Raw genomic sequence first — 115,343 nt, 5'->3', positions numbered from 1 at the left:
CATTGAAGTGCGTCCACTGTCTCCACCGGTGCCGTTCCGCACAGTTGCGATCGCCTGGCGTGCGAGCTTCCCCCGTCCCAAAGCCATCGAAATTCTTGCCGATTCCATTCGTCTGTGCTCGGTTGCCAAACCTAAAGCACAAGCGAGTTAAGCAGGCAGTATGACGGAGCTGTCACACGTCTCGGTGACGGCGCTCAAGGGCGTCGGCGAGGCCATGGCTGAAAAGCTGGCAAAGGTCGGCCTGGAAAACATTCAGGACGTGCTTTTTCATCTGCCGCTGCGCTATCAGGACCGAACCCGCGTCGTGCCCATTGGCCAACTGCGCCCTGGGCAGGATGCGGTGATCGAGGGCGTGGTCAGCGGCGCCGATGTGGTGATGGGAAAGCGCCGCAGCCTGTTGGTGCGGCTTGGCGATGGCACCGGCGTACTGAGTCTGCGTTTCTACCATTTCAGCAACGCGCAGAAGGACAGCCTGAAACGTGGCACCCACGTTCGCTGCTATGGCGAGGCACGTCCCGGTGCGTCAGGGCTTGAAATCTATCACCCTGAGTACCGCGCGCTGACGGGCGATGAACCGCCCCCGGTGGACGTGACGCTCACGCCAATCTACCCGACGACCGAAGGCCTGACTCAGCAGCGCCTGCGCCAGCTGTGCCAGCAGAGCCTGTCGATGCTCGGCCCCAAAAGCCTTCCCGATTGGCTGCCCGAAGAGCTGGCCCGCGATTACCAACTGGCACCGCTCGACGAAGCCATTCGTTATTTGCACCATCCCCCCGCCGATGCCGATGTTGAGGAGCTGGCGCTGGGTCATCACTGGGCGCAGCACCGGCTGGCGTTCGAGGAACTGCTGACTCATCAATTGTCCCAGCAGCGCCTGCGTGAAAGCCTGCGCTCGCAACGGGCGCCTGCATTGCCCCCTGCCAAAAAGCTGCCCAAGCAGTTTCTCGCCAATCTCGGATTCCCGCCGACGGGTGCACAACAGCGGGTGGGTAACGAAATTGCATACGACCTCAGTCAACACGAACCCATGCTGCGCCTGATTCAGGGCGATGTGGGCGCCGGTAAAACTGTGGTCGCCGCGCTGGCTGCGCTGCAGGCCCTTGAGGCAGGCTATCAAGTGGCGCTGATGGCGCCGACCGAGATTCTGGCCGAGCAGCATTACATCAACTTCAAACGCTGGCTGGAGCCGCTGGGCATCGAGACCGCCTGGCTCGCGGGCAAGCTCAAGGGCAAGGCGCGCGCCACCTCGCTGGAGCAGATCGCCACCGGCACACAGATGGTCGTGGGCACCCACGCGCTGTTTCAGGATGAAGTGCAGTTCAAGAATCTCGCGTTGGTGATCATCGACGAACAGCATCGCTTCGGCGTGCAGCAACGTCTGGCGCTGCGCAAAAAAGGCGTCGGCGGACGAATGTGCCCTCATCAGTTGATCATGACCGCAACGCCGATTCCGCGAACGCTGGCCATGAGCGCGTACGCAGACCTGGACACCTCGATCCTTGATGAACTGCCGCCCGGCCGGACACCGGTCAACACCGTGCTGGTGGTCGACAGCCGCCGCATCGAAGTGGTCGAACGGGTGCGTAACGCGTGTGCGGAAGGCCGTCAGGCGTACTGGGTATGCACCCTGATCGAGGAGTCCGAAGAGCTGACCTGCCAAGCCGCCGAAACCAGTTTTGAAGAGTTGACCAGCGCCCTCGGCGAGCTGCGTGTGGGCTTGATTCATGGCCGTATGAAACCCGCTGAAAAAGCTGCGGTAATGGCCGAGTTCAAACAGGGCGCGCTGCAACTGCTGGTGGCAACCACGGTTATTGAAGTGGGGGTTGACGTGCCCAATGCCAGCCTGATGATCATTGAGAACCCCGAGCGGCTGGGCCTCGCGCAGTTGCACCAGTTGCGCGGGCGTGTCGGGCGAGGCAGCGCGGCGAGCCATTGCGTGCTGCTCTACCACCCGCCGCTGTCGCAAATTGGCCGCCAGCGGCTGGGCATCATGCGTGAAACCAACGACGGCTTCGTGATCGCGGAAAAAGATCTGGAGCTTCGCGGCCCTGGGGAAATGCTCGGCACACGGCAAACCGGCCTGCTTCAATTCAAGGTCGCAGACCTGATGCGAGATGCAGATTTGTTACCTGCTGTCAGGGACGCCGCCCAGGCGCTGCTCGAACGATGGCCGAAGCACGTCAGCCCATTGCTGGAACGGTGGCTGCGACATGGCCAGCAGTACGGTCAAGTGTGAAGCAGTCAGCGCAATCCATGACTGCCACACCCTCATCGTAACTAAGCTGGTTATACTCCAACGATTGTAGGAACTTGGATCCAGACCATGACAGAAGTTGCCCACGTCGACCCCACCACTCGCGCCTCGTCTGTCGTACGGCAGCTGCTTGGCAAATTGGCCATCAATTGCCGCGAAGTCATGGCCGATAAACACATCCCTATGGCACAGAAGGTTCAAGCGGTTCTGGTGGACGACTCTGTCGGGGCGCTGCTGATTCTGTTCCCGCAAAGTCACTTGCTGGACCTGAGCCGGATCACTGAATTAACCGGGCGCAAACTGACAGCGGTGTCTCAGGAGCGCATTGAGCAGATGCTGGAAAAACACAACCTGCGCGTCCTGCCGGCGCTCCCCGCTTTGACCAGTTGTCCCTGCCTGTACGAAGAACGCATGCTGCAAGAGCCCCTGCTGCTTATCGACTCGGGCGAACCAGGCGTGCTGCTGGAGATTTCCAGCGACGACTTCAGGAGCATGCTGAGCAAAGCCAGTGCGGCACGCTTTGGCGAGCCTGTGACTGCGATTCAGCCGAACCTGCACCGTCCGGACGATGACCGTCAGGAGATCAGCAAGGCAATGCAGGACTTCACCGCCCGGCGCATCCAACAGCGTCTTGAAGCAACAGTCGAGATCCCGCCGCTGGCTGACACTGCGCAAAAAATCATCAAACTGCGTGTTGATCCCGACGCAACCATCGACGACATTACTGGCGTGGTCGAGACCGATCCGTCACTGGCCGCTCAAGTGGTCAGTTGGGCGTCATCGCCCTATTACGGCTCTGCCGGGAAGATTCGTTCTGTAGAAGATGCGATCGTGCGGGTACTGGGGTTCGATCTGGTCATCAACCTCGCACTTGGCCTGGCGCTTGGTAAAACCCTGAGTCTGCCGAAGGATCATCCGCAACAGTCGACGCCATACTGGCAGCAGTCCATCTACACGGCCGCTGTGATCGAGGGGCTGACGCGGGCAATGCCGCGGGCAAAGCGTCCTGAGAGTGGCCTGACCTACCTGGCCGGTCTGCTGCATAACTTCGGCTATCTGCTGCTGGCTCACGTGTTTCCGCCGCATTTCTCGTTGATCTGCCGGCAGATCGAGGTCAATCCGCACCTGCATCACAGCTTTGTCGAGCAGCATTTGCTGGGCATCACACGTGAGCAGATCGGCTCGTGGCTGATGCGTAACTGGGACATGCCGGAAGAACTGTCCACCGCACTGCGCTTCCAGCACGACCCGCATTACGACCGTGAACACGCGGCCTACGCGAATCTGGTTTTTCTGGCGGTGGGCCTGCTGAAGAATCAAGGCATTGGCTCTGGCCCGGCTGAAGACATTCCGGACGAGCTGTTCGAGCGCCTGGAATTGCCACGCGAAAAAGCCGATGACGTGGTGCACAAAGTGCTCGAAGCAGAAACTCTACTGCGGGAACTGGCTGCGCAGTTTCACTGACAGCCAGTAGGCCGCAGGATCCCTCCCGGGCAGGGAGTTTATCCTGCGGTCATCTATTTCTTCTTTCTCGGCTTCAGGTACTTCATCAGGCCCTGAAACCACATCACCAGGCCGGTGTTGCCTTTGACCTGAATGTTTTTGTCCTGAACGCCCTGCATGAAGGCCAGTTGCTTGTTTTTCGCCTGCAACGTGGCGAAGCCGTACGCGGCGTCCTTGAAGGCTATGGAGAACGCCGGCTCCGGTACAACGCCGCCGTGGCTGCTGATTCGCTGGTTTCTGACGATGAAATGCCGAGCAACTTTGCCGTCAAATGTCTGCAGTTGAAAGGTCAGGTCTTTGCCCGATAGCTGCTGTTGAAACGCAGGATTGTTGCGACTGGCGCGGGCCATCAGCAACCCGAGCGCCCACAATAAAAAACGAAATTTCATGCCCAAAGCTCTCAGCTGATCAGTCTGGATGTCGCGACCGAATCGCAGTGTAGCGGGCTTGTATCAGGCAGTCGCACGTAGAACCAGTCGGTCGCAAATGGCGACATAGATCCTTGCGCAGGCTCAAACCACAGACGAAAAAAAGGGCATTCAACACGCGTTGATATGCCCATTTTTTTGCTCTGCGCCTCCCGCTAAGGCGTCGAACTTATTTAGCGGCCTTGGCAGCTTTGGCGGCTTTCGGTGCTGTTTCTTTTTCTTTTACCGGATTGACGCTGTCTTTCAAAAACTTACCCGGTTTGAACGCCACCGTGTTGCTTGCCTTGATCTTCACCGGCTCACCCGTTTGCGGGTTTTTGCCTGTCCGTGCACCGCGATGACGCTGCAGGAAAGTACCAAAACCTACGAGGGTTACAGTGTCTTTGCGGTGCAAGGCACCCGTGATTTCTTCCAGGACCGCGTTGAGTACGCGATTGGCTTGTTCTTTGGTGAGGTCTGCTTTTTCAGCGATGGCGGCTGCGAGATCTGGTTTACGCATATGAAGCCTCTTTTACGGTTTTTTGTTGTTATGTGCCGTGCTACTCGTCCTGAGCAGCGAGCAGGCGCCGCAACGGCTCTACGGTGCGGCTGACGCGAATGAGGATGGCACGCTGCCGAGAGCTGCGCCAGTACGTGCCAGACGTTTCTGAGAACAAAATCGCGGCTTATCCGACAGAACGACCGGTATTTAAGCCAGCAAAGCCGGCAATGTCTTGTTCAGTGCCAGCTTTTCCATGACAGCTGCACCGGTGAGCGCATAGCCGAGCAGGTTTCCGGCATCGTCGTGGCACAGCGCCTTGATGTCCGCGCCTTGCCCTTCAATACTCCAAACGCCTTCAGTGCCTTTGGGCGGCGGCGAAACCACCAATGGGCACGCCGGCGTTTTGACAGTGATAGGCATGGGCCCGTACTTCACCGCAGCAGGCGTGCCCGCCAGGGTTTGCGCCAATGCCCGGGCGCATGTCATCAGAGGCATCACGTACAACATGTTCAGGCCATCCACTTCGGCACAATCGCCCAGCGCAAAGATGTTGGCATGAGAGGTCTTCAGATGACGATCAACGACGATGCCACGGCCGGTTTCCAGGCCTGCCGCTGCCGCAAGATCCATTCGTGGGCGCAGGCCGATGGCCGACAACACCACATCGCAAGCCAGCACCTGGCCGTCAGACAAATGGGCTTCAAGCCCTTGTTCAACGCGTGACAGGCGTGTCACCAAAGGGCCGAGGTGAAACCGGGCACCGATGCTTTCGAGTCCGGCCTGCACTGCCGTCGCCACCGCAGTGGGCAGCAACGTAGGCATGACTTGCTCGCACGGGGCCACCAGATCAACCTCGTAACCGCCCAGTATCAGGTCGTTGGCAAACTCGCATCCAATCAGGCCCGCGCCCAGTATCAGCACCCGACGCTTGCCAGCCGCTGCCAGGCGAAAGCGCGCGTAATCTTCCAGGTCATTGATCGGGAAGATGGCATCACTGGCGTCGCCTTCTATCGGCACACGCACCGTTTCTGCGCCCCACGCCAGAATCAAATCACGATAAGGCACAGATTCTTCGCCAATCCAGAGCCTTTTGTGGCCCGGGTCAATGCCGCTGATACGCGTGTGCGTGCGCACCTGGGCCTTGAGTTGCTCGGCCATCGTGCCTGGCTCAGCCATGCTCAGGCCATCGGCATCCTTGTTCTTGCCAAACCCGGTGGACAGCATCGGCTTGGAGTACGAACGCCCATCGTCAGCGGTAATCAGCAGCAGCGGCGTCTCGCCATCGAGCTTGCGAAATTCCCGAGCGAGGTTGTAACCCGCAAGGCCGGTGCCGATGATCACGACAGGTGCGTTCATTCGTTTCTCCTGAATAATGAAAAGGTGTGACGCATCAGCCGATTTCGATCATCTCGAAATCCATTTTGCCGACGCCACAATCCGGGCATAGCCAATCTTCAGGTACGTCCTGCCACAAGGTGCCGGGCGCAATGCCGTCATCCGGCCAACCATCGGCTTCGTTGTAAATCAGGCCACAGACAATACATTGCCACTTCTTCATCGGTCGGTTCTCTCAGGCTTTATGAACTCAGGCGGCGATACGCGCCCAGTCTGTTTGCGGCGCCGCCTGATTATTAACTGGGTCAGGGCGTTTTACTGATCGCAGGGCTTTGACGCAAGCCTCATCGACGCAAAGGCTCTGGCGCATTGGTCAGTGAAAACGGCCAATCGTGCTAAGCTCGGCGCCTCGATTGCTGCCAATAAATGCTCACCGTGATCCAGCAAAATCCTGCATTTGCGTCCCAAAACTGGCGTCTGCGCGATCAGATGACCGACACGCCCGAGCCTGTGATTCTCGATTGGCTCTTCAACGAAGACTCGCTGACCCGTCGCCTTAGCCGCTTATCCAATAACGGCTTCAGCGTCATGCCGCTGCACGAAGGCTGGCAAACATTGCGCCCGGATGAATGCACGGCGCTTGAACTGCCCGAAGGCAGTGAAGGCTGGGTCAGGGAAGTGTATCTGCGCGGCAATGGGGAAACCTGGGTCTTCGCGCGCAGCGTTGCCGCTCGCAGCGCACTGGAGCTGGACGGCTTGCACATGGACAAACTGGGCACCCGCTCGCTTGGCGAACTGCTGTTCAGCGACAAGGCTTTTATCCGCGGACCGCTACAAGTCTCTCGCTATCCGGCAGCCTCGTTGCCCGCCGATAGTGCACAAGACGGCTTGTGGGCTCGTCGCTCATGCTTCACCCGCTCAGGCTTGAGCATTCTGGTCGCCGAAGTCTTCCTGCCTACGCTGTGGCACGCCATCGAACTCGCTGCCCCCTTCGTTGCGGAGCCCCGCTGATGTACGTTTCGCTACTCAAATCCCTGAACCGGCTGAACCCTCGCGCATGGGACTTCGTGCAATTGACCCGCGTCGACAAGCCCATCGGTATTTATCTGCTGCTGTGGCCAACCTTGTGGGCGCTGTGGATTGCCGGCAAAGGTTCACCGTCACTGGCCAATGTATCGATCTTCGTGGTCGGCGTGATCCTGATGCGCGCTGCGGGCTGCGTGATCAACGACTTCGCCGACCGCAAAGTGGACGGCCACGTCAAACGCACCGAACAACGCCCATTGGTGAGCGGCAAAGTCAGCAGTAAAGAGGCGCTGGTGCTGTTCGCCATTCTGGTGGGTTTAAGCTTTTTGCTGGTGCTGCTGACCAACGCAACCACCATCTGGCTGTCGTTCGGAGGGCTGGCGCTGGCGGCCTGCTATCCCTTCATGAAGCGTTATACGTATTACCCGCAGGTGGTGCTGGGGGCAGCGTTTTCGTGGGGTATGCCGATGGCTTTCACGGCGCAGACCGGCGACTTGCCTGCCGCCGCCTGGCTGTTGTACATCGCCAATCTGTTGTGGACGGTGGGTTACGACACGTATTACGCGATGACAGACCGCGAAGACGATTTGAAGATCGGCGTCAAGTCCACTGCCGTGCTGTTCGGCGATGCGGATCGAGTCATCATCATTACCTTGCAATGCCTGGCGCTCGGCTGCCTGATGCTGGCCGGGGCACGCTTTGAGTTGGGTCTGTACTTCTTGATGGGACTGCTGGTGGCGGCGGCATGTTTCGCCTGGCAATTCTGGTCAACCCGCAACCGCGAGCCTCAAGTCTGCTTCAAGGCGTTTTTGCATAACCATTGGGCGGGGCTGGCGATTTTTGTCGGGATCGTCCTGGACTACGCAATGCGCTGACCACCGGCCAGCGCACACGTATCAGTGGTTGAGGAGCTTAGGGTTTAGCGATGTGCCAGACGTCACCTTTGCCATCGCCACTTTTGTCGCCAGCCGCCTTGTCGTTTTTGAAGGTGTACAGCGCTTTGCCTTTGTAAACCCACTGTGATGCGCCGTCGTCACGCTTGATGACGGTCCAGTCCCCGACAGACTTGTCGGAACTGGATGCCGTAAGCGGCGGCCAGTTGGTTGCACATTGATCGTTGCAAACCGACTTACCGGCTGAGGTATCTTTGTCGAAGGTGTAAAGCGTCATGCCTTTATGGTCGACCAGCATGCCGTCCTTGGTCATGGCAGGTTCTGCGGCGAACGCCATGCCAGACGATGCAAGCGCTGCGGCAGCAAGCAGACCAAGAAGGGAAGATGAAAACTTAGCCATCAGATGAATCCTCTTTTTGTAGTCGTTGTGGGACAACTTTGTTGTAGGACAAGACCTCAAGCTTAGCGCTACATCAGGCTTTCCCGCCAGCGACTCAGAAACCTGTCACACGACTGCAATAATTCCGTTATCTAATGCGCCCCAAGACAGTTAAATGACAAGAGGTTCTAGGCATGGCTGGCAGGAGCATTCTGATCGTTGACGACGAAGCACCGATTCGCGAAATGATCGCCGTTGCATTGGAAATGGCCGGCTACGACTGCATGGAGGCTGAGAATTCGCAACAAGCTCACGCCATCATCGTTGATCGCAAACCGGATCTGATCCTGCTTGACTGGATGCTGCCTGGCACTTCTGGCATCGAGTTGGCCCGCAGACTCAAACGTGACGAGCTGACGGGGGACATCCCGATCATCATGCTCACGGCCAAAGGCGAAGAGGACAACAAGATTCAGGGCCTTGAAGTCGGCGCCGATGACTACATCACCAAACCCTTCTCCCCGCGTGAACTGGTCGCCCGCCTCAAGGCTGTGCTGCGCCGTGCAGGCCCGACCGATGGTGAATCGCCAATCGAAGTAGGCGGCCTGCTGCTCGACCCCATTAGCCACCGCGTAACCATCGATGGCAAACCCGCTGAAATGGGCCCTACCGAATACCGCCTGCTGCAATTTTTCATGACCCACCAGGAACGCGCTTACACTCGCGGGCAATTGCTCGATCAGGTCTGGGGTGGCAACGTCTATGTCGAGGAGCGCACCGTTGATGTTCACATCCGCCGCCTGCGCAAAGCCCTCGGCGATGCCTACGAGAATCTGGTACAAACCGTGCGCGGCACCGGCTATCGCTTTTCTACCAAAAGCTGAACAAGCATTTGGGGCGGCTGCCGACAGTTTGCTCAGGACAAGGACGCGTTTTAATTGAATCACAACTGGCACGGCACGCTGATTCGCCATCTGCTGTTCTTGGTCACGGGCTCACTGCTGGCGGGCTTGATCAGCGGGCACTACGGCTGGTGTCTGGCCATCGGGCTGGCGTTGTATCTGGCCTGGACGTTGAAGCAGTTGCTGCGCCTGCACGACTGGCTGCGCCATCACAAAGCCGACGAACCACCGCCTGACGGCTATGGGTTGTGGGGCGAGGTATTCGACAGTATTTATCACCTGCAGCGACGCGACATGCGCGTGCGCGGGCGCTTGCAGGCGGTTATCGACAGGGTTCAGGAGTCCACCGCAGCGCTCCGTGATGCGGTGATCATGCTCGACAGCGAGGGCAACCTTGAATGGTGGAACCGCGCCGCTGAAACCTTGCTGGGCCTCAAGACACCTCAGGACAGCGGCCAGCCGGTCACGAACCTGGTGCGCCATCCGCGTTTCAAAGAATACTTCGAGCAAAACAACTACACCGAGCCACTGGAAATCCCCTCGCCTGCCAGTGATCGCCTGCGCATCCAGCTGTTGATCACCCGCTACGGCAACAACGAGCATTTGATGCTCGTGCGCGACGTTACGCGCATTCACCAGCTGGAACAGATGCGCAAAGACTTCGTCGCCAACGTTTCCCATGAGCTACGCACGCCGTTGACGGTAATTTGTGGCTATCTGGAAACGCTGCTCGATAACGTTGAAGAGGTCAATCCACGCTGGGGCCGGGCGCTGCAACAGATGCACCAGCAAGGCGGGCGCATGCAGACGCTGCTCAACGATCTGTTGCTGCTGGCAAAGCTTGAGGCGACGGATTACCCGTCCGACAACCAGCCCGTGGAAGTCTCCGCGCTATTGCGCAGCATCACCAACGACGCTCAGGAGTTGTCCGGCAACAAGAACCAACAGATCACGCTGGAAATCGACAGCGAGACCAGCCTCAAAGGCAGCGAGCCTGAGCTGCGTAGCGCGTTTTCCAACCTCATCTTCAACGCCGTCAAATACACGCCAGCAGACGGCAATATCCGCATTCGCTGGTGGACCGACTCTCGCGGCGCGCATTTGAGCGTTCAGGACAACGGGCTCGGTATCGACAGCAAGCACCTGCCACGTCTGACCGAACGCTTCTACCGCGTCGATTCCAGTCGTGCGTCCAACACCGGCGGCACCGGGCTGGGCCTGGCAATCGTCAAACACGTGCTGTTGCGTCACCGGGCCGCGCTTGAGATCAACAGCGTGATGGGCAAGGGCAGCGTGTTTATCTGCAACTTCCCACCGATCCAGATGACCAAGCCCTAGCAAAGCTGGCGGATAGCCGCTAAATTGCGCCTCTTGCGCCCCTGTTACCGGGCGGCTGCGCCCTCTTTTGATCACACGGAACCCGCAAAACTCCATCATGGACCCTTCCCCTGCTTTAAGCGCCTCCTCCCTGTTTGCCGACTTCGGCATGATTCTTTTCGCAATGATTCTGGTACTGCTCAACGGCTTTTTCGTTGCTGCCGAGTTCGCGATGGTCAAACTGCGCTCGACGCGGGTTGAATCCATCGCAGAGAAAAATGGCTGGAGAGGCCGGATTCTGCGCACCGTACACAGCCAGCTTGACGCTTACCTGTCTGCCTGCCAGCTGGGTATTACTTTGGCGTCGCTCGGCCTGGGCTGGGTCGGCGAGCCCGCATTTGCGCACTTGCTCGCACCTTTGCTTGAAGCCGTCGGAGTGGAGTCGCCTGAAGTGGTGAAGGGGATTTCGTTCTTCTCTGCGTTCTTCATGATCTCGTACCTGCACATCGTGGTCGGTGAACTGGCACCCAAGTCATGGGCGATCCGCAAACCGGAATTGCTGTCGCTGTGGACCGCAGTGCCGCTGTACCTCTTCTATTGGGCGATGTACCCGGCCATTTACCTGCTCAATGCCAGCGCCAACGGCATTCTGCGGGTTGCAGGCCAGGGCGAGCCCGGCCCGCATCACGAGCATCATTACAGCCGTGAAGAGCTCAAGTTGATTCTGCACTCCAGCCGTGGTCAGGACCCAAGTGATCAGGGCATGCGCGTACTGGCGTCTGCCGTGGAGATGGGCGAGCTGGAAGTGGTCGACTGGGCCAACTCCCGGGAAGACCTGGTGACGCTGGATTGCAACGCGCCGCTCAAGGAAATCATGGCGCTGTTTCGTCGGCATAAATTCAGCCGATATCCGGTATACGACGCGGAGCGGGAGGAGTTTGTCGGTCTGTTGCACATCAAGGACTTGCTGCTTGAGCTGGCCGCGCTGGATCACATGCCTGAGTCGTTCAACCTCGCCGAGCTGACCCGGCCGCTGGAGCGCGTGTCCAAGCACATGCCGCTGTCCCGCTTGCTGGAGCAGTTCCGCCAGGGCGGCGCGCACTTTGCGCTGGTCGAAGAAGCCGACGGCAAGGTCATCGGTTACCTGACCATGGAAGACGTACTTGAAGTGTTGGTCGGCGACATTCAGGACGAACACCGTAAGGCCGAGCGCGGCATCCTCGCGTATCAGCCAGGCAAACTGCTGGTGCGGGGCGACACGCCGTTGTTCAAGATCGAACGCCTGCTGGGCATCGATCTGGATCATGTAGAGGCCGAAACGCTGGCGGGGCTTATCTATGACAGCCTCAAGCGGGTGCCTGAAGAAGAGGAAGTGATGGAAGTCGAAGGCCTGCGCATCATCATCAAAAAGATGAAAGGCCCGAAAATCGTTCTGGCCAAGGTGTTGAAGCTGGATTGATGCCACGCCCCCGAGCAATCCGGTCGCCGTTGATTCTGGACGGAGGCCGTGGGAGCCATGCTTGCAGGCGATCTGCCGCGCAGCGGAAGTAAAATCTGTGAGTGCGGTGTGTCAGGCAAACCGCGTTGCAAGGTTTTGGGGCCGCCGCGCAGCCCATCGCTGGCAAGCCGAGCTCCCACGCCCTCCGCGCAGAAGCGTCACTCAGTCTTTCAATTCCCGCCCACTGCAAAGTTCGGCAGGCTCTGCACCGGTTGGGCAAACTCGTAGGGAATCGACTCCAGCGCCAGCCCGACGTTGCGCTGCACCACAAAATGCAGGTGCGGGCCGGTGCTGTTACCGGTGTTGCCCGAACGCCCCAACGCACTGCCCACCACCACGTGCTGCCCTTCCTTGACCACCACCGAGCCCTGCATCAGGTGCAGGTAGACGCCCATGGTGCCGTCGTCATGCAACACCCTCACGAAATTGCCTGAAGGGTTGGCGCCTCTGCCGCTCTGGCTGTTTTCAGTCTTGATCACGGTACCGCCCCGCGCCGCAATGATCTGCGTGCCCTCGGGCATGGCGATGTCCATGGCGTAGCGGCTCTTGGCGCCAAAATGGCTGTATGCACCGTTAGGGCCCTGACTCAAACGAAACGGGCCGCCCACCCATGGCAACGGATAACGATAAGCCAGCGAGCCCGAGCTGCGTTGTGGGTCGCCGACGATGGAGCGCAGGCTTGGCTTGTAGCTCATGGCCATTCCAGCCTGTTTGGGGCTCAAGGCGATCAGGCGCTCGGTGCTGCGTGCAGGAACAGTGCGGCGGATGACCTGATCGGCAACGCCGAGCACATTTTTGACCCCGGCCAGTTTCAGCTCGACTTCCACTGGCGCGTAAAGGTCATTGCGCACGTAGAGGTTGTCGACGCCCTTGTCTTTCTTGACGTTCAGACGCACTTGCCGATCGATCCGTTCGACCATGCGCTCACGCAACTTGAGCACCGCCGCGCCCGGTACTGCATGATCGGTAAACGACACAACGCCGTTGGCATCGGTGTATTTATAGATCGTGAACGCACATGCCGATTGGGCGGTCAGCAGCAAAGCACATAAGATCAGCAAGCGCTCGAGCATCGGAATACGTCTGTTCAGGGAGATGGGCGAATGACGGCCAGACTAACAGCGATGCCGATTGATGAGGACTCATCCGTATCAATCGGCAACACACCAAGCGTCAAGGAAATCGCGTCAGCGGCAGATGCGCTGGGATTTGCAATTTCTATGCACCCCTTACAGCGTTTCGTCGGAGCCGCACTGACGCCACGCGAATGAATTCGCGCCTACAGACCAGCAGCACTCCAACCCCTCTGTAGGAGCCAACTTGTTGGCGAAGCGGCGTCATGGGCTGAATCAGCCCCGGCGCCTCGCGAATAAATTCACTCCTGCAGAAAAGCGATGGCCGGCGGGCCTTCAAGCGCCGGGAATAAAGTGCTTCTGCGCGGTGCCGCGTGCGATCAGACGGGACAGGTAGTCCATCTTCTGAGCGTCCTGATCGACGAAGCGAAAGGTCACTTGCAGCCAGTCGCTGTCGGGCTTCTGCTCGAACGCGGCGATGGCATGCAGGTAGCCATTCAGGCGTGCGACCTCGGCGTTTTCACCTTGTTCCAGATCGAGCACCGCCGTTTCCAGGATCTGCGGCAAGATATCGCCGCGACGTACCAGCAGCAGCGCTTCCTTGAGCGTCAGCGCCTTGATGACACACGGCTGTGTGCCGCTCGGCAAGCGCAGTTGCCCTTGCCCGCGCCCCTTCGGCTCAGGCGACGGCGCAACGGGTGCGGCAGGCCTGATCGACGGCTGAGCAGGTGCAGGCGAAGCCGAGGTGGTCACCACTTCCGGACGATTACCCGTCAGCGCGCCCAACGAGTCATTGCCAAACGCAGACGTCATGCGCGCCGGCGCACCGGTCATCAGCGCCTCCAGCTTGCCTACCTTGTGCAGCGCCTTTTTGACCTTGGTCAATAACTGCTCATTGGTAAACGGCTTGCCGATGAAATCGGAAACGCCGGCCTGGATCGCCTGAATCACGTTTTCCTTGTCACCTCGGCTGGTGACCATGATGAAGGGCATGGTCTTCAGGTTGTCCTGCTGACGGCACCACGTCAGCAGTTCAAGGCCTGACATCTCTGGCATTTCCCAGTCGCACAGCACCAGGTCGAACACCTCGCGGGTCAACAGCAACTGGGCTTTACGGCCATTGACTGCGTCTTCCAGCTGAACGCCCGGGAAGGCATTACGCAGCCCTTTTTTTACGAGATCACGAATGAATGGCGCGTCATCCACCACCAAAACACTGACTTTACTCATCGACGCTCCTGATGGCGTGTTCACCCCAAATGGCGAGCATATCGCTGGCCGCTAAGCCAACTGCCAAACTGTTTGACGACACCGGGACATATTGTTCGCGGGCGACTTGACGATTGAAAACCGGAAAACGAAAACGCCCGGCGTGTGCCGGGCGTTTTCTCGCAGGCAGTCTTATTTATCGTCAGGTGCGTCCGGAACATTAGGAGTTTCGGCAATGCGGCCCTTAACTTCTTCCTGCATGCGCTTGAGGCCCAGGTGACGCACGTCAGTGCCGCGCACCAGATAGATGACCAATTCAGAGATATTACGCGCATGGTCGCCAATACGCTCGAGAGAACGCAGTACCCAGATCACGTTCAATACACGGGAGATCGAACGCGGATCTTCCATCATGTAGGTGACCAGCTCGCGCAGAGCAGTTTTGTATTCGCGGTCAATGGTTTTGTCGTATTGAGCGACAGACAGCGCCAGATCAGCGTCGAATCGCGCAAACGAATCCAACGCGTCACGCACCATGCTGCGCACCTGATCACCGATGTGTCGCACTTCCACGTAGCCGCGCGGGGACTCACCCTCTTCGCACAACTGAATCGCGCGACGGGCGATTTTGGTCGATTCGTCGCCGATGCGTTCCAGATCGATGACTGACTTGGAGATGCTGATGATCAAACGCAGGTCGGATGCGGCAGGCTGACGGCGAGCCAGAATGCGCAGGCACTCCTCGTCGATGTTGCGCTCCATCTGATTGATGCGGTCGTCGACTTCACGCACGCGCTGCGCCAGACCTGAGTCGGCGTCGATCAGTGCGGTAACTGCGTCGTTGACCTGCTTTTCTACCAGGCCGCCCATTTCCAGCAAGTGGCTGCGAACTTCTTCAAGCTCGGCATTGAACTGCTGGGAGATGTGATGTGTGTGGCTGTCTTTGATCATGCTCAATGTCCGTCCGATGAGTTGCGAGACCGCTGCGGTGGTTCAGGGCTGACTGACGAACTAAGTGCTAGCCGTAACGACCGGTTATGTAGTCTTCAGTCTGTTTCTTGGTCGGATTGGTGAACAACGTATCGGTGTCACCGAACTCGACCAGCTTGCCCATGTACATGAAGGCGGTGTAATCCGATACACGCGCCGCCTGCTGCATGTTGTGGGTAACGATCACAATGGTGTATTTGGATTTCAGTTCGTAGATCAGTTCTTCGACTTTGAGGGTCGAAATCGGGTCAAGTGCCGAACACGGCTCATCTAGCAGCAGTACTTCAGGCTCGACGGCGATAGTGCGGGCAATCACCAGACGTTGCTGCTGACCACCCGAAAGGCCCAGCGCGGACTCATGAAGACGGTCTTTGACCTCGTCCCATAACGCCGCGCCGCGCAAGGCCCACTCGACAGCCTCGTCGAGCATGCGCTTTTTATTGATCCCCTGAATCCGCAGGCCGTAGACCACGTTCTCGTAGATGGTCTTGGGAAACGGGTTGGGTTTTTGAAAAACCATACCGACGCGACGACGCAGCTCGGCGACGTCCTCGCCCTTGGTGTAGATGTCGTGGCCGTCCAGATTGATCGCGCCCTGTACACGACAGCCATCGACCAGATCGTTCATGCGATTGAAGGTGCGCAGCAACGTCGACTTGCCACAGCCCGACGGCCCGATGAACGCCGTCACCCGTTGCTTGGGGATGTTCATGCTGATGTCGAACAACGCCTGCTTGTCGTTGTAGAACAGGCTCAAACCCGGAACTTCGAGGGCCACGGGCTCACTCGCCAGGTCCAGGCTTTGTCGCTTGCGGCCCAGCGCCGACATGTTGATGCCGTGGGCGGGAGGATTTTGTGGCATGAGCTCACTCCGTTCGTAGCTGCAAGCTTTAAGCTGCAAGCCGCAAGTAAAAAAACTGCGGCTGGCTTTGGCCTTCCGCTTGTAGCTTGTAGCTTGTAGCTTGTAGCTTGTAGCTTGTAGCTTTTAGCTTGAAGCTTGAAGCTTGAAGCTCATCAAATGTCCAACGCCTTGTATTTCTCGCGCAGATGGTTACGCAGCGTTACTGCCGCCAGGTTCAGCAAAGCGATCACCAGCACCAGCAGCAGCGCCGTTGCGTACACCAGCGGTCGCGCCGCTTCGACGTTCGGGCTCTGGAACCCGACGTCGTAAATATGAAAACCCAAGTGCATGATTTTCTGGTCCAGGTGCAGATACGGGAAGTTGCCATTCACCGGCAACGATGGCGCCATCTTCACCACGCCCACCAGCATCAGTGGCGCCACTTCACCCGCCGCACGCGCAACAGCCAGGATCAGGCCGGTCATCATCGCCGGGCTGGCCATGGGCAAGACAATCTTCCACAGCGTCTCAGCCTTGGTTGCGCCCAGCGCCAACGAGCCTTCGCGCAGAGTAAGCGGAATGCGTGCCAGCCCTTCCTCGGTGGCCACGATCACCACCGGCACGGCGAGCAGCGCCAGAGTCAACGAAGCCCAGAGCAGGCCAGGCGTACCAAAGGTCGGCGCCGGCAAAGCTTGCGAGAAGAACAGCTGATCCAGCGAGCCACCGAGCACGTAAACAAAAAAGCCCAGACCGAACACGCCGTAAACGATAGCCGGGACGCCTGCGAGGTTATTCACGGCGATACGGATCAGGCGGGTCATCGGTCCCTGACGCGCGTACTCACGCAAATAAACCGCTGCCAGCACACCGAACGGGGTGACGATCACGGCCATGATCAGGGTCATCATCACCGTACCGAAGATGGCCGGGAAGATTCCCCCTTCAGTGTTGGCTTCACGCGGGTCTTCGCTGAGGAATTCCCACAGCTTCTGGAAATAGAACCCAAGCTTGGTGAACGTACTCATCGCATTGGGCTGGTAGGCGTGAACGACCTTGCCAATGCTGATCTCGACTTCTTTGCCATTGGCATCGCGCGCAGTCAGGCTGTCGCGGTTAAAGGCCTCGTGAAGTTTGCCCAGCCGGGACTCGATCTCTTTGTAGCGTGCGTCGTACTCGGCCCGCTCGCTGGCGATGTCGGCCTGTGCTGCCGCGTCGTAATTACCTTCGAGCTCCAGCTTGCGCGCCTGCAAGCGCAGACGCTCGATGCCATGGTTGATCGCGCCGATGTCGCCCTTCTCCAGGCTGTCCAGTTCATCGGCAAGCTTTTCAACCCGCGCGATACGCGCCTGCAGCGTCGGCCACGCGGCCTCGCCTTCGGCCACAACCTTGCCGTTTTCTTTCACGTTAACCAGATAGCCGTAAAAGTTTCCCCATTCGCGGCGCTCAAGGGTCATCAGTTCGGCGGGCTTGCGCTTGTCTGTCAGCCATTCCTCGACCACCCACGTGAAATCGCTGGCGCCTATATCGCGATTACCGACCTTGAACAGGTCGCGGGTCATGAACTCCGGTCCGTTATCAGGCACCGGCAATCCGGCGCCCTTGAGTCTTGCGCGAGGCACACGCTCGGACTGCACCAACTCGCCCACCAGCACGTTGCTTTGCTGATTCGGCACGTCGTACTGCGCAGCAATCAGATCGGCTGGCCAGAAATGCCCGAGCCCTCGCACCGCAATCACCAGCAGCAGGCCCAGCGTCATGATCACGGCAACCGACACCGCACCCGCGCTCAGCCAGACGCCAGGGGCGCCGCTTTTGAACCAGCTCTTGAGGGAGTTCTGCTTCACGAACTTACCTTCCTTAGAGAGACGAGTATTTCTTGCGCAGGCGCTGACGGATCAGCTCTGCCAAGGTGTTCATGGCGAAGGTGAACATCAGTAGCACCAACGCGGCGAGGAACAACACTCGATAGTGACTGCCTCCCACTTCGGACTCCGGCATCTCGACTGCGACGTTGGCCGCCAGGGTGCGCATGCCTTCAAACAGATTCATGTTCATGATCGGAGTATTACCGGTGGCCATCAGCACGATCATGGTTTCGCCCACCGCACGGCCCATGCCGATCATCAGTGCCGAGAAGATGCCCGGGCTGGCGGTCAGGATCACCGCACGGGTGAGGGTTTGCCAAGGCGTCGCGCCCAGCGCCAGCGAGCCGAGTGTCAGCCCGCGCGGCACGCTGAACACGGCATCTTCAGCAATGGAATAGATATTGGGGATGACTGCAAAACCCATCGCCAGGCCGACCACAAGCGCGTTGCGCTGGTCGTAGGTAATACCCAGATCGTTGGTAATCCAGGAGCGCATGTCACCACCGAAAAACCAGTTTTCCATGTGCGAACTCATACCCAGCGACGCCCAGCCGATCAAAAGAACGACCGGAATCAGGATCGCACTTTCCCAACCGTCCGGCACGCGCAGGCGGATCGAGTCAGGCAGTCGGGTCCACAGGTAGCCGGCCAGCAGGATGCCGAACGGGGTGAATATCAACAGGCTGAAAATGCCTGGCAAATGCGCCTCCAGATAGGGCGCGAGGAACAGCCCGGCGATGAACCCGAGGATCACCGTAGGCATCGCCTCCATCAGTTCAATCACAGGCTTGACCTTGCGCCGCATACCGGGGGCCATGAAGTAGGCGGTGTAGATCGCAGCCGCGATGGCCAACGGCGCGGCCAGCAACATGGCATAGAACGCCGCTTTGAGCGTGCCATACGTGAGCGGCGCCAGACTCAGTTTGGGCTCGAACTCACTGTTGGACGCCGTTGATTGCCACACGTACTGCGGCGAGTCGTAGTTCTCGTACCAGACCTTGCTCCACAGGGCGCTCCACGACACTTCGGGGTGCGGGTTCTTCAACGTCAGCGGCAGCAATTTACCGCCCTGCTCGACCACCACTCGATCAGCACGTGGCGACAGGCCGATCACACCCGGCCCCTCGGTGACCTGGTCAACCAGAAGCGTGCGGTGCGCGGTGCTGTGGAAGACCCCGAGCTTGCCCGAAGCGTCCATCGCGATGAAGCCCTTGCGACGCTGCTCGGCGGTGATCTGAGTAATCGGCGCACCGCCCATTTTGAAGTCGCGAATGTGCTGCAAACGCTGCTCGCCGTCGGTGTCACGGGCCATGAACCACTGAGCGATGACGCCCCGGGAGTTGCCGATCACCAGCGAGATCCCGCCGACCAGCTGTGTGCTGGCGGTGATTTGGGCGTTGCCATCTTCAAGGAGTTTGTAGCGCCCGTTGAGGGTGCGGTCGCGCAAGTCGAACACGTCTGCCTGGGCACGGCCATTTATCACGTACAGCCATTGTTGGCGCGGATCGACATAGATCGCTTTAACGTCCGCAGACAATTGCGGCAGCTCGATGCGGCTCTGTTCCTGAGTGGTTTCGCCGGTCATCAGGTTTTCTGTATGGCTTAGCGAAAGAACATGCAACTGCGTACCGGTCGAGCCCGCGAGAATCAAAGTCGAATCGGTCGCATTGAGGTTGACGTGCTCAATGGCGCGCCCTTGTTCATCCAGCGCCAGCGGGGTCTCGCCATAGGGATAGGTGATGGCCGGGGTGATGGTTTTCTTGTTGCCGGGATAGGTGACGGCATACGCATGCCTGAACACCAGCACGCCGCCATTGGAAAGCCCCACCGCCAGTAATGGTTTGCCAGGCTGGTCCTGACCGACCGACGTCACGCGCACGCCCGACGGCACGGGCAACACCACGCGCTTGAGTTCGGTGCCGTCATCGAGACTGAAGAACAGCGCCTCGCCTTTGTCCGATACCCGCAGGCCGACCTGATTCTGCTCCTCGATGGTGAGGATCATCGGGTTGCCCGCGTCTTGCATCCAGGCAGGGGTTTGAACGGCCTTGGTGGTGAGGTCCGCACCCTGAAACAGCGGCGCAACGACGTAAGCCAGATAGAAAAAAATGAGGGTGATCGCGGCCAATACTGCAAGACCGCCAACCAGTACATACCAGCGGGTCAGTCGGTCTTTGAACGCACGCATACGGCGCTTGCGTTGCAGCTCCGGCGTATTGAAATCAATGCGCTCGGGCGGAGATTTTTCGGTCATCGATGAATTGGCCAGATCATTCATGCGCACACCCTAGCGGTCCTGTATGACAAAAACATTACAGAGCGGTGACGCAAAAAAGCCCGCCGCCCTTGGACCGTGGCAGCGGACTGATGCTTGTGTGGCGAGCCTCGATCCATAAGGCCTGCTTGTTATTCATGAGTGGGGCGATTACTCGCGCCACATCGGGGTTATTTAGCTGCGACGCCCGCAGCACCTTCTTGTAGTCCCAGATCACCAAGGGCCTTGGAAACCACCTTGGCTGGTAGGGGAATGTAACCGTCTTTCATGACAACTTCCTGACCTTGTTTTGACAGAATCAGACGGATGAACTCAGCTTCCAGTGGCGCCAGCGGCTTGTTGGGCGCCTTGTTGACGTACACATAAAGGAACCGCGCCAGAGGGTATGTGCCATTGAGAGCATTCACCTCATTGTCTTCCACGAACGCCGCGCCTTCTTTTTTGGCAAGCGGAACAGTGCGAACGCTGGACGTTTTGTAACCAATGCCCGAGTAACCAATGCCGTTCAATGAACTGCTGATTGAGCTGACCACAGACGCGGACCCAGGCTGCTCGTTGACGTTGGCCTTGAAATCACCTTTGCACAGCGCTTCTTCTTTGAAATAACCGTACGTACCCGACACCGAATTACGCCCAAACATCTGGATCGACTTGCCCGCCAGATCCCCCGTGACGCCGACATCGCCCCAGGTCTTGGCGTCCGCTTTGGCACCGCACAAACGTGTCGCCGAAAAAATCGCGTCCACTTGCTGCAGGGTCAGGCCTTTGATCGGGTTGTCTTTGTGCACGAACACGGCCAGCGCATCGACTGCCACCGGGATCGCTGTAGGCTTGTAGCCGTGCTTCTGCTCGAACGCAGAAAGCTCACCGTCTTTCATCTTGCGACTCATGGGTCCGATGGTCGCCGTGCCCTCGGTCAATGCAGGCGGCGCCGTGGAAGAGCCCGCAGCCTGAATCTGGATGTTCACGGTTGGGTATTCTTTTTTGTAGGCCTCAGCCCACATGGTCATCAAGTTGGCCAAGGTGTCGGAGCCCACGCTGGACAGATTGCCCGACACGCCACTGGTTTTGACGTAAGGCTTGATAGCCGGATCAACCGCCGCGACCACATTGGCAGTGGCAACGCTGGCCGCAACCAGCGTCATCGCAGTCATCAAACGGGAGAGTGTCATACAGGGCTCCGGGCAAGGCTTGGAAAAGCGACCTGAGAACAGCGGCCGCATGACTACTCTATGAACGGAATATGACAAAAAGATGAAAGGCCGTTGCCCGATCGGGTAACGGCCTGCGTGGCGTCTTGGATACTGATAGGCGGCGCTACTCCGGACCGTAAAAAGGATACCGGTCAGGTAGGCTTTCTCATCAGCAAATAAACTCCAATGCCCATCCCCAACGCGCACAAGACTGCCACGTACCACGACGGCCCCATGGGGTTGGCCTTGAGCATGAAAGTCACGACCATCGGGGTGAGCCCGCCAAAGATCGCGTACGCCAGGTTGTATGAGAACGACAGCCCGGAAAACCGCACCACCGGCGGGAAGGCTTTGACCATCACGAACGGCACCGCGCCGATGGTGCCGACAAACAGGCCGGTAACGGCGTACAGCGGATACAGCCAGTCAGGGTATGCGCCGACCGTGTGATAGAACGTCCAGGAACTGACCAGCAGGCACATCGAGCCGATCAGAAAAACCAGGCCTGCGCCGAAACGATCAGCCGCCGCGCCGGCGATGATGCAACCGAGCGTCAGCATCACGATGGCGAGGCTGTTAGCCTTGAGGGCCACGGCAGGACTGAACCCGTAGACCGTTTGCAAAATGGTCGGGGTCATAAGAATGACCACCACGACACCTGCCGACAGCAACCACGTCAACGCCATAGACAGCACAACAGCGCCGCGATGATCACGCAGCACGGCCTTGAGCGGGACTTCGTCAGCCAGTGCCTTACGCAACTGCAACTCAGCAAATACAGGAGTTTCGTGCAGCCAGCGGCGCAGGTAAACCGACATCAGTCCAAACACGCCACCGAGCAGGAAGGGAATGCGCCAGGCGTAGTCCGACACTTCAATCGGGCTATAGACGCTATTGATGGCAGTAGCGACCAGCGAACCGAGCAAAATGCCCGCGGTCAGACCGGCCGTGAGTGTGCCGCAAGCGTAACCGACGTTACGTGCGGGAACGTGTTCGGAAACGAATACCCAGGCGCCCGGTACTTCGCCACCGATTGCGGCGCCTTGAATCACGCGCATCAGCAAAAGCAAAAGCGGTGCCCAGATGCCTATCTGAGCGTACGTGGGCAGCAGACCCATGATCAGCGTCGGCACCGCCATCAGGAAAATGCTCAGCGTGAACATTTTCTTGCGGCCCAGCAGATCGCCAAAATGCGCCATCACGATGCCGCCAACCGGCCGCGCCAGATAACCGGCAGCGAAGATGCCAAACGTCTGCATCAAACGCAGCCATTCGGGCATGTCCACGGGGAAAAACAGCTTGCCGACCACGGCCGCGAAGAACACGAAAATGATGAAGTCGTAAAACTCCAGCGCACCGCCCAAGGCAGACAGCGACAGGGTTTTGTAATCGTTACGGGTCAGTGGGCGCGAAGGGTGCGCAGCACTTGAGGGCACAGAGGACATGAAAAGGCTTCTCTCTTGAGGCTCGGTTGAGGCGAATGATCAATAGCGACGAAGGCCGGGGATAACGGCACCGCACGCGTTTTATCGACTCGACTGTGCAATCGGGCATCAAAATTGCGTGCCAGAAGTGGCGTGGTGGGCCAGATCGGTCCGGCACGATAGCAAATTGTTTCTAAATACACATAGATAGAAACATCAGCCGGTCAAAATGAGAACCGGAAGGTCGTAGCTGAAGGCGTCGCCCGATATACTCCCCGGCCGCAGTTGCGCCCCGGTCAGCGCAGGGAAGTTGTGCGAAAGCATTTACCCAAGTCGATTTCGCAGAGTTTCCCTTTTTCAATGTATCCAAGGCTTTGAGAGTCGTGGGTTAGAGGCACAGGCATGATCGAGCTCGAACAAGAAGATCCAATTCCGCAGGGCGATCTCGCCTTGCAAATCACCGCCCTCCCCCGCGAAACCAATGGTTTCGGCGATATCTTTGGTGGCTGGCTGGTGGCACAGATGGACCTCGCCGGCACCGCGATGGCAAGCAAGGTCGCAGCCGGACGCGTGGCAACTGTGTCCATCGACCGGATGGCGTTTCTGGTACCCGTGGCGGTGGGGGCTCAACTGTCGTTCTACACGCAGACGCTGGAAATCGGCCGCAGCTCAATCCAGATGATGGTCGAAGTCTGGAGTGACGACCCGCTGTCCAGCGAGTGGCGCAAGGTCACCGAGGCTGTGTTCGTGTTCGTGGCTATCGATGGCAGCGGCCGCACCCGTTCGGTACCGGCTCGCCGCTGACACGTCGCGATAGGTGGCTTCTTGGCGCTTGGCATTGCGCGGCAAACTGATCAAGCTTGGCGGAGTCTGATTCAGTCACTGCCTTGAGTGAGAACCTTATGCCTACGCCGCAAACGCCTGCGACACATGTCGAATCCATCGTGCTCGATGAGCTCAACTGCTGGCGCATCCGCCACGGCCATGCCGAGCTGGTGATCGCCCAGCAAGGGGCACACATCATCAGCTACCAGATTGATGGTCAGCAGCCGCTCATCTGGTCCAACCCCGGCGCCATGTTCAAGAAGGGCAAGCCAATCCGTGGCGGCATGCCCGTGTGCTGGCCGTGGTTCGGTAATTTCCAGCGCAACCCGCAAAGCGTTCAGGCCATGCGCCAAAGCACCGAGCCTGCCAACGCGCACGGCGAGGTCCGTGCCATCGACTGGGAGTTGATGGGCATGGGCGAAGACGGGAACGCGCTGATCATCGAATTCATCCAGCCACTGGCTGAGGGACAGTTGCCCGGCTGGCCACACAAAGTGGGCTTGAAGCTGCACATTCGCCTGGATGACGCGTTAAACGTCAGTCTCGTGAGTTTCAATGCGGGCAATGAGCCGGTGACGCTGAGCCAGGCGCTGCACAGCTATTTTGCGGTGAGCGATGTGCATCAGATCAGCGTTGAAGGCCTGGACGGTGTGAAATACCTGAACACGCTGGTGAGCTGGAACGACGAACAGGTGCAATCCGGGGACCTCACGTTCAGCGCCGAGACTGACCGCATCTATCAGGACACCCCTGAGTTGCTATCCATTGTCGACCCTGCGTGGAATCGCAAAATCCATATTCAGACGTTAGGCTCAAATTCTGCGGTGCTCTGGAACCCGTGGATCGACAAGACCAAAACCTTTTCCGATATGCAGCCGGATGGCTGGCAGGGGATGGTTTGCGTCGAAACGGCCAATGTCTTGCGCGACATCGTGACGATTGCGCCGAATGAGATGCATGTGATGAGCGTGAGTGTCTGGGCAGAGCCCATCGCTATAGCGTGACGAGCCTCCCTGTAGGAGCGAATTCATTCGCGAGACGTCGTAGAGCCGCCACATTTCTAGCGTCTGCACACAAGCTTCGCGAATAAATTCGCGCCTACAGATATATTTCAAAGATCCGCTTCAGTCACTACGCGCACTTTGGACGCGTCCAGCGCGTAAGCCGCATCCGCAAGGTCGTTGTTGACCGTTTCGATCTTCAACGGCCCGATCACCCAAAGCGGCGTGTAGATGTCGTCGATTTTCAAACCTTTCGGGTAGCGCACCAGCACCAGCTGATTGGGCGGCGGTGGCGGAACGTGGATGCAGGCGCCAGGGTAAGGCACCAGAAAGAACAGCGTGCTTCTGCCCTTGGCGTCGGTTTCAAGCGGCACCGGATAGCCGCCCAAACGGATGTTCTTGCCGTTCATGGCGGGCACGGTTTTGGTTGAGTACATCACGGCGGGCAAACCCTTGCTTTGCTTCAAACCGCCCTTGCTGTCGAACGTCCCCTGCGCTTCCGGGGAGTTGTGATCGATATCAGGCATGGCTTCGAGGGCTTTCTGATCCGACTTGGGCATGAGGTCAAGCCAATCGGTTTCAGGGATTTCAGCGGAGTGTGCAAGGCCGGAGACCAGCAACAGGGAGATGAAGAGGAGACGACGCATTGGAGGCTCGGCGAAGGGGAATTGATTGCCGGGCATTCTAGCCCTCCGCGCTGCAATAGCGCAGAGGGCCAGTCAGAGATTTACTTCTTTTTGATCATGCCGTAGATGACCAGCAAGATGATCGCGCCGACCAATGCGCCAAGGAAACCAGCGCCCTCGCCAGCACGGTAGATGCCCAGCGCCTGGCCGCCGTAGGTCGCAGCCAGCGAGCCGGCGATACCGAGCAGAATCGTCATGATCCAGCCCATGCTGTCGTCACCCGGCTTCAGGAAACGAGCCAACAGGCCAACGATCAAGCCGATGAAGATGGTTCCGATGATTCCCATGCCATTTCCCTCTTTAGAATGAATACGCCAAAGCCTACACCGGTATTGGCATCACGCTATGAGAGATGTGCGGTGGCGCATTGGTTCAATCGAAAGCGCCGCCCGCATTGGCCGATCAAGGCTTGATCAATGCCTCGACGCGCTTTACCTGACGTTCAAGCGTGGCGCGGTCGTGACTGCGTACCGTGGCGTGCCCGACTTTGCGGCCGACCTTGAAGGCCTTGCCATAGTGATGCAGATGGCAATCGTCGATGGCGATAACCTTATCCACAGCAGGCACTTCGCCAATAAAGTTGAGCATCGCGCTCTCACCGACCTTGGCAGTTGAACCCAGTGGCAATCCGGCAACGGCACGCAGATGGTTTTCGAACTGACTGCACTCAGCGCCTTCTGTGGTCCAGTGCCCGGAGTTGTGCACGCGCGGAGCGATTTCGTTGGCCTTCAGCCCGCCATCGACTTCAAAGAACTCGAAGGCCATCACGCCCACGTAATCCAGCTGCTTGAGCACGCGGCCAGAGTAATCCTCAGCCAGCGCTTGCAGCGGGTGGTCGGTGCTGGCGATGGACAGGCGCAGGATCCCGCTGTCATGGGTGTTGTGCACTAGCGGGTAGAAACGTGTTTCGCCGTCACGGCCACGCACGGCGATCAGCGACACTTCACCGCTGAACGGTACGAAGCCTTCCAGCAGGCACGGGACGCTGCCCAGCTCAGCGAATGTACCGACGACATCCTGTGCAGTGCGCAGAACCTTCTGACCTTTACCGTCGTAACCCAACGTGCGGGTTTTCAGCACCGCTGGCAGGCCGATGCTGGCCAAGGCTGCATCGAGATCCCCTTGGGATTGAATGTCGGCGAACTCGGGTGTCGGGATACCCAGGTCCTTGAACATGCTTTTCTCGAACCAGCGATCACGTGCGATGCGAAGGGCTTCGGCGCTTGGATAGACCGGCACGAACTGCGACAGGAACGCCACAGTTTCGGCAGGTACGCTTTCAAATTCGAAAGTCACCAGGTCCACTTCATCAGCCAGCTGACGCAAGTGATCCTGATCGCCGTAATCGGCACGCAAATGCTCGCCCAGGGCGGCCGCGCAGGCGTCCGGCGCAGGGTCGAGAAAGGCGAAGTTCATACCCAGCGGCGTACCCGCAAGAGCCAACATGCGACCCAACTGGCCGCCACCGATTACACCGATCTTCATGAAAACCTCAGGCCTGGCGCGGGTCTGGATTGTCCAGAACGCTGTCTGTCTGTTCAGCGCGGAATTTCTTCAGCGCCGTGTGGAATTGCGGGTGCTTGGCACCAAGGATGCTGGCCGACAGCAGCGCCGCATTGATCGCGCCTGCTTTGCCGATGGCCAACGTCGCGACAGGAATGCCAGCTGGCATCTGCACGATCGACAGCAAGGAGTCGACGCCCGACAGCATCGATGACTGCACCGGAACGCCAAGAACAGGGAGGTGGGTCTTGGCAGCGCACATTCCTGGCAAGTGCGCTGCACCACCGGCACCGGCGATGATCACTTCGATCCCACGGCCTTCGGCCTCTTCGGCGTACTGGAACAGCAAGTCAGGGGTGCGGTGAGCCGATACCACTTTGAGTTCGTACGGAATGCCGAGCTTTTCAAGCATATCGGCGGTGTGGCTAAGGGTAGACCAATCGGACTTGGAGCCCATGATCACGCCAACCAGTGCGCTCATCGTCGTGCCTCTTCATCGGGCGCCCGCAGGCGCGTCTAAAAACAACAAGCCACGCGGGGAATACCGGCGTGGCTTGTCGTACGAATTATGACCGGTGCAACCGGCCAAAGGCCGCGCAGTATAGCGCAATGCGCCGGGAAAGCAGCCCTTTTGGCGACCACCCGTTAGTCGGGATTCGTCCCGTGTTGTGATTGCCCCGCAAGGCTTGCGTCATCTACAAACGAGGGACCGAATCAGGCCTCGGTGCCTAGAAAATCAACGATCCGCTGGCGATTCTTTACGCTGTAGGAATAGCAATTCCCGCGGCTGGTATCTCGATTGGGATACACGAACGTTTCACACACGCCGCCGAAGGCATTGTGTTGCAACTCTGCGTCCTCATGCTCGGCGCCAAAACTGTGCCCGAGTTCATGACCAATCGCCTGATAAGTAAACAGCGAGGCAATCAGGCTATTTTTGCCTTGGTACGCAACACCCACGATGTTTTCGTTCAATTTATCCTGGGTGACCAGCATGTACCTGTCTGTTTTTTCCAGCGAAAGATTCTGCTGACTGGCGTAGAGGCGCACTTTCTTATCCCAGTCGGCAATTATCTGTCTTTCGTAGCCTTTGTAATTCATGTCCGTCATGCCGGGAACAGAACGTAGGTACTGGATGATGAACTCACGACCGGTGACTTTCGTCAGCTCTTGAATACAGTCTTTGAGGTAGTTTCTGGGAACGACCCGCTGCGTCGCTGCATCGACGTCATCGTGATAGAAAACATACAAGCTAATGGGCTGTCTGGCAGTTGGCATTCTAAATCCTTATAGAAGTAAGGGCCTGTCTTCATGACGGGCGTGATGTGAGGAATACGATCCTCAGCACCAAACTTATAGACGGACTTATTTGAATTCATCCCCCACCAGACAGCGCAACGCGTAGGCGCTGGCGATTACATGCGGTAGGAAAACAAGTTAAAGCCTATTGGGCCGCTGGATTTTCCAGCTTTCTCCACAGCAATCGCACGTTGGCTTTGCGCACCAGCGCGCAGCGGTACAGACGAATCTCCAGCGGCACCTGCCAGTTTGCCCCGCCACAGATCACCAGTTCACCACGCTCAAGCTCGGCGACCACGCTCAGCCGTGGGACCCACGCGATACCCAGGCCTTGCAGCGCCATGCCCTTGAGGCTGTCGGCCATCGCCGTTTCGTACACCGTGGTGAAGCGCAAACTACGCTGGCGCAGGAGCAGATTCACCGAGCGACCGAGGAACGCACCGGCGCTGTAGGCCAGCAATGGCACGCTGTGTTCGCCTTCCAGATCGAACAACGGCTTGCCGTCTGCATCGGTCGAGCACACCGGTAGCATTTCCGTCATGCCCAGATGCAGCGACGGGAATATCTCGGCGTCCATTTGCAGCGCGGCATCGGGGTCATAGAACGCCAGCATCAGGTCGCATCCGCCTTCGCGCAACGCGTGCACAGCATCACCGACGTTGGTGGCGACAAGACGTGTGGCGATGTTCAGACCTTCGTTACGCAATTGGGCGATCCAGCGAGGGAAGAAGCTCAACGCCAGCGAATGCGCCGCCGCTATCTGCATCACTTCACCCTGCCCGCCTTCCAGGTGGTGCAGATGTCGCAGGACTTCACCGAGCTGCTCGACCACCGTACGGGCCGTCACCAGAAACAATTGGCCCGCGGCGGTCAGCTCTATAGGGGTTCGCGAGCGATTGACCAGCGTCAGGCCCAATGCCGCCTCAAGGCTGCGAATGCGTCGACTGAACGCCGGCTGCGTCACGAATCGGCGCTCAGCCGCTTGAGAAAAGCTGCGCGTAGCGGCCAAAGCGCTGAAGTCCTCCAGCCATTTGCTTTCAAGATTCATGGTGTCTTCTCACAGGTCGCTTTCAGATCCTTGATCCATTCATACGCTCGTCACAAACCGAACGTCACATCCGCATTATGCCGTTTGTGCATAGGCCAGCGCTTAACAGCATTGGTCCACAATAGCCTACAGGCCTAGTATTCAAGGCGTTCCGGCTTAGCCCGTGCCCTCTTTGAGACTTTCTCTATCATGTCCTGCGCTGCATCATTTCGCACCGAAAAAGACTTGCTTGGCATTCTCGACGTTCCCGCTGACGCGTATTACGGCATCCAGACCCTGCGTGCGGTGAACAACTTTCACCTCTCCGGCGTCCCGATTTCGCACTACCCCAAGCTGGTCGTCGGACTGGCGATGGTCAAGCAGGCCGCCGCTGATGCCAACCACGAACTCGGTCACCTGAACGCAGCCAAGCATGCCGCCATCAGCGAAGCCTGCGCGCGTCTGGTTCGCGGAGATTTCCACGACCAGTTCGTGGTGGACATGATTCAGGGCGGCGCAGGCACTTCGACCAACATGAACGCCAACGAAGTCATCGCCAACATTGCACTTGAAGCAATGGGCCATGAAAAGGGCGAATACCAATACCTGCACCCCAACAATGACGTGAACATGGCGCAGTCGACCAACGACGCTTACCCCACGGCTATTCGTCTGGGGTTGCTGCTGGGTCATGACGCGCTGCTGGCCAGCCTCAACAGCCTGATTCAGGCCTTTGCAGCCAAAGGCCAGGAATTCAGCCACGTATTGAAAATGGGCCGTACCCAGCTACAAGACGCGGTGCCAATGACGTTGGGCCAGGAATTCCGTGCGTTCGCCACCACGTTGACCGAGGACCTCAACCGCCTGCGCATCATGGCGCCTGAGCTGCTGACTGAAGTGAACCTGGGCGGTACGGCCATCGGCACCGGCATCAATGCTGATCCGGGCTACCAGCATCTGGCCGTTCAGCGTCTGGCAACCATCAGTGGTCAGCCTCTGGTGCCCGCCGCCGATCTGATCGAAGCCACTTCCGACATGGGCGCGTTCGTGCTGTTTTCCGGCATGCTCAAGCGCACCGCCGTGAAACTGTCGAAGATCTGCAACGACCTGCGTTTGCTGTCGAGCGGTCCGCGCACCGGCATCAACGAGATCAACCTGCCGGCCCGCCAGCCGGGGAGCTCGATCATGCCGGGCAAGGTCAATCCAGTGATCCCCGAGGCCGTGAACATGTGCGCCTTCGAGATCATGGGCAACGATCTGGCGCTGACCATCGCGGCAGAAGGCGGTCAGCTCCAGCTGAACGTGATGGAACCGCTGATCGCCTACAAGATTTTCGACTCGATCCGCCTGCTGCAACGCGCCATGGACATGCTGCGCGAGCACTGCATCGTCGGCATCACGGCCAACGAAGCACGTTGCCGTGAACTGGTTGAGCACTCGATTGGGCTCGTCACCGCCCTGAACCCGTACATCGGTTACGAAAACGCCACCCGGATTGCCCGTATCGCACTGGAAACAGGGCGCGGCGTACTGGAACTGGTGCGCGAGGAAGGCTTGCTCGACGACGTAATGCTGGCTGATATCCTGCGCCCTGAAAACATGATTGCTCCGCGACTCGTGCCCCTGAAGGCTTGATCGCACACCGCTGCAAACGATCACCAGGCTGAGGGTCTAGACACCCCTCGACCTTTTGAGGGCCGGAAGCCAAGTGCTTCAGGCCCTTTTTTTTGCCTGGAGTTCTTGGAAATTCCGCTGCCCGCACGATCCCTGCGGGGGCCAACTTGTTGGCGAAGCGGCGTCATGGGTTGAATCAGTAACAGCGCCGCGCGAATAAATTCGCGCCTGCAGATCAACGCGTCTGAGAAGGTCAGGCAATCCGATTACAGACGCCAACCATCCGCACCGGTATAGTGCGGCCCCTCAAAATAAGCGAGGAACATTCAATGCTTGAAGTCATCAACGACTTCCTCTCGGGAAAAGTACTGATCGTGCTCATCGTCGGGCTCGGTGGATATTTCACGATTCGCTCGCGTTTCGTTCAGTTGCGCCACTTCTTCCACATGTTCGCGGTGTTCCGTGACAGCCTGCGCAGCAGCTCGGGCCAGTTGAGCTCTTTTCAGGCGCTGATGTTGAGCCTCGCTGGCCGCGTTGGTGCCGGCAACATCGCAGGCGTCGGCATTGCCGTCACGCTGGGCGGGCCGGGCGCTGTGTTCTGGATGTGGGTAACGGCCATGGTCGGCATGGCCAGCAGTTTTTTCGAATGCTCACTCGGCCAGTTGTACAAACGGTGCGATTCCGAAGGCCAATACCGGGGAGGCCCCTCTTATTACATTCAGCACGGCCTCGGTAAACGCTGGTTGGGCATGGTCATGGCGGTGTTGCTGCTGGTGACGTTCGGCTTTGCCTTCAACGGCCTGCAATCTCATGCAGTGACCCACTCATTGAACGACGCATTCGGCGTCTCGCCCACCTATGCAGGCATCGGGCTCGCCGTATTGCTGGGCCTGGTGTTCATCGGTGGCATCAAACGCATCGCAGCCGTGGCCGATCTCTTGGTCCCGGTCAAAACGCTGATCTACATCGCCGTCACGATCTACGTCATCGCCGTCCAGTTCGAACACGTTCCCGAAATGCTGCTGACCATCGTGCGCAGCGCCTTCGGCATGGACCCTGTGTTCGGTGGCTTGATCGGCAGCGCTATCGTGATGGGCGTCAAGCGCGGCGTATTCGCCAACGAAGCGGGCCTGGGCAGCGCGCCCAACGTCGCTGCTGTGGCGCAGGTGGAACACCCGGTTGCGCAGGGCGTGGTTCAGGCGTTTAGCGTATTCCTCGACACGTTCGTCATCTGTACCTGCACTGCGCTGCTGATTTTGCTGTCGGGTTTCTACACACCGGGCTTTGAAGGGGACGGCATCGCACTCACCCAGAACTCCCTGGCGGCGGTAGTCGGCGACTGGGGCAAGCTGTTCATCAGCGTGGCGTTGTCGTTGTTCGTCTTCACCTCGATCCTCTACAACTACTACCTTGGCGAAAACAGCCTGCGCTTCCTGATCGGTGAAAGCCGCAAGGTGCTGATCGGCTATCGTGCTCTGGTGTTGGCGTTGATCCTGTGGGGCGCTGTCGAAGACCTCGGCACTGTGTTCGCCTTCGCGGACATCACCATGACGCTCCTGGCGTTCGTCAACCTGATTGCGCTGGCGATGTTGTTCAAGATCGGCCTGCGTATCCTGCGCGACTACGACGATCAGCGTAAGGCAGGGATCAAAACGCCGGTGTTCGATTCGAGCAAGTTCCCGGATCTGGACCTGGACTTGCAGGCCTGGCCCAAGCCCGGCACTCAGCAGGTTTTTGCGACCGAAGCTGGCGCCACAGGCAAACCCGTCGCCGACGCACGTTAATCATCAGGGGCAGACATGAATCGCGAACAGTTCGCTGCGGCAAAGCACGTAAGAGTGCTGTACACGGGCGGCACCATCGGCATGCAAGCCAGTGAAAACGGGCTTGCACCGGCTTCAGGTTTTGAGGCGCGGATGGCTGAGCAATTGGCCGCGCTGCCCAGCCTCAGCGTGCCGCAGTGGTCGTTTCGTGAAATGTCACCTCTGATCGACAGCGCCAATATGAGCCCGGCCTACTGGTTGCGATTGCGTGAATCGGTGGTCGAGGCAGTTGACCTAGACGGCTGCGATGCCGTGCTGATCCTGCACGGCACAGATACCTTGGCCTACAGCGCGGCGGCATTGAGCTTTCAACTGATCGGCCTGGACGCACCCGTGGTGTTCACCGGTTCGATGCTCCCAGCGGGCGTACCCGACAGCGATGCCTGGGAAAACGTCAACGGCGCCCTGCAATCGCTCGGCGAAGGTCTGTCGCCAGCCGCTCACCTGTACTTCCATGGTGAGCTGCTGGAGCCGACACGTTGCGCGAAGATTCGCAGCTTTGGGCGTCACCCGTTCGCAGCGTTGAACCGCAGCAAAGGCGGTCAGGCTGCGCGCGATCTGCCCGATGCGCTGGGCTACAGCGCGCCTAGGCAACTGGCCAATGTTGGCGTGCTGCCGCTGTTTCCTGGCATCGGCGCGCCACAACTGGATGCGCTGATCGACAGCGGTATTCAGGGGCTGGTGCTGGAATGCTTCGGCAGCGGCACAGGCCCAAGCGATAATCCGGCCTTTCTCGCAAGCCTCGACCGCGCCCATAAACAGGGCATCTGTGTGGTCGCCATCACCCAGTGTCATGAAGGCGGAGTTGAGCTGGACGTGTACGAAGCCGGCAGTCGCTTGCGCGAAGCGGGTGTGCTGTCCGGTGGCGGCATGACCCGCGAAGCCGCCTTCGGCAAGCTTCACGCACTGATCGGCGCAGGCCTTTCGCAAGATGACGTGCGCCGGTTGGTGGAGCTGGATCTGTGCGGCGAGCTGCGCTGATCGTGGCTTTACCTGCAGACCGATCAAATAATCGCCTGCAATCCCTTGTCGGCGATCATGTTCAGCAATTTAAGAGCAGGCCCGGCAGGCCGAGTATCACCCTGCTCCCACTTTCGGACAGTTGAAGCTATAGCGTTTAGATACAGCGCAAAGATCGGCTGACTGAAATTCAATGACACTCGCAAATCGCGGATAGCTGAAGCGCTAAGCTCCCTGACGGGCGGCGGGCAGATGGCGTCAAACTCGCGCATGGTGACTTTGCTCACTGCGCCGATCTCGTGCAATTGCTCAAGATCTGAACGCAGCGCCTCAATGATTTTGCTGCTCACAATGAACCTCCTCCAGAATGCCGCTCTTTAGCGCTGTGCAAAGCTCATCTGCCGACAGCGCCAATAAAACTTTCCCTGTGTACCGCAACGCTTTTTTCTCGGACTGACTGATACTGGCCATCGAGCTCTTGGAGAACCCGAAAAGAAACACATAGCTTGCCCCCAGCCTGGCGGACAGCAGCGTTCGGTATCCTCCGCTTTTTCCACTGCAACCGTCACCAAGCAGTTCACGCTCATGCCTCATGCCTGTGCAGCCAGGCGGACTAACCTCGGCACAACACTTGCTCCGCTCCGATCAGCCATCTGACCGGAATCACGCCATGCTGCACTCCCACCTCACCACCCTCAACGCGGTATCGCTCGTTATCAGCACGTTTGCGGATGAGGGTTTGAGCAGCGAGCCGCTGCTGGCGGGGAGCGGGATCACCCAGGCGGACCTGTGCCGGCCGGATATCCGCATCACTACCTATCAGGAGATGCAGGTCTGCGCCAATGCGGTTGCGCTGCGCAAAGAGGTCGGGTTGCAACTGGGGCGCCGCATGCACGTGTCGTCCTACGGGATTCTCGGTTACGCATTGCTCACCGCTGCCACTTTCGGTGACGCATTGCGTCTGGCGCTGGAGTATCCCGCACTGCTGGGCACGCTGTTTGAACTGAAGCTGATCGAGGACGGCCAGCGTGTCTGGTTCAGCGCCAGCGACTACCGGGACGATGAAGGCCTGCGGGTGTTCAACGCCGAGTTGTGCCTGGGCTCGCTCAAGGTCATTTGCGACGACTTGCTCGGCAAGCCGCTGCCGCTGCTGGCTGCACGCTTCGCCCATGCGGCGCCGGATTACCAACCCCGTTACCACGACAGCTTCTCTTGCGCGCTTGCGTTTGGCCTCGCCGACGACAACGCGTTTGCGTTCGAGCGAAGCTGGCTCGACCAACCGCTGCCACTGGCCGATCCCATTACCCATCGCGACATGCGAGAGCGCTGCAGGCGGCAGAACATCGAGTTCAGCGGGCGACAAGCCTGGCTGGGACGCATCCGCGAGTTACTTGCCGTGCAACTGGATCACGCGCCAAGCCTGGCCGTGATTGCGCAAAAAATGAACTGCTCCGAGCGCACCCTCCGCCGTCATCTTCTTGCCACCGGCAGTAGCTACCAGCAACTGCTCGACGATCTGCGCTTTGAGCGCGCCAAGCAGTTGTTGCAGGAAGATAGCTTGCCCATCCACCGAATTGCTGAAGCGCTGGGGTTCAGTGAAACCGCCAGCTTTCGTCACGCCTTCATTCGCTGGAGCGGCGTGGCGCCCAGTCAGTTTCGCGGCTGAGCCAGGCATGACACCTGCGCCTCAAAACGGGGCGTAACGCCTCATTAGCGGGCGATTTTCGGCCATTATTTTTGGCCGGATATATCCCCTTTTGGCCGCTTGCGTCGTTCACGAACGGGCCGCGCCCGCCAAGAATGAGCAATAGCCAAGCCACACGGAGCACGAGAACATGCTGACCATCTATTCGGACGACCACCACCTGCACCATGGCCGCTGCGAACTGATCGACGGACAACTGATGCCGTGTTTCGAGATGCCTGCGCGAGCCGACCATGTGTTGCAAAGGGTGAAGGACCGCCAGCTCGGTGAAATCCAGGCGCCCAGAGATTTCGGTCTGACGCCTATTCAGAACGTCCACACGCCAGCCTATCTGGCGTTTTTCAAAGGGGCGTGGGACCGCTGGGCAGCGACCGGCACGGAGGGCGATCTGCTGCCCTTCACCTGGCCCGCCCGCACACTGCGCCCTGTGATGCCGAAAAGTCTGCACGGCGAGCTGGGCTATTACAGCTTCGACGGCGGCGCGCCGATTACCGCAGGCACCTGGCAAGCGGCGTATAGCGCAGCGCAGGTGGCGTTGTCTGCACAGGATGCCATCCAGAATGGCGCACGCAGCGCTTTCGCCCTTTGCCGTCCGCCAGGCCATCACGCTGCCAGCGATTTGATGGGGGGTTATTGCTACCTGAACAACGCCGCCATCGCCGCACAGGCGTTCATCGATCGGGGGCACAAGAAGGTCGCGATCCTCGACGTGGACTATCACCACGGCAACGGCACTCAATCGATCTTTTACGCGCGCAGTGACGTGCTGTTTGCGTCCATCCACGGGGATCCTGCGGCCGAGTTTCCATTTTTTCTGGGCTACGCCGACGAAACGGGTGAAGGCGCTGGAGAAGGATTCAACTTCAACTATCCACTGGCGGCCGGCACGGGCTGGGATCAATGGAGCGCCGCGCTGGAGCAGGCATGCGCCGAGATTGAGCGCTACGACGCAGACGTGTTGGTGGTGTCGCTGGGTGTTGACACGTTCAAGGACGACCCCATTTCACAGTTCAAGCTCGACAGCCCGGATTACCTGCGTATGGGCCAGCGCATAGCACGCTTGGGCAAACCAACGTTATTTGTGATGGAAGGCGGCTATGCCGTCGAGGAAATCGGCATCAATGCCGTGAACGTGCTGGAAGGTTTCGAAAGCGCCTGACCCCTCCGATCCAGAAGAGAGAGAACACGATGAACAGACTCAAGCGTCTCATTGCTCCATCGCTCTGCGCCGCCTTGTTGGCCGGTGCGGCTCAGGCCGACGAAGCCAAAACCCTGCGCGTCTACAACTGGTTCGACTACATAACGCCTAAAACCCTGGAGGACTTCAAGAAGGACACCAAGGTCAATCTGATCTACGACATCTTCGACACCAATGAAGCGCTTGAAGCCAAGCTGCTCACGGGCAACTCGGGTTACGACGTGGTGGTACCGTCCAACGTGTTTCTGGCCAAGCAAATCGAAGCCGGTGTGTTCCAGCCGCTGGACAAGAGCAAGCTGCCGAACTATTCGCACCTTGATCCCAAGCTGATGAAGTTGCTGGAAGCCAACGACCCCGGCAACAAATACGCGGTGCCCTACATGTACGGCACGATTCTGATTGGTTACAACCCGGCCAAGGTCAAGGCGGCACTGGGCGATAACGCGCCCGTGGACAGTTGGGACCTGATCTTCAAGGAAGAGAACATCAGCAAGCTCAAGGGCTGCGGCGTGACATTGCTGGATTCGCCCTCCGAGATATTGCCACTGGCCCTGCAGCATCTGGGGCTGGATCCGAACAGTAAAAATCCTGCGGACTACACCAAGGCCGAAGCGCTGCTGATGAAGATTCGTCCGTACATCACCTATTTCCACTCATCGAAGTACATGGCCGATATTGCCAACGGCGATATCTGTGTCGCGGTGGGTTACTCGGGCAGCTTCTCGCAAGCCGCCAATCGGGCCAAGGAAGCCAAAAATGGCGTGGTGGTGGATATGCGTTTGCCCAAAGAAGGCGCGCCGATCTGGTTCGACATGCTGGCCATTCCGAAGGGGGCGAAGGATTCCGAGGACGCACACACGTTCATCAATTACCTGCTGCAGCCCAAGGTCATCGCGCCGATCAGTGATTTTGTCGGCTATCCAAACCCGAACAAGGACGCGACCGAACTGGTCGATCCGGCGATCCGCAACAACCCCAATCTGTACCCGACCGAAGAGGCCATGAAGACGCTCTACACCCTGACGCCATTGCCCCGCGATGCAGAACGGGCGCGCACCCGCGTATGGACCAAGATCAAGTCGGGGACGTAGCTAAAATCCGTAGGAGCGCGCTTGCCCGCGATATCGGCGTGCCATGCAACCTGGACGTGTCAGTTGTAACTCAGTCGCGAGCAAGCGCCCTCCCACAATGACCTCAATACCACCAAGGTTTTGAGCCCCATACAGAACCTGTGGGGGGCGCTTGCTCGCGATTGTGTCGTATGGCCTGACCAGACAGCGCGCCGCAGCGGGTCAGACTGTCAGCGGCATCTCCCTCTCGTCCCGCTCCTCTGTGGCGTCACGCAACATCGAGTTCAGGTTGCCTGCGATGTTTGCGCACAGCGCTTTCATCTGGATTTCGTGCTCGGAGGCCTTGAATGGGCTTTGCAGATCGGTGCCGATTTTCTCTATCGCCAGCAACATGAAACCGACCACGGTCGAGGCCAGTGGCGTAAACCAGCCCAGTGTTTCCACCAGACCGATGGGCACGATGATGCAAAACAGGGTGATAAACAGTCGTGGGAAGGTCACGTAGGGATACGGCAGCGGCGTATTGGCGATTCGCTCCATGCCGCCCTGGCAGTTGGAAATCTCCACCAGCGTGGCCTCAAGCCGCTCAAGACGAATGCTGTCCAGGCGCCCGGCTTTGTATTCCTTGGCGATGATCGCAGCCGACGTGTTGAGGATGTCGTTTGGAAAGTTGTTGGTGCGTGTGCGGCGTTCGTATTCCGCGCGCGGGATCATCGCCGTCACGTCCTCGTCGCAATGTCCGCCCTTGAGGTGCGCCGACAGACACTCGACGTACGCCACATGCCGACGCAACAGCACAGCCTTGACCGGGTTCAGCTCATCTTCGTCATCAATCAGCGTCAGCACCTGCCGGGCGTAACTGCGCGAGTTGTTGACCAGCGCGCCCCACAGGGTCCGTGCTTCCCACCAGCGGTTGTAGGCGCTGGAATTACGAAAACTGGTCAGCACCACCAGCGCAGAACCCAGCAAGGTCAGCGGCATGGACGGCAATGTGATCTTGCGCTCCAGATAAAGCATGAAGTCGACGGTCACCACCACGTCCCAGATCAGCAGCCAGAACAGCGACCAACCGATGTAGGTAAAGGTCCTGATCACGGCGCGGTACTTCTTGATGAGCATTTGCTGCAAAGGCCACCCCATTTCTTCAATCGTTCACCAGATACGGACAGATGCCCGACACGCCAGACTTTGAATGCAAACGGCGAATATGGTTCGCCACGCCAGGCGCTCTCCGACCAGTAGCTGAATCGGTTCCGTTATTTGCCTCCCATCCTGATCACGCGCGCACTGCCTGGGGCAGGTCCTGGCGCGTTAAAGCAGCTCCAGGCAAACGCAACCCGGACCGTCGGCCATTATTCACGGAACAAAGCCTTGCCCACTGTGCTCCACTCTTGTCTGGATGTATCAGCAACACGTCACGAGGAGAAATTTAATGGGCTCGTCTTCAACGTCTCGCTCCATCGAACCACATACCGACCGCGACCAACTGACCATCAACACCCTCCGCACATTGGCCATGGACGCCGTGCAGAAGGCCAACTCCGGCCATCCGGGCACGCCAATGGCACTCGCGCCGGTCGGCTATACGCTGTGGAAAGACTTCCTGCGTTATCACCCCGAACACCCTGACTGGCCCAACCGCGACCGCTTTGTGCTGTCGGTAGGCCATGCTTCGATGCTTCTTTACTCGCTGCTGCACTTGGCGGGCGTCGTCGAAATCGACGAACACGGCACACCCTCTGGCAAACCTGCCATCAGTCTTGAGGACATCAAGCAGTTCCGCCAGTTGGACTCAAAAACCCCTGGCCACCCTGAATACCGCATGACCACAGGGGTTGAAACCACAACCGGGCCGCTTGGCCAGGGTTGCGCCAATAGCGTGGGCATGGCGATGGCCGAGCGCTGGCTGGGCGAGTACTTCAACCGCCCCGACGCGACTTTGTTCGATTACAACGTTTACGTGTTGTGCGGCGACGGCGACATGATGGAAGGCGTGACCGCCGAAGCCGCTTCGCTTGCGGGCCATCTCAAGCTGTCGAACCTGTGCTGGATCTACGACAACAACACCATCAGCATCGAAGGTCATACGGAACTTGCCTACAGCGACGACGTGCAGACGCGCTTCGAAGGCTATGGCTGGAATACGTTGCACGTGGCCGACGCCAACGACGCCGAAGCACTGGCCAAGGCGCTGAATGTATTCAAACAGACCGACAGCGCGCCGACGTTGATCGTGGTCGATAGCGTGATTGGTTTTGGCTCCCCCAATAAGCACAACACCTCGGCCGCGCACGGCGAACCACTGGGCGATGACGAAATCAAGCTGACCAAAAAAGCCTACGGCTGGGACGAGAATTCAAGCTTCCTGGTACCGGAAGAGGCCAGGCACTGCCTGCGCGACGCCCTACTCGCCCACAACGCGAGCGAGTACGACGAATGGCAGCAAACGCTTGCCAGTGTCGAGAAGAACGAGCCCGAGCTGGCCGATCAATTGAAACGCATGCGTGCAGGCGAAATGCCGGACGGCTGGCAGGACAAGCTGGAACAGTTTGAAGCTGATGCAAAAGGCATCGCCTCGCGTGCGTCGGGCGGGAAAGTGCTGAACGCCTTCGCCGCGAAAATACCGTGGGTGATCGGTGGCTCTGCCGACCTTTCGCCGTCGACCAAAACCAACCTGACGTTCGACGGTGCCGGGAGTTTCGAAGCCGGAAGCTACGGCGGCCGCAACCTGCACTTCGGGGTGCGCGAGCACGCCATGGGCTCGATTGCCAACGGTCTGGCGCTGTCCTATATCCGCCCGTACACCTCGACATTCCTGGTGTTCAGCGACTACATGAAGCCGCCGATTCGTCTGGCGTCCATCATGGAGCTGCCGGTCGTTTTCGTGTTCACGCATGACTCCATCGGCGTCGGTGAAGACGGACCCACGCACCAACCCATTGAGCAACTGACGCAGCTGCGTGCCACACCGGGCCTGATCACGTTGCGCCCTGGTGACGCCAACGAGACGACTCAGGCCTGGAAAATCGCACTGGCGCAGACTCACCGTCCATCCTGCATCGTGCTGTCGCGTCAGCCGCTGCCGACACTGGACCGCTCGATATATGCCAGTGCTGAAGGCGTCGCCAAGGGCGCTTACGTGCTGGCCGACTCAGGTGAAGGCGACCCGCATGTGATTCTGATCGCAACCGGCAGTGAAGTCGGTATGACGGTCGCCGCGTTCGAGCAGCTCAAGGCAGCGGGCGTGAGCGCCCGTGTCGTATCAATGCCGAGCTGGGAACTGTTCGAGGATCAGGACCAGAGCTACCGCGACAGCGTTTTCCCGCCGAGCGTCAAAGGTCGTGTCGTGGTCGAGCAGGCCGGGCCGATGGGCTGGGACCGCTATGTCGGGCAGACCGGCGCGAAGGTGGTGATGAATACTTTCGGAGCTTCGGCGCCGATAGAGAAGCTGCAAGCCAAGTTCGGTTTTACGGTGGAGAACATCGTGAAACTGGCTAAAGAACAGATCGCCTGAGGCAAGCACACCTGCAGTAGCGCGTTTGCCCGCGATAACGTTGTGTCGGATTGGAAGACTTTCTGACACGCTGCCATTCGCGGGCTAGCGCGCGCCTACAGGAGAATACGGTCCCGGTAGGCCTTGCTTGCTCGCGATTACGATATCAAGGGCAGCGTGATCACCAGCCGGTCAGCACGACTGGCTGCCGTTCGCCGGCGAAGAAAAACGGACGAATCCGCACGCCCGCCACGTTGCCGATGTAAGCGGCAACCAGCCACAACCAGCCATGCAGGCTGCCAGACGCAATGCCGCTGAAGTACGCGCCGATGTTGCAGCCGTAGGCCAGGCGCGAGCCGTAGCCCAGCAGCAAACCGCCTATCACGGCAGCAACCATTGAGCGAACCGGAATCTTCAGGCTCGGAGCAAAACGCCCTGCCAGTCCCGCCGCCAACAACGCCCCAATCATGATGCCGATGTCCATCACGGTGGTGATGTCTTCCCACACCGGTGCCGCCAGCGCCTTGGCATTTGCGGGAACCTGCCAGAACACCCAACTGCCAACATCCACGCCTAGACCGCTCGCTACTTTGGCGCCCCACAACGCGAAGGCAGAGGTGATGCCCCACGGCCGACCGGCCAACGCCAATGTGGCGTAATTAAGCAGTGCCAGCCCGATTGCGCCCCACACCAACGGCCACGGGCCTCGCAAGAATCGACGCAGGCCGACGTGTTCACTGATGACAGGAGTTTGAAGTGCGCCATGCCGGCGCTTTTCGAGCTTCACCGTGATGAAGGCGATCAACGCAAACAGCGCCAGACTGAAAACCAGCGCGGGCACGACACCAAAGGTTTTCACAATGGAAGTGGCCGGGAAGGACGGCAGCGAAAACCACCAGTCCACGTGGTGCGTGGCAATCAGAGAACCGATGATGAAGAACAGCAAAGTGATCAGCATCCGCGCATTGCCGCCACCGACAGTGAACAGCGTGCCCGACGCGCAACCTCCGCCCAGCTGCATGCCGATGCCGAAGATGAACGCACCGAAGATCACCGATACGCCTGCTGGCGCAACCAGCCCGGTCACGGGCGAGCCGAATAAGGTGCCTGCGCCCAATGCAGGGAAGAACAACACAACGGCCACCGCCAGCATCACCATCTGCGCTCGCAGGCCAGCGCCGCGACGCTCCTTGATGAATACGCGCCAGGCCGACGTGAAACCAAACGCTGCGTGATAAAGCGTCAGGCCCAGAGCGGCCCCGACGATTAGCAGCGCTACCTGTTTCCCGCCTACGGTGGCTTGGAGAAACACGGCGGCTATCAGTAAAAGAACGAAGGCGATCAATGCCGTGAAAGACTTGCGATCAGGCGCCGCAGAAAAAGGAAAGCTCATGTAATAACTCGGCTGTGAATATTGATCGCGGGGAGTGTACGCCTGAGCGTAGCGCCCCCCGCGCGAACTAGACCAAGTAAATGCGAGACTTCACCGACTGGTCCATCCAGGGATCAATCACACCGTTCTAGCCCTTGGTCATTCGGCGCACTTTTACGAAGGAAAATTGCCCACCCGTGACGGAGTATCCATCGTTGTCAAAATTGAACGAGCCTGACAGGTAACCTTTGTCTAGCTCGGACGCCAGAACGCAAATGCCGGTTTTGGCCACTATCCTGGCACCGCCAGCAGGATGGTAACTGATTGTAATACGGGCGTCAGGCAGTGTGTAGGTGCCCGCCAGCAATGACTGGTCCAGCGTTATCGATACGAAACTTGAGTCCTCCGCATAGCCGAACAAAGTCGATCCGAAAACATCCAGCACTTCAAAGGTAGTTGCCTGGAATGGCTGGCCATTGATCGTTGCTGTTACGTAGGTGGGATGCGCAGGGCCAACAATCTCAATAGACGCTTGTTGAATCGTCAACGCAGGCTCGATGTTGTCGTTTCTGCAATCAAATGTAGCGTTGAGTGCAAGGTTCGGTCCCCAACCAATTCGGGATATCTCAAGTTGCCCAGACGTTGCGTGGGCCTGCCCCGCCGAATAAACCAAATGCGCACCCTGCTTGTCCGGCGCAACAATAGGAGTGGACCCTACAGATGAGTTTAGAGGAATGCTGAGCGTGAGCGTTTCAGTGCTAAAAAATACTGATATGTCCCAATAATATTCGTTTTGCATCGATAACATATTTTTTGACTGCTCGGCCTGTCCATTTATCACTCCACTGAAGCTGCCTGTTAACAGATAAGGAGTTCCTCTGCGCGCATTGCGCAGAAGGTTAGACTCATACCCCGCAGAATAATGACCATCCCAAATCTTGATTTCGTTCGTTTCAAAAGTGAACGCCGCCCTTGTAGACTTTTTTACCAGATCATGTTCAATATACTCAAAGCTGCCGCTGGTGGCATCCTTCAAACCACCTGATCCGACAATGCATTGCATTTTAATATCAGCAAACTCAGGCGACCCTACTGTATAGGTTCCAACGGCAAGTTTTTCCGGAAATGAAATCAAAATATAATTACCCAAGCCTCCAGAAATAGATTCGGTGCCTCCTCCCACGACGATTCGGCCCTCGGAGATAAGACTCCCTACTTTGGCAACAAATGGCCCAAGGCTCGTCGTCGCAGTCATCCCATCAGATTCGGGCAACGCAGGAAGGTTTGAAGTGTCCAGTGTGAGGGTGCCGTCCTGCGCGGTAAAACCCGGTATACCGCTGCGGGCACAGCTAAAACTCACACTGAGATTATTAGCGATTCGATCCCACAACACTTCAGCTTTTCCAGAGTCGGCTCTCATTATCACAACGTCTGACCCGCTCGGAGCGTATAAATAAGTCATTTGAATAGGCCCTGCCGAATCAGACAGGTCGTACGTTTTATTTTCTATATCAAATGCGAGAGAGCAAAAAAATGAACTGCCCCCATTGACTCCGAATACCTTCAAGGTGGAATCGACCTCGACACCAGGTAACTGAGCCTCAAATATTTCCTTGTCAGTCATTACGGAGAATGAGCCTGAAACATTCGGCGTAATTAAATTTTTTTTAATTGTCATTTTCTTTCCCTGATTATGTCAAGTCAAAATACTGCTCATACGCTGACCGAAGAAAACGATGAGCCGTTAAAAACACTACACGCATGGTCGTACATCATCGAGCTAAAATCTGCGTACTTCCAGTTAACCATAGTCTAGGATAAAAAACATACAATCATTAAACTAGATTGATTAGTGATTATCTGCCTTTCATTTTGCTATATATATTTCCGATATATCTTAGTGGTTTTGATACCACACTGAATGCTACTGACGCATGCTCCAAACCGCGCGCAGCTTCTCCAGCGCCAGCTCGATATCTGCCTCAGGCACCGCCGCGAACCCCAGCACCAACCCTGCCCGCTCATCAATGGGCGTTGAAGAATCCGGCAGCCAGTATTCACTCAATGCATTGACCTCAACGCCTACGCTGTCAGCCAGCGCGACCAGCGCCTGCTCGCGTGCCAGGCTGTCGACCTTTAATGCTACGTGCAGACCCGCCATGGGTTTGGGCATCGGCCCGCACCCCGCAATACTGTCAGGCCAGCCCGACAGCAAAGCATTACGCCGACTCGGCGCGGCGCGGCGCATGCGACGGATATGCCGCTGGAAATGCCCGGCGGCGATGAACTCGGCCATCACCGCTTGGGTGCCTATCTCAGAGTGACGCATGTCCACAGCACGCCGCTGGCAGAAGGGCTCGACCAGGCTCAGCGGCAACACCAGATAACCCAACCGCAGCGCAGGAAACGCCACTTTGCCGAAGGTGCCGACATAAAGCACCAGACCCTGCCGATCCAGCGCCGCCAGCGGAGCCAATGGCGCACCGCCGTAGCGATACTCCCCGTCGTAGTCGTCCTCCACGATCCAGCCGCCGGTTCGTTCGGCCCACGCCAACAATTGAAGACGCCGCGCCAGACTCATCGTGACCCCGGTCGGGTACTGATGAGACGGCGTGACATACACAAGCTTGCTGTCGTGCCTGGCCAACTCGTCACAGCTTATGCCCTCGCTGTCCACCGAAATACCGTGCAAGGTCGCACCAGCAATCGCAAAAGCATGACCGGCAGCGCGATAGCCGGGGTTTTCCACAGCAACGCCGTCGCCAACCTCTAACAGCAGCTGTGCACAAAGGCTAATTGCTTGTTGCGCACCACTGGTGATCACAATTTGTTCAGCAGAGCAGTGCAAATCTCGAGAGGTGCGCAGGTAGACAGCGATCAGCTCTCGCAGACGCCACTCCCCTGCGGCGTCGCCGTAACCGAGTTGCTGCATGTCGGGCTTTCGCCAGAAATCCGAGTGCAACTTGCCCCACACTGCAAAAGGGAACAGGTCAAACGCTGGCAGGCCCACTCGAAAAGCGCGTGGTAAGCCGGTTTTACGCTCGCTCAAATGGTGCCGATCAAGCAGCATCAGCGCAGTGCTGTGGATAACTTTACTGGATAAAAAATCAGTGGGCTTGGTCGGTTTTGTGGATAAACCTGTGGGTAAGCCTGTTGTTAACCCTGTGGACAGTTTTGTGGATAGTTTTTTCGTAGCGGTGGTTTTGTCGGGCAGATGAGCGACGTAAGTCCCATCGCCAACACGCCCCTCAGTGAAGCCTTCGGCGTAAAGCTGGTCGTATGCGCGCATCACGCTATTACGCGAGATCGACAACAACGCCGCCAGATCCCGGCTGGCGGGTAAGCGCGTGCCACCGCCCAGACGACCGTCGAGAATCCGCTGGCGCAGGCCTTGGTAAAGCTGACGGCTAAGGCCCTGACGCGGGTCCAGTTCGATACCGGCGAAGTCGAAGGTCAGCGAGGGCTTTGACGGTGTCATGTGATTGGTCCTATGAAATTGACCATTAATGGTTCTTACAACCGACCAATAGGCTGCCTAGGATTGGGCCCGTCGCCAAGGAAAATCCCATGTACACACCTAGCTATTTCAAAGAAGCCGATGTCGCCAGCCTGCATACGCAGATTGAGGGCGCCCGGCTGGCTATTCTAGTCACGTGCGATGCTTCGGGACTGCAAGCGAGCCATCTGCCGCTTCTGTTCCGGCCTGAGGAAGGTGAGCACGCCACGCTTTACGGGCATTTCGCCAAGGCCAATCCGCAGTGGAAAGCGCTAAAAAATGGCGCCGAAGTGATGGTGATCTTTCCGGGCGCCGACGCCTACATCAGCCCCTCGTTCTACCCTGCCAAAGCTGAACACGGGAAGGTGGTGCCGACCTGGAACTACCTGGCCATTCACGCCTACGGGCGCGCCGAAGTGTTCACCGACCATCAGCGCCTGCTCGCGCTGGTCAGTGCATTGACCGACAAACATGAGTCCAGACGCCCCACCCCTTGGGCCGTGGCTGATGCGCCAGCCGACTACATCGAAAAGATGCTGAGTGCCATCGTCGGCTTTGCGCTGTCCATTACGCGACTTGAGGGCAAGCGCAAATTAAACCAGAACCGCAGCGCCGAGGACGCCGCCGGGGTGCGAGATGGCCTGACCGCCAGCGGTGATGCAAACGATCGGCACGTTGCCCACTTGATGAGCCAAGGAGACTCGGATGCCTGACGTCCAGATAAAACCGGTCACCCCTGACGACCACGCGCAATGGTTGCCCCTGTGGCAAGCCTACTTGCGGTTCTACAAAACCGAACTGCCAGAGAGCGTCAGCCAGAGCACATGGGAGCGCTTACTCGATGGCAGCGAGCCGACTCATGCTGCGCTGGCCTGGAAGGATGGAAACGCGGTGGGCATGGTGCATTTCATCTACCACCGCTCCAATTGGAGCATCCACAATGCGTGCTACCTGCAGGACTTGATTGTCGCGCCCGAACAGCGCGGCACCGGGGTCGGACGCTTGCTGATCCAACACGTTTACGTCACGGCGAAGCAGGACGGCTGCGACAAGGTTCACTGGCTGACCCACGAAACCAATGCAACGGCGATCCAGCTTTACGAACGTATTGCGCAGCGGCCTGGCTATATCCAGTTCCGCAAAATGCTTTAAGCCCTGAATCACACCGAACGGATGACCGCACATGTCGAACACAGAACACTGGCAACCCGCCGGACTGCCTGAAACCCGCACGCTGGAAGGCCGATTCGTGCGGCTGGAAAAGCTTGACCTCGCGCGCCATGGAGACGGCTTATGGGGCGCACTGCAAGGTCCTGGCTGCGATGAAAAGCTGTGGGATTATTTGCCATACGGCCCTTTCTCCGAGCGAGCGGCGTTCGATGAGTTTCTGTCGTCGCTTCAAGGCGGAACCGACCCGTGGTTCTACACCGTGATCGATCAGCAAACCGGCGCTACTGACGGCTACCTGAGCCTGATGTCGATTATTCCAGCCCATGGCCGCATCGAAATTGGTCACGTCACCTTTGCCGCCTCCATGCAGCGCACTCCAAAAGGCACCGAAGCGGTTTATTTGTTGGCCAGAGAGTCCTTCGCACTGGGCAATCGGCGTCTGGAATGGAAATGTAATGGCGACAATGCCCGCTCCAGGCGCGCAGCCGAGCGCTTCGGTTTCACCTATGAAGGGACGTTCCGCCAACACATGGTGGTGAAAGGCCGGAACCGCAACACAGCCTGGTACTCGATCATTGACAGCGAATGGCCCGTGCTGCAAAACGCGTTCGAGACGTGGCTGGATACGGATAACTTTGAAAATGATTTACAGCTCAAAACGTTGGAAAGCTGCCGTGGTACTCACCCTCAGTGATAGAGGCGCACGCGAATGGCCCATGCATCGCCGAGGTTATGCATCGCGCCTTTTCACCGACTGCATACGCTTGTTTACAACCGGCAATACACTGCGCCACTTATCGTCTGGCGGTTTTCGCGGGCAACGCTTACGTTAGGCGCGGCAACCATAACGCTCCATATCGGAGCCCCCCCCATAACTAACAAGGATGTTAGAGATGATAAATACCAGTGCAGTAACCCCTCCCGTCGCGCCGATTAATCCATGGCGCGTGCCCAAGCCAACGCTGTCGGCAGGCAAGTATGGAAGTGTCATTGTTGATCGAGGTCAGCTGAAAAAATCGGTCGTCAGCAGCAACAACTATCACCTGTTCTCGGAGACGGGCACCGGTGCGCAGTCGCTGGTGATCGTGGGAACAGCGCTGCAAATATTCGATTTCCTGTTGAGCCATCAACATCAAGGTATTGAAAACCGAATCACGTCCCTGCCCGATATCTACATGGGTATTTCACCGTACACACCCAAAGCGCGATTCACAGGTGTATTCGGAATCGGCGACACGATGGTCCAGGTCGTCAGTTATTTTGCCGGCGCGATTCCGGTGCCGGCGTGGGTGAGTATCGCAACCGCTCCCACCACACTGGACGCCATGAAGAAGTCCCTGGCGGGCCTGAAAGAAACCGAAAAACAGAAAGGTGATTTGCTCTACGTCAAGTTCAGTTATCTGCCAGAAGACAAAATGCAAAAGATCGCCAGTCGCAAGGTGAGCTTTAAAGACGTGCTGCAAATCTTTCAGAAAAACTACAAATAACGCGCAGGTTGTATAGGTCATCCGTTGTTGCGGGGACCCCTACGTGAAACAGCGATATCGCCAGCCAAATCGCAGGCAAAAAAAGAGGAGCCACGAGAGCTCCCCCAGAGGAAATCAAAAATTCTTTACGTGACCTGAGGCGCTCGATGGGCGCCTCGGTGTCAGTATTGCGGTGCCATCAGCCCTCGATCTCGACCAGCATCTCGCCTGGGTTCACGCGATCACCCTTGGCCACATGAATCGCCACGACTTTGCCAGTGACCGCTGCCTGAACCTCGGTCTCCATCTTCATTGCTTCAGTGATCAACACCGCCTGACCCACCCTGACAGTGTCACCTTCCTTGACCAGCACATCGACGATATTGCCCGGCATCGTAGTGCTCACATGGCCCGGCTTATTGGCTTGTGGCCGTTTACCGATGCCACCGCTGACAAACTCATTGAGTGGTTCGAACACCACTTCTTCCGGCATGCCGTCAATGGACAGGTAGAAGTGACGCTTACCCTCGGCCTTCACACCCACACCGGTGATGTCGACGCGGTAGCTCTCTCCGTGAACATCGATGACGAACTCAGTCGGCACGCCTTCGCCTCCCGCCCTGGACACCGTACCCGTCTCGGGAATGGGTAACAGCGCTTCAGGTGCCAGGGTGCCCGCCGCTCGCTCCTCAAGGAACTTGCGCCCGATGTCCGGGAACATCGCGTAAGTCAGTACGTCCTCTTCAGATTTGGCCAGTGCCCCAATTTCGCTGCGCAACTTGGTCATTTCAGGCTTGAGCAGATCGGCCGGACGGACGTCGATGATGTCTTCATTGCCAATGGCCTGACGACGCAGCTTTTCATCGACTGTGCCCGGCGCCTTGCCATAGCCTCCGGTGAGGTAGAGCTTCACCTCGTTGGTGATGGTTTTGTAGCGTTCGCCTGCCAGCACGTTGAAGAACGCCTGTGTGCCGACGATCTGGGAGGTGGGTGTTACCAGTGGCGGGTACCCGAGGTCTTTACGTACGCGCGGAATCTCAGCCAGCACTTCGCCCATACGGTTCAACGCGCCCTGCTCTTTTAGCTGGTTGGCGAGGTTGGAGATCATCCCGCCCGGGACCTGATTGACCTGCACACGGGTATCGACAGCGGTGAATTCGCTTTCGAACTGGTGATACTTCTTGCGCACGGCGTAGAAGTACAAACCGATTTCCTGCAACAGTTCCAGGTTCAGGCCCGTGTCGAACTCGCTGCCCTTGAGCGCTGCAACCATCGACTCGGTGCCCGGATGGCTGGTGCCCCAGGCAAAACTGGAGATCGCGGTATCAATGTGGTCTGCGCCGTTTTCGATTGCCTTGAGCTGACACATTGCAGCCAGGCCGGCCGTGTCATGCGAATGAATGAACACGGGCAGCGACTGCTCGGCTTTCAGGGCCTTGACCAGCTCGCCCGTGGCGTAAGGCGTCAGCAGACCCGCCATGTCCTTGATCGCCACCGAGTCGCAGCCCATGGCTTCCATCTGCCTGGCCTGTGCAACGAAGGCTTCGATGGTGTGGACCGGGCTGGTGGTGTAAGCGATGGTGCCTTGCGCATGTTTGCCCGACGCTTTGACGGCCTCGATGGCAACGCGCAGGTTACGCACGTCGTTCATAGCGTCAAAGATGCGGAACACGTCGATGCCATTGACCGCCGCCTTGGCAACAAACGCCCTGACCACGTCATCGCTGTAATGGCGATAGCCCAGCAGATTCTGGCCGCGCAGCAGCATTTGCAGGCGCGTATTGGGCAGTGCCGCACGCAACTGGCGCAGACGCTCCCAAGGATCTTCCTTTAAAAACCGCACGCAGGCATCGAATGTTGCGCCGCCCCACACTTCAAGCGACCAATAGCCGACCTTGTCGAGCTTTTCGCAGATCGGCAGCATGTCTTCCGTGCGCATGCGGGTTGCCAACAGCGATTGGTGAGCGTCGCGCAGGATGGTGTCGGTGACATGGATCTTCTTGGTCATTTTTATCTCCTCAGAGCTGCAAGCGCCAAGCTGCAAGCCTCAAGCAAAAGCCGATCGCGCTCTTTCTTGCAGCTTGCCGCTTGTAGCTTGCAGCTGGCTTATTCATAGGCCTGCATGGGCGGCGATGGCGGCGGCGATGGCCAGTGCCAGCTCTTCGGGTTTGCGCTTGATCGAGTAGTTGGTCAGTTCGGGGTGGCTCTCAACAAAGCTGGTATTGAACTGGCCGCTGCGGAATTCCGGGTTGCGCAGGATTTCCTGGTAATAGGCGGCGGTGGTCTTGACGCCTTGCAAGCGCATGTCGTCCAGCGCACGCAGGCCGCGGTCCATCGCCTCTTCCCAGCTCAGCGCCCACACGATCAGCTTCAGGCACATCGAGTCGTAATAAGGCGGAATCGTGTAGCCGGTATAGATCGCCGTATCGGTCCTTACGCCAGGCCCACCGGGGGCGTAATAACGTGTGATCTTGCCGAAGCTCGGCAGGAAGTTATTTTTCGGGTCTTCGGCGTTGATCCGAAACTGCAACGCGAAACCGCGATGGATGATGTCTTCCTGCTTCACCGACAGCGGTAATCCCGACGCAATGCGGATCTGTTCGCGAACAATGTCGATGCCGGTGATCTCTTCCGTGATGGTGTGCTCCACCTGCACGCGGGTATTCATCTCCATGAAGTACACCTCGCCCTCGGCGAGCAGGAACTCAACGGTTCCGGCGTTCTCGTAGCCGACCGCTTTCGCCGCACGCACCGACAGGTCGCCGATATAGGCGCGCTGTTCCGGGGTCAGTTGCGGGCTTGGGGCGATTTCAATGAGCTTCTGATTGCGGCGCTGAATCGAGCAGTCGCGCTCGAACAGATGCACGACGTTGCCGAAGCTATCGCCCAGAATCTGCGCTTCGATGTGCTTGGGATTGACGATGCATTTTTCGAGGAACACCTCGGCCTTGCCGAATGCCTTGGTCGCCTCCGAGATAACCCGCGGAAACGCCTGCTCCAGTTCTTCACGGCTGTTGCAGCGACGAATGCCGCGACCGCCGCCGCCGGATGTCGCCTTGAGCATGACCGGGTAACCGATCCGCTCCCCCTCGACCAACGCTTCGGCAATGTCAGCCACATTGCCTTCGGTGCCGGGCGTTACGGGCACACCCGCCTTGATCATGCTGCGGCGGGCTTCAGTCTTGTCACCCATGCGGCGAATGACTTCAGCAGAGGGCCCGATGAACTTGATACCGCGCTCGGCACAGATGTCGGCCAAATCGGCATTTTCGGACAAAAAGCCATAACCCGGGTGCAAGGCGTCGCAACCGGTTTCGACGGCCAGATTCACGAGTTTGCGTGGATTGAGATAGCCCTCAAGCGGCTCGGAGCCAATGCCGTAGGCCTCGTCCGCGCGCTTCACATGCAGCGCATGGCGGTCGGCGTCGGAATAGATCGCCACCGAGCGAATGCTCATTTCGGCGCAAGCGCGCACGATACGAACGGCAATCTCACCACGGTTTGCGATCAGGATTTTTTTTATCACTGGCGTTTCCTCGACCGTTTAACAGACGAACCGGCTGACCGGTCGGCGCGTAACTGCATGTTGCATCGCAGCCGTATCGCCACCCTATGACGGATCAACAATTAACAAAAATGAGTAAATATTGGGTTAGATATAAGTAAAACCTTATAGTCGTCGGAATAAGGGCATTTCGGAGAGGGATAAAAATGCGTAAGTCATTGATGCGGATGACATTGCGTCAACTGCGGATCTTCAACGAGGTCTGTGATTTGCGCTCCTACAGCCGAGCTGCTGAAGAAATGTCGCTCACGCAACCTGCCATCAGCCTGCAAATACGCCAACTGGAAGAGCTGATCGGGCAACCGCTTTTCGAGTATGTCGGCAAAAAGCTTTATCTCACCGAAGCCGCCGAAGCGCTGCAGTCGGCAAGCCGGGACGTGTTCGGGCGGCTAGAAAATCTGGATATGCAGCTGTCGGACATGCAAGGGTCGCTGCAAGGGCAGTTGAAGCTGGCGATCGAGTCCAGCGCAAAGTATTTCGTTCCGCATCTTTTCGCCGCATTCAAGCGACAGTATCCGGACGTCATGCTGAATCTGACGGTCGTGAATCGCGCTCAGGTCATCAGAAGGCTGTCCGATAACCGCGATGATCTGGTGGTGATGTCGATGGTGCCGCAAGACATGGGGTTGGAGTTTCTACCGTTCTTGAACAATCCCATCGTGGCGGTCGTGCGGCCGGACCATCCACTCTGTCAGCTGGAAAAACCAGCACTCAAGGATCTGGAGCCGTACACGCTCGTGGTTCGCGAATCAGGCTCCGGCACGCGCAAGGCCTGCGAGGAATACTACAAAGAGAAGCGTATTCACTTTGAGCACACGCTTGAAGTGTCGTCGGCCGAGGCCCAGCGCGAGTGCGTGGTTGCAGGCCTGGGCATTGCGCTGTTAACCCGTCACGCACTGAGCCGTGAGCTGGCTGTCGGCGCGCTGGTGGAATTGCCAGTGGCTGAGTTACCGCTCTACCGCAGCTGGTGCGTGGTACAGGGACGCGACAAACGTCTGTCGCCCGTGGCGCATGCGTTTCTCGCGTTCATCCGCACCCAACGCGTGCAGATCAGTGAGATTGTGGCGCGCTTTGACGGCCGTTCCCTGAACCCTTAGCGGCCTGCCAGACATGAGCGGAGGCTGCGCCCAGGTAATCGCAGAGCTCCTGATTCAGACGGCGCTCTTCGGAGTAGGTCTCGATCGCACGCCGGAACGCCATGCGGCGCTGGTCTTCATGCTGACGGCGGGTTTTGACGCTGGAATTGCTGTGCTGCTGCGAGTCATCGTAGTGCCTAGGCATATCCTGTCTCCCATTGCGTTTTCGGGAGTACAGAATGGTTGCCGGGGATGACGATCACGCGGCGAATGCATGACAACTTGGTGAAGGTTGTCGCAGAACATGTTGGAGCGAGGCTTGCCCGCCAAGCAGGCAACTCAGGGGGTCAGGCAAACCGAGTCGCCCGCTTTACGGCGAGCCTCGCTCCAACGGAACCGTGTCGATCAATCCTCGTGAGACTTGATCGACTTGGGCGATAACCGAAGGCTGCGCAGACTTCTTTTGACGCTTTTGAGGTGGTTGACCAGGCTCGGACCCCGGGCCATGGCAACGCCCATAGCCAGCACGTCGATCACGACAAGGTGAGCGATGCGCGAGGTCAGCGGCGTGTAGATTTCAGTGTCCTCATGCACGTCGATGGCCAGGTTCACGGTCGACAATTCAGCCAACGGCGTCTGACTCGGGCACAAGGTAATCAGATTGGCACCGCTTTCACGCACCAGATTGGCGGTGATCAGGAGGTCTTTGGAGCGTCCGGACTGAGAGATACACACCGCCACATCCGTGGGCTTGAGTGTGACAGCGGACATGGCCTGCATGTGCGGATCGGAATAAGACGCTGCTGTCAGCAGCAGTCGAAAGAACTTGTGCTGCGCATCGGCTGCCACTGCGCCTGAGGCACCAAACCCGTAGAACTCCACCCGATGCGCCGCTGCCATCAGCGTCACCGCCGCCTGCAACGCATGGGGATCGAGCTTTTCGCGGACCTCCATCAGCGTGTGCAACGTGGTGTCGAATATCTTCAGGCTGTAATCGGCGACCGAGTCGTCTTCATGGATGGCAAATTGGCCGAAGCTCGCGCCTGCGGCGAGGCTTTGCGCCAGCTTCAGTTTCAGATCCTGAAAACCTGTGCAACCGATGGCGCGACAGAAACGCACGATAGTCGGTTCACTGATCCCCACGCTGTGCGCGAGGTCGGCCATGGAACTGTGCATCACGGCCGCAGGGTCGAGCAGCACATGGTCGGCAACCTTAAGCTCCGACTTGCGTAAGAGATGGCGTGACTGGGCGATGTGCTGCAACAGATTCAAAGGGCAGGACTCATTGAGAAGGGGCCGGAATGTAGCTTTCTTGTAGTTATACTACATGACCTGCAAACCGCACAGCTAAACGATCTGGCCCTGTTTAACCGTTAAGGCACGCAGGATCTTTCGCGTTTAAGTGTAGGCGCTATTGCACTTTGTCCCAGGCATCGGTTGTATCCCCGGCAAGAACTTCACCCATGGCATCGACGTCAATTGGCCTGCTGATCAAGTAACCTTGCACCTCATCGCAGGCATGAGCTTTCAAAAACGCCAGTTGCTCTTCGTTTTCAACTCCCTCCGCCACGACCTTCAGCCCAAGGCTGTGCGCCATGGCGATAATTGCACGGGTGATGGCGGCATCTTCGGTGCCCTCGCCTATCCCGCGAATGAACGCCTGATCGATCTTCACGTAATTGACCGGGAAGCGCTTGAGGTAGCTGAGGGACGAATATCCGGTCCCGAAATCATCAATCGACAGCTTCACGCCCAGCTCGCGCAATTGCTGGAAGGTAGCAATGATGTGCTCGACGCTGTCCATCAGTTGGCTCTCGGTCAACTCCAGCTCAAGGTATTCAGGTGCCAGCCCGGTTTCATCGAGCACCTGACGTACGAGGCTCACCAGTTTCCCCTGACGCAACTGATGCACGGAAAGATTGACTGACACACGAATCGTTTCAAGCCCCTGGCTCTGCCAGATGCATACTTGGCGACACGCCTGGCGCAGAACGAACTCACCGATCTCTGCAATCAAACCGGTTTCTTCGGCCAGGCCGATGAAGTCATTGGGCGACACCACGCCTCGCACCGGATGATTCCAGCGAACCAGCGCCTCAGCAGAACTCAAACGCCCTGACGCAAGGCACATTTTGGGCTGATAAACCACTTCAAGCTGATTCTCCTGTACCGCCTTGCGCAGTTGAATTTCGAACTGCAACCGCTCCAGAGTGCTGGCTTGGAGGCTGTCGGTGAAGAACTGGAAATTATTCCCGCCCAAGTGTTTGGCATGCTGCATGGCTTTGTTCGCCTGACTGCGCAGGGCCGAAATATCCCGTGCTGAATCAGGCAGCAGACTGATGCCGATGGAGGCGCTGACCACCAACTCATGGCCAGATACCAGCAACGGCGAGCGCAGCTTGCCCAGCACCCGGCTGGTCACACGGGCCAGCGATGAGAGATTTCCATACGCATCGAACAACACAGCAAATTCGTCTGCAGACAACCGGGCGATAGTGTCGGCCTCGGGCAACGCACTGTTCAAGCGTCGGGCGATCTGGCGCAATAACTGATCGGCGACGGCATGCCCCAGACTGTCGTTGACCAGCTTGAAACGATCGAGGTTGATGTGCAGCAGCGCCAGGCTTTTGCCTCGTCGCACGCGCTGATTGGCATCCCGCAGCCGCTCATTGAACAGCGCGCGATTGGCCAGCCCCGTCAGTTCGTCGTAATGCAGCAGATAGCGGGTGCGCTCTTCGTGCTGTCGCGACAGTTCTCGATTGAGCTCTTCACTCTTGGCCTGCGCCCGTTGCAGATGCTCGATCAGGGCGAGGTTCTGAAACCTGCGGATCAGACCGCTCTGAATGAGACGATTGACTTGCGCTGCCACGACGATCAGCGCTATCAGCAGAATCAGACCCAACCAGCCCCAACCACGCAACGCCGATCCCGCCCCCCAAAGCAGATAAACAATCACCGGCACCAGGCACGGGACGGTGAAGGTCAGAAACGCAGGGATACTCACGGCGTAGGCGACGCTTGCGGACAGCGTCGCAGCGCCCATCAGGCCGAAGACCCAGGCTTGCTGCACAACGCCTTCGAACGGCACCAATACCAGCGCCGCGCTGGACAACGTAAAACCGCTGGCACACGCGCCGAGCAAAAAGGTGCGCTTCCATATCGGCTCAGCCTGACGTGCCGGAGAGGCAGCATGGAAGGCCGCCACTTGAAGAACGCGCAAGCCGACCAACGCCGCCAGCCACACCAGCCAGACGCTGATCAGCCCCGAGCGCGGCGGCGTCCAGAGCAGCCATGCGCAGAGCAGGCCGTTGATCAGCATCAGGAGTGTGGGAAGGAGCGAGCCTTGATAAAGAAGTCGGGTGCGCTCAACCGCAAGCTGAGTCGCGAATTGCTTGCGAATGAAATGCCTGGCCGCCACAGAGTCGGGCGGACCATCGGTGCTAGAGGTCATGGCGGTTCTTGTAATTAGGGAGCCTTGCGCGTCGGGCGAGCATACACAAGCGACCGTAGCGACCATACAGTCAGAAAATAAAAAGTATGAACGGTCTCCAAACCCGCGGCCTTGCAGCTGCGCGCATTAATCGGACAACGTGGTGCCGAGCATCAAAAAGATAAATAGGGTTGGCCGCCAACAGCCCACACCCTAGAATGCGCCGATGCGCGATGATCTCTCCCTTCTGCTTAATTCCCTCAACGATGCCCAACGTCAGGCCGTAGCTGCCTCCGTGGGCCGTCAGTTGGTCCTGGCCGGCGCTGGTTCCGGCAAAACCCGTGTGCTGGTGCACCGCATCGCCTGGCTGATCCAGGTCGAGAATGCATCACCACACTCGATCCTGTCGGTGACGTTTACCAACAAGGCTGCCGCCGAGATGCGCCATCGCATCGAGCAGTTGATGGGTATCAACCCGGCAGGCATGTGGGTCGGCACCTTCCACGGGCTGGCGCACCGCTTGTTGCGGGCGCACTGGCAGGAGGCCGGGCTCAGCCAGAGCTTCCAGATCCTGGACAGTGACGATCAACAACGCGTGGTCAAGCGGGTGATCCGCGAATTGGGCCTGGACGAAAAGAGCTGGCCCGCGCGTCAGGCCCAGTGGTTCATCAACGGTCAGAAAGACGAAGGCCTGCGGCCCAAGCATATTCAGGCCAGTGGCGATCTGTTTCTGAGCACCATGAAGTCGATCTACGAAGCGTACGAAGCAGCTTGCCTGCGCGCCGGCGTGATCGACTTTTCAGAACTGCTGCTGCGAGCCCTGGAGCTGTGGCGAGACAATCCCGGCCTGCTTGCGCATTATCAACGGCGTTTCCGCCATGTGCTGGTGGACGAGTTTCAGGACACCAACGCCGTGCAGTACGCATGGCTGCGTCTACTCGCCCAGGGCGGCGACAGCCTGATGGTGGTGGGCGACGACGATCAGTCGATCTACGGCTGGCGTGGCGCCAAAATCGAGAATATTCATCAGTATTCCGATGACTTTCCTGACACCGAAACCATCCGCCTGGAGCAGAACTACCGCTCCACCGCCAGCATTCTAAAAGCTGCGAACGGCCTGATCGTGAACAACAGCGGGCGCTTGGGTAAAGAGCTGTGGACCGATGTCGGTGATGGTGAGCTGATCAGCCTTTACGCCGCCTTCAACGAACACGATGAAGCGCGCTACGTGGTCGAGACCATCGAAAGCGCGATCAAAACCGGCCTTGCGCGCAGCGACATCGCCATTCTGTACCGCTCCAACGCCCAATCACGGGTGCTGGAGGAAGCATTGCTGCGCGAGCGCATCCCTTACCGCATCTACGGTGGACAGCGCTTCTTCGAACGCGCCGAGATCAAGAACGCCATGGCGTACCTGCGCCTGCTGGACGGTCGAGGCAACGATTCGGCGCTGGAACGTGTCATTAACGTACCGCCGCGGGGCATCGGCGAAAAAACCGTCGAGGCCATTCGCGAGCACGCACGCCATAGCGACGTGTCGATGTGGGAGGCGATGCGGCTGCTGATTGCTAATAAAGGCCTGACAGGGCGCGCTGCCGGCGCCTTGAGTGGCTTTGTCGAGCTGATCGAAAGTCTCGCAGCAAAAGTCATGGAAATGCCGTTGCACCTGATGACGCAAACCGTTATCGAGCAATCCGGGCTGATTACCTATCACCAGGAAGAAAAAGGCGAGAAAGGCCAGGCCCGAGTAGAAAACCTTGAGGAACTGGTCAGCGCTGCGCGGGCTTTTGAAGTCAGCGAAGACGAGGCGGAGTTGACACCGTTGGCCGCCTTCCTTGGTCACGCTTCGCTGGAAGCGGGCGACACTCAGGCTGACGAGCATGAAGACAGCATTCAGCTAATGACCCTGCACAGCGCCAAAGGTCTGGAATTCCCGTACGTATTCCTGGTGGGCATGGAAGAAGGCCTGTTCCCGCACAAGATGAGCCTTGAGGAACCCGGTCGCCTGGAAGAGGAACGACGTCTGGCGTACGTTGGCATCACCCGTGCGATGCAGCATCTGGTCCTGACGTACGCCGAGACGCGTCGTTTATATGGCAGCGAGACCTACAACAAAGTGTCGCGCTTCGTCCGTGAGGTACCGGCCAACCTGATCCAGGAAGTGCGGCTGTCCAACAGCGTCACCCGGCCTTTCGGCGGCTCGAAGACGATGGCGCCGAGCCGACTGTTTGATGGCGAAGGGATTCCGGAAAGTCAGTTCTCTCTGGGTCAGCGGGTCGGGCACTCGATTTTTGGGGAAGGCGTGATTCTCAACTTCGAAGGCTCCGGCGCTCAGGCACGCGTGCAAGTGAATTTCGAAGAGGGCAGCAAGTGGCTGATGCTGGGATACGCGAAACTGGAGCCTTTATAGGTCGCAGCCCTGCCCCGACCTGAAGGAGCCAACGTTGTTGGCGAGACTTCGTCCAAGTTGAACCATGGCTGAAGCATCGCGAATGAATTCGCTCCTACAGAGTTTCAGACCGCGGCGAGGTTGTATTCCCATCCCTTTACCCCCATCTTTCCTACATAGCTTTCTCTGTCGGCCTACAGCCTAAGCAGTACAGGCTTCTTGAAAGATCACGCAAAAGCTGGAAACACTTGGCCGCTAGCCAGATGCCTGAGTGCTGTGCAACATGGCGCGCGTGCAATCCACAAACGGGAATTCCCATATGCAACGTTTTCTAAGCATCGCTTTGGCGCTGGTCATCGGGCTCACCATGAGCCTTGAAGCCAATGCCGCGCGCTTTGGTGGTGGCAAGAGCATGGGCTCGGCGCCAAGCCATCAGTCGCGTCAGTCAGCCCCCACCACTCCATCAGCCGCACCTAACGCCGCCGGCGCTCCAGCCGCTGCCGCAGGTGGTGCATCTCGCTGGCTCGGCCCGTTGGCCGGTATCGCGGCAGGCGGCCTGTTAGCCTCTATGTTCATGGGCGGCGGTTTCCAGGGGATGCAGTTCTTTGACATCCTGATCATGGCGGTCATTGCCTTCCTGATCTTCCGCTTCATCGCTGCACGTCGTCGCAAGCAGCAGCCGCAGGTTGCGCCTGCTGGTCATGCGCCACTTCAGCGCGAAGCCTTTGAACAGAAGCCTGTGCAAAGCAACTCCATGTTCGGTGGTTCGGCAGCCGCATCGGCCCGTCCGGTAATCCAGGCGCCTGCATGGTTCAACCAAGAGAGCTTTCTTTCGGCCGCACGCTCGCACTTCCAGTCGCTGCAACAGCACTGGGACGCGAACGAAATGGACAAGATCGCTGAGTTCGTGACCCCGCAAATGCTGCAGTTCCTGAAAAAAGAACGCGCAGACCTGGGTGATGGCTTCCAGTCCACTTTCATCGACAACCTGAACGTTCAACTGGACGGCGTCGATGATCGCGCTGAAAAGACTATCGCGACTCTGACCTTCTCCGGCACCTCGAAGACTTCGCGCTTTGACCAAGGTGAAGCATTCAGCGAAAGCTGGAACATGGAACGTGCTGCGGGCGAGAACCAGCCTTGGCTGGTCGCCGGTATCCGTCAGAACGGCTGAACCGCGTCACAGTTCTAACCATTGAAACCCCGGACCTGTCCGGGGTTTTTGTTTTTTGCAGACGCAACATTTAATCTGCGAACGCCATTCAGCTACTGTATAACCCGCGCAAACCGTTAGAGGATCCACGTCGTGGAAGAAGTCATCGAGCAACTCCGTGAAGCAAACGAGCCAGTTCCAGTTCCTCTGGAGCTGCCGGATGAAGACCAACTGGTCGAAATCGAAGAACAGCTGTTCATCAATATTCCTTTCGTGTTCAAGGAGTTCTTGCTCACTGTCAGCGACGTGGTCTACGGCAGCCTTGAGCCCGTTACAGTCACCGATCCAGGCTCACACACCTACATGCCTGAAGTGGCTGCAACAGCCTGGGACATCGGCGTACCGCGCGAGCTGATCCCGATCTGTCAGGACGGCGAAGACTACTACTGCGTAGAGGAAGACGGCACCGTCGTGCTTTGGTCGGGCGAAGAAGAACTCGTCAACGAAGAGAGCTGGGAGTCCGTTTGGCACTGGGCGCGGGATGTCTGGCTGGAAAGTTGAGGCTGCCGCAATCGATCACGGCAGCCTGAGGATTCAATGATCCGAAGGCTCCTGATGATTGCCGAGCGTCTCCAGCAGGGCAATCTGCATACGCGTATGTACACGGATAAACCAGCGCCACAACACGGCGGCCACGATAGCGGCGACTACCACGACCAGTATCAGCAGCTCACTGGTCGGCAGAATGCTCGTCGACAGCGCCGCCAGCAGCAAGAAAATCACTAACAGCGATAACAGCGGGATTACCTCGGCGATCACCCGTCGAACACGCGCCGTGTGGCGTCCTGCCATTTCCGGCTTTACGCCCATTTCCGCCAGCAGCATCGACAACGCCTTGAGCTTGCGATAAGCCGCGATCAGGAATGGCAGTGACAACAGCAAGGCAGCACCCCATATCCAGGCTTTTTGCTGACTGGTTTGGCTGACCCATGGGCTCAGATAGTCGCCAATACGCTCGGCAAAATAGGCGCCACAAAAGAAGATCGCCACCACCAGAGCCAGATTGACGCCGACCTGCAGCAAAATCTTGCGGATCATCGCCGCCAGCAATGCGCTTTGTCCCTGCGGCTGAATGCTGCGCAGCCACTCGCCGTACATTCCAAAAACCCGGGCCACCCTGGCTGGCATCACACTGCCCAGTTTGTGGGACAACGGATCGGCCGAGCGAATCAGATACGGCGTGAGCAGTGTGGTGATCGCCGAAACCGCGACTGCCACCGGGTACAGGAAATCACTGGTGACCTGCAGCGTCATCCCCAGCGCGGCGATGATGAAGGAAAACTCTCCAATCTGAGACAGACCCATGCCGACACGCAGTGAGGTTTTGCCGTCATTGCCAGCGATAAAAGCGCCGATCCCGCAAGACAGGATCTTACCGAGCACGACGGCAACGGTGATCACCGCGATTGGCCACGCGTAATCGAGCAGAATCGCGGGGTCGATCATCAAGCCGATGGCGACGAAGAAAATGGCGCTGAACATATCGCGGATCGGCTCGATCAGACGCTCGATCTTCACTAGCTGTCGGGACTCGGCCATGATCGCGCCGATCAGAAACGCACCCAGCACCATGCTGTACTCAAGCTTGACCACCAGCAGACAAAAGCCAAAACACAGACCCAACACTGTCACCAGCAGCATCTCGTTGCTTTCAAAGGTTGCGACGTATGCCAGCAAACGGGGCACCAGCAGAATGCCGATCACCAACGCCACGATCATGAACAACGAGAGCTTGCCGACCGTCGAAAACACCTCGCCCGAGCTCACCGTGCCGCTGACGGCAATGCCGGACAGCAGCGCGATGATGCCGATGCCCAGGATGTCCTCAACGATCAGTACGCCAAAGATCAGTTGGGCGAAACGCTGGTTTTTCATCTTCAGGTCATTGAGGGCTTTTACGATGATCGTGGTGGAAGAAATCGCCAGGATCGCACCCAGGAACAGCGAGTCCATGGTCTTCCAGCCGAAGAACTGGCCAATTTCATAGCCGATCCAGATCATCAGGGTGATTTCCAGAAACGCTGCGATGAACGCCGTTGCGCCAACTTTGAACAGCTTGCGCAAACTGAACTCGAGCCCCAGGCAGAACATCAGAAAAATCACACCCAGCTCGGCGAGCGTTTTGATCGTATCCTCGTCGTGAATCAGCCCCACAGGCGGCGTGTGCGGGCCGATGATAAAGCCTGCAACGATGTAACCGAGCACCACCGGCTGCTTCAAGCGATGGAACAAAACGGTGACTACGCCCGCCACCAGCATGATGACCGCCAAATCCTGAATAAAGCTGATGGCATGCATGGGCGAAGCTCCTTGGGATGTTCGACAGCGGCACCTATATCAGTCCATATGCCTAAAAATCCCGAACGAACTTTCATCGGAACGAAGGAGAATGGTCTGGCTGACTTGTAGGAAATAACCCGATCCGCAAGTTTTCGAAGGTTACCACCGCGCATTCCTTGATTAAGCCGGTGCAATATAAGGAAACAGATGGCTGCGCGCGTGACGACAGATCATCCTTCAGCGTCCCGATAGTGTTGGTTTTACTGCCCGTTCTGAACCGAGCACCCACTTGAGGTGCACTTATTTGACCCAATTTGACCGTGAGCGCGCTATGGAACCCGGAAACGCCCAGCTATCGATGACTGTATTGATGACCCCGGACATGGCCAACTTCTCTGGCAATGTGCACGGCGGCACTCTGTTGAAGTACCTCGACGAAGTGGCTTATGCCTGCGCGAGCCGATATGCAGGCCGCTACGTGGTGACTCTGTCGGTTGATCAGGTGATTTTTCGCGAACCGATTCACGTCGGTGAGCTCGTCACTTTTCTGGCCTCGGTGAACTACACCGGCAACACCTCGATGGAAGTCGGCATCAAGGTCGTCACTGAAAACATCCGTGAGCGCTCGGTGCGTCACACCAACAGTTGTTTTTTCACCATGGTGGCCGTGGATGACCAGCGCAAACCCGCCGGTGTCCCGCCACTGACGCCTGAAACCAGTGACGGCAAGCGGCGTTACGTGCAGGCGCAGCAACGCCGGCAGATTCGTCAGGAACTGGAGAAGCGCTACCAGGACATCAAAGACGACCCGGTCTGATTGAACGGCGTATAGCCGACAGTTTTCTGAGGCACGAACACGTTCGCGCTCACAAAAAACGCGCTGCCGGGGGTGAAAATTAAATTAGGAGGCTATGGCTGATCGTCACCTGACGCAGTTAAGCTGGTGATCCTTTGTTGGAGCGTTCCTTCATGCTGACCCTGGGCAATATATTCGTCCTGATGCTGCTGCTGACCGGCATTGCGTGGCTCTGGCACTCCCACGGGTTGCGCGAGCGGGCCCTGGAGCGAGTGAAACAGCATTGCGCCAAGCTCGACCTGGAGCTGCTCGACGGCAACGTGGCGTTGCGCCGCATTACCTTCAAACGTGACAACGAAGGCCGCAGGCGCCTGGCGCGGGTCTATAACTTCGAGTTCACGGTCACTGGCGAGCAGCGCCACCCCGGCACCATTACCCTGTTCGGCGCCCATACCGCGCAAATCGAGTTGGCGCCATACCCCTTCGAAATCAAGACACCGCCGCGCACCGCTGAAATCATCGAAATGAATCAGTGGCGACAAGAGCACAACAAGTGGAAGCAATAGTCCAGCGGGCAGACTGAAGCTACCTGGGGCCGTGGTCCTGAATCACGCACCCCGCCAATCCTGCCCGCAGTGACGCCTCGTCTTGCGGCAATGCGAAAATCAGCTCCAGCCGTGAATCCCGACGCCACTCGCTGGCAGACCATTCCGATTCTTCGCCGTCCAACGCATTGCCCGACACCCAGCCCGTTTCGCTGTGGATAACCCACTTCGCACGTCGCCAATCCAAGCCCTCAAGCCAACGCTGCACCTTGGTCGAAGAAAATCGCTGATCAGGGTGCCAGCGCCAGCCAATACTCCAACCTTCGGGCCGTTGCTGACTCAGGCAAATGGGCAGTTCTGGACGGCTCCAGACTGCTGGCATCTGGGCCAGTGTCTTGGGCACCTCAAACTTATCCACAGCGGCGTTGGCATGCGCTTCGATACCCGGCAGCAAGTTGAGCAGCAGCTTGCCTTGATCTGTCCACGCGCGGGCACAATCAGGCAACGAGTGCGTCACAGACTCACGCTCATCCTTGGTAAGGCTTGCGGACTTGTTCAATACCATCAAGCCCGTCTGCTGCAGGGCTTCTTGCTGGGCAACCGGCAGCGGTTGGCCCGACGCCAGTGCGGAGGCATCGAGCACCATCACGCTAGGCTGCAGTGACAAAACGCCGAGCCATGGCGCCTGTTTCAGTTGCTCGATCAACTGCAACGGGTGGCCCAGCCCGGACGGTTCGATGAACAACCTGTCCGGCCGCGCTTTGCGCAAGAGGCGCCCCAGACCGATCTGGAACGGCGCGCCGTTGACGCAACACAGGCACCCTCCAGCCACTTCACCAAGTGCGATACCATCCGCAGCCGTGGTCAGGAGCGCGGCGTCGAGACCGATCTGCCCGAATTCGTTGATCAGGATCGCCCAGCGTTCGCCTGGGGGTTTCTGAGAAAGAAGGTGTTTGATCAGGCTGGTCTTGCCAGCACCCAGAGGGCCGGCAATCACATGAGTGGGGATGTTCTGCAGCATGGCGGGCCATTCCTGGAAGTCGCTCTCATCCATGAGCGCAGACGGAGGTAATCAATGCGAGCAATCTGGCTGCCCACGCGGCTGGCGTTAACGGTGTTGGCGATGATGTCGAGCGACGTCAGGGCCGAGGCCTGTCTGGTGCACAGCCAGTCGGACCGCATTGAAGTGCAGGTTTGCCAGGAAAACATCTCCATCCCGCCAAACCTGTTTCACGACGGCTTCTGCCAACCGCAACTCAAGGATCAAAAAGTCGAGGTCACGTTCTCGGAGCAATGCCCCGCGGGCTCCTTTGGCCAGTGCAGCAACGCGCAGGTCGCCAATATGCCTTATCGCCAGAACATTCACTATTACGGCGTCGCCACTGATGCAGCGTTTCTCAAACCGTTCTGTGAACAGCAAAGCAAAGGCGTCTGGAAACCCTGAGGTCAGCCGGTAACACGTCAGGCAGCGGCTTGATCCCAATCGCCAAATGGGTCGTGCAGGTGGGCCCATCCTTCAACGCCGAGCGCCAGTTCGGCATCGGTGAGCAGGCAATCGTCCAGCTGTGCAGTGAGTTGTTTGAAATCCATGTGCTGCCCGATGAATACTAGCTCCTGACGGCAATCACCGGTCTGTTCTGTCCAGTTTTTCATGATTGCCTGAGTGTCTTCAGCGTCTTGCGGCCAATGCGCCTTGGGCACGAAACGCCACCAACGACCGGCAAAACCATGACGCATCAAGCCTCCCGCCTGTGACCAACTGCCAGCATCCTGGTGCTTGCTCGCCAGCCAGAAGAAGCCTTTGGAGCGCAGCAGTTTGCCGTTGTCCCACTCCTGATTGACGAAATTGAAGAAGCGCTCAGGGTGGAACGGCCGCCGTGCCCGGTAGGCGGTTGACGCAATCCCGTACGCTTGGGTCTCTGGCGTGTGCTCGCCGCGCAGTTCCTTGAGCCAGCCGGGCGCCTGGGCAGCACGCTCGAAGTCGAATCGACCGGTATCAAGAATTTTTGCCAACGGTACTTCGCCCATGACCATCGGGATTATCTCGGCCTCGCCGTTGAGTCGTTGCAGAATCGCCATTAGCTCCAGGCGCTCGCTGGAGCTGATCAGATCGATTTTGCTCACGAGGATGACGTCAGCGAACTCGACCTGCTCGATCAGCAAATCAGTTATCGAACGCTCATCATCCTCACCCAGGGTTTCTCCCCGGCTGGCCAGGCTGTCGGCCTCTTGATAGTCCCGCAGAAAATTCATGCCATCGACCACGGTGACCATCGTGTCCAGACGCGCGACGTCAGCCAGGCTTTGACCATCCTCGCCACGAAAGGTGAAGGTTTCGGCCACTGGCAAAGGTTCGGAGATGCCAGTGGACTCGATCAGCAGGTAATCGAAGCGTCCATCCCTGGCCAGCCTTCCAACCTCTTCGAGCAGGTCTTCACGCAGTGTGCAGCAGATACAGCCGTTGCTCATTTCGACGAGCTTTTCTTCTGCGCGATTCAGGCTGACGTCGCGTTGCACGGCGCCGCCGTCGATGTTGATTTCGCTCATGTCGTTGACGATCACAGCAACGCGTAATTGCTCTCGGTTGCGCAGCACATGGTTGAGCAGCGTGCTTTTACCGGCGCCGAGAAAGCCGGACAGAACGGTAACGGGAAGGCGGTTCATGGCGGTCTCATCAAGTAGCAGCTTCAGGTGCTTTTTACGTTATAGTATAACAACACACGTGCGCTACTTCTTTTTCAAGAGCCTTTCCATGCCTCGCGCTTTTGCCTTTTTCAGTGGTTGGGTGCTGCTGCTTGCAGTTACACCGGTGCTAGCGGCGCCACCTTCGATCCGTCCGGAGCTAGCGCTGTGCACGCGCAGCGTTTCGCTACTGGCTTGTCAGGATGACTATGGCAACAGCTACAGCGTCGCAATGGCCGGCACGACGCTGTTTATGCGCGGCTACGAAGCGTCGAGCCATCGACGCTGGGCGCAAACCAACAGCCGATACGGGCAACTGACATTTTTTACCGGCGTAGCCTCAGACGGCGAGGTCTGGGCGGGATGGGTGCGCAAAGTCGGCTGGACGTCCGTTACGCGGATATCCAGTTCGAGTGGCATCCACAGTAAAGTCATTTGCGACCGATTGACGGGGTGTCGCTAGTTAGCCGACAACGCTGCAGCGTTGGAGGGAAGTCACACGATGCCCTGTTCCGCAGCTTTCTGCTCCTGCCGCCAGGCCACGTACGAACCCACTGGCGGATTGCGTTCGAAATAACGCTTCATGCCTTCGAACAAGCCATCCGCTACCGCTTGTTGATGCCGCGCAGTCACCAGACGCTGGCTGTCGCGGGCGTTGGAGATAAACCCGGTTTCGACCAGGATCGACGGCACATCAGGGGATTTGAGCACCGCAAAACCGGCTTGCTCGACGCGTTTCTGATGCAGGTCGGTGATGCCCTGCAAACTGCCGAGGATGGTATTGCCCAACTGCAAGCTGGCGGTGATGGTAGCGCTCATGGACATGTCGAGAATAACGCCTGCAAGCATCGGGTCTTTATCCTTGAGATTGAGCAGGCTGGTCGCACCAATCAGGTCGACACCGTTCTCGCGTTGCGCCATGTAGCGGGCAGTGGCCGACGTAGCGCCGCCTTCCGACAACGCGAAAACAGAAGCGCCAGAAGCTGTCAGGCGCGGTGCAGCGTCCGCATGTACCGAGATGAACATGTCGGCGTTGTATTTATGGGCAATGTCCACGCGCTTTCGCAGCGGCACGAAGAAGTCATCGTTGCGCACCAAGCGCACATCGAAGCCCTTCTCACGCTTCAAGCGTTTGGCCAGCAGTTGCGCGATGGACAACACCACATCCTTCTCGCGCTCACCTTTAGCCCCTATCGCACCGGGGTCTTTACCGCCATGCCCGGCATCGACGACCACCATGATGTCGCGCTTTGACCGCCTTCTGTCCGGAGCAGGCTCAGGCGCGGAAGGCTTAACCAGCGGTGCAGCGGCCATTTGCATCGGCGCATGCGGAGCATCAGCGCCAAGGTCCAGCACCAGTCGATGGCCTTGGGAACCTTCCGGGCCAAGCACAAAACTGTTAAGCGGCACCGCCTTCGCAAGGTCCAGCACGATGCGTGTGTCCCCTTGACCAAAATGCCCGGAGCGAATGGCTTTGATGGGCGTGTTCTCAAGGACCAGCTGATTGAAGTTTCCCTCGAGCCGCGACCCGCTAAAGTCGATGATTATCCGCTCCGGTGCGCTCAGGGTGAACGTCCTGTACTGCACCGGCCCACTTAGATCGAACACCAACCGCAGCTTGTTATCCGAGCGCCATAACCGCGCGTTGCGAATCTGCGTGGCGTTTGCGCTAAACGGCAGCGCCAAAGCGGCGCTGGCCAGAAGCATGTTGAGCAGCATTTGACGTCGATGCATGGAATTTACCGGAAAATCGAGCATTTCTGCTCAGATGACAATGGCGATTATAGTTACTGTATAACATGCCATTTCATCGCTGAAGGTGAATCTTTCCCCGGCTTTGGTGAAATTTTTGATAACTAGAAGGCCCATTCCCCTACGGAAAAATCGAGCTGAAACAACGACATGTTCCACGTGGAACACGTGACGTTGGTGGTAATGTTCCACCGCACAGCAAAACGCCCCAATTTCTGGGGCATTTGGGGATCGGTGGGTATCAGATCAGGTGCGAGGCTTAACCGCACCGCATTGCTGACCTAGCCAGACAGCACGCGTGTCCATGCTGCCATTCTGTTGCTGGCCGGTTGCGTTGAACGAGCCGACAACGTGACTGTTGAACTCGCGATCACTCAAAAATTGCGCGGTTCCGGTGCCTTGAGCCCGGGGACAACTGAACTTGAACTTCCAGTTAGCCCCGTTACGCTCGGTGACTTGCTGCGTACAACCGGACTTCGGATCTTGTAGCGGGATTTGCTCGCTTTTCACCTGCTCAGGCGTAAGACAAATACGAACGCCCTTACCACCTAGGGTAACTCCTTGTTTCTCCAGCATTTGCTCCATGGCAGCGCGTTGTTGCGGCGCCATGAGCTGTAGTTGATTGAGCATCACCTGCATATCCGGAAGCTGCTGCCCATCCACCAGCATGTTGCTCGACGTCAGCTCCCACAAACCAGGTTGTAGCACCTGCGCCTGTGCAAAAGGTACCGCCAGACAGACCACCAACGCCACTAAGCGCTTCTTCATTTATCTCTTCCCATGTGTGCATGCAGCAGTTCGAACCCGGCGTTGGCCAGACACCAGACAATGACGCTTAGACGATGAATCGAGTAACCAGTTGCACCGCGAATAAAATAGCGACAATCCTCAGCCGCTGTGGTCTGTTAAACATCAAAAAGGCCTTGGAGCAAGGTTGCGCATGGACTATCACAGCCCGTATTTCTTTGGCTACGTCATTGGCTTTACTCACCTGCTGGGCATCATAGCCGCGATTCACGCGCTTTTGACCGTGCGCACCGCTCAGGGCTCTATTGCCTGGGCCATGCCGTTGATTTTCATTCCTTACCTCTCCTTGATTCCCTACCTGGTGTTCGGCCGAAGCTCGTTCGACGGGTATATCAAAGCGCGACGCCAAGCCAACCGTGAGATGCGTAACGCCATCGTCGATCTGAACTGGCGGCCCTGGATTGAGGAAGCTGTCGCCGCGCGGCATTCACCGGCTTACGAGTCGCTACGCGCAATGCCCAAACTGGGCCGCGTGCCGTGCCTTGCTAACAACGAAGTTCGATTGCTGATCAATGGAGAGGCTACGTTTGCCGCCATCTTCGAAGCCATCGGCCGTGCGAAACAAGCGGTGCTTGTGCAGTTCTTCATCATCCATGACGATGACCTCGGCCGCCGCTTGCAGGCATTGCTGCTGGAGAAGGCTGCCGAAGGCGTATCAGTTCATGTCCTGTACGACCGCATTGGCAGCCACGCGCTACCCGCCAGCTACATCGAAAAGCTGCGGTCGGGTGGCGTGCAAATCAAGGCGTTCGCCACGCGCAGTGGCTGGTTGAATCGGTTCCAGATCAACTTCCGTAACCACCGCAAGATCGTGGTAGTAGACGGCGAAACGGGCTTTGTGGGCGGACACAACGTGGGCGATGAGTACTTGGGTCTGAAGCCGCCGCTCGCGCCATGGCGGGATACTCATGTGGCGGTCGTAGGTCCGGTGGTAGCGTGCCTGCAAGAGTCATTCGCCGAAGACTGGTTCTGGGCAACACGCGAACTGCCACCGCTGATCCTGCCGGAGTCGTACCCTGAGGACGGCGTGCTCTGCCAGTTTCTTGCAAGCGGCCCGGCTGACCCCCAAGAAACCTGCTCGCTGTTTTTCGTCGAAGCGATTCATGCGGCGACCGAACGAGTGTGGATCACCACGCCGTATTTCATCCCTGACGAAGCCGTGTCTGCCGCGCTTCTGCTGGCGGTCTTGCGGGGCGTGGATGTGCGCATCTTGTTGCCCTCGCGGCCAGACCACTACGTGGTGTATGCAGCGTCCAGCCTGTTTGCTTTTGAAGCGGTACGAGCGGGTGTCAGGATCTTTCGTTATAAACCCGGCTTCCTGCATCAGAAAGTGGTGCTGGTGGATAACGAAATCACCGCCATCGGCAGCGCAAACATGGACAACCGATCCTTCCGCCTGAATTTCGAATTAATGCTGCTGACCGTAGACGAGAATTTTGCCCGGCAGGTGGAACAGATGCTCAACGCCGACTTCGCGCTGGCCCATGAGGTGTCGCTGGAAGAAAGCAAAGAGACGCACCACCTCCAACAATTGGGAATGCGCATAGCGCGATTGATATCACCGATTCTTTGAGTCGCTGATTTCGCCCCTTCGCGGCCTCGCGCTGGCTAGTCAACTCCTACAAAAGCGACGGCCATCCCTGTTGGAGGCTTGCCTTGGCGAGGCTCATCCGCCGCAATCATTTACCTGTAAATATCTTCTCGCGTCAGGGGCAGCGTGTGACTGCCATCAGGCAGCGGCTTCACTGCCAGTATCTGGTGCAAGTTGATCCAGCCCTGAGAGAACGCATACGCACAGCCCGCCAGGTATAAGCGCCAGATACGCAGCGCCTGTTCCGGGACCATGGCCGCAGCAACATCAAGCTTCTTCTCCAGCCGGGCACTCCAGTGATCCAGTGTTTTGGCATAGTGGAGACGCAAACTTTCCACGTCCACCACCTCAAGCCCGGTCTCGCTGATGTGCGCAGTGATCATCGAAAGATGGGGCAATTCGCCGTTCGGGAAGACATAACGGTCGATGAAATCTCCAGCCCCGCGCCCCACCGGGCGGCCATCCGTGTGCTTGGCGGTGATGCCGTGGTTCATCACCAGACCGCCCTCCTTCACCGCCCCAAACAGGCATTTGGCGTAAAGCTCCAGATTAGCGTGGCCGACGTGTTCGAACATCCCGACGCTGACCACCTTGTCAAAGCGTCCATCCTGCGGCAGATCGCGATAATCCAGCAGTTGTAATTCGACCTGGCTCTCCAGCGCCTCAGCCCTGACCCGCTCTTGAGCGAGCGACAATTGCTCCTGGCTCAGGGTGATACCGAACACTTTCACGCCGTACTCGCGCGCGGCAAACCTCGCCAGACCACCCCAACCGCAACCGACGTCCAGCAAGTACTCTCCCGGCTGGAGCCTGAGCTTGCGGCACAGATGATGGAATTTGTCCTGCTGCGCCTGCTCAAGCGTCTCGTTGCCGGTCTTGAAGTAGGCGCAGGAATACACCATCTCCTTGTCGAGCCAGAGCTGATAAAACGCGTTGGAAAGGTCGTAGTGATAAGAGATCGAAGCAGCATCGGTCTCTTTGTCGTGCTCGGTGCGCACGGGGAGATTATCCCCTTCCTCGTCCCCCAGCGCCTTGGTGAGCTGATCACAGACGCGGACCACTTCCGTGATGGAACCCTCGAGCTCAAGCCGCCCTTCGACAAAAGCACTGCCCAGCAAACCAAGGCTTGGGTGGGAGAAACCGGACACCAGCAGCGGATCTTTTACGACGATGGTGACCTTGGGCGTCGGCCCCAGATCGAATTCGTGGCCGTCCCAGAGTTTTAGCCGGAGCGGTAAATGAAGATTCTGTAAGGCCGGTGGCAAGTGCGCGAGCATTGAGAAAACCCCCTGATCCAGAAACTTAGAAAAGGGTAGTCCCACATCGGACTCCAGACAGGATCCGTCAGGCGATAAGCTCTAGGAGAACTGCATGAATCAACGTTCCGGGTACTGCCCCGTGCCCCCAGGGATTCGAGCCAAATTAATGCCTGCGATGGAACACCCTCCTCATGACTGTGGATAATTTGTAACAGAGTTCTTCAAGGCTCAAGCGCATTTTTATACTTAGCGAGTGCTGCAATACCGGCGCGTTTCAGCCAAGCGCCTGATTATCAAGCCTGAGGAGAATTATGAAATTTTGCGATCGGCTCATGAAAACGCAACAAGCGACCCGCGTTGCCCAATACCAATAACGTGCTGAGGTTGTGCAAAACCGCCGCAATCATCGCGCCAGCAGCCCCTAAAACACCGAAGGCCGCGAGCGCAACGATGGCCAGCGTCCAGCCCAGTCCGATGATCACGTTGACCTGAAGAGTATGTCGGCACTGACGACTCAAACGCACGCACGTACCAAGGCGACGCAGGTCGCTGCCGATCAGCACGATGTCAGCTGAAGCCAAAGCAATATCAGCCCCGCCCGCTCCCATCGCGACACCCACCACGCCTGCCTTCAGCGCCAACGAATCATTGATACCGTCGCCAACCACCATCGGCCGAAAACCATTTTTTATTTCGCCCATCACCCGGTTGAGTTTGTCCTCTGGCAACGCCTGCGCTTCGATGTCGCTGATGCCCACTTCCCGACCCACGCTGTCGGCAACGCTTTGCCTGTCGCCGGTGAGCAACAGTTGACGGCCCATGCCCAACTCCCGCAACTCAGCCAGTGCCTGCCGTGCTTCCGGCTTTAGGCTGTCGGCCAATAACAGCCAGGCCACAAACGCACCATTGACCGCCAGACCTGCAATTGGTCCATCGTGATCAGGCACCGCCGTGGTCGCAATGCCCAGTTGCTCGAACAACTCCGGGCGACCCAGAGCAGCCTCGCCATGAGGCGTGCGGGCAACCACGCCCAAGCCTTGGCGTTCCCGTATATCCTCGAGCGGCAGCAACTGATCCTTGTTCACAAGTAAGGCCAGTGCACGGCTGACCGGGTGGCTGCTCGCCGCGCCCAGACTGGCCGCCAACGACAACACGCCTTCAGGCTCACCGTTGACCGCCTGGACCGATTGGAGCCGCAAACTGCCGAAGGTCAGCGTCCCGGTTTTATCCACCACCAGCGACGTGAGGTCAGCAAGCTCCTCGAGAAACGCCGAACTGCGAATCAAAATCCCATGGCGCGCCGCAACCGCGATGCCAGCAATCGCTGTTGCCGGCGCCGACAGCACCAGCGCACATGGGCACGCCGCAACCAGCACGGCGAGCATCGCTTGTGCGTTATTGGTGATGAACCACGTCACGGCTGCGATCAGCAACACCAACACCATGTAACTGCCGGCATAACGTTCGAGCAAACGGGTGATAGGCGGTTTGGAGCGCTCGGCGTTCTGCATCAACGCAATGACCTTGCCCAGCGTCGACTCGTTGCCAATACGCGTGACTTCAATCCTCAGCAGGCCATCAAGGTTGATCGCGCCGCCGAACACATCCATGCCCGCCCTCGCCTCCAGCGGCACCGACTCGCCGGTGATCGGCGCGGTGTCGAGGCTGGCTTGGCCGGAGATCACGCGGCCGTCCGCCGGCACCCGATCTCCGGCGCGCACTTCAACTTGATCGCCCGCCACCAGCGTGCCGTTATCGACCTCGCGTATCGAGCCGTCGGCAGTCACCAACCGGGCGTGGCTGCGCGTGAGTTTGCCGAGCGCCTGAATCGCCTCCTGCGAGCCAATCACACTGCGCTCTTCCAGTACGTGACCGAAAATCATGATGATCGGCAGCAAGGCGGCGGTCATCAGATCACCCGTGGCCCAGGCCCCCAGCATCGCCAGAGCGATCAGTTGATCGGTGATGCCGTGCAGGCTCGGGTAACGCAAGCTGTGCCAACCGGCGCTGACCACCGGAATCGCCACCAACAGGGAGGCAGCGCCCAGCAGCAGCTGGCTCACGCCCACTTGCTCGGGTGCAAAAAATCGCCAGATCAGCCCCAACGCCAACAAACCGAGTGCGAGCATGGCCAGCGTCAGTTGCCGGGCCGCGCTGCGTTGCTCGGCGCTGGTGAGCATGCTGACGGGCGCCGCTGGCTTGCCGTGAGCAGCTCCGTCTTGGGATGGCTCGGCATGGGTGTGAACGGCTTCGCCACTCATTTATCTGCTCCCTGGATGATCAGTCGGGAATCGTCTTTGGGGTTAACCGTCGTGACTGAACCAGCCTGACCCAAAATCTTTGGCACACGCTCACGGTAGATTCGCTGCATCAAGCCGGGGTCGCTTCTGTTCTGAATCGACTGCGCAAGGCCTGTAACGGTGGCGGTGTCGGTTTGCGCCTTGGCCAGCCGCTCGGAGCCTTGAGCATGGGCGACCTGCACGGTGCGGTCGGCCTGCTGATTAGCCGTCTGATTGAGTTTTTCGGCGTCGGTGCGTGCGTTGGCCACCGCTTGATCCGCTTGCTGGCTGGCAGTCAGTACTGCGTTGAACGCGTTGACGGCCGCCGTTGGCAGACTCGATTGCACATCGACCCGCGCCACTTCGATGCCCACGCCCGCACCGGTCGCGGTCAGCTCGTTGAGGCGCAGGTTGATGCCTTGCACCAGATCGCCACGCAAGCGCTCGCGCCGCTCGGCTGATTGGCTGTCGGCACCGACCAGCTCAGGACGCGCCACCAAAATAGTGTCCAGATCCCGTGCAGCCGTGAGTGCCACGGCACTGCGTGTAACCAACCGATCCAGCGCTGGCAGAACGTGTGCGCCCTGTAGCACAAAGGCACGCGGGTCGATGACTTTGTAGTACACCGTCACATCCAGCTGCACGACGCCGGCATCGCCGGTCAGCAGAAAGCCCGACCCAGCCAGTGCGTCACTCATCGGCGTGGCGAAGCTGGCGACCTTGTCCGCCGCCAGCGCGGTCGATGAGCGCAGCAACGTTTCGACATGGCGCTCGATTACCCGATCAGCCGAAGGCAGCAGTACCACTTGCTCGAACGGCTGCGGCCAGGCCACTAGCAGCCCGGCGTTTTGCACGCGATCCAGCGCGCCCATCCGAAACACCACAGCGCGGTTCTGCGGGTCGATCTGACGCACATTGGATATCGCCCAACTCAGCGCCGCGAACACCGTGACCACGTACAGCCCGATAAAAGCCAGACGGCTGGCCTGCAACCACGGACTCTTGTTCACAGGTCGCTCGACCGCTGCCGGTTCAGGGTTGGCAGGGGAATCATGGTCACTCATGGCTGTGTTCCAGCCTTGCTGTCCAGCGTCGGCGGGCCATCAACCAACACACGGAATGGCGCAGCGTCAGTGCGCAGAATCAGTTTGGTGGTGGGGCCGACAACGGTGCCGAGTGTGTCCAGCGAACGCAGCAGATTATAGAGCTGCGGGGCGCCAGCGTAGGCGCGACCGTAAATCTGCGCGGCTTCAACCCGCGATTGCGCCTCAATGTCGGCGGCCTTCACGGTAGCGTCCGCTTCGACGATGCGTGCATCACGCTCAGCGGCGGACCGAATCTGCGCCGCCTCGCGCTTGCCAATGGCCGTGCGTTCGGTGGCGATGGTTTCACGCTCGGCGCGCATCCGATCCACCGTCGCGTTCAACGTCACCGAGGGCAATGTCAGGCGCTCGACACCGACCTGCAGGACGCGCACGCCGTAAGTCGTGAGCAATTGCTGATCAATCTGCTGACGCAGCTGGTTTTCGAAATCGGCAATGCGCACCTGACTGGCGTCGGTGTTGACCAGGCTCGAGAGGTCGAAGCTCGCAGCGGTGGTTTCCAGCGCCGAGCCGACAAAAGTCCGGATCTGCCGCGCAGCTTCATCGGGCTGGTTTTGCACCGCACGCATGAAGCGCTTCACGTTGTCCGGGTCGCCCTGCACCTGCCACGCCACATATGCCTGAACGATGATGCGCAAACCGTCGCGGGTGCCGACGTCCTGCAAGCCACTTGAGGTGGTTCGCAGACGCAGATCGACGGGGATCGTTGCTTCGAACGGTGCTGGCCAGCGCCAGCTCAGACCCGGATCGAGCAACACGCGGGACGGATTGCCAAAACGGGTGATGACGGTTGCCTCGCCGGAGCGCACCTGAACCAGACTCGCAGCGGCCACTGCAAACGCGATCAATACCGCGGCCAGCGCCGAACGCCGCCAAGGGAAACCCACCGGCCCGGATGCCTCGCCGTGATGATGGCCGTGGTGATGTCCGCCATGCCCGTGGTCGTGGCCGGAATGGTCATGATGATCGTGTGAATGGAACAGACTCAAGTGACGACTCCTTATTCAGCCGATTGCTGATCGGCTGCTTTACCGGGCACCGCAGGGTCGGCCGGCAGCGTGAAAGTGCGCAGATCGATGGTCGGCGCAACAGTGCCGCCCAGACGATGATCCAGAACCAATAATTTGGCGTGCTGCAGGCCTTGGCTGAGTTGCGTCAGATATTGCTCCAGCAGAAACGCCTGACCGGCTTTGGCGTAAGCCTGCCGTTCGGCGCTGAAACGCAGGTCCGATGCCTGCGCCGTCGCCATGACTTCGCGCGAGTTGGCGGCCGCCTGATCATGAGCAACGCTGGCGTGCAGTTGAGCCAGGTTGGATTTGTCCGCCGCTGCGCCGCGCTCCCGTGAGATCAGTGCCTGAGCGCTGATCTGCGCCGCTTGCACCGCGTGATACGCATTGGCTGCTCCCGCTGGCGGATGAATCGACTCCACCACCGTGGCGAGAATTTCCACGCCGCTGTCGAGCTTGTTCAGATCATGTTGCACGGCGCTGCCGATGTCAGCCGCAAGATCGGTGCGCTGCTCGCCAAGCAATTCGTCGAGCGTGCGTGAGGCGAAGTCGTGAACCAGAATGCGGCTGGCGGTGCTGCGAATCAGGCTCACGACGTTGGCACTGTTGTAGGTGGCAGCCATCGCGGCGTCATCGGTCAGGCCGATGCGGTACACAAAGCGCACGTCCATGTTGACGATCTGAAAGCTCTGCTTGTCGCCCGTGCTGCTGGCGATCACCTGAGATTTGTCGTTGACGTGGCTGGCGTCCCACAAGCGGTTAGCCACAGCAGGCGGTGGGCCTTCCGCAGGGTCCAGCACTTGTTCGGCATTGCCGGCGTCCGAAACACTGGTCGCCAGCTCATGGACCACACCATTCTCGACCGCCAGCACTCGCCCAAATGGCCATGGCAATCCTGCGTGGAGACCTGGCCCGAGCACCTCAACCGGCTTGCCGAAACGTTCATAGATGCCGCGTCCCTGCATGGGGATTTCAGAGACGCCGCTCAACGCCCAACCCAATGCAACGATGACCGACAGCACCGGCAGAAACGCACGGCGCATATAAGTAAATGCCCATATCTGGCGCAGGTCGATACCGAAACGGTTGTGCAATTCGTGTTGCAACGCCATCAGCGGCTGCGGAGGCCAGCGCAGTAAACCAGCAATAAAGCTGCTCGCCATCAGCCGTGGTTCGACGCGCTCGTTGCGCGGGCTGAACACCGACAAAACCGCACGGATCAAAAGCTCCAACGCAACCAGACCGGGCAGGATGCCCATCAGCACGGCCAGCCTCCCAGGCCACACGCGTTCGGCGGAGGAAAAGAACAGGCACAACGCGCCGATCAGCAGCACGCCAATCGCAGCCCGCGTTATCTGCGCGAGTTGATCAGCTTCGGGCCAGTTGGTCGCAGGCTCTTGGGTGAACTGGCGCTCCAGAACCAGCAAACCGAAGGCCATGAGCACTAACAGACCGCCGACAAGACTGCCGACCTGGGTCAGGTCACTGCCCGGCAACGTGGTGTTCCAGATCAGCTTGATGCTGATCAGCGAAGCCAGGGCCCAGCCTGCGAGCCAGAAAGTGGGCAGGCCAATGACAGCGACCATCGACGCCCCTCGTCCGCCAAGGCGCGCCAGCAATCGGTCGTACCAGCCACTTTCTTCGTCGGAGAGCGGGTCAATTACCGGCACCTCGACGGGCTCAGGCACCGCGATGGCCTGGGCGCGCCACACCGCGATGACCTGCGCTGACTGCATCGCGCCCGCCAGCAGCAAAAAGCTAGCGGCCGAATTGGTCAGCACAGCCGTCCACAACGAGTTGGGAGAGAACAGATCAACAAACAACGACACCACCAGGCCGAACACGCCCAGCCCACCGATCAAATACGTCAGCCTGGTCAGACGCCGCGCTTGCAACGAAGCGCGTTGAAACCTTGGCAGCTCTTCCAGAGCAAAATCCTCACCATCCAGATCAACCCGCATCGAAACCCCAAAACCTGCTGAATGCTGTATCCATCGTTCTTCCTCTACGTTCGCAGCGCGGCGCTGGTAACAAGCCGAAACATGGTTACATGAGGGGCGTTACGATATAACAAAAATGGTGAAATTTTTGTCTGTTGAATAACAGTCTTCGCGTTGAATTTTCCAGTCAGACAGCCTGCAGACAGGTTGTCCGCACGAATTGATTCGAGAGGCGACGGATCTGATTTAACCCTTGAGGCCGCTTCGCCAGCACCTCGGCCCCCACAGCCCTCAGCAAAAGCCGGGAAACACGATCGTTGGAGCGAGTGGGCGGCATCCTAATTGCCCGCGAAGCTGCCGGGCACAGGGAGTAAACCCTGCGCACGCGGTGTTCCAGAACAGCCGAGGTCTCTGATTTCAGGGCCGCTGCGCAGCCCATCGCGGCCTCGCGGTGCTCCCACACTGCTACATGGCGAGCAGACCTAGACCAACACCTGCTGACACACTTTCAGTCGAACTTTTTAACCCTCTGAAACGATTTATTTCGCCAATTTGCGAACAACATGCCGAGATTGTTATCTGTTTGTTGGTAATTTGCGTTCGGCAAGGATTGGGAAAGCGCACTTATTCGTGCAGGAAGGCACGGCATTCTTCAGAGGCTTCACCTTATGAATCGCAGGAATCTCCTGAAAGCATCCATGGCGTTGGCCGCCTATAGCGCGCTGCCGGCCTCAGGGCTTTACGCTGCACGCGCCCTCGCTGCAGCGGCAGATGGCGAAATCGAACATTTCGATTTCAAGAGCTTGCAAGACAGTGCCAAACAATTGGCCGGCAAGCCTTATGTCAGCACCAAACAAACGCTGCCAGCAACCCTGGCGAACATGACTCCTCAGCAGTTCAATGCGATCAAATACGACGCCGGTCATTCGCTGTGGAACGACGTCAAAGGCCAGTTGGACGTCCACTTTTTCCACGTCGGCGCAGGCTTCAAGACGCCGGTACGTATGTACAGCGTGGACCCTGCGACCAAGCAAGCCCGAGAAGTGCATTTCCGTCCCGAGCTTTTCAATTACGAGGCCAGCGGCGTCGACAAGGCGCAGCTCAAGGGGGATCTGGGTTTCGCTGGGTTCAAGCTGTTCAAAGCGCCTGAAATCGCGATCAACGACATCCTCTCTTTCTTGGGCGCGAGCTATTTCCGCGCCATCGACAGCAACAAGCAATACGGCTTGTCAGCACGCGGCCTGGCCATCGACACCTACGCCAAGCGTCCGGAAGAATTTCCTGATTTCACTCAGTTCTGGTTTGAAAAACCGACCAAGGACGCCACCCGCTTCGTCGTGTATGCCCTTCTCGACTCGCCAAGCGCAACGGGTGCGTATCGCTTCGACATCGACTGTCAGGCCGATCGTGTGGTGATGGACATCGACGCGCACATCAACGCCCGCGCAGATATCGAACAGCTGGGCATTGCCACCATGACCAGCATGTTCAGCTGCGGCACCCACGAGCGCCGCATGTGCGACACCATCCACCCGGAGATCCATGACTCCGACCGCCTGTCCATGTGGCGAGGCAACGGTGAATGGATCTGCCGCCCGCTGAACAACCCGGCCAAGTTGCAATTCAACGCGTTTGCCGACACCGATCCGAAAGGTTTCGGGCTGGTTCAGACCGATCACGAATTCAAGACCTATCAAGACACAGTCGATTGGTACCATCGCCGTCCGAGCCTGTGGGTTGAGCCCACCACAGCATGGGGCGAAGGCTCTATCGATTTGCTGGAGTTATCCACAACCGGCGAAACGCTGGACAACATTGTGGCGTTCTGGAATCCGCGCGATCCGGTCAAGGCCGGCATGTCGATGAACTTCGGCTACAAGCTTTACTGGAGCCCGCTTCCACCGGTCAGCACGCCGTTGGCCCAAGTCAATGCCACACGTTCCGGCATGGGTGGATTCATCGAGGGTTGGGCACCCGGCGAGCATTACCCGGATGTCTGGGCGCGACGCTTCGCCGTCGACTTCAAGGGCGGCGGCATTGATCGTCTGCCCGAGGGTTCAAGTATCGAGCCGATCGTGACGGTCTCCAATGGCAAAGTGCAGGACTTCAACGTACTGGCTTTGCCCGATATCAAGGGGTATCGCATCACGTTTGACTGGTACCCGACCAGCGATGGCGCAGATCCGGTAGAGATGCGCATGTTCATCAAGACCGGCGACCGGACTTTGAGCGAAACATGGCTGTATCAGTACTTCCCGCCACCGGCCGAAAAACGTCGCTACACCTGACGCGTCACGGGCAAGCGCGCGCCTGCACGCTTGCCCTGTGTGTAACGAAAATGATTCATAGTCGAACCTTCAAAACCCCATCCAAACACCCGCTTTAACAGCGTCAAAAATACATCCACCAATACATTCAATGACTTAGAAGGCTAGCGTTTTAGTCTTTGAATGAAGTGTCTGAAATTTTGACTATTTGATTGACAGCCCTCAGCTCTGAGGCTGATATATCCCCTGTCACGCCATCAAGAAGCGACCTTCCTCGCCGCCTTGAGCTCTAAGGCGCTTGCGACTTACTGCACTTTTTCAGTGTTATCGACAGCCTCGCGCTGAGTCGGCCTGCGGTAGCTTTGCGCCTCAAAAACCTGCCCTGAACTCAAAGCCGATCAGACAGACCGGCCGATCACGTTTATCCGAGCGCTCCAGAGGGTCCGCACCATGATGTCCAACGTCACTGTCTCGCACCCTTCCCTTTACGTTGAGAAAGCGTCGATTCTGTCGTTCAGCAAATCGACGGTCATCGTCTGGACAGCCATCAGCCTGATTCTGGTTGAGACCTTCTCCGGCGCACTGCGCTTCTACCTCGACCAAGCCGGAATGTCTGCCGTGCTGTACGGGCCAAAAGTGCTGTGCTGCCTGCTGTTCATGCTGGAACTTCGCACCCTCAAAACCGGCAAGGGCGTGTGGTTGGGTCTGCTGGCGCTGGTGATTTACTGCCTGCTGGCAATGCTGCACGGCGCCAGCCTGTCCAACGTCGGCTTCAGCCTCTTCGGTATCTGTCCGGTACTGTTCGGCATGGTTTGCAGCGAACATCTGCTCTACCGCAAGCGGCTGCTGCTCTGGGCAGTGGGGCTTTGTCTGCTGGCCTCGCTGGGCGGGATCGCGCTGGACAAGCTCACATCAGTGCCCTGGAAAGGTTACAGCTACACGCTGGGAGAAACCGAATTGAGCGGCAACACTGCATGGGCCGTAGACGAAGCGGACCGCATCGCAGGCTTCGCCCGTGTCTCCAACGTGTTGTCGATCAACCTGGCGATTGGTGCGCTGTTCGTAATGAGTTTCATGCAGTCCAGGCTGCGGATGATCGCCCTCAGCGGCATAACTGCAATCGGCATCGTGCTGACGACGAGCAAGGCGCCTGCCGCTGCATTCATCTTCACGTTGGGGCTGTTGCTGATCCTGCGGTATCACTGGACCGCACGGGTCGTGCTGACGCTGGCAGTGCTGGGCGGGATGATGTTGCCGCTGACCAGCTTTCTATTCGACTTCGACGCGGGGCTGGCGAGCAGTGGCACGCTGTCATCGATGTATGACCGCCTGATCAACACTTGGCCAAACATGGCTCAGGGAATCGTCGAACAAGGCTGGCAATGGACAGGCGCAGGGCTGGGGGCTTATGGCAGCACGCTGACGTTGTTTCCAATACCTGGTGTCTCGGCGCTGGGCTCGGACAATACCGCTATGTATTTGTGGGGCACATTTGGTGTCTTCGGGCTGCTGTTGTTCACGCTGCAAATTCCGATGTTTATCGCCTTGAGCAACGACATCACACGGCCCGGTCGCGCCCTGCTCGCCATCTGCTTTTGCTGTCTGTTGACCGGATGGACCACTGACATGCTTGAAGTCGCGACGGCCAACCTGTTTCTGGGAATAGCCATCGGTCACGTCCTGGCAGGACGCCTTAAGGTGCGCCAGGTGAAATCCACCGCCAGCGGTGCACAGTCTTTCTTTCCCTTCCCGCCACATCAGCATTGAGAGCAACGGCGATGAAGTACAGCCGCAGACTTGCTGTTTTCCTGTCCCTGATCGGCGGGCTCTTGTGCAACGCGGCACAGGCCGAGGAGCCGTTCATCCTTGGTATCGGCACGCACCTGATGAATTTCGAGGCGTCACCACGCAAGCCTCTGGCGCTGGCGGCAGACGCGGGGATCACTGCGCTGAAGGATGATGCGTTCTGGTCGACCGCAGAGCCTGCACCCAATCAGCTGCGCATCGTGCCGCAGTGGCGTAGTTACCTGAACATCGCCACCACCCTGAACCTCTCACGGCTGACGATCCTCGACTACAGCACCTCTTTTCACAACAACGCCAAGCCCCGGGAGGGCAAGGTCAAGGCGGCGTACCTCAACTACGTGAACTACGTCACCGCCCAGCTTGGCAACAGGGTGGACTACTACGAGATCTGGAACGAGTGGGACCTGGAAGCACCGAAGGATGCAAAGCTGGCCGCCGACTACGCCGCGCTGGTGCGTGACGCGGTGCCGCTGATTCGCAAACACACCGTGGGGCAAAAAGGCACGCCGGCGAAAATCCTCGCGGGTTCTATCACGCCCGAAGGGATGGATTACGGGTTTGCGGACCACTTGATCGACGCCGGGATGCTCGACCTGATCGACGGCTTGTCTGTTCACCCCTACGCACACTGCGCAGGCGGAGGCCAGAACAACCCCGAGAGCTGGGTCAACTGGATGCGCCAGTACGAGCGGCATATCCGCGAAAAGGCCGGTCGGGACGTCCCGATTTACCTCACTGAAATGGCCTGGCCAAGCCACACCGGCGCTTGCGGCAACACGCCTGCGACCCAAGCGGCCTACATGGCGCGGATCATGTTCTTCGCCCGCACCATCCCCAACATCAAGGGCATGTGGTGGTACGACTTGATCAACGACGGGCCAAACCGGACGGATCAGGAGCATAACTTCGGGCTGCTCAATGAAGACCTCTCGCCCAAACCCGCCTACGACGTGATGAAAGTCATCAGCCCGTTCATCAAGGATTTCACCTACGAGGCGGCTTCAAGCACATGGGATGAAAACCTCTACATGCTGCACTTCAAGAAGGGCAAAGAGCAGGTGGTCGTCGCCTGGTCCGGCGCAAAAGTCCGAGACAAAACGCTGGTCGGCAGTACCCCGCAAGCAGGCGCCGTTCAGCTCATCGACACGGCTCAGCCACAAAAGGGTTGGGTCAACGACAGCACGTCATGGCAATGCCAGGGGGCGCAGTGTTCAGCCGCAATCACGCTGACCGAATTTCCAAAAATCATCCGTCTGAACACGGCTAACTGAATCGCGTGTTCGCGCACGGCGCGTTTGTTCACCTCGTCACGTCATTCGAAGAATCGCCATGGACTTCAGAAAAGACATCAATGGACTAAGGGCCATCGCGGTGATCGCCGTGGTGCTGTTCCACTTCAACCCCGGCTGGCTGCCGGGCGGTTTTTCAGGTGTGGATATTTTCTTCGTGATCTCGGGTTTTCTGATCACCGGGATTCTGTTTCGCGGTCTGGAAAAAGACACCCTCAGCCTGGTCGGCTTCTACACGTCGCGGGCGCGTCGGATCATCCCCGCCCTCGCCGCATTGTGCTGCGTGTTGCTGGTGCTGGGCTGGTTTTACCTGTTGCCGATCGAATACAGCGAGCTTGGCAAACACGTTGCGGCGAGCCTGGGCTTCTATTCCAACTTCACGTATTGGTCAGAGGCGGGATACTTCACTGCCAGCGCACACGAAAAGTGGCTGCTGCACACGTGGTCGCTCTCGGTGGAGTGGCAGTTCTACATGCTGTACCCCATCGTCTTGCTGGGCTTGAGCAAAGTCTTCGCGGTGCGCCATCTGCGCTGGCTGGTGCTCGCAGCCTGCGTGCTGGGCTTTGCCTTTTGCGTGGTGACTTCGATCACCTGGCCAGAGCCTGCGTTTTATTTGCTGCCGGCTCGGGCGTGGGAATTATTACTGGGTGGCGTCGCCTGCCTGTTCCCGATCAGGCTTAATCGCCTGCAACAGCGGGCACTGGAAGCTACGGGCCTGACGCTGATGGCAGCCAGCTTCGTCCTCTTGTCCGAACGTGTGGTGTGGCCAGGTTATCTGGCGCTGATGCCTGTGCTGGGGACGTTCGCCATCATTGTGGCGGCTCGCCAAGACTCCATCGCCACCAACAACCGCTTCTCACAGTGGACGGGCAAGCTGTCCTACTCGCTCTATCTGTGGCATTGGCCGGTTGTGGTGTTCATGAGTTACGCCGGGTATCTGGGCAACTCGCTTAACGCACTGCTGGGTATCGTCGCAGCATTTGCGCTGGCTCAGGTTTCTTATTCATTGATTGAAAAGACGCCCGCGAAAAAGACACTCGCTCGGCAATGGAAGTTCGCTTCGGCCAGCGCCTTCATAGCGCTGGTATTCGTCGGTGGCACTGCCGTGAGTGCCTCGGGCGGCGTCGTGTCGGCGCTGCGCACGGTGAGTGTTTCCGACAAGGCTCGCTTCGTTCAGGACTACGCCAATAGGCAGCGGAACCTGTACGAAAGTTACTGGCTCAAGTGCGACGCTTTTTCGGCGTTCACTGAACGCGGGCAGTCAGGGATCGATGAGTCTTGCACCCGCAAGCAGGGTGTCGGCGGGGTTTTCCTGTGGGGAGACTCGCACGCTCAGGCGCTGTCGCTGGGTTTGAGATCTTTGCTGGCCAAGGGGACGCCGTTCTATCAGGTTGCTTCGGCTGGATGCCGGCCGAGCCTCACACAGGACGCCGGGCGTAACACACCGCCGAGAATGACCTGCAATTACTCCAACGCCAAGGCGCTGCAATCAATTGCCGCGCTGCAACCTGAGGTGGTGGTGATCGCACAAAAAGACGAGCACGACAGAACCCGCTGGAATGAACTGGCGGCGCAGCTCAAAACGTTGGGGGTCAAGCGGGTTGTGGTAATGGGCCCCTTGCCGCAATGGAGCCCGTCGCTGCCTAGTGTGATCGCCAACCGCCATTGGGGGGTTGAGGACTCGCACATCACTGATGCTGCAATGGACACAGGATTGATCGCCACCGACCACGCAACCCGAAGCATGATCAATCCGCAGTTGGTGGATTTCGTGTCGTTGATCGATGGCTTGTGTGTCGCCAACTCATGCCTGGTCAGGCTGCAGGACGATCATTCGCTGCTGCAAATAGATTCGGGGCACCTAAGCTCCGCAGGGTCGCTGTACATCGTTAAAAACTACGTGATGCCCGAGCTGGTTAAACAGAATGCAGCGTTGGTCGGTATTGGCCTTGATCGCGCCCAGATAAGCGCCGCATCAACAGAGCCGCTGTAGGCGGGATTCGTACGCGCAGGATTTCCTGCCGGTGCCCGGCAGATAGCGGCCTCGCGCTGCTCGTACGCTCCTACAGTGATTCAACCGGCTTCGAGAACACGCCGCACCCCGCCCGCCTGACAGTGTCAGCGCGGGCTTTTTTTTGGCTCATGCGAGCGCCAGCTCTGCCTTCAGATGCAGTGCGTTGTCGGCGGCTTTACGCGCCGAGGTCATACCCAGCACCTCACGGGCGATGCGGTCGGCGTCGATGAACGCTCGAGAATACCCACCCGAAGACGGCACGTAATGGTTGTAATACGTGGCGCCCTCAACGATGGGTCCGGTTATCCACAGATTGGGGAACGCTTTGCCGTGACCATCTACTCGTATTCCATCCCCATCGGAGTGGAGGCTTCGGATAACACCCGAAGCTTTTAAGCGACTAATCAGCTGGGGCTCCGTATCAGTGCCTCGGTTATCAACAACGTGCGCCAACACCACAGCATCTAGCGGAACTGTCTCGTCGTTATCCACAGGCCGGAGACTGATCGGATAACCCTCCGGACCACGCGCTACAAGTGAATCGTGAACCCAGCGCAAAATCCCCGCTCGTGCCAGCGCCAATAACTCCTGATGACGCTCTTTTTGAGGCCCCGCAACCATGCGGTTGACCAATGGCGCGTAGCGATTGAAGAAAAGCTCATGGGACGCAGGCGTCAAACCCTGGTTATCCACAACCCTGCGCAGTTGTTCACGGCAGCTTCGCCACACTTCAAGGGCCGCTTTTACAGGGCTGTGGTCCAGATCGGCTGTACTTTCTTCAAGATCTTGCTCGATCCAGGCCTGCACCCACTCCTCATATCGTTCAGCAGGCACAGTTATCCCCAGGGGATCGAAAACGCTGTGATCAAGTCCCGTTACACCCAAGCGTTGCGCCAGCTCGTTCACCTTCGATTCAACCGCCCCGCAACCTGCTGCATGAGCGATTTCATCCTTTATCAGGTCGGGCGAGTTGCCGCGCAATCGATCGATCATGCCGAAGTATTCGACGTACATCTCAGCCTTGATCAGCGGCAAGACCTGCTGTTCGAAATCCAGCCCATCCGGGTTCTCGGCGCGCAATCGGGCGACGGCAACCAGCGTAAAAATCGTGGCGGGGGCTCCGTTGCGGTGTTCGCAGATATCAGGCCGCGTGCGATAAGGCAGACCGCTGCGCGAGAACATAAACAGGTGCGGCTCAGCCCCAGAAGGCTCGTAACGCATGTCACGGCCGTTGCCGACGAAACGCCCGCCGCGGCCGACCGTAAGACCTGCAACCACGTCCATGGCGCAAAGGCCCAAGCCTTCGATTCCAATGGCTTCACCCGCCACAACGTCACTGAAAACGTCAGGCTGTGGATAAGGATGAAGCACCCTGGCGGCACGGCCAATGTTATCCACAAAACCCGAAGCTCCCGCATGCCCAATGGTCAATACCAGCCAGTCCACGGTGCGCTGATGCTCTAGCCGGGTGCTCACCTCAAACCCTGCCCCGGCTGTCTGCTGAATGTTATCCACAGCACACGCGTGATGAATGACCCGAACATGGGGCGGCAACGTCTGAATGACCGTTTCGCAGGTCCAGGCCAGATACTCCCCCAGCCACTGCCGAGGCAAAAACTGGTTGGCGCGGACATCACGCTGGCCGGATTTGTAACGTAGGCACCATTGATGGAAGTCAGGGCCCTCGCGCCCTTCGCTGCCGTCCAGCGCAGCCTTGTCGGGGAACATCGAGATCTGCGACGCCACGGTGTTAAGCATCAAGTAGTCCGGCTGCTGCAACGAATGCACGCCCGGCCCAGGCATCTGCGGCTCGTACACGTGGATATCCACAGGCCGGTCACCCAGACTGGCAAGTGCGCACACGCGCTCCAAAACCGTCAGCCCACGCGAACCACAGCCAACGATAGCCAGCGTAATCGGAGCGAGCACCGGGTAATGGTTTTCCGTCAGCTCCATCGCAGCGTCTCCCCGAAAAAGGACTCGATGGCCACAGCCTTCGACTCGCTGAGAGCGGTGTCCACAATGAACTTGCTCAATGCCAGGTCCAGCACGCCAAGGCCGAACGGCGAGAAGATCGCCGCCTTGCTGTCATCCAGCCGGAACTCACCCCGGATCAGCCCCGCCAGCGTTCCGTTCATAAAGGATCGATTGCCAGACAACTGCTCGGTCAGGTGCGGCGAGGTATTGGCCTTCATGCAGTGCTCAACGTCGTCACACACATTGTCAGCTTCAAGCAGCAACTGAGGCGCGATGTCGCGCAGCGAGATATTCAGCACCACTTGTCCTGCGCGAAATGCTATGGGCGGTTTGACATAGGGCTCGCCCGCCGTCGTAGCGAAAATAACCACGTCAGCGGCCAGCGCTTCATCGAGCGTGCCGAGGCGGGCTGTGCATAAGTCTGCGTGCTCGACGTAGTCGCTCAATGCGCGAGCGGATGGGGCGTCGAAGTCATGAACAACAGCGTGGCCAATTTCCCACCCTTCAACGGCCAGCATGCGTGCGATGTTGCGGGCAATGACGCCTGCGCCGATAAAGCCTACAGACCCGGCCTTGCGCGACTGACGATTGAGCCAGTAAGCGCCTGACACAGCTGAGGCTGCCGTTCTGACCGCACTGATCTGGGCGCCTTCAAGGCACGCGTAGGGATACCCGGTTTGGCGGTCGTTCAATATCACCACCGCCGAGGCCCTTGGTTTTTGCTGAGCCACGTTGCCGGGAAAGCTTGATATCCACTTGATCCCGGCGACCGCATCCGGGCCCTCAAGCGCAGCGGGCAGCGCGATGATGCGATCAGCAGGTTGCTGTGGAAAACGCAGAAAATAGCTGTCCGGGTTGATCGTCTGCCCATCGTGATGCTGCAGATAGACGTGTTCGATACGCGCCACCATGCTTGGCAAGTGGGCTTGCAGGATGTCGTTGATGACGGCACCGGGAATCACATGAAAGTCAGACATTCAGTGCTTCCCCTTCAAAGGTGTGCACGCAGGATTTGAGGTATTGGCCGATGGGCTGCGAGTTGAGCGCCGACAACTCCGCCAGCCCGAACTTCTGCATGACCCATTCATCGTTATAGATAGTGTCCAGATAGCGCTCGCCTGCGTCCGGAGAAATCGCTACCACCACGGCATCACGCGCGATCCCCAAGGACGGCGCAGCCAGCCCGGCCACCACCGTACCGGTTGAGCCACCCGATAAGACCCCGTTGGATTTCGCCAGCCAGCGACACATTGCAATGGTTGCGCGCTCGTCCACGACTTGCTGCTTGAACAAGTGGGTGGCGCGAAAGATCGGCGGCATCTGACTGGAGCCCAGCCCTGGTATGAGACGCGTGCCTGGCGCTTGACCGAAAGTCACCGAGCCTGCGCTGTCGACGGCGATGATCTTGGTGCGCGGCGAATGCTTGCGAAAATACTGCACGCAGCCCATCAATGTGCCGGTGGTGCCTGCGCCGATCACCAGGTAATCCAGCGCCGGGAACGCGATGTGAATCGAGCGCGCGGTGGTCATTTCGTGGGTGCGTGCGTTGGCGGGATTGCTGTACTGGTTGAGCCACAGATAGCGGGCATCGCGCGCGACCGTCTCGCGAATGTGACGAATGCGGGTTCCCAGATAACCGTCGTTGTCGTCGCGCTCGGTGACAATCACGATTTGTGCGCCAAAGGCCTCCATCATTTTGATGTTGTGCAGGTTGGTGTTTGGATCAACCACACAGCAAAACGCGTAGCCACGCTCGGCGCAGATCATCGCCAACGCGACACCGAGGTTGCCCGAAGACGACTCGATCAGCACCGTGTCCTTGTGGATAAGTCGGCGCTCAGCGTAGGAGTCGATCAGCCCGATGGCCGTTTTCATCTTGATCGAGCCCGCCGGGTTGCACGATTCCAGCTTCAAGTGAAGGTTTTCGAAGCCAAGGCCCTTGAGTCGCACGAAGTTTGAATCGCTGACAATGTGTGAAATGAAGTTCATGGCCGGGCCTCGACTCGGGTCGGTGTGCTCAACCGGGGCGTCAGCGTTGGATGCGCCACCACGTTGGCGACTGCCTTGGGTTGTGTGGCCAACAACCCGTCAGTCAAATGCTGAGCCCGGAGCGCGACCATGGAAAATGACTGCGCGTCGCTGATGCCATGGGTTTTCTCGGAGGTGCCATTGGCGAAGATGTGCAGCCCCTCACTGTTCTGCAGGCCAACGCGGTAATGACGATCCACTGCCAACGTGCCGTCTTCATCACGTTGCAACCACGGCTGCAAAAGGGTGAGCAGCGGGGGCACCGGCAACTGCTCGTAACCAGTGCCGAGCACGATGCCGTCCACATACAGCGTGGTTTCAACGCCCGTGTTGCTGTCGCGCAACAGCACCGAGTACGCGCCGCCCACCTTTTCCAACGAGACCACGGTGGACCACGTGTGCAGGTTCAGACGCTGGTGCCCGCTGACTTCACCTTCGTACAGAAAGGAGTACAGCGCCTGACTTTCGTCGGCATCGATGCCGGCGTAATTGGTCGAGCGGATTTCCTCGAAGACTTTGGAGCGGCGTGCCGGCTCGAGCTGGTGAAAGTAATCGACCTGCTCGGGCAAGAACGCCATGTTGGGAAACTGGCCCAGTTGACCCACACCAAATCCCACACCGCGGTGTACCGAATGCACTTGGGTCGTCGGCGCCGCGCCAAGCAGATGCGCCACGGCCTCACCTGCGCTTTGACCTGAACCCAGCACCAGCCAGCGCTGGGCGATAGGTCCTCCCCCCAGATGTACGTTCTTCAGGTATTGCGAGGTGTGAAACACGCGCCCGCCCAGGTGTGCGCTGAAGGCGTCGGGAATGCGCGGCAGGCTGCCGTGGGAAAGCACCAGCCGCCGCGTCCGATATGTGCCCTGCGTGGTGACCAGATCCACCGCACGCAACGTACCGTTTTCAGTCACCGGAAGGATGTCGATGACGCCTTCGTCGTAAGACACGTAATCCTTGAGCTGCGCCGCCACCCAGGCGATGTAGTCCGACCATTCGACCCGGCTGGCAGGTCGCCCGAGCAGGCCAAACTTGTACAAGCGGCCTTTGGCCTTCAAGTACATGGCGAACGAGAAGCGGCTGCGTGGATTACGCGGTGTGACCAGATCACGAAAAACATGGTGGTTGATGTCTGTGCCAGCCAGCAAAAAAGCGCCGTGCCACGTCGAATCCCGGGCCTTCTCGAAAAAGCGCACCCGTGGGTAGGTTTTCTTTGCGCTGTCTTCGGCTTCGTCTTCCAGCGCGCACGCCAGCGCAATACCAGCTGGGCCGAAGCCGACCGATGCGACGTCCAGGTCCTGACGAAAACCTTCGATTTCAAACTGGTTCATAGTGTTTCTTCCTGAAAGATTGAATGGGCGTGACGGGCCTTGCGGGCGACCGTTATCAACAGAGCAATCGACGCTCGTGAACGTGATCGTCGGCATAGACCCACAGCGAAACCCGGGCGCGATCGTTTTCCCCGTTGGTAAAGCTGACAGGGCCGGCAGGTGTGCAAAATTGTTGGAATTTGAGTGCGTTCAGCAGACCCTCGGGCTGTTGCGCGGCGCGGTCGACCAAGGCAAAGGCGCTCAGCGTTTCGATGGCATACACAGGTGCCTGCTCGCCGAATATCCGCTGATAAGCCCGGTCTGCCGACTGCGCTTCGGGCAAGTCGCTGGCCACGGGAAAACTGACCACGTAAACCGTTCCGATCCGGCTGATGCCCTGAACCAGCGCGGGCGATGCTGCGTCATCGGTGAAAAACAACGGCAACTGACAACCTGCTGCGCGCCGTTCACGCAAAAATTGATAGCTGGCTTTCAAGCGCCCGCAGAACACCAGCGCATCGGCATTCGACGCGTCATCGAAAACAGCTGTGGATAAGTTATTGGCGAACCTGAGTTCGTGCAGTTGCTGTTGACCGTGGAGGCTCTGGTCGGCAAACACGGCCAGTCGTTTAAGGCCATGAGTTCCGGCAAAGGTCAATAATTGCCGGGCGATTACCCGATCCGATGCGCACACGCGAAACGTTGTGCTGCCCTGCTCAGTCAGTGCCGCGCACGTGGAAGCTGGAAGAATCAGTGGGATGCCGGCCTGTGCATAAGTTTGCACCACGGCTGCAGCCGATTCGGATGCGAAATGGCCAATGACTGCATCGACGTTCTCGCGGATGAACAGATCGGCCGCTGCCCTGCCGCCATCAGCGCTGGCCTTGTCATCCGCATAAAAGTGCCGGGCGCGGCGCACGTTGTCGAACAGGTGCGAAGACAAGCAAACGCCTCGCAAAAAGCTTCTGGCGTGCAGCGTGGTACTCACTTCGAGCGCTGCACAAATCCCCAGACGCATCACGACATCACCACTGAAGCGAACCGCGAAGGCAGATAGGCTTCCATCATCAAACGGTGAGCGACATCGATTTGCAGCCCGGCCATGTGAGCGCTCAGCTCATACGTCAGCAATTCAGCCACCTTGGGCGCCATCTTGAAGCCAATCCCGCAAAATCCGGTCGCCAGGTAAATGTGGCTGTCGGGGCTGGAACGGCCAATCAGTGGACGGCCATCTTCGGTGTAGGCGTCGCTGGCGATTTTGGTCACCAACGGCATGCAGTGCGGTCCGTAACCGAGCCTGGCCATGCGCTCCATGACGTCGCGCTCATTGTCCATCACAGCCAGGTTCAGCTCACTGGCACAGTCGGCGCGATTGCGATATTGGCCGCCGGCTTGCGCCAGGTGCGGGCTCAATGGCAGCAGATACGTATTCAGGGTGTGCGCAATTATCGGCATGCTTGGCGCCTGATCGCAGGCGAAACGGGTGAACGGTATGGTGCGTGCGTGCACTGAGTGCTCGGGCCGGGCAATGGAACCACTGGCACCACACGCATCTACCACCCACGTAGCCTCAAGGCACAGCAGGCCTGCGTGAACCTTGACGTGACCGTCCTCCTCCTCGCACCCGTCAACGCCGAGGTTGTCCAGCATCAAGCCCTTTTCACCCACGTAACGGCACAAGTTGAGCACACTGCTGCGGGCGTCGACGATGCCGCCGTTGCGTTCGATAAGCAGGCATTCGCCCGCGCAATACGGAGCGAAACGCCCGTTGTCCAATGCATTAACGGAGGCGTGCAACTCGACATTCAACGAGTCTTCGCTACCCATGGCGTCAAGGTAGGCGCCGCACACTTCAGAGCGGGCGATGTAGGCAACGCCGGTGCGCTTCATCGATTGCTCGAATAGGGCGTGAACGATCCCCGTTCCACCGGTGTGGGCACCTTTGGCGGTGAGCGGACGCAGTGCCGGATCAAGCTCCAGACCCCGCACGATGCCGCCGCTATAGCGCGTGGCGCCCTGGCCCGCGACCATGCCGCGCTCAAGCAAGGCAACGTCCAGCCCTCTTTCCACCAAGGCCGCTGCGATTGATGCACCCATCACCCCGGCGCCAATGACGATCACATCGAATGAGGTCTTCATCGTCAAGAACTCCTCTTTCAGATCTCGTACTCGACAGCGCTGATGTACACCAACTGTTGCAGCACTTCTTTTTCGGTAAGCCGGCAGTAACGCAGGATGTCCCTGGCAAGGTCCGGAAACACCGGAGCACCTATGGCGCCGATAAGTGCCATGTACGGCAAAATCCGTTTGCCCATGGATTGGCGGTCTCGCGCAGCGTTGATCACGTCGGACAACAGCACAGCCAGGCCTTTCATCGAGAAATGATCCACCGACGTGACCTCGAACCAGCGCGCAACCAGCGCCTTGATCGCTGAGGCATCGGTGGAATTGACCTTGAGGTTGTCGCCGTCGACACGCTCACGCTCGGCCTGGGCGGCGAGCTTTACCAACACTTCGTTGAAGGTCTGATCGCGCCAGGTGTTGAATTTTTCTACATCGAAATCATCGGTGTCCTGCTCGGGTGCGATCAGCGCCAGATAAAACCGTGCGCTGTCGGTGCAGGCTTCGGCCACCAGGTCGCGCGCCCAGATGGCGTAGTTGCGGCTGGTGGACAGGTTCTTGCCGTTGAGCGTCAGAAACTGATTGGTGTAAAAAGTCTGCCGCATGCGATAGCCGTGCATGGTGTGCAGCAGCGACGGGTACACCACCATGTGGCTGAACGCGCAGTCATAACCCAGAAAATGCACCAGCCGGCCTTTACCTGAACGGCAATACTCGTCGTACTCCCAAGGCGCTTGTTTGTGCTCGTTGAGGTACTCGCGAAAGGCCGCCAGATACCCCGACAGACCCATGAACCAGGTGTGAATCCGGCGGGTGCCATCGGCCTTGAGGTCAAAGCCTCCGTCATGTGGCCGGGTGATGCCCCAATCGGCAGGCCCAAGGCGCATTTCCTCACTCAGAAACCGCCGAATGAAGGGCCGCAACGGCACATGCTCGAAGGTGCTCTGCAAGTAATGGCGGAAGTTGGACAGGGCGAGAAACTCGCGCTCTATCGGCCGCCAGATCATCGGTGATGCGCACAACTTGCAATGGAAGCCGGTCATCTTCGAGGCATTGGGCGTGTGCGCGCATTCCTCGCATTGACTGGCGTCGGAGTCCGCGCCGCAATGGTCACAATTGCCACGACCAAAGGCCTCATAGCCCCATTTATCGCACTGCTCGCAATACGGTTCCTGGCTGACCTTCTTGTATACCGCGCCCGCCTTTACAGCGAACTCGTAGACTTCTTCGACGGCCTTTTTGAAGTAGTTGTTGCGATAAGGGCGCATCCAGAAATCCACCTGAATACCCATCATCTTGAGTGTTTCATTGATCTTGTCGGTGTTCTCGACAGCCAGCTCCTGAGCCGGGCGATCCAGTTCAATGGAGCGGCGGAGCATGTAGGACTGGTAGTCGTCCGAATAAGAAACCAGCGTGCAGTCGTGACCGCGTTGACGCTGTGCTCGGGTATAAATATCGGCCGCCAGAAACGGGCCGGCCATATGACCGATGTGCAGATCGCCATTGGGTGTAGGCGGAGTAATGGTCACCAGCAACTTGGCCATTAAGACGTCCTCTGTTCGGAGACGTCATGCACAGGCATCTGCTGCATCGAAACATGCTGCAGTGGCGCGCCCTGTTGAGCATCTTCATCGAGAAAACGATTGGCGGAATCGCGATCCCACCACACCACGTAAAAGTGGAAGTCTTCGTCGGTGTCGTTGAGCACATAGTGATCGGTGTGCTTGGGGATAGCGGCAATGTCGCCCATCACGAAGGGATAGGTCTGGTCGCCCACGACTAACTTTGCGGTGCCCTTGATGCCGATGAAAAACTCTTGGTCAATCTGCGTGTGCGACAAGGATTTAGTGTGAGGTCGCACCACACACCAGCCGCCACCAATCGGTGTCGGGTAACCGGCCCACGGCAGCAGCCTGGCGCCATCCAGATCATATTCATGGACCAGTTTTTCCCACGCCATAGGACGAAATATTTGAAAGTCCGTCATGCTTTTCTCCTCAGTCTCAAGCATCCCTGCCTGATATTTTCTCGACGTCGGCAGGTGATAATTAACGCCCGTCAATGAGTCAATAAACTGAAGAAATTTGTACGCCGGAGCAAACAACGAATACGCAATTGCCGGTTAAGTTTGACTTAACCGGCACGGGCGAAATTGTTCTATGGATCAGTGAGTTAGTTGTGTTTAGCGTGTTGAATAGGAGAGCCAAAAAGACTGAAGTACGACTTAAGTGACAGAGTTGTTAAACACAAAGTTTAAACTCGCGTGTTTAGCCTAACGCGTAGTGAATTCACGCTGGCTTGAGATGGCCTGAGCAGTCAGCCAATCACGAAATTGACGACTTGATTTGGGCAGGATCGCGGTTTCGTCATACACCAGGTAATACGCAATCGGGGTGTCGATGGTCACCCGGAATGGCACCACCAACCGACCGGAGGCAAGTTCTTCCCGGATCAGCGAACGGCGCACCAACGCAATGCCCATACCCGCCAGCGCAGCCTCGATCACCCCGTTGGAATCCACGAAAACCGATCCCCGCTGCACCGCCGCTTCCGTGTTTTCAACGCCTACGGCACGCAACCACAAGCCCCAGTCCTCCCGATGCTCGTCATGTAGCAGCGTGTAGCTTTTCAGGTCTATGGGCGATGACAAGAACTTGGAATCGGGCAGCAGACTCGGACTGCACACAGGCTGCAAACGGTCGTTTATCAACATCTCGACCTCAAGTCCCGGGTAGCGGCCCATGCCGTGACGCACAGCGAAATCCACGCCGTCACCGAGCAGATCAACCAGCCGGTTGGTGGTGCTGATGAGCACTTCTACGTCAGGACAAAGCGCCTGGAAATCCGGCAATCGCGGCATTAACCACTGCATTGCAAAACCGCTGGTGCAACTGATGGTGATGGAGTTGGGACCGTTGTCGCTCATGAGTCGCTGGGTGGCATCGGAAATCTGACCCAGTGCAGGGCGAATGGCCCGCAGGTAAATCTTGCCTTCAGCGGTCAGTTCCAGACGCTTGGTGTTGCGGATGAACAACTGCACGCCGACGGCTTTTTCCAGTTTGGCGATCTGCTGGCTGATCGCTGCAGGCGTGACGAAAAGCTCGCCCGCCGCGCTCTTCATGCTCGCGTGACGCCCCGTCGCTTCGAAGCAGAGCAAGGCGTGCAAAGGCGGGAATTTCATGTCTGACCTCAGTTAAGAAAAACTAATGTACTTAAGAAAAGCTCGCTTGAGCACTGCTTCAGACACTGCTCAAATCATCACACCCAGACTCGACAAGCGTCAATGCCGCACCTATCGAGTCACTTTTTAGTTATTGATCGGCCTCATAGGTTGCCCATGAAATTATCCGACTACGTGCGACTATTTTTGCTGGCAGCGATATGGGGAGCCAGTTTTCTTTTCATGCGTATTGCTGCGCCGGTATTGGGTGCACTGCCCACCGCCTTCTTTCGCGTTTCACTGGGCGCCGTGGGTCTGGCCGTTATTCTGTTTGTTCTCAAGACCCGGATTGATTTCAACGGCAAATTGAAAGCGACGCTGATATTGGGCGTGATCAACTCCGGTATTCCGTTTTTGATGTACAGCATGGCGGCCCTGTTATTACCGGCCGGTTATTCAGCCATATTCAACGCAACCACCCCGTTGATGGGCGTGTTGATCGGTTCTATGTTTTTCAGTGAGTCCCTGACGGTAAAAAAAGCCGCTGGCGTGTTGATTGGCTTGATGGGTATCACGCTGCTCACGACCACCGGCCCGGTGATGTTGTCGAGCACCGTGGTCATGGGCGCGCTGGCGTGTCTGGTCGCTACCACGTGCTACGGCGCAGCAGGATTTCTGACCAAACGCTGGGTCGCTGATAAAGGCGGCCTGGACGCAAAACTGGTGGCGTTTGGTAGCCAGATCGGCGCAACGCTGTTTCTCACGCCGTTTTTCGGCATCTCCGCCACGGTCAACCCACCGGCCAGCTGGGGCGGCTCAACTGTCTGGCTGGCGCTGGCCGCGGTCGGTTTTATCTGCACGGCGTGTGCGTACATTTTGTACTTCCGCCTGGTGGCCGATATCGGTCCGGTCAGGTCCTTGACCGTCACCTTCCTCATTCCGCCGTTCGGCGTGTTATGGGGCGTTATGTTCCTCGGTGAAAGTCTTTCGATTGCCCACGCTTACGGTGGAGGGCTCATCTGCCTGGCGGTCTGGTTTGTGCTCAGCAAGAGCAAGCCCAGGCCACTTGAGACCGGGCCGAAGACCGCCACAAGTTAACCCCTAGAAACTTATCCACAGCTGACTGATGCATGCAGCTGTCCGGTGGCGATGACCGGACGGGGCTTTGCTGCGCCTTTTTTCTCCGAAATCTCTCGTCGGGCTTTATGCAACAGAGCGTTGAACAGATGAACAGGGTACTCACCACCGCTTCAGTCGCTGTCTGGATTATTGGCTGTAACACCTTGGCGAGGTATTCAAGATGAGCCGAGCGATACCGTTGATTGCGCTTCGCACCTTTGTCGAAGTCTGCAAAGTTGGCAGTATGAAACGCGCCGCTGATCATCTGTGCGTATCCCCCGCCGCTGTCAGTCAGCAAATCAAAGGACTTGAAGATCAGATCGGCCGACGTCTGTTTGAACGCGACGCTAAAGGGATTCAACTGACGGCCAACGGTCGCACGTTGTTCGAAGAGTTATCCGACACGTTCGATGTGATTGAGAAGGCGTGGTCCGGCGCATCGCTCAAACCACTCAGGCAAACCCGTCTGGCAATCAGCACCACGTCGACCATCGCCAGTGCCTGGTTGATTCCGGCGCTGGGTGACTTCAAGGAGCGTTACCCGAATATCGAAATATCGATTCAGATTTGCAACGGTCTTTCGGACCTCAAGCATGGGCATGTGGATATCTCGATCCAGCGGGAGATGACCAGCAGCCCGGACAATCACGCCACGCGGTTGTGGTCCTCGTATCTGATCCCGGTGTGCAGCCCCAAATTGCTGGCCAAGCAACGCAGCATTGAAACCCCGCAGGACTGCCTGACCTTCCCGTTGCTGCAAGACACCGAACGCAATTACTGGAAGGTGTGGATGAACGCGTTCGGCATGGGCAAGCGCAAGATCATTCAGGGCTCGAGCTATGGCGACGAGTCCCTGCTGATCAGCGCGGCTTGCGCAGGTCAGGGGATTGCGCTGGTGAACAATGTGTTCGCCTGCGAAGCCCTTAAATCCAAACGTCTGGTGCAGGTGCTGGATGCAACCTCGGATCTGAAGTTCGATTACTTCGTGTATTGCCCCAAGGAGCGCCGCGAGGAATGGGCGATTGACGCGTTCATGAAATGGGCGGTGCAGCAGGCCGGCAAGTCGGCGCATGGGCATGTGCGCAACGGCGCGGACATGAAAGTGGCGTAACTGACGGGCCCCAAAAGGTCCGGCCAGGTCAATGCACCGCTGCCAATCCGCTGCGCTCAATCGCATCACGGGCTTTCTCCGAACCCAGGTAATCGAGCAACGCCTTCGCTTGCGCCGGGTGCGCGCTGCCTTTCACCACTGCACCGGCATACAGCGTCATTTGCTGCACGCTGTCGGGGATGAGCCCGACGATATCTATTCCACTCACCAATTTGAGTTGGCTCAGCTGCTCAAGTCCAAGCCAGGCGTCGCCCCGGGCAACGGCGGCGGCCACGGGTTCGGTTGAAATCATCCTGGATCTGGCCAGAAAGCGCGGAGCCAGCTTCATGTTCACAAACAGCCAATGCGACAGGTAAGCGCCGCTGATGCCATCGGAGTAGGCCACTGAGTCTGCGTCGATCAAGGTCTGGCGAAAGGCCGCCAGCGTGCCGATGTAAGGCTTGGGCGTCCCTTCTCGCACGGCCATGGCGATGAACGCCTTGCCCAGATCGACTCGCGTGTCTTTATCGACCTGGCCCTGCGCGACCAGCCTGTCCAGCCCGGATCCGACCATCAACACGATGTCTGCAGGTTCACCTCGATCAAGGCGCTGGGGAATGGCCTGTGGGGACTGCCCCAAAGAAGCCGCGGGCTGCACTTTAACCCTGACGCCCGTGAGTTTTTCGTACTCGGGCGCAACAGCCTGTATGGCGCCGATGATGCCTGCCGAACTCAGCAGCGTCAGGGTCACTGCCGCAGGTTTGGTGACGTCGGCAGCGTCGCTTAAATCCGGGCTCAACAACAGGCATGACAGCAACAGAGGCTTGAGCAAACGGCGCACGGAGGGCATGTCCTCGTCTGGAAAACCGTCACGCTAACGCGAGCCCAAGCTGGCGCTGTGTTAACCCGGGTTAAGAAAAGTTTAGTTTTGGGACGGACAGTCCTTGCTCAGGCGCGGATGCCTTTAGACTAGGCGCCCGTCTTGGCCAGGAGGTCAGAATGAATCGTGCTTTAGTGATTGAGGACGACGAAGTCACCGCTCACGCCATCATGTCCGAACTCGCCGCACACGGTTTCAGTGCCCAATGGGCGAACAATGGCCGCGAAGGCCTGGCGCTGGCGATTGCCGGAGGACACGAGGTGATCACGCTGGACCGGATGTTGCCCGATTTCGACGGCCTGACCATTGTCAGCACATTGCGTCAGCTGGCGATTCAGACGCCTGTGTTGATGATCAGCGCTTTGTCGGACGTCGATGAGCGTGTGCGCGGGCTACGCTCGGGGGGTGACGATTACCTGACCAAGCCGTTCTCGATGGTCGAGATGATCGCGCGCATGGAGGTTCTGCTGCGCGATCCAGTGCCCGGCAACGAAAGCCATTGCCTGAGCCTGGGCAGCCTGCGGATCGACCTGATCGAGCAAGCCGTGACCCTCGACGGCGAGGCCGTCACGCTATTACCAACAGAGTTCAAGTTGCTGACGTACCTGATGCGCAACGCCAAACAATTGGTTACCCGCACCATGCTGTTTCAGGAAGTCTGGGGTTATCACTTCGATCCCGGCACCAACATCATCGACGTCCACATCGGTCGTCTGCGCAAGAAAATCGAAGGCACGGCAGCGCCGGTCATCCAGACGATTCGCGGGTCAGGTTATGTTCTGGTCGAAAAAAACTGACCGCTGGCGCTCCAGCAACAGTCGTCTGATTGGGCTGTATGCGCTGTTTTTTGTCGCGTGGGGCGCGATTTTCACCGGCGTGCTGTACTGGGAGATCTCCCATTATCTGGGCACAGTGGCCGAACGAACGCTGATGCAACGGGCGCATTACTACCAAAAAGTCGATAACGCCACGCTGGTATCGGAGCTGGCGGGTAGCGAGGTTTACTCCACGCCCGGCATCGACGCGTATGGCCTGTTCGAAGCTGACGGCCAGCATCTGACAGGCGATTTGCTCAAGTTGCGTTCAAGCCTGCCGGACGATGGGCGTGTGCATTATCTGGAACGCGGCTTGAGCATTGCCCTGCCCAGTGAAGAAACCCGCAGCAGTTATGCGCTCAGACAGAGCCGGGCCGATGGGCGGATTCTGATTCTGGCCCGGGATGGCGGCTCTATTTCGGCGGTCGGCGGCATCATCGGTCAGGCTTTGTTCTGGGGGCTCTCGCTGACCCTGATTCCCGGGCTGATTGGCTGGCGGCTGTTACGCAGGCGCCCCATTCGCAGGGTGGAGCGGCTACAGAGCAGCACTGAAAGCATTGTTTCGGGCAACCTGCGCGAGCGCTTGCCGCTCTCCCCTCGTCGCGACGAACTCGACATGCTCGCCCATGCCGTCAACACCATGCTTGAGCACATCGAGCAACTGATGCTGGAAGTCAAAAGCGTGTGTGACGGCATCGCCCATGATTTGCGCACGCCGCTGACTCGCTTGCGCGCGCGCTTGTACCAGTTGCAGCAATTGCCGTTACAACCGGCGCATGCTGAGACGCTCAATCTGGCGCTGGAAGAAAGCGAATCGATCATGTCCAGATTTCAGGGGCTGCTGCGTATTTCAGAACTGGAGGACACTCGACGTCGCTCGGGTTTCGAGCTGTTTGAGCCCCGGTCACTGCTGCAGCAGGCGCAGGAGTTTTATGAACCGCTGGCGCAGGAAAAAAACCAACGGCTGGTCCTTCAAGTGAATGGAGACTGTCCGGCGCTTCGGGGCGACGTTTCACTGCTGTTCGAGGCGCTGGTCAATCTGATGGATAACGCCGTCAAATTCACCCCGCCGGGTGGCGAGATTTACCTGCGTTGCCAGCGCCTGGAGCACAGCCTGAGCATTGAGGTGATCGACAATGGCCTTGGCATTGCGCCCGAAGAGCGCAGCAGCGTGACCCGCAGGCTTTATCGTGGCGATGCAACGCGCCAGCAACCGGGCCACGGACTTGGGTTGTCACTGGTGGCGGCTGTCGCGCGTTTGCACGGATACAGTCTGTCTGTCGAAGCGGGCGATGACGGCCGGGGCACCCGCGTGATCCTCGATTGCCCTTTGCTGTCGTCCCGGCCGCACGCTACTTAAACATTTCTTAACACTGCTTAATTTGAGGGCCTGGGGCGCCTCCCCTAGGTTGGCGCACCCTCCGTCGACCCAAGGCTCTATGTTCGTGAAGCACCAGACACTGCGGCTCGCCCTGATCATTGCGTGCACTCACTGGCTTCCAGCGCTTGCCGCGCCGGTGCCCTCGGGCCCCATGACCCCTTCCCCCCCACAATTGAGCGCTCAAGCATGGGTGCTCATGGATGCCGCCAGTGGCGACATCATCACCAGCCACGCCGAGCACGAGCACTTGCCGCCCGCCAGCCTGACCAAGCTGATGACGGTGTACGTGGCCACCAATGAAATCCAGGCCAACCGCCTCAAAGCCGATGATCTGGTGACGATCAGCGAGAACGCGTGGCGCACTGAAGGCTCGCGCATGTTTCTTGATCCGCGCAGTCAGGTGTCGGTGCATGATTTGTTGAGTGGCATCGTCATCGATTCAGGCAACGATGCCAGCGTCGCGCTTTTGGAACACGTGGCGGGCAGCCAAGACAGCTTTGCTGATTTGATGAACGCCACCGCCCAAAAGCTTGGCCTCACCGACACCCACTTCATCAATCCCACCGGCCTGCCAGCGCCAGAGCATTATTCTTCTGCCGAAGACATGGCCAGGCTGGCCCGCGCGATCATCACCGATGAGTCCGCCTACTACGGGCTGTATAAGCAAAAATACTTCACCTGGAACAACATCCGTCAGCCCAACCGAAACCTGTTGCTGTGGCGTGACAAGTCGGTCGACGGCCTGAAAACCGGCCACACCGAAGCGGCGGGCTACTGCATGGTCACTTCAGCGGTACGTGACGGCCGGCGCTTGATCACGGCGGTGTTCGGTTCGACGTCGATGAACAATCGCGCGAACGACGCCCAAAAGTTGCTGAGCTATGGCTTCCGGTTCTATGACACCCAGACTTATACGAAGGCCGGGCAAGTGCTGGCCCGACCGGTGCTCTGGAAAGGCGAGCAACGCACACTGGAAGTGGGCTTGCTCGACGATATTTCGCTGACCCTGCCCAAGAATCAAAACCGCAAGCTAGAAACCCGCCTCAATCTGGATGACCCGCTGGTTGCGCCCATCGCACAGGGCGCGGTGGTCGGTAGCCTGGAACTTTATGAAGGTGATCAGAAACTCGCGTCTCGCCCATTGATCGCGCTGCAAGACGGCGAATCCGCAGGCTGGTGGATCCGCACCTGGGATTCGCTGAAGCTGTTCATTCGCGGGTTCTTCAACTCGGAAGATACGTGAGGAAGAGCGCGGTTAAAGCCGTATGAAGAACCAATGGCTCCAGCGCTTTTGCGCTCATTGACCCCGGCATAAGCTCACGTGGTGAAAGGGAGGCATGGTGAGCTGGTGCCCGTCTCGCGGCACAATTCGCCATTCTGCAACTGCCAGCTAATTGCCGAAAAAGCGCCCACTATTGGCATTCCGCAGCTACTTCTCAGACAAAGTACACGCACGGCGCTCATCTCGGATCGCATGGTCTGCCCCGATGGGATTTGGCAAATTCCTGACAAAGTCATTGCTAAAATTCTTGAGAGCGATGCGCAGGTTATCCAGACGTAGGCTCGGGACAAAAATCTTCGATCAATGGCACTGCTAAGGGCTCTTAGCCTAGCGCGAGCCGCAAAGTCTGCTGAAGCACGCAGGCAATACGGTTTTTCCTATCAGCCACACGGTCTGTTTAACACCATCTGCTGATTTCCTGGTGTTGTAATGAAAGTGTGTTGCAGCCATCCGAATCGCGACATCGTCGACAAAATACCGGTCCGAGGCACTCCCGAGTGAGCAACCCCCAAGGAACATTATGTGCAGCACCCGCTACGGGCTCGGCTCCGTGCATGATGCCGCTGCGCGCAGATCATCTACCGCAGGCGGTTGGTCTTTCAGCCGCTTTGGGCTGGCCTTACCGCGAGGCGGACTGGCGCTTTGCCTTCGATCTTGGCGCTGGTCTTGCGGTTGAGGTTGAGGGGCAATTGGTGGCCACGGCATTGTGGTGGCCACAAGGTGAAAACCATGCATCGGTAGGCATGATCATTGTTTCACCCTCGCTGCAGGGTCAGGGCATCGGGCGCGCCCTGATGGATCAGCTGATGCAGCAGGCCGGCGAGCGAACGCTGATCCTCAATTCCACCCAGGAAGGCCTGGCACTGTACACACGGCTCGGCTTCGCTGCCCATGGGAAGGTCAACCAGCACCAGGCGATGCTTGAACACGCCGCTCACTTTGTTCCTGATTCGGTGAACGTGCGTGTCATGCAAGCCTATGACGTGCAACCGCTGCAACAACTGGATCTGGCCGCCACAGGTCGGGACCGCAGTGTATTACTGAGAGCCTTGTTCGACTATGCCAGTACCTTGGTCATTGATCGCGGCGCGGGTGTGTCAGCTTACGGCTGTGTACGCGAGTTTGGGCGGGGTGTGGTCATCGGTCCGGTAATCGCCAGTGGGCCTGCCGCTACAGCGGATGCCCGGGCGCTAATCGCGTCACTGGCCGATGCCCATCGCGGACAGTTCGTGCGTATCGACGTCACTGAAGACACTGGCTTATCGCAGTGGTTGGCCGAGCAAGGTCTGCCCTGTGTCGGCCATGCGATACCCATGGTGCGCCTGACTTCATTGCAGGTTTGCCCTGCTGAAACTGATGCGCGGCTGTTCGCCCTGTCTAACCAGTCGATCGGTTGACACGTATTGCCCGCGAAATTTTGCAATGCGCGAACCGATGATTAACCCTGAAATAATGGACAGCCCCTTATGAAACTGATGCCCTACTGGCTGGATACCGCGCCTAAATTTGCAGCGGGTGAACGTGATGCGCCCAGTGGCGAGGTGGATGTAGCAATAGTCGGCGCCGGCTTTAGCGGTTTGTCCGCCGCCATTGCGCTTGCCAAAAAGGGCGCGAGCGTGGCCGTGTTCGAAGCCGGCCTGGTCGGCAATGCCGCTTCCGGTCGCAATGGCGGGATGTGTAACAACGGCTTTGCTCAGGACTACTACGCACTGTCGACTGCCATTGGGCGTGAGCGCGCGAATATGTTGTACCGCGCCTTTGATGCCGGTGTCAGTAAGGTCGAATCCCTGATCTTGGAGGAAGGCATCGACTGCGACTTCAAGCGCGTCGGAAAGCTCAAACTTGCGGCGAAGCCTGAGCACTTTGACAAGCTGGCTCGGTCGCAGGCGCTCATGGAACAGGAGTGCGACCCCGACACCTACATGTTGACGCGCGAGCAGTTGAGCGGCGAGATCGGTTCAGACCGGTATTTTGGTGGCCTGGTTTTCGGCAAAAGCGCTGGCATGCACGTTGGCCGCTATGGTCAGGGACTGGCAGAGGCAGCTGCCCGGCGCGGGGTGCGTATCTATGAAAATGCACCGGTGCTTGGTCTTTCTCGTCAGACTGGCACCGTGCACCAGGTCAAGACGCCGCGCGGTGAAGTGCGCGCCAAGCAGGTGTTGCTTGCGACCGGCACATGCTCGGTGGGCCCCTTGACTTGGTTTCGCCGGCGCATCGTGCCGGTGGGGGCGTTTATCATCGTCACAGAGCCTCTTTCAACCGAGGTGCTTGACCGTCTGGTGCCACGCCGACGCATGACTACCGATACGAAAAACTTCGTCAATTACTTTCGGGTTACTCCCGACAATCGTTTGCTGTTCGGTGGTCGTGCGCGGTTCGCCACTTCTAATCCCGCCTCCGACATGAAAAGCGGGATCATCCTGCAGAAATCGCTGATCGAAATATTTCCGGAATTGAGCAATACACGCATTGATTACTGTTGGGGTGGCATGATCGATATGACCCGCGACCGCCTTCCCCGAGCCGGTGAGCATGATGGGTTGTTTTATTCAATGGGCTACAGCGGCCACGGCACGCATATGTCGACCTATATGGGCGCGATCATGGCCGAAGTTCTCGACGGCCGCTCCGACTTGAACCCATGGCGGGATTTCACTTGGCCGGCGATTCCCGGGCATTTCGGGAATCCTTGGTTTTTGCCGTTGGTGGGTGCGTATTACCGGTTTCAAGACCTTCTGCGATGAACGCGGCGCGGTATGGCTGGTGCTTAGACGGTATGGTGTTAGGTGCTCTAAAAAATTCGGTTCACGCTCACCGAGCTCAGGTCGGTAAAAACACTCATAAAGTGCATGAGCGGAGTATTGGCCAGTGCGTGGTGCGCTCCGCAAACTCTACCGAGGGCGGGGCTGAAAACAGTGATTTATGCCAGGCGGGCCGCCACTTTAAAGGGTTCGAATGGCTTGGTGGTGTAATCATTTTGTGGTGCAGCAACGCTCTGGTACTTCTGGAGCGGTGACACTGTTCAACACGTTATGCCCTTGACCTTATACAGGACCGCACTAAATGAGCTTGCTTCGACCAAAGTACCTACTTTCGATTGCTACGCCACGTTGACTAACTTTCATATGGGCACGCTGTTGGCACTGATGCGATTTTGACCCAGGCTGCCGGAGTTCGTTGACCTATCCAAACACCCTGTGAACGAAGTCTTTGCGCGGGCTTTCAGATGCCGCATCTAGGTCAATCAAATTCAGCAGCCTGGGTCAAAAACGCATCAGCGCCAACAATCTGAAATTTGTCGGTAAGTGAGCAGATAGAGATTTTGCGCAGGGACGCGATTTTAGGTCGTTTTTAGATGCCTATCTCGCCGAAAATCGTTTTTACACACTCTGGACCCAAAGCGGCCCTTCGCAACAGGCAGCAATTGGCTAAAAGCGCAATCTCGACGTTGAGACAATTGATGCTCATGGATACTGGTTTGGTAAAGCAGTAGAAAGTGCGAAATAAAGAAACCGCCCCCCTTCCAAAGCCGAGTACTAATGCTAGGCAGCCAGTGTAACGACTCAATGGTGCATTAAGGGAACTGCGCAAATTTGTAGTCGGCCTAGCCCATCACCTATCGCAACAACCTGGTCGTTGTGATTCCACGCTATCGCTCCTATAGATGCCACGTTATGCAGGCCTGCTAATGGTTCTGAGTGCTCAAGGTCTATTACAAACACCAGACCTTCACTACTGCCGCTGACTAAACGCTGGTCTCGATGGCTGAATGCCAGCGCAGTCACTGACTCTGCATGAACAGGAAGCATCAAAGGCTTGGTCTTCTCGGGACCATCGCCCGAGCAGCTCCAGACCACAACTAATTCTGCGCTAGCCGTCGCGAAGTATTGGCTGTCATGACTCCACGCGCCGTGCCGAACCTTGGCCGGGTAACCGCTCATTTGAAAATCCGCCCCACTTTTAAGGCGCCATAAGTGGACGGAGCTGTCTTGGCAACCCGACGCGATAAAGCGTTCGTCAGGACTAATTGCCAAGTTCAGCAGAGAATCCTTCCACGGGTAGAAGCGCCGCGGGGTGGAGTGATTGGCAGACCACTGATTGACCATGCCATAGCAGCTGCTGAATAAACGACCGCCTGGCATCCACTGAAGACCCGTGACGGTACTCACACAGGGTTCGAATCTCTGGACCAGGGTGCCTTGAGTTGACCACAGTGTAATCACTGGCCCGCAAGCGCATGCCAGCAAGCCATCAGGCCCCCAGCTCAAATGCTCAACCCAGCCTTTTCCGCAGTCCAGGCGATGCGCGACAGTGCCTTCGCGCGCATTCCACAAGATCACGCCATTGCTCTGACCGGCGGTGGCCAGCCACTGCGAATCTGGCGACCATTGCACAACGCTGGCGTCCATCCCATGAGCGTGCGCTTGCCACAACTGCTTCCCCGCCTTGGTTTCCAGTACCGCTACAGATCCGTCTGCGTATGCCGCAGCGATGAGAGAGTCATCACAGGACCACTGCAATGCATTGATGTGCTCTGGACCTTCGTGCAGCCAAAGGGTCTGCAGCTTTAGCACTGCGTCCTGATGGTCGTCAGCCGTAGTCATGCTCGACATCCTTCAAAACCCTTGGTCAATGCAGCGCGGTCCAGGTTGCGACCGATGAAAATGATATCGCTCTTTCGCTGCTCTCCCTCTCTCCAGGGCCGGTCGGGCCCGCCGTCGAGAAGCATGTGCACCGCTTGTACGACAAAGCGCCGATCTTCCCCGGCGATATCCAGAATGCCCTTGGTTCTGAGCATGTCCTGACCGTTGCGCGCCAGTAACGGGCCGAGCCATCGATTCACTTTTTCTTCGCTGAGCGGTCCTGTCACGGTTAGCCCCACCGACGTGATGTCTTCATCATGGCTGTGAGCGCCGGCAAACCGGTTTTCAATCATTGGCCGGACGGCCTCACCATTGCGCTCCAGGCGCAGGTTGAACTCTTCCGGTCCATGTTCGGTGAACAATGCGTAGTGGCCGTCCGAGGGAATGATCAAGTCGATAAAGCTTTCAACGCCCTGGACCGGCACCTGCAAATTCTTCACGCTGCGCCCTCCGATTAGCTTGTTCGTCGCCACCGGCCGTGTGTCAGCGTTTCGGAACGCTTTGTCTGCCGTATCGACTGCTTTGTCCAGGTCCTGCTCGGAAGCACCCCGTACGGGCAACAGCAAAACGCCAATATGCGGGTCTGGCCCCGACTCAAACTTGAGTTGGACGCTACCTGCCGATAGTGAAACGATACCTGCCCACTCGAATGGATATTCTCTTTCGAGAAAGTCGGGCCTTCGTTGAAGCATGTTTTCCAGATCGAAGCCGCCAACCTGCAGAACAGTGGGAATATCGATCTCGGCGTTGACGGTGCGGTGGAAAGTCGCTAGTGCATTCATGGTCTGTAGACGGGATTCAAGCTGATCAATCTCGGTGCGCTCCACCAGATCAGTCTTGTTCAGCAGTATTACATCAGCAAACGCAATCTGCTCACGCACCTCGGCCGTGTCGTCCAGGTGTTGCAAAACGTGCCTGGCGTCTACCACAGTAATGATGCCGTCCAGCCGGAATGCATCGCGTATCTCGTCGTCGACGAAGAAGGTTTGGGATACCGGGCCAGGATCGGCCATACCAGTCGTTTCGATGATGACATGGTCAAAACGGTCCCGGCGACGCATGAGCTTGCCCAGGATTCGTATCAGATCCCCCCGTACCGTGCAGCAAATGCACCCGTTGTTCATCTCGAACACTTCTTCGTCGGCGTGGATGACCAGGGCATCATCGATTCCGATTTCACCGAATTCATTTTCGATCACAGCGATGCGCATGCCGTGTTCGCGGCTCAGGATATGGTTCAGAAGCGTGGTTTTACCGGCGCCCAAGAAGCCGGTAAGCACGGTGACCGGTATGCGAGAATCAGACATTAGAGAAACCTTGATATGTTATTTCATAACACCAGTCTTCCTGTTTGAGCAGGGAGATGCAACATCTCTTACGGAGAGACCAATAATGTTATAGTATAACACTTACATATCGCCTGAATGATTCCCTCTAATGCTCTCCATCCGTATCCATCCTTACCGCACTTTTTCAGCACGAACTGCTCCAGGTGCAAAGCTGTAATGCTTGCGTTGGAGCGCTTGGCATGGGAACCGGAGCACGCTCCTGTATGCGCGCATGCACACTTTGCCCTCAGGGACATCAACCTGCGCATCGCGCCTGGTGAGTTCGTTGGCCTGATTGGTCCTAATGGCAGCGGCAAAACAAGCCTGCTGCGCTGCGCGTTCCGTTATAGCCGACCTCATCAAGGTAAGGTCTGCGTCAGCGACCATGATGTCTGGGCACGTAGTGCGCGCTGGTGTGCTAGGCACGTAGCAGTCGTAGGGCAAGAGTTTCCAGATGCGTTCGGACTCAAGCTTGTGGATGTGATTGCGATGGGACGCGCACCTCACCAACGTTTTTTTGCAGGTGATAGTGCGCAGGATCGTTTGCTTGTAATAGAGGCGCTGGCCGCCGTTGATCTGGATGGCTACGGGCAACATCGCTTCGACACTCTGTCCGGCGGAGAGAAGCAGCGTTGCCTGCTGGCTCGTGCCCTGGTCCAGCAGCCGCGACTGATGCTGTTGGACGAGCCGACGAACCACCTCGATCCCCGGCACCAGATTGAGCTATTGGGTTTGATCAAGCGGCTCGGCGTAGCGACATTGGCCACTGTTCATGACCTTAATCTTGCTGCTGCTTTTTGCGACCGCCTCTACGTCATCCATCACGGCCAGCTCGTGGCGAGTGGCACTCCTTGGGAGGTACTGACGCCGCATCTGCTATACGAAGTGTTCGGGGCTCAGGCATTGGTCGACAAACATCCGCTGCATGAATACCCGCGAATTACCTGGATCACATGACATGAAAGGTTATCTTCTCCTGCTCCCTATGCTGACCGTGCTGAGCTCTCACGTAGCGCAGGCTGCTGCCACTCGTTATCCAGTAACGATCGAAAGTTGCAACCGCACCGTAACCTTTGAGGCGCCTCCGCAACGCGCGGTCAGTAACGACGTCAACCTGACCTCGATGATGGTGGCATTAGGTCTACAAAAAAACATGGTGGGGTACACAGGTATCAGCGGCTGGAACAAGCCCACCCCGGAGCTGTTGAGTCGACTTGCTGGTCTACGCGAGCTGGCCAGCAAATATCCTTCAATAGAAACGCTGCTTAACGCTGATGCGGACTTTTACTTCGCCGGCTGGAACTACGGCATGCGCGTCGGCGGCGATGTAACCCCGCAAACCTTGGCATCAATGGGCATTCAGGCCTACGAATTGACTGAGTCGTGTGCGCAGATCATGGCCCGGAAAAGCGCAGCGTTGGAAGACGTTTATCGGGATCTGATCAATCTGGGTAAAATATTTGATGTCGAGGACAAAGCCGAAACTCTGGTCGCCGACATGCAGCGGTCGTTGAACGATGTTCGAACTCGGGTGGCCGGGAAGCCTACCCCTCGTGTTTTTCTTTATGACAGCGGTGAGGACAGGCCGATGACCGCAGGACGGCTGGCGGTGCCACAAGCACTGATCAGCGCTGCGGGCGGCCGTAACGTCATGGACTCCGTCAACGCTAGCTGGACGCACGTAAACTGGGAGTCAGTCGTCGCGAGTGATCCTGAAGTTATCGTCATCGTTGATTATGGCGAAGTCAGCGCTGCCCAAAAGAAGCATTTCCTTGAAACCAATCCGGCGTTGCAATCCATAAGCGCTATTCGGCACCACCGCTACATCGTCCTTCCTTATGTCGCGGTGACGCCAGGTATCGATAACATCGCAGCGGTTCAGGCGTTGGCGGCCGGTCTACATGGCGTGACACCGTGATCACGTCTCAGTGGTTTTCCGAGCGACCACGACGTTACACGGGTCTGGTGATCGTGCTGACGACCCTTTTGTTAGGGTCTTGTCTGCTGTGTACTACTTTTGGTTCGACGCCGGTGCCGCTGGTGAAAGTTATCGATATTCTAGCGGTAAGGTTGACTGGACAAATCCCAGTCACCTCATCCTGGACGCCTGGCCAGGAAACGATTGTCTGGCTGATTCGTGCACCGCGAGTGCTGCTCGGGGCGCTCGTCGGGGCGGGACTTGCCCTCGTTGGTACGGTCTTGCAAGCCGCAACACGCAATCCACTGGCAGATCCACATTTGCTGGGCGCTACATCAGGCGCCACGTTAGGGGCAGTCGTCGTGGTCATGCACCTGGGTGAAGTCCTCGGCACATTGACGTTGCCGCTCGCGGCCTTTGTCGGCTCACTGGCCAGCTTGTGCCTGGTGCTTTGGCTGGCCAGTGGCGGTGGTAGGTTGGACAGTCAGCGGCTGCTACTGGGCGGGGTGGCTGTTTCGTTCGTAATGATGGCCATAGCCAACCTGATGCTCTTCATGGGTGACCATCGTGCCAGCTCATCCGTGCTTTTCTGGATGCTGGGTGGTCTTGGTCTGGCTCGCTGGGAGTTATTGGGCGTGCCGTTAGTAGTGGTGGTGACAGGAGGGCTGCTACTGCAAGGCTTCGCGCGTTCGTTGAATGGGCTAATGGCAGGTGATCAGACTGCGGTCAGCCTTGGTCTGCAGGTGCATAAAGTACGTTTTGCAGTGTTCCTGATTGCATCATTGATAACCGGAGTTCTGGTGGCGCTCTGCGGGGCCATTGGGTTCGTAGGATTGATGGTCCCTCATATGGCAAGGCGTCTGGTCGGAGCAGAGCATCGTCGGCTACTGCCTGTAGCCGCTCTCATAGGGGGGTTGCTGGTGATGTGGGTGGACGTCGTTTCACGCACAATCATTGCCCCCGAAGATTTGCCAATCGGCATTGCAACCGCGCTATTGGGAGGGATGTTTTTCGCAGTCATGATGAAGCGTGGTTGATGCCTAGTACGGCCCTTACTCGATCCACTCAATCGAATATGGCTGGCCCGAAGCATGAGACGTGTACGTGTCTGGTAAAAACGAAGCGACGTAGTCACGCGGGTAGAGGCAGAGCTAGAGCGGGAACGATTCGCAAATAAAAGATATGTTATATTGTAACTATATATTGCTATCATCCTGATCTTTCTACGTTTCTATGATCTGCCTTGCCAAGGAACCATCATGCTCGCCCTGTCCAAAGATCTGTTCTGGCGGTTGTCGCCATTGGCCGCTGCCATGCTGCTATGCACGCCTTCCCACGCTGCGAACATTGTCGACTTACAGCCTCAGGTAATTACCGCCAATCCGTTGGGCAGCAATCAGTTTGCATCGCCTGCATCTGTGCTTGAGGGTGATGATCTGACCTTTCAGCAAGCCGGTAGCCTCGGCGAGACACTCAACAAGCAGCCGGGCGTCTCCTCGTCTTATTTCGGGCCTGGGGCCAGCCGCCCTATCATTCGCGGCCAGGATGGTGATCGCATCCGTATCCTTCGCAACGGTATCGGAGCGCTCGATGCGTCGTCACTGTCTTATGACCACGCCGTTCCTCTTGATCCAGCGACTGTCGACCGCATCGAAATCGTCCGAGGTCCGGCAGCTCTGTTATACGGTGGTAGCGCAATCGGCGGGGCGGTCAATACCTTTGATAACCGCATTCCTACAGAGGCAATCGCAGGTATTCACGGTGCCGGCGAACTACGTTACGGCGGCGCTGACACTACGCGCAGCAGCGCGGGGAAGCTTGAAGCCGGCAACGGCCAGTTTGCGCTGCATATTGATGCCAACGCACGTGAGTTCAATGATTTGCGGATTCCAGGCTACGCTCGCACCTCCGATCAACGCGCCAGAGAGGAAGGCAACGACAAAAAACATCGCCTTGGCAACAGCGACGGTCGGCAGGACGGCGGGGCGGTGGGCGGCTCTTACACTTGGGATGATGGCTACGCGGGACTCTCATACAGCAACTACGACTCCAACTATGGCTCGCCGGCGGAGCAAGATGTGCGAATTCGCATGCAACAGGAGCATTACGCTTTCGCGTCGGAGATCCGCAACCTTAGTGGCCCCTTCAGTTCTGTGAAGCTAGACGCCGGTTACACCGATTACGAACATCGTGAAATCGAAGGCGGAGAAGTGGGTACCACCTTCAAAAACAAGGGTTACGAAGCTCGGATTGAGGCCCGCCATCAACCGATCGGTCCTGTGGAAGGCGTTATAGGCGCACAGGTTACCCGCGGTGAATTCTCTGCGTTGGGAGAAGAGGCATTCGTGCCTCAGACGGATACCAATGCAGGAGCGGTGTTCATCCTGGAAGAGTTGCAGGCGACCGACCGTCTTAAGCTCAGTCTCGGCGGAAGGCTTGAGCACACCACAGTAGATCCGGATAGCAAAGGCAACGAGCGTTTCGCCAACGCGGAGAATTCCAGCAGTTTCACTGCCGGCAGCTTGTCGTCGGGTGCCGTTTACACGTTGAACCCCATCTGGTCCTTGGCAGCCACCTTGGGCTATACAGAACGTGCACCGACGTTCTACGAGCTTTATGCCAATGGCGCGCACGTCGCGACAGGCACCTATGAGCGCGGCGATGCTGGACTGTCCAAAGAGAAAGCCGTGTCTAGCGACCTGGCGCTGCGTTTCGATAACGGCACTCACAAAGGCAGCGTAGGCGTGTTCTACAGTCATTTCTCCAACTACATCGGATTACTGGGAAGCGGTCGCACCCTCAATGACGACGGCGAACAGGACGCAGAAGGTATCCCCGAATACAACTACTCAGGCGTACGCGCGCGCTTTAGCGGTTTTGAAGCCCAAGACCATTGGAAACTGGGAGAAAACCGATATGGCAGCCTTGCCCTGGAGCTTTCTGGTGACTATACCCGGGCCAAAAACCTGGATACCGGAGAAGCTTTGCCACGAATCGCGCCTCTGCGTTTGAATAGTGGTCTGTTATGGGAACTGGACAGGTGGCAGGCGCGGATCAATGTCGAACATGCGAGCTCGCAGCACAAGGTTCCGGATAATGAATCCAGTACTGACGGCTATACAACTTTGGGCGCCAGTGCCGGGTATAAATTTGATCTGGGCGATAGCCAGTGGCTGGCCTTCATCAACGGTGAAAACCTGACGAATCAGACCGTGCGATATGCCAGCTCAATCCTGCGCGATATTGCTCCGGCTCAAGGAAGAAGCGTAGAAGTCGGTTTGCGCACGACCTTCTAACCCGCCCCACCTAGTCGTCGACTGGCTTGGGCATGGGGACGTCCCCTTGTCGAAGCCTGATGATGCTCATTGAAAGCGTTGAAGCAACCACGGACCATTCATTCGTCAGCTATGGGTCCAGAGTGTGTAAAAAACGCTTCGTCAAAATTGAAGTGCGCGCATCTACGTTAAATCTGACATTTATCGGCACGTCAGAAGATTTGGATTTCGCGCAGATGCGCGATTTCCAGTCCGGTTTTGAGTAACTGTCGCGCTCGAAAACGTTTTATACGACCTCGGCCGGTTAGCGACCGATGCTCTGGTTAGACATCCTTGCGCTTCCACGGTAACCGTCCGGGCAACACACCTTCCTGATGCCATCGCTTAAGGCGATGGTGCCCACCTAAATTTGATCCGACCCCGAAAAGTTGGACACCATTTTTAGCTTTTTTACGGGGACGCCCATGCAACTAGAACGCCGTACCTATTCCACATCCTTCAAAGTCCTGCTACACCACGAAGCGACTCACCAGCTTGTTAAGGTTCACCGCCAACTTTGACATTTCGCCGCACGCGGTAGCGGTTTGACTAGCGCCTGCAGAGCTCTGAACAGCAAGCTCTCGAATGCTGACAAGATTACGATCAACTTCGCGGGCAACGTGTGCCTGCTCCTCAGAAGCGGTGGCGATCAACAGGTTGCGTTCGTTGATCTGCGTAATGCCCTTGGAGATTTGATCCAGTGAACTGCTGGCCTCTTGTGCAACATCAAGGGTTTGATTTGCCAGTTCCTTGCTCTTGCTCATGGCCTCTACCGCTTCTGCTGAATCGCTCTGCATGCTAGAGATCATCTGCTCGATTTCTTGAGTCGAGGACTGGGTTCGGTGGGCCAGCGCCCTGACCTCGTCGGCGACTACTGCAAATCCACGTCCCTGCTCACCGGCTCGCGCCGCCTCAATTGCGGCGTTCAAGGCCAGAAGATTGGTCTGCTCAGCAATAGCTCGAATCACTTCCACTACTTTATTGATGCTTTGAGCGCGCTGAGACAGCACCTGAATCTTGTCACTCGTGCTTTCAACATTACCGCTCAGCTTTTGAATAGACTTCAACGTTTGAGCGACTCTCTCCAATCCTGCCTCTGTAAAACCCTGGGTGCGACGCGACTCTTCCGAAGCTGACTCAGCATTGCGGGCCACCTCATCAACGGCAGCGCTCATTTGGGTGACAGCTGTGGCGGCTTGGTTGACTTCATCATTCTGCGAAACAAGACCTCGACTAGATTCCTCAGTAACCGCCGTCATCTCCTCTGCAGCGGAGGCCAGTTGGGTCGATGAATCA

Annotated in this window: 99 protein-coding genes and 1 pseudogene (2 of these 100 cut by a window edge); 47 read left to right on the top strand and 53 right to left on the bottom strand. The window is 58.1% G+C overall.

All coding sequences use genetic code 11. The features are described 5' to 3' along the window. The 3 genes from OYW20_RS00690 to OYW20_RS00680 form a co-directional block, all read left to right on the top strand. On the top strand, positions 1 to 151 hold the end of the coding sequence (locus OYW20_RS00690; RefSeq protein WP_268798834.1) for a hydrogen peroxide-inducible genes activator. 773 nt of this gene lie to the left of the window's left edge; 151 of the gene's 924 nt are visible here — the last part of the coding sequence; the start codon falls outside the window, past its left edge; the stop codon is at positions 149 to 151. Between the two features lie 9 nt (positions 152 to 160). After that, positions 161 to 2,236 (top strand): ATP-dependent DNA helicase RecG, encoded by a 2,076-nt coding sequence (recG, locus tag OYW20_RS00685; protein WP_268798833.1) that lies wholly within the window; start codon positions 161 to 163, stop codon positions 2,234 to 2,236. An 87-nt stretch (positions 2,237 to 2,323) separates the two neighbouring features. After that, positions 2,324 to 3,718: an HDOD domain-containing protein gene (locus OYW20_RS00680; RefSeq protein ID WP_268798832.1), complete on the top strand. Its 1,395-nt coding sequence runs from the start codon at positions 2,324 to 2,326 to the stop codon at positions 3,716 to 3,718. 53 nt (positions 3,719 to 3,771) lie between these two features. Here the strand turns inward: OYW20_RS00680 and OYW20_RS00675 are convergent, their stop codons facing one another. The 4 genes from OYW20_RS00675 to OYW20_RS00660 form a co-directional block, all read right to left on the bottom strand. Continuing rightward, positions 3,772 to 4,146 carry an SCP2 sterol-binding domain-containing protein gene (locus OYW20_RS00675; RefSeq protein WP_268798831.1) on the bottom strand — a complete coding sequence of 125 codons (375 nt, stop codon included), beginning with the start codon at positions 4,144 to 4,146 and terminating at the stop codon, positions 3,772 to 3,774. A gap of 208 nt (positions 4,147 to 4,354) precedes the next feature. Then, complete coding sequence (locus OYW20_RS00670) at positions 4,355 to 4,684, bottom strand: HU family DNA-binding protein (protein WP_268798830.1); 330 nt, start codon at positions 4,682 to 4,684, stop codon at positions 4,355 to 4,357. 189 nt (positions 4,685 to 4,873) lie between these two features. After that, positions 4,874 to 6,022, bottom strand: coding sequence for an NAD(P)/FAD-dependent oxidoreductase (locus OYW20_RS00665; protein ID WP_268798829.1), 1,149 nt, complete (start codon positions 6,020 to 6,022; stop codon positions 4,874 to 4,876). A gap of 34 nt (positions 6,023 to 6,056) precedes the next feature. Continuing rightward, positions 6,057 to 6,224 (bottom strand): rubredoxin, encoded by a 168-nt coding sequence (locus OYW20_RS00660; RefSeq protein ID WP_002555879.1) that lies wholly within the window; start codon positions 6,222 to 6,224, stop codon positions 6,057 to 6,059. Between the two features lie 212 nt (positions 6,225 to 6,436). Here OYW20_RS00660 and OYW20_RS00655 point away from each other — a divergent pair, with 212 nt between their 5' ends. Beyond that, positions 6,437 to 7,012, top strand: a complete 576-nt coding sequence (locus OYW20_RS00655) for a chorismate--pyruvate lyase family protein (protein WP_268801239.1) — start codon at positions 6,437 to 6,439, stop codon at positions 7,010 to 7,012. Continuing rightward, positions 7,012 to 7,902: a 4-hydroxybenzoate octaprenyltransferase gene (gene ubiA / locus OYW20_RS00650; RefSeq protein ID WP_268798828.1), complete on the top strand. Its 891-nt coding sequence runs from the start codon at positions 7,012 to 7,014 to the stop codon at positions 7,900 to 7,902. The genes OYW20_RS00655 and ubiA overlap by 1 nt, the downstream gene beginning before the upstream one ends. A 37-nt stretch (positions 7,903 to 7,939) precedes the next feature. On the opposite strand, the gene OYW20_RS00645 is transcribed toward ubiA, so the two are convergent. Next, positions 7,940 to 8,320, bottom strand: a complete 381-nt coding sequence (locus tag OYW20_RS00645; RefSeq protein WP_268798827.1) for a COG4315 family predicted lipoprotein — start codon at positions 8,318 to 8,320, stop codon at positions 7,940 to 7,942. 173 nt (positions 8,321 to 8,493) lie between these two features. On the opposite strand from OYW20_RS00645, the gene phoB reads away from it, so the two are divergent. The 3 genes from phoB (at position 8,494) to OYW20_RS00630 (ending at position 11,977) form a co-directional block, all read left to right on the top strand. Then, a complete protein-coding gene (gene phoB, locus OYW20_RS00640) occupies positions 8,494 to 9,183 on the top strand; it encodes a phosphate regulon transcriptional regulator PhoB (RefSeq protein ID WP_259100891.1) in 690 nt (229 codons plus the stop codon). A 54-nt stretch (positions 9,184 to 9,237) separates the two neighbouring features. Further along, a complete protein-coding gene (phoR, locus tag OYW20_RS00635) occupies positions 9,238 to 10,539 on the top strand; it encodes a phosphate regulon sensor histidine kinase PhoR (RefSeq protein ID WP_268798826.1) in 1,302 nt (433 codons plus the stop codon). Between the two features lie 97 nt (positions 10,540 to 10,636). Further along, positions 10,637 to 11,977 carry a hemolysin family protein gene (locus OYW20_RS00630; RefSeq protein WP_268798825.1) on the top strand — a complete coding sequence of 447 codons (1,341 nt, stop codon included), beginning with the start codon at positions 10,637 to 10,639 and terminating at the stop codon, positions 11,975 to 11,977. Between the two features lie 209 nt (positions 11,978 to 12,186). Here the strand turns inward: OYW20_RS00630 and OYW20_RS00625 are convergent, their stop codons facing one another. Further along, positions 12,187 to 13,089: a peptidoglycan DD-metalloendopeptidase family protein gene (locus OYW20_RS00625; protein ID WP_268798824.1), complete on the bottom strand. Its 903-nt coding sequence runs from the start codon at positions 13,087 to 13,089 to the stop codon at positions 12,187 to 12,189. 30 nt (positions 13,090 to 13,119) lie between these two features. Here OYW20_RS00625 and OYW20_RS00620 point away from each other — a divergent pair, with 30 nt between their 5' ends. Further along, on the top strand, positions 13,120 to 13,287 hold the full coding sequence (locus OYW20_RS00620) for a hypothetical protein (RefSeq protein WP_268798823.1): 168 nt from the start codon (positions 13,120 to 13,122) through the stop codon (positions 13,285 to 13,287). Positions 13,288 to 13,425: 138 nt separating this feature from the next. Here the strand turns inward: OYW20_RS00620 and OYW20_RS00615 are convergent, their stop codons facing one another. The 7 genes from OYW20_RS00615 to OYW20_RS00585 all read right to left on the bottom strand — a co-directional run bounded on the left by OYW20_RS00615 (position 13,426) and on the right by OYW20_RS00585 (position 22,907). Continuing rightward, positions 13,426 to 14,319 (bottom strand): response regulator, encoded by an 894-nt coding sequence (locus OYW20_RS00615; RefSeq protein ID WP_268798822.1) that lies wholly within the window; start codon positions 14,317 to 14,319, stop codon positions 13,426 to 13,428. A gap of 171 nt (positions 14,320 to 14,490) precedes the next feature. Continuing rightward, positions 14,491 to 15,249, bottom strand: coding sequence for a phosphate signaling complex protein PhoU (gene phoU / locus OYW20_RS00610; RefSeq protein WP_268798821.1), 759 nt, complete (start codon positions 15,247 to 15,249; stop codon positions 14,491 to 14,493). A gap of 67 nt (positions 15,250 to 15,316) precedes the next feature. After that, on the bottom strand, positions 15,317 to 16,150 hold the full coding sequence (pstB, locus tag OYW20_RS00605; protein WP_268798820.1) for a phosphate ABC transporter ATP-binding protein PstB: 834 nt from the start codon (positions 16,148 to 16,150) through the stop codon (positions 15,317 to 15,319). Positions 16,151 to 16,302: 152 nt separating this feature from the next. Then, a complete protein-coding gene (pstA, locus tag OYW20_RS00600) occupies positions 16,303 to 17,973 on the bottom strand; it encodes a phosphate ABC transporter permease PstA (protein WP_268798819.1) in 1,671 nt (556 codons plus the stop codon). 13 nt (positions 17,974 to 17,986) lie between these two features. After that, the gene (locus tag OYW20_RS00595; RefSeq protein ID WP_268798818.1) at positions 17,987 to 20,272 is read right to left on the bottom strand and encodes an ABC transporter permease subunit; all 2,286 of its coding nucleotides are present in this window, start codon (positions 20,270 to 20,272) and stop codon (positions 17,987 to 17,989) included. 167 nt (positions 20,273 to 20,439) lie between these two features. Continuing rightward, positions 20,440 to 21,441 (bottom strand): phosphate ABC transporter substrate-binding protein PstS family protein, encoded by a 1,002-nt coding sequence (locus OYW20_RS00590; protein WP_268798817.1) that lies wholly within the window; start codon positions 21,439 to 21,441, stop codon positions 20,440 to 20,442. A 173-nt stretch (positions 21,442 to 21,614) separates the two neighbouring features. Beyond that, complete coding sequence (locus OYW20_RS00585; RefSeq protein WP_268798816.1) at positions 21,615 to 22,907, bottom strand: MFS transporter; 1,293 nt, start codon at positions 22,905 to 22,907, stop codon at positions 21,615 to 21,617. 381 nt (positions 22,908 to 23,288) lie between these two features. On the opposite strand from OYW20_RS00585, the gene OYW20_RS00580 reads away from it, so the two are divergent. After that, positions 23,289 to 23,690 (top strand): acyl-CoA thioesterase, encoded by a 402-nt coding sequence (locus tag OYW20_RS00580; RefSeq protein ID WP_268798815.1) that lies wholly within the window; start codon positions 23,289 to 23,291, stop codon positions 23,688 to 23,690. 98 nt (positions 23,691 to 23,788) lie between these two features. Continuing rightward, positions 23,789 to 24,715 carry a D-hexose-6-phosphate mutarotase gene (locus tag OYW20_RS00575; protein WP_268798814.1) on the top strand — a complete coding sequence of 309 codons (927 nt, stop codon included), beginning with the start codon at positions 23,789 to 23,791 and terminating at the stop codon, positions 24,713 to 24,715. 107 nt (positions 24,716 to 24,822) lie between these two features. Here the strand turns inward: OYW20_RS00575 and OYW20_RS00570 are convergent, their stop codons facing one another. The 6 genes from OYW20_RS00570 to OYW20_RS00545 all read right to left on the bottom strand — a co-directional run bounded on the left by OYW20_RS00570 (position 24,823) and on the right by OYW20_RS00545 (position 29,248). Continuing rightward, positions 24,823 to 25,359 carry a DUF3299 domain-containing protein gene (locus OYW20_RS00570; RefSeq protein WP_268798813.1) on the bottom strand — a complete coding sequence of 179 codons (537 nt, stop codon included), beginning with the start codon at positions 25,357 to 25,359 and terminating at the stop codon, positions 24,823 to 24,825. A gap of 80 nt (positions 25,360 to 25,439) precedes the next feature. Further along, complete coding sequence (locus tag OYW20_RS00565) at positions 25,440 to 25,685, bottom strand: GlsB/YeaQ/YmgE family stress response membrane protein (RefSeq protein WP_268798812.1); 246 nt, start codon at positions 25,683 to 25,685, stop codon at positions 25,440 to 25,442. A 115-nt stretch (positions 25,686 to 25,800) separates the two neighbouring features. After that, the gene (locus OYW20_RS00560; RefSeq protein ID WP_268798811.1) at positions 25,801 to 26,883 is read right to left on the bottom strand and encodes a 5-(carboxyamino)imidazole ribonucleotide synthase; all 1,083 of its coding nucleotides are present in this window, start codon (positions 26,881 to 26,883) and stop codon (positions 25,801 to 25,803) included. Between the two features lie 7 nt (positions 26,884 to 26,890). Beyond that, positions 26,891 to 27,382 (bottom strand): 5-(carboxyamino)imidazole ribonucleotide mutase, encoded by a 492-nt coding sequence (gene purE / locus OYW20_RS00555; protein ID WP_268798810.1) that lies wholly within the window; start codon positions 27,380 to 27,382, stop codon positions 26,891 to 26,893. A 233-nt stretch (positions 27,383 to 27,615) separates the two neighbouring features. Beyond that, on the bottom strand, positions 27,616 to 28,179 hold the full coding sequence (locus tag OYW20_RS00550) for a zinc metalloprotease (RefSeq protein WP_268798809.1): 564 nt from the start codon (positions 28,177 to 28,179) through the stop codon (positions 27,616 to 27,618). A gap of 166 nt (positions 28,180 to 28,345) precedes the next feature. Beyond that, the gene (locus tag OYW20_RS00545; RefSeq protein ID WP_268798808.1) at positions 28,346 to 29,248 is read right to left on the bottom strand and encodes a LysR substrate-binding domain-containing protein; all 903 of its coding nucleotides are present in this window, start codon (positions 29,246 to 29,248) and stop codon (positions 28,346 to 28,348) included. Between the two features lie 189 nt (positions 29,249 to 29,437). On the opposite strand from OYW20_RS00545, the gene OYW20_RS00540 reads away from it, so the two are divergent. The 3 genes from OYW20_RS00540 (at position 29,438) to OYW20_RS00530 (ending at position 33,645) form a co-directional block, all read left to right on the top strand. Further along, the gene (locus OYW20_RS00540; RefSeq protein WP_268798807.1) at positions 29,438 to 30,862 is read left to right on the top strand and encodes an aspartate ammonia-lyase; all 1,425 of its coding nucleotides are present in this window, start codon (positions 29,438 to 29,440) and stop codon (positions 30,860 to 30,862) included. A 308-nt stretch (positions 30,863 to 31,170) separates the two neighbouring features. Further along, entirely contained in the window at positions 31,171 to 32,625 is a 1,455-nt protein-coding gene (locus OYW20_RS00535) for an alanine/glycine:cation symporter family protein (RefSeq protein ID WP_268798806.1), read from the top strand. Positions 32,626 to 32,640: 15 nt separating this feature from the next. Then, positions 32,641 to 33,645: an asparaginase gene (locus OYW20_RS00530; RefSeq protein ID WP_268798805.1), complete on the top strand. Its 1,005-nt coding sequence runs from the start codon at positions 32,641 to 32,643 to the stop codon at positions 33,643 to 33,645. A 23-nt stretch (positions 33,646 to 33,668) separates the two neighbouring features. Here the strand turns inward: OYW20_RS00530 and OYW20_RS00525 are convergent, their stop codons facing one another. Together OYW20_RS00525 and OYW20_RS00520 are read right to left on the bottom strand one after the other, a co-directional pair. Continuing rightward, positions 33,669 to 33,974, bottom strand: a complete 306-nt coding sequence (locus OYW20_RS00525; protein ID WP_268798804.1) for a helix-turn-helix domain-containing protein — start codon at positions 33,972 to 33,974, stop codon at positions 33,669 to 33,671. After that, complete coding sequence (locus OYW20_RS00520) at positions 33,955 to 34,218, bottom strand: type II toxin-antitoxin system RelE/ParE family toxin (protein WP_268798803.1); 264 nt, start codon at positions 34,216 to 34,218, stop codon at positions 33,955 to 33,957. The genes OYW20_RS00525 and OYW20_RS00520 overlap by 20 nt, the downstream gene beginning before the upstream one ends. A 76-nt stretch (positions 34,219 to 34,294) precedes the next feature. On the opposite strand from OYW20_RS00520, the gene OYW20_RS00515 reads away from it, so the two are divergent. The 3 genes from OYW20_RS00515 (at position 34,295) to OYW20_RS00505 (ending at position 37,618) form a co-directional block, all read left to right on the top strand. Continuing rightward, positions 34,295 to 35,290 (top strand): AraC family transcriptional regulator, encoded by a 996-nt coding sequence (locus tag OYW20_RS00515; RefSeq protein WP_268798802.1) that lies wholly within the window; start codon positions 34,295 to 34,297, stop codon positions 35,288 to 35,290. Positions 35,291 to 35,459: 169 nt separating this feature from the next. Continuing rightward, positions 35,460 to 36,488, top strand: a complete 1,029-nt coding sequence (locus OYW20_RS00510) for a histone deacetylase family protein (RefSeq protein ID WP_268798801.1) — start codon at positions 35,460 to 35,462, stop codon at positions 36,486 to 36,488. A gap of 29 nt (positions 36,489 to 36,517) precedes the next feature. Beyond that, a complete protein-coding gene (locus OYW20_RS00505; RefSeq protein WP_268798800.1) occupies positions 36,518 to 37,618 on the top strand; it encodes a polyamine ABC transporter substrate-binding protein in 1,101 nt (366 codons plus the stop codon). Between the two features lie 201 nt (positions 37,619 to 37,819). On the opposite strand, the gene OYW20_RS00500 is transcribed toward OYW20_RS00505, so the two are convergent. Further along, complete coding sequence (locus OYW20_RS00500) at positions 37,820 to 38,725, bottom strand: bestrophin family protein (protein WP_268801238.1); 906 nt, start codon at positions 38,723 to 38,725, stop codon at positions 37,820 to 37,822. A gap of 304 nt (positions 38,726 to 39,029) precedes the next feature. Between OYW20_RS00500 and tkt the strand changes: the two genes are divergently transcribed. Next, on the top strand, positions 39,030 to 41,111 hold the full coding sequence (gene tkt / locus OYW20_RS00495; RefSeq protein WP_268798799.1) for a transketolase: 2,082 nt from the start codon (positions 39,030 to 39,032) through the stop codon (positions 41,109 to 41,111). A gap of 160 nt (positions 41,112 to 41,271) precedes the next feature. Here tkt and OYW20_RS00490 read toward each other — a convergent pair whose 3' ends face one another. From OYW20_RS00490 to pdxR, 3 genes are all read right to left on the bottom strand, one after another. After that, positions 41,272 to 42,483, bottom strand: a complete 1,212-nt coding sequence (locus OYW20_RS00490) for a YeeE/YedE family protein (RefSeq protein ID WP_268798798.1) — start codon at positions 42,481 to 42,483, stop codon at positions 41,272 to 41,274. A gap of 127 nt (positions 42,484 to 42,610) precedes the next feature. Beyond that, complete coding sequence (locus OYW20_RS00485; RefSeq protein ID WP_268798797.1) at positions 42,611 to 44,140, bottom strand: hypothetical protein; 1,530 nt, start codon at positions 44,138 to 44,140, stop codon at positions 42,611 to 42,613. Positions 44,141 to 44,386: 246 nt separating this feature from the next. Then, complete coding sequence (pdxR, locus tag OYW20_RS00480) at positions 44,387 to 45,940, bottom strand: MocR-like pyridoxine biosynthesis transcription factor PdxR (protein ID WP_268798796.1); 1,554 nt, start codon at positions 45,938 to 45,940, stop codon at positions 44,387 to 44,389. 89 nt (positions 45,941 to 46,029) lie between these two features. On the opposite strand from pdxR, the gene OYW20_RS00475 reads away from it, so the two are divergent. From OYW20_RS00475 to OYW20_RS00460, 4 genes are all read left to right on the top strand, one after another. After that, a complete protein-coding gene (locus tag OYW20_RS00475; RefSeq protein WP_268798795.1) occupies positions 46,030 to 46,671 on the top strand; it encodes an FMN-binding negative transcriptional regulator in 642 nt (213 codons plus the stop codon). Continuing rightward, a complete protein-coding gene (locus OYW20_RS00470; RefSeq protein ID WP_268798794.1) occupies positions 46,664 to 47,110 on the top strand; it encodes a GNAT family N-acetyltransferase in 447 nt (148 codons plus the stop codon). Before OYW20_RS00475 ends, OYW20_RS00470 begins: the two co-directional genes overlap by 8 nt. A 31-nt stretch (positions 47,111 to 47,141) precedes the next feature. Next, entirely contained in the window at positions 47,142 to 47,822 is a 681-nt protein-coding gene (locus OYW20_RS00465; protein ID WP_268798793.1) for a GNAT family N-acetyltransferase, read from the top strand. 199 nt (positions 47,823 to 48,021) lie between these two features. Continuing rightward, positions 48,022 to 48,615, top strand: coding sequence for a hypothetical protein (locus OYW20_RS00460; RefSeq protein WP_268798792.1), 594 nt, complete (start codon positions 48,022 to 48,024; stop codon positions 48,613 to 48,615). Positions 48,616 to 48,793: 178 nt separating this feature from the next. Here OYW20_RS00460 and oadA read toward each other — a convergent pair whose 3' ends face one another. After that, on the bottom strand, positions 48,794 to 50,602 hold the full coding sequence (gene oadA / locus OYW20_RS00455; protein WP_268798791.1) for a sodium-extruding oxaloacetate decarboxylase subunit alpha: 1,809 nt from the start codon (positions 50,600 to 50,602) through the stop codon (positions 48,794 to 48,796). A gap of 102 nt (positions 50,603 to 50,704) precedes the next feature. Further along, complete coding sequence (locus tag OYW20_RS00450) at positions 50,705 to 52,120, bottom strand: acetyl-CoA carboxylase biotin carboxylase subunit (RefSeq protein ID WP_268798790.1); 1,416 nt, start codon at positions 52,118 to 52,120, stop codon at positions 50,705 to 50,707. Positions 52,121 to 52,305: 185 nt separating this feature from the next. On the opposite strand from OYW20_RS00450, the gene OYW20_RS00445 reads away from it, so the two are divergent. After that, positions 52,306 to 53,256 (top strand): LysR family transcriptional regulator, encoded by a 951-nt coding sequence (locus OYW20_RS00445; protein ID WP_268798789.1) that lies wholly within the window; start codon positions 52,306 to 52,308, stop codon positions 53,254 to 53,256. Here the strand turns inward: OYW20_RS00445 and OYW20_RS00440 are convergent. From OYW20_RS00440 to OYW20_RS00430, 3 genes are all read right to left on the bottom strand, one after another. Continuing rightward, the gene (locus tag OYW20_RS00440) at positions 53,210 to 53,440 is read right to left on the bottom strand and encodes a PA3496 family putative envelope integrity protein (protein WP_268798788.1); all 231 of its coding nucleotides are present in this window, start codon (positions 53,438 to 53,440) and stop codon (positions 53,210 to 53,212) included. The genes OYW20_RS00445 and OYW20_RS00440 overlap by 47 nt on opposite strands. Before the next feature lie 200 nt (positions 53,441 to 53,640). Beyond that, positions 53,641 to 54,507, bottom strand: coding sequence for a transcriptional regulator HexR (gene hexR, locus OYW20_RS00435; protein WP_268798787.1), 867 nt, complete (start codon positions 54,505 to 54,507; stop codon positions 53,641 to 53,643). A 139-nt stretch (positions 54,508 to 54,646) separates the two neighbouring features. Continuing rightward, entirely contained in the window at positions 54,647 to 56,686 is a 2,040-nt protein-coding gene (locus OYW20_RS00430) for a putative bifunctional diguanylate cyclase/phosphodiesterase (protein WP_268798786.1), read from the bottom strand. A 205-nt stretch (positions 56,687 to 56,891) separates the two neighbouring features. Here OYW20_RS00430 and uvrD point away from each other — a divergent pair, with 205 nt between their 5' ends. The 3 genes from uvrD (at position 56,892) to OYW20_RS00415 (ending at position 60,768) form a co-directional block, all read left to right on the top strand. Continuing rightward, a complete protein-coding gene (uvrD, locus tag OYW20_RS00425) occupies positions 56,892 to 59,075 on the top strand; it encodes a DNA helicase II (protein ID WP_268798785.1) in 2,184 nt (727 codons plus the stop codon). A gap of 298 nt (positions 59,076 to 59,373) precedes the next feature. After that, positions 59,374 to 60,228 (top strand): Tim44 domain-containing protein, encoded by an 855-nt coding sequence (locus OYW20_RS00420; protein ID WP_268798784.1) that lies wholly within the window; start codon positions 59,374 to 59,376, stop codon positions 60,226 to 60,228. A gap of 132 nt (positions 60,229 to 60,360) precedes the next feature. Further along, the gene (locus OYW20_RS00415; RefSeq protein ID WP_268798783.1) at positions 60,361 to 60,768 is read left to right on the top strand and encodes an SMI1/KNR4 family protein; all 408 of its coding nucleotides are present in this window, start codon (positions 60,361 to 60,363) and stop codon (positions 60,766 to 60,768) included. 33 nt (positions 60,769 to 60,801) lie between these two features. Here the strand turns inward: OYW20_RS00415 and OYW20_RS00410 are convergent, their stop codons facing one another. Beyond that, positions 60,802 to 62,565, bottom strand: coding sequence for a cation:proton antiporter (locus tag OYW20_RS00410; protein ID WP_268798782.1), 1,764 nt, complete (start codon positions 62,563 to 62,565; stop codon positions 60,802 to 60,804). Positions 62,566 to 62,878: 313 nt separating this feature from the next. Between OYW20_RS00410 and OYW20_RS00405 the strand changes: the two genes are divergently transcribed. Next, the gene (locus OYW20_RS00405) at positions 62,879 to 63,364 is read left to right on the top strand and encodes an acyl-CoA thioesterase (protein WP_268798781.1); all 486 of its coding nucleotides are present in this window, start codon (positions 62,879 to 62,881) and stop codon (positions 63,362 to 63,364) included. Between the two features lie 152 nt (positions 63,365 to 63,516). After that, positions 63,517 to 63,909, top strand: a complete 393-nt coding sequence (locus OYW20_RS00400; RefSeq protein ID WP_268798780.1) for a DUF3301 domain-containing protein — start codon at positions 63,517 to 63,519, stop codon at positions 63,907 to 63,909. A gap of 19 nt (positions 63,910 to 63,928) precedes the next feature. Here the strand turns inward: OYW20_RS00400 and OYW20_RS00395 are convergent, their stop codons facing one another. Continuing rightward, positions 63,929 to 64,909, bottom strand: a complete 981-nt coding sequence (locus OYW20_RS00395) for a CobW family GTP-binding protein (RefSeq protein ID WP_268798779.1) — start codon at positions 64,907 to 64,909, stop codon at positions 63,929 to 63,931. A 54-nt stretch (positions 64,910 to 64,963) separates the two neighbouring features. On the opposite strand from OYW20_RS00395, the gene OYW20_RS00390 reads away from it, so the two are divergent. Next, positions 64,964 to 65,332, top strand: a complete 369-nt coding sequence (locus OYW20_RS00390) for an NADH:ubiquinone oxidoreductase (RefSeq protein ID WP_268798778.1) — start codon at positions 64,964 to 64,966, stop codon at positions 65,330 to 65,332. Between the two features lie 17 nt (positions 65,333 to 65,349). Here the strand turns inward: OYW20_RS00390 and zigA are convergent, their stop codons facing one another. Further along, positions 65,350 to 66,552: a zinc metallochaperone GTPase ZigA gene (zigA, locus tag OYW20_RS00385; RefSeq protein WP_268798777.1), complete on the bottom strand. Its 1,203-nt coding sequence runs from the start codon at positions 66,550 to 66,552 to the stop codon at positions 65,350 to 65,352. 88 nt (positions 66,553 to 66,640) lie between these two features. On the opposite strand from zigA, the gene OYW20_RS00380 reads away from it, so the two are divergent. Continuing rightward, complete coding sequence (locus OYW20_RS00380) at positions 66,641 to 67,033, top strand: glutamine synthetase (protein ID WP_268798776.1); 393 nt, start codon at positions 66,641 to 66,643, stop codon at positions 67,031 to 67,033. 32 nt (positions 67,034 to 67,065) lie between these two features. Here OYW20_RS00380 and OYW20_RS00375 read toward each other — a convergent pair whose 3' ends face one another. Together OYW20_RS00375 and OYW20_RS00370 are read right to left on the bottom strand one after the other, a co-directional pair. Further along, positions 67,066 to 68,304 carry an N-acetylmuramoyl-L-alanine amidase gene (locus OYW20_RS00375; protein WP_268798775.1) on the bottom strand — a complete coding sequence of 413 codons (1,239 nt, stop codon included), beginning with the start codon at positions 68,302 to 68,304 and terminating at the stop codon, positions 67,066 to 67,068. Between the two features lie 264 nt (positions 68,305 to 68,568). Then, positions 68,569 to 69,090 carry a DUF3617 domain-containing protein gene (locus OYW20_RS00370; protein WP_268798774.1) on the bottom strand — a complete coding sequence of 174 codons (522 nt, stop codon included), beginning with the start codon at positions 69,088 to 69,090 and terminating at the stop codon, positions 68,569 to 68,571. Between the two features lie 172 nt (positions 69,091 to 69,262). Between OYW20_RS00370 and cls the strand changes: the two genes are divergently transcribed. Next, positions 69,263 to 70,702 (top strand): cardiolipin synthase, encoded by a 1,440-nt coding sequence (cls, locus tag OYW20_RS00365; RefSeq protein ID WP_268798773.1) that lies wholly within the window; start codon positions 69,263 to 69,265, stop codon positions 70,700 to 70,702. A gap of 110 nt (positions 70,703 to 70,812) precedes the next feature. On the opposite strand, the gene cfaB is transcribed toward cls, so the two are convergent. The 5 genes from cfaB to hflK (OYW20_RS00340) all read right to left on the bottom strand — a co-directional run bounded on the left by cfaB (position 70,813) and on the right by hflK (OYW20_RS00340) (position 78,329). Next, the gene (cfaB, locus tag OYW20_RS00360; RefSeq protein WP_268798772.1) at positions 70,813 to 71,997 is read right to left on the bottom strand and encodes a C17 cyclopropane fatty acid synthase CfaB; all 1,185 of its coding nucleotides are present in this window, start codon (positions 71,995 to 71,997) and stop codon (positions 70,813 to 70,815) included. Between the two features lie 275 nt (positions 71,998 to 72,272). Further along, a complete protein-coding gene (locus tag OYW20_RS00355; RefSeq protein ID WP_408005445.1) occupies positions 72,273 to 74,240 on the bottom strand; it encodes a cation-translocating P-type ATPase in 1,968 nt (655 codons plus the stop codon). Further along, on the bottom strand, positions 74,237 to 75,322 hold the full coding sequence (gene hflK / locus OYW20_RS00350) for a protease modulator HflK (protein ID WP_268798771.1): 1,086 nt from the start codon (positions 75,320 to 75,322) through the stop codon (positions 74,237 to 74,239). The genes OYW20_RS00355 and hflK (OYW20_RS00350) overlap by 4 nt, the downstream gene beginning before the upstream one ends. Continuing rightward, positions 75,319 to 76,350, bottom strand: coding sequence for a protease modulator HflC (gene hflC, locus OYW20_RS00345; RefSeq protein ID WP_268798770.1), 1,032 nt, complete (start codon positions 76,348 to 76,350; stop codon positions 75,319 to 75,321). The genes hflK (OYW20_RS00350) and hflC overlap by 4 nt, the downstream gene beginning before the upstream one ends. Positions 76,351 to 76,361: 11 nt before the next feature. After that, on the bottom strand, positions 76,362 to 78,329 hold the full coding sequence (gene hflK, locus OYW20_RS00340; protein WP_268798769.1) for a protease modulator HflK: 1,968 nt from the start codon (positions 78,327 to 78,329) through the stop codon (positions 76,362 to 76,364). A 647-nt stretch (positions 78,330 to 78,976) separates the two neighbouring features. On the opposite strand from hflK (OYW20_RS00340), the gene OYW20_RS00335 reads away from it, so the two are divergent. The 4 genes from OYW20_RS00335 (at position 78,977) to OYW20_RS00320 (ending at position 85,663) form a co-directional block, all read left to right on the top strand. Then, the gene (locus OYW20_RS00335) at positions 78,977 to 80,596 is read left to right on the top strand and encodes a glucan biosynthesis protein D (RefSeq protein ID WP_268798768.1); all 1,620 of its coding nucleotides are present in this window, start codon (positions 78,977 to 78,979) and stop codon (positions 80,594 to 80,596) included. Positions 80,597 to 81,025: 429 nt separating this feature from the next. Continuing rightward, positions 81,026 to 82,342 (top strand): hypothetical protein, encoded by a 1,317-nt coding sequence (locus OYW20_RS00330; protein WP_268798767.1) that lies wholly within the window; start codon positions 81,026 to 81,028, stop codon positions 82,340 to 82,342. An 11-nt stretch (positions 82,343 to 82,353) separates the two neighbouring features. After that, positions 82,354 to 83,652, top strand: a complete 1,299-nt coding sequence (locus OYW20_RS00325) for a hypothetical protein (protein ID WP_268798766.1) — start codon at positions 82,354 to 82,356, stop codon at positions 83,650 to 83,652. Between the two features lie 58 nt (positions 83,653 to 83,710). Beyond that, entirely contained in the window at positions 83,711 to 85,663 is a 1,953-nt protein-coding gene (locus OYW20_RS00320; protein ID WP_268798765.1) for an acyltransferase family protein, read from the top strand. Positions 85,664 to 85,810: 147 nt separating this feature from the next. Here OYW20_RS00320 and OYW20_RS00315 read toward each other — a convergent pair whose 3' ends face one another. From OYW20_RS00315 to gcvA, 9 genes are all read right to left on the bottom strand, one after another. Then, a complete protein-coding gene (locus tag OYW20_RS00315) occupies positions 85,811 to 87,640 on the bottom strand; it encodes an FAD/NAD(P)-binding protein (protein WP_268798764.1) in 1,830 nt (609 codons plus the stop codon). Next, on the bottom strand, positions 87,631 to 88,638 hold the full coding sequence (gene sbnB, locus OYW20_RS25975; RefSeq protein ID WP_328284801.1) for a 2,3-diaminopropionate biosynthesis protein SbnB: 1,008 nt from the start codon (positions 88,636 to 88,638) through the stop codon (positions 87,631 to 87,633). The genes OYW20_RS00315 and sbnB overlap by 10 nt, the downstream gene beginning before the upstream one ends. Continuing rightward, positions 88,631 to 89,650, bottom strand: a complete 1,020-nt coding sequence (gene sbnA / locus OYW20_RS25970; protein WP_328284800.1) for a 2,3-diaminopropionate biosynthesis protein SbnA — start codon at positions 89,648 to 89,650, stop codon at positions 88,631 to 88,633. Before sbnA ends, sbnB begins: the two co-directional genes overlap by 8 nt. Further along, positions 89,647 to 91,017: a SidA/IucD/PvdA family monooxygenase gene (locus OYW20_RS00305; RefSeq protein ID WP_268798763.1), complete on the bottom strand. Its 1,371-nt coding sequence runs from the start codon at positions 91,015 to 91,017 to the stop codon at positions 89,647 to 89,649. The genes sbnA and OYW20_RS00305 overlap by 4 nt, the downstream gene beginning before the upstream one ends. Before the next feature lie 55 nt (positions 91,018 to 91,072). After that, positions 91,073 to 92,014, bottom strand: coding sequence for an ABC transporter substrate-binding protein (locus OYW20_RS00300; RefSeq protein WP_268798762.1), 942 nt, complete (start codon positions 92,012 to 92,014; stop codon positions 91,073 to 91,075). Then, complete coding sequence (locus OYW20_RS00295; protein ID WP_268798761.1) at positions 92,014 to 93,135, bottom strand: NAD(P)/FAD-dependent oxidoreductase; 1,122 nt, start codon at positions 93,133 to 93,135, stop codon at positions 92,014 to 92,016. Before OYW20_RS00295 ends, OYW20_RS00300 begins: the two co-directional genes overlap by 1 nt. Positions 93,136 to 93,152: 17 nt before the next feature. Then, positions 93,153 to 94,661 carry a methionine--tRNA ligase gene (locus tag OYW20_RS00290; RefSeq protein WP_268798760.1) on the bottom strand — a complete coding sequence of 503 codons (1,509 nt, stop codon included), beginning with the start codon at positions 94,659 to 94,661 and terminating at the stop codon, positions 93,153 to 93,155. Further along, a complete protein-coding gene (locus OYW20_RS00285; protein ID WP_268798759.1) occupies positions 94,661 to 95,104 on the bottom strand; it encodes a cupin domain-containing protein in 444 nt (147 codons plus the stop codon). The genes OYW20_RS00290 and OYW20_RS00285 overlap by 1 nt, the downstream gene beginning before the upstream one ends. 285 nt (positions 95,105 to 95,389) lie before the next feature. Next, positions 95,390 to 96,298: a transcriptional regulator GcvA gene (gene gcvA / locus OYW20_RS00280; protein WP_268798758.1), complete on the bottom strand. Its 909-nt coding sequence runs from the start codon at positions 96,296 to 96,298 to the stop codon at positions 95,390 to 95,392. Positions 96,299 to 96,454: 156 nt separating this feature from the next. Between gcvA and OYW20_RS00275 the strand changes: the two genes are divergently transcribed. Both OYW20_RS00275 and OYW20_RS00270 read left to right on the top strand, forming a co-directional pair. Next, positions 96,455 to 97,375: a DMT family transporter gene (locus OYW20_RS00275; protein ID WP_268798757.1), complete on the top strand. Its 921-nt coding sequence runs from the start codon at positions 96,455 to 96,457 to the stop codon at positions 97,373 to 97,375. Between the two features lie 202 nt (positions 97,376 to 97,577). Further along, complete coding sequence (locus OYW20_RS00270; protein ID WP_268798756.1) at positions 97,578 to 98,507, top strand: LysR substrate-binding domain-containing protein; 930 nt, start codon at positions 97,578 to 97,580, stop codon at positions 98,505 to 98,507. 28 nt (positions 98,508 to 98,535) lie between these two features. Here the strand turns inward: OYW20_RS00270 and OYW20_RS00265 are convergent, their stop codons facing one another. Continuing rightward, complete coding sequence (locus OYW20_RS00265; RefSeq protein ID WP_268798755.1) at positions 98,536 to 99,336, bottom strand: substrate-binding domain-containing protein; 801 nt, start codon at positions 99,334 to 99,336, stop codon at positions 98,536 to 98,538. Positions 99,337 to 99,485: 149 nt separating this feature from the next. On the opposite strand from OYW20_RS00265, the gene OYW20_RS00260 reads away from it, so the two are divergent. The 6 genes and pseudogenes from OYW20_RS00260 to OYW20_RS26040 all read left to right on the top strand — a co-directional run. Next, on the top strand, positions 99,486 to 100,163 hold the full coding sequence (locus OYW20_RS00260) for a response regulator transcription factor (RefSeq protein ID WP_268798754.1): 678 nt from the start codon (positions 99,486 to 99,488) through the stop codon (positions 100,161 to 100,163). Continuing rightward, complete coding sequence (locus tag OYW20_RS00255; RefSeq protein ID WP_268798753.1) at positions 100,141 to 101,541, top strand: sensor histidine kinase; 1,401 nt, start codon at positions 100,141 to 100,143, stop codon at positions 101,539 to 101,541. The genes OYW20_RS00260 and OYW20_RS00255 overlap by 23 nt, the downstream gene beginning before the upstream one ends. A gap of 172 nt (positions 101,542 to 101,713) precedes the next feature. Next, complete coding sequence (locus OYW20_RS00250) at positions 101,714 to 102,805, top strand: D-alanyl-D-alanine carboxypeptidase family protein (protein ID WP_268798752.1); 1,092 nt, start codon at positions 101,714 to 101,716, stop codon at positions 102,803 to 102,805. Positions 102,806 to 103,398: 593 nt separating this feature from the next. After that, entirely contained in the window at positions 103,399 to 104,241 is an 843-nt protein-coding gene (locus OYW20_RS00245) for a GNAT family N-acetyltransferase (RefSeq protein ID WP_268798751.1), read from the top strand. A gap of 69 nt (positions 104,242 to 104,310) precedes the next feature. Continuing rightward, a complete protein-coding gene (locus tag OYW20_RS00240; RefSeq protein ID WP_268798750.1) occupies positions 104,311 to 105,588 on the top strand; it encodes an NAD(P)/FAD-dependent oxidoreductase in 1,278 nt (425 codons plus the stop codon). 319 nt (positions 105,589 to 105,907) lie between these two features. After that, a pseudogene (locus OYW20_RS26040) lies at positions 105,908 to 105,981 on the top strand (haloacid dehalogenase type II); the annotation flags it as partial. 426 nt (positions 105,982 to 106,407) lie between these two features. Here OYW20_RS26040 and OYW20_RS00235 read toward each other — a convergent pair. Together OYW20_RS00235 and OYW20_RS00230 are read right to left on the bottom strand one after the other, a co-directional pair. Beyond that, the gene (locus OYW20_RS00235) at positions 106,408 to 107,448 is read right to left on the bottom strand and encodes a WD40 repeat domain-containing protein (protein WP_268798749.1); all 1,041 of its coding nucleotides are present in this window, start codon (positions 107,446 to 107,448) and stop codon (positions 106,408 to 106,410) included. Next, a complete protein-coding gene (locus OYW20_RS00230) occupies positions 107,445 to 108,794 on the bottom strand; it encodes a CobW family GTP-binding protein (RefSeq protein ID WP_268798748.1) in 1,350 nt (449 codons plus the stop codon). Before OYW20_RS00230 ends, OYW20_RS00235 begins: the two co-directional genes overlap by 4 nt. Before the next feature lie 198 nt (positions 108,795 to 108,992). Here OYW20_RS00230 and OYW20_RS00225 point away from each other — a divergent pair, with 198 nt between their 5' ends. The 4 genes from OYW20_RS00225 (at position 108,993) to OYW20_RS00210 (ending at position 114,029) form a co-directional block, all read left to right on the top strand. Further along, positions 108,993 to 109,772, top strand: a complete 780-nt coding sequence (locus OYW20_RS00225) for an ABC transporter ATP-binding protein (protein ID WP_268798747.1) — start codon at positions 108,993 to 108,995, stop codon at positions 109,770 to 109,772. Between the two features lies 1 nt (position 109,773). Next, on the top strand, positions 109,774 to 110,733 hold the full coding sequence (locus tag OYW20_RS00220; RefSeq protein ID WP_268801236.1) for an ABC transporter substrate-binding protein: 960 nt from the start codon (positions 109,774 to 109,776) through the stop codon (positions 110,731 to 110,733). Further along, the gene (locus tag OYW20_RS00215; RefSeq protein WP_268798746.1) at positions 110,730 to 111,770 is read left to right on the top strand and encodes a FecCD family ABC transporter permease; all 1,041 of its coding nucleotides are present in this window, start codon (positions 110,730 to 110,732) and stop codon (positions 111,768 to 111,770) included. The genes OYW20_RS00220 and OYW20_RS00215 overlap by 4 nt, the downstream gene beginning before the upstream one ends. A gap of 222 nt (positions 111,771 to 111,992) precedes the next feature. Next, positions 111,993 to 114,029, top strand: coding sequence for a TonB-dependent receptor (locus tag OYW20_RS00210; protein ID WP_268798745.1), 2,037 nt, complete (start codon positions 111,993 to 111,995; stop codon positions 114,027 to 114,029). Between the two features lie 488 nt (positions 114,030 to 114,517). Here the strand turns inward: OYW20_RS00210 and OYW20_RS00205 are convergent, their stop codons facing one another. Then, a protein-coding gene (locus tag OYW20_RS00205) for a methyl-accepting chemotaxis protein (RefSeq protein ID WP_408005534.1) crosses the window boundary here: on the bottom strand, positions 114,518 to 115,343 show its 3' portion. 740 nt of this gene lie beyond the right edge of the window; 826 of the gene's 1,566 nt are visible here — the last part of the coding sequence; the start codon falls outside the window, past its right edge — the gene reads right to left on this strand; it ends in the stop codon at positions 114,518 to 114,520.

It is taken from the genome of Pseudomonas sp. BSw22131 (assembly GCF_026810445.1).
Lineage (GTDB): Bacteria > Pseudomonadota > Gammaproteobacteria > Pseudomonadales > Pseudomonadaceae > Aquipseudomonas > Aquipseudomonas huanghezhanensis.
The sequence above is the reverse complement of the archived record's forward strand: the minus strand, read 5'-3'. Positions and strand labels throughout refer to the sequence as shown.

Bases quoted from the DNA above. Each gene is read 5' to 3' on its own strand.
- recG (WP_268798833.1), top strand. From the start codon at position 161: ATGACGGAGCTGTCACACGTCTCGGTGACGGCGCTCAAGGGCGTCGGC.
- OYW20_RS00680 (WP_268798832.1), top strand. From the start codon at position 2,324: ATGACAGAAGTTGCCCACGTCGACCCCACCACTCGCGCCTCGTCTGTC.
- OYW20_RS00675 (WP_268798831.1), bottom strand. From the start codon at position 4,146: ATGAAATTTCGTTTTTTATTGTGGGCGCTCGGGTTGCTGATGGCCCGC.
- OYW20_RS00670 (WP_268798830.1), bottom strand. From the start codon at position 4,684: ATGCGTAAACCAGATCTCGCAGCCGCCATCGCTGAAAAAGCAGACCTC.
- OYW20_RS00665 (WP_268798829.1), bottom strand. From the start codon at position 6,022: ATGAACGCACCTGTCGTGATCATCGGCACCGGCCTTGCGGGTTACAAC.
- OYW20_RS00660 (WP_002555879.1), bottom strand. From the start codon at position 6,224: ATGAAGAAGTGGCAATGTATTGTCTGTGGCCTGATTTACAACGAAGCC.
- ubiA (WP_268798828.1), top strand. From the start codon at position 7,012: ATGTACGTTTCGCTACTCAAATCCCTGAACCGGCTGAACCCTCGCGCA.
- OYW20_RS00645 (WP_268798827.1), bottom strand. From the start codon at position 8,320: ATGGCTAAGTTTTCATCTTCCCTTCTTGGTCTGCTTGCTGCCGCAGCG.
- phoB (WP_259100891.1), top strand. From the start codon at position 8,494: ATGGCTGGCAGGAGCATTCTGATCGTTGACGACGAAGCACCGATTCGC.
- OYW20_RS00630 (WP_268798825.1), top strand. From the start codon at position 10,637: ATGGACCCTTCCCCTGCTTTAAGCGCCTCCTCCCTGTTTGCCGACTTC.
- OYW20_RS00625 (WP_268798824.1), bottom strand. From the start codon at position 13,089: ATGCTCGAGCGCTTGCTGATCTTATGTGCTTTGCTGCTGACCGCCCAA.
- OYW20_RS00620 (WP_268798823.1), top strand. From the start codon at position 13,120: ATGACGGCCAGACTAACAGCGATGCCGATTGATGAGGACTCATCCGTA.
- OYW20_RS00615 (WP_268798822.1), bottom strand. From the start codon at position 14,319: ATGAGTAAAGTCAGTGTTTTGGTGGTGGATGACGCGCCATTCATTCGT.
- phoU (WP_268798821.1), bottom strand. From the start codon at position 15,249: ATGATCAAAGACAGCCACACACATCACATCTCCCAGCAGTTCAATGCC.
- pstB (WP_268798820.1), bottom strand. From the start codon at position 16,150: ATGCCACAAAATCCTCCCGCCCACGGCATCAACATGTCGGCGCTGGGC.
- OYW20_RS00595 (WP_268798818.1), bottom strand. From the start codon at position 20,272: ATGAATGATCTGGCCAATTCATCGATGACCGAAAAATCTCCGCCCGAG.
- OYW20_RS00590 (WP_268798817.1), bottom strand. From the start codon at position 21,441: ATGACACTCTCCCGTTTGATGACTGCGATGACGCTGGTTGCGGCCAGC.
- OYW20_RS00585 (WP_268798816.1), bottom strand. From the start codon at position 22,907: ATGTCCTCTGTGCCCTCAAGTGCTGCGCACCCTTCGCGCCCACTGACC.
- OYW20_RS00580 (WP_268798815.1), top strand. From the start codon at position 23,289: ATGATCGAGCTCGAACAAGAAGATCCAATTCCGCAGGGCGATCTCGCC.
- OYW20_RS00575 (WP_268798814.1), top strand. From the start codon at position 23,789: ATGCCTACGCCGCAAACGCCTGCGACACATGTCGAATCCATCGTGCTC.
- OYW20_RS00570 (WP_268798813.1), bottom strand. From the start codon at position 25,359: ATGCGTCGTCTCCTCTTCATCTCCCTGTTGCTGGTCTCCGGCCTTGCA.
- OYW20_RS00565 (WP_268798812.1), bottom strand. From the start codon at position 25,685: ATGGGAATCATCGGAACCATCTTCATCGGCTTGATCGTTGGCCTGTTG.
- OYW20_RS00560 (WP_268798811.1), bottom strand. From the start codon at position 26,883: ATGAAGATCGGTGTAATCGGTGGCGGCCAGTTGGGTCGCATGTTGGCT.
- purE (WP_268798810.1), bottom strand. From the start codon at position 27,382: ATGAGCGCACTGGTTGGCGTGATCATGGGCTCCAAGTCCGATTGGTCT.
- OYW20_RS00550 (WP_268798809.1), bottom strand. From the start codon at position 28,179: ATGCCAACTGCCAGACAGCCCATTAGCTTGTATGTTTTCTATCACGAT.
- OYW20_RS00545 (WP_268798808.1), bottom strand. From the start codon at position 29,248: ATGAATCTTGAAAGCAAATGGCTGGAGGACTTCAGCGCTTTGGCCGCT.
- OYW20_RS00540 (WP_268798807.1), top strand. From the start codon at position 29,438: ATGTCCTGCGCTGCATCATTTCGCACCGAAAAAGACTTGCTTGGCATT.
- OYW20_RS00535 (WP_268798806.1), top strand. From the start codon at position 31,171: ATGCTTGAAGTCATCAACGACTTCCTCTCGGGAAAAGTACTGATCGTG.
- OYW20_RS00530 (WP_268798805.1), top strand. From the start codon at position 32,641: ATGAATCGCGAACAGTTCGCTGCGGCAAAGCACGTAAGAGTGCTGTAC.
- OYW20_RS00520 (WP_268798803.1), bottom strand. From the start codon at position 34,218: ATGAGGCATGAGCGTGAACTGCTTGGTGACGGTTGCAGTGGAAAAAGC.
- OYW20_RS00515 (WP_268798802.1), top strand. From the start codon at position 34,295: ATGCTGCACTCCCACCTCACCACCCTCAACGCGGTATCGCTCGTTATC.
- OYW20_RS00510 (WP_268798801.1), top strand. From the start codon at position 35,460: ATGCTGACCATCTATTCGGACGACCACCACCTGCACCATGGCCGCTGC.
- OYW20_RS00505 (WP_268798800.1), top strand. From the start codon at position 36,518: ATGAACAGACTCAAGCGTCTCATTGCTCCATCGCTCTGCGCCGCCTTG.
- tkt (WP_268798799.1), top strand. From the start codon at position 39,030: ATGGGCTCGTCTTCAACGTCTCGCTCCATCGAACCACATACCGACCGC.
- OYW20_RS00490 (WP_268798798.1), bottom strand. From the start codon at position 42,483: ATGAGCTTTCCTTTTTCTGCGGCGCCTGATCGCAAGTCTTTCACGGCA.
- OYW20_RS00485 (WP_268798797.1), bottom strand. From the start codon at position 44,140: ATGACAATTAAAAAAAATTTAATTACGCCGAATGTTTCAGGCTCATTC.
- pdxR (WP_268798796.1), bottom strand. From the start codon at position 45,940: ATGACACCGTCAAAGCCCTCGCTGACCTTCGACTTCGCCGGTATCGAA.
- OYW20_RS00475 (WP_268798795.1), top strand. From the start codon at position 46,030: ATGTACACACCTAGCTATTTCAAAGAAGCCGATGTCGCCAGCCTGCAT.
- OYW20_RS00470 (WP_268798794.1), top strand. From the start codon at position 46,664: ATGCCTGACGTCCAGATAAAACCGGTCACCCCTGACGACCACGCGCAA.
- OYW20_RS00465 (WP_268798793.1), top strand. From the start codon at position 47,142: ATGTCGAACACAGAACACTGGCAACCCGCCGGACTGCCTGAAACCCGC.
- OYW20_RS00460 (WP_268798792.1), top strand. From the start codon at position 48,022: ATGATAAATACCAGTGCAGTAACCCCTCCCGTCGCGCCGATTAATCCA.
- oadA (WP_268798791.1), bottom strand. From the start codon at position 50,602: ATGACCAAGAAGATCCATGTCACCGACACCATCCTGCGCGACGCTCAC.
- OYW20_RS00445 (WP_268798789.1), top strand. From the start codon at position 52,306: ATGCGTAAGTCATTGATGCGGATGACATTGCGTCAACTGCGGATCTTC.
- OYW20_RS00440 (WP_268798788.1), bottom strand. From the start codon at position 53,440: ATGCCTAGGCACTACGATGACTCGCAGCAGCACAGCAATTCCAGCGTC.
- OYW20_RS00430 (WP_268798786.1), bottom strand. From the start codon at position 56,686: ATGACCTCTAGCACCGATGGTCCGCCCGACTCTGTGGCGGCCAGGCAT.
- uvrD (WP_268798785.1), top strand. From the start codon at position 56,892: ATGCGCGATGATCTCTCCCTTCTGCTTAATTCCCTCAACGATGCCCAA.
- OYW20_RS00420 (WP_268798784.1), top strand. From the start codon at position 59,374: ATGCAACGTTTTCTAAGCATCGCTTTGGCGCTGGTCATCGGGCTCACC.
- OYW20_RS00410 (WP_268798782.1), bottom strand. From the start codon at position 62,565: ATGCATGCCATCAGCTTTATTCAGGATTTGGCGGTCATCATGCTGGTG.
- OYW20_RS00405 (WP_268798781.1), top strand. From the start codon at position 62,879: ATGGAACCCGGAAACGCCCAGCTATCGATGACTGTATTGATGACCCCG.
- OYW20_RS00400 (WP_268798780.1), top strand. From the start codon at position 63,517: ATGCTGACCCTGGGCAATATATTCGTCCTGATGCTGCTGCTGACCGGC.
- OYW20_RS00395 (WP_268798779.1), bottom strand. From the start codon at position 64,909: ATGCTGCAGAACATCCCCACTCATGTGATTGCCGGCCCTCTGGGTGCT.
- OYW20_RS00390 (WP_268798778.1), top strand. From the start codon at position 64,964: ATGCGAGCAATCTGGCTGCCCACGCGGCTGGCGTTAACGGTGTTGGCG.
- zigA (WP_268798777.1), bottom strand. From the start codon at position 66,552: ATGAACCGCCTTCCCGTTACCGTTCTGTCCGGCTTTCTCGGCGCCGGT.
- OYW20_RS00380 (WP_268798776.1), top strand. From the start codon at position 66,641: ATGCCTCGCGCTTTTGCCTTTTTCAGTGGTTGGGTGCTGCTGCTTGCA.
- OYW20_RS00375 (WP_268798775.1), bottom strand. From the start codon at position 68,304: ATGCATCGACGTCAAATGCTGCTCAACATGCTTCTGGCCAGCGCCGCT.
- OYW20_RS00370 (WP_268798774.1), bottom strand. From the start codon at position 69,090: ATGAAGAAGCGCTTAGTGGCGTTGGTGGTCTGTCTGGCGGTACCTTTT.
- cls (WP_268798773.1), top strand. From the start codon at position 69,263: ATGGACTATCACAGCCCGTATTTCTTTGGCTACGTCATTGGCTTTACT.
- cfaB (WP_268798772.1), bottom strand. From the start codon at position 71,997: ATGCTCGCGCACTTGCCACCGGCCTTACAGAATCTTCATTTACCGCTC.
- OYW20_RS00355 (WP_408005445.1), bottom strand. From the start codon at position 74,240: ATGAGTGGCGAAGCCGTTCACACCCATGCCGAGCCATCCCAAGACGGA.
- hflK (WP_268798771.1), bottom strand. From the start codon at position 75,322: ATGAGTGACCATGATTCCCCTGCCAACCCTGAACCGGCAGCGGTCGAG.
- hflK (WP_268798769.1), bottom strand. From the start codon at position 78,329: ATGCGGGTTGATCTGGATGGTGAGGATTTTGCTCTGGAAGAGCTGCCA.
- OYW20_RS00335 (WP_268798768.1), top strand. From the start codon at position 78,977: ATGAATCGCAGGAATCTCCTGAAAGCATCCATGGCGTTGGCCGCCTAT.
- OYW20_RS00330 (WP_268798767.1), top strand. From the start codon at position 81,026: ATGATGTCCAACGTCACTGTCTCGCACCCTTCCCTTTACGTTGAGAAA.
- OYW20_RS00325 (WP_268798766.1), top strand. From the start codon at position 82,354: ATGAAGTACAGCCGCAGACTTGCTGTTTTCCTGTCCCTGATCGGCGGG.
- OYW20_RS00320 (WP_268798765.1), top strand. From the start codon at position 83,711: ATGGACTTCAGAAAAGACATCAATGGACTAAGGGCCATCGCGGTGATC.
- OYW20_RS00315 (WP_268798764.1), bottom strand. From the start codon at position 87,640: ATGGAGCTGACGGAAAACCATTACCCGGTGCTCGCTCCGATTACGCTG.
- sbnB (WP_328284801.1), bottom strand. From the start codon at position 88,638: ATGTCTGACTTTCATGTGATTCCCGGTGCCGTCATCAACGACATCCTG.
- sbnA (WP_328284800.1), bottom strand. From the start codon at position 89,650: ATGAACTTCATTTCACACATTGTCAGCGATTCAAACTTCGTGCGACTC.
- OYW20_RS00305 (WP_268798763.1), bottom strand. From the start codon at position 91,017: ATGAACCAGTTTGAAATCGAAGGTTTTCGTCAGGACCTGGACGTCGCA.
- OYW20_RS00300 (WP_268798762.1), bottom strand. From the start codon at position 92,014: ATGCGTCTGGGGATTTGTGCAGCGCTCGAAGTGAGTACCACGCTGCAC.
- OYW20_RS00295 (WP_268798761.1), bottom strand. From the start codon at position 93,135: ATGAAGACCTCATTCGATGTGATCGTCATTGGCGCCGGGGTGATGGGT.
- OYW20_RS00290 (WP_268798760.1), bottom strand. From the start codon at position 94,661: ATGGCCAAGTTGCTGGTGACCATTACTCCGCCTACACCCAATGGCGAT.
- OYW20_RS00285 (WP_268798759.1), bottom strand. From the start codon at position 95,104: ATGACGGACTTTCAAATATTTCGTCCTATGGCGTGGGAAAAACTGGTC.
- gcvA (WP_268798758.1), bottom strand. From the start codon at position 96,298: ATGAAATTCCCGCCTTTGCACGCCTTGCTCTGCTTCGAAGCGACGGGG.
- OYW20_RS00275 (WP_268798757.1), top strand. From the start codon at position 96,455: ATGAAATTATCCGACTACGTGCGACTATTTTTGCTGGCAGCGATATGG.
- OYW20_RS00270 (WP_268798756.1), top strand. From the start codon at position 97,578: ATGAGCCGAGCGATACCGTTGATTGCGCTTCGCACCTTTGTCGAAGTC.
- OYW20_RS00265 (WP_268798755.1), bottom strand. From the start codon at position 99,336: ATGCCCTCCGTGCGCCGTTTGCTCAAGCCTCTGTTGCTGTCATGCCTG.
- OYW20_RS00260 (WP_268798754.1), top strand. From the start codon at position 99,486: ATGAATCGTGCTTTAGTGATTGAGGACGACGAAGTCACCGCTCACGCC.
- OYW20_RS00255 (WP_268798753.1), top strand. From the start codon at position 100,141: ATGTTCTGGTCGAAAAAAACTGACCGCTGGCGCTCCAGCAACAGTCGT.
- OYW20_RS00250 (WP_268798752.1), top strand. From the start codon at position 101,714: ATGACCCCTTCCCCCCCACAATTGAGCGCTCAAGCATGGGTGCTCATG.
- OYW20_RS00245 (WP_268798751.1), top strand. From the start codon at position 103,399: ATGATGCCGCTGCGCGCAGATCATCTACCGCAGGCGGTTGGTCTTTCA.
- OYW20_RS00240 (WP_268798750.1), top strand. From the start codon at position 104,311: ATGAAACTGATGCCCTACTGGCTGGATACCGCGCCTAAATTTGCAGCG.
- OYW20_RS00235 (WP_268798749.1), bottom strand. From the start codon at position 107,448: ATGACTACGGCTGACGACCATCAGGACGCAGTGCTAAAGCTGCAGACC.
- OYW20_RS00230 (WP_268798748.1), bottom strand. From the start codon at position 108,794: ATGTCTGATTCTCGCATACCGGTCACCGTGCTTACCGGCTTCTTGGGC.
- OYW20_RS00225 (WP_268798747.1), top strand. From the start codon at position 108,993: ATGCTTGCGTTGGAGCGCTTGGCATGGGAACCGGAGCACGCTCCTGTA.
- OYW20_RS00220 (WP_268801236.1), top strand. From the start codon at position 109,774: ATGAAAGGTTATCTTCTCCTGCTCCCTATGCTGACCGTGCTGAGCTCT.
- OYW20_RS00210 (WP_268798745.1), top strand. From the start codon at position 111,993: ATGCTCGCCCTGTCCAAAGATCTGTTCTGGCGGTTGTCGCCATTGGCC.